Annotated in this window: 78 protein-coding genes and 1 pseudogene (1 of these 79 running past the window's edge); 28 read left to right on the top strand and 51 right to left on the bottom strand. The window is 34.7% G+C overall.

Annotated features, from left to right (window positions below; all coding sequences use genetic code 11):
- The 7 genes from IR010_RS16570 to IR010_RS16540 all read right to left on the bottom strand — a co-directional run.
- Nucleotides 1-202, bottom strand: the 5' portion of a protein-coding gene (locus IR010_RS16570; RefSeq protein WP_194605464.1) for an ROK family protein. 701 nt of this gene lie to the left of the window's left edge; only the first 202 of its 903 coding nucleotides appear in the window; its start codon is at nucleotides 200-202; the stop codon falls past the left edge of the window.
- A 76-nt stretch (nucleotides 203-278) separates the two neighbouring features.
- Nucleotides 279-1,739: a glycoside hydrolase family 125 protein gene (locus IR010_RS16565; protein ID WP_194605461.1), complete on the bottom strand. Its 1,461-nt coding sequence runs from the start codon at nucleotides 1,737-1,739 to the stop codon at nucleotides 279-281.
- Between the two features lie 5 nt (nucleotides 1,740-1,744).
- Nucleotides 1,745-4,027 carry a GH92 family glycosyl hydrolase gene (locus tag IR010_RS16560; protein WP_194605458.1) on the bottom strand — a complete coding sequence of 761 codons (2,283 nt, stop codon included), beginning with the start codon at nucleotides 4,025-4,027 and terminating at the stop codon, nucleotides 1,745-1,747.
- A 171-nt stretch (nucleotides 4,028-4,198) separates the two neighbouring features.
- A complete protein-coding gene (locus IR010_RS16555; protein WP_194605455.1) occupies nucleotides 4,199-6,460 on the bottom strand; it encodes a GH92 family glycosyl hydrolase in 2,262 nt (753 codons plus the stop codon).
- A 170-nt stretch (nucleotides 6,461-6,630) separates the two neighbouring features.
- Nucleotides 6,631-8,544 (bottom strand): beta-mannosidase, encoded by a 1,914-nt coding sequence (locus IR010_RS16550; protein WP_228515182.1) that lies wholly within the window; start codon nucleotides 8,542-8,544, stop codon nucleotides 6,631-6,633.
- Nucleotides 8,545-8,745: 201 nt separating this feature from the next.
- Entirely contained in the window at nucleotides 8,746-9,756 is a 1,011-nt protein-coding gene (locus IR010_RS16545; RefSeq protein WP_194605449.1) for a LacI family DNA-binding transcriptional regulator, read from the bottom strand.
- A 239-nt stretch (nucleotides 9,757-9,995) separates the two neighbouring features.
- Complete coding sequence (locus tag IR010_RS16540; RefSeq protein ID WP_194569586.1) at nucleotides 9,996-11,222, bottom strand: PQQ-dependent sugar dehydrogenase; 1,227 nt, start codon at nucleotides 11,220-11,222, stop codon at nucleotides 9,996-9,998.
- A gap of 172 nt (nucleotides 11,223-11,394) precedes the next feature.
- Between IR010_RS16540 and IR010_RS16535 the strand changes: the two genes are divergently transcribed.
- The 7 genes from IR010_RS16535 to IR010_RS16505 all read left to right on the top strand — a co-directional run bounded on the left by IR010_RS16535 (nucleotide 11,395) and on the right by IR010_RS16505 (nucleotide 16,437).
- The gene (locus tag IR010_RS16535; RefSeq protein ID WP_194569587.1) at nucleotides 11,395-12,288 is read left to right on the top strand and encodes a dienelactone hydrolase family protein; all 894 of its coding nucleotides are present in this window, start codon (nucleotides 11,395-11,397) and stop codon (nucleotides 12,286-12,288) included.
- 16 nt (nucleotides 12,289-12,304) lie between these two features.
- On the top strand, nucleotides 12,305-13,267 hold the full coding sequence (locus IR010_RS16530) for a GlxA family transcriptional regulator (RefSeq protein WP_194605447.1): 963 nt from the start codon (nucleotides 12,305-12,307) through the stop codon (nucleotides 13,265-13,267).
- Nucleotides 13,268-13,341: 74 nt separating this feature from the next.
- The gene (locus IR010_RS16525; RefSeq protein WP_194605445.1) at nucleotides 13,342-13,908 is read left to right on the top strand and encodes a cysteine hydrolase family protein; all 567 of its coding nucleotides are present in this window, start codon (nucleotides 13,342-13,344) and stop codon (nucleotides 13,906-13,908) included.
- A gap of 139 nt (nucleotides 13,909-14,047) precedes the next feature.
- Nucleotides 14,048-14,854 carry an SDR family oxidoreductase gene (locus tag IR010_RS16520; protein WP_194569593.1) on the top strand — a complete coding sequence of 269 codons (807 nt, stop codon included), beginning with the start codon at nucleotides 14,048-14,050 and terminating at the stop codon, nucleotides 14,852-14,854.
- Between the two features lie 12 nt (nucleotides 14,855-14,866).
- Nucleotides 14,867-15,172: a hypothetical protein gene (locus tag IR010_RS16515; RefSeq protein WP_194569595.1), complete on the top strand. Its 306-nt coding sequence runs from the start codon at nucleotides 14,867-14,869 to the stop codon at nucleotides 15,170-15,172.
- A gap of 26 nt (nucleotides 15,173-15,198) precedes the next feature.
- Nucleotides 15,199-16,113, top strand: a complete 915-nt coding sequence (locus IR010_RS16510) for a helix-turn-helix domain-containing protein (RefSeq protein ID WP_194605442.1) — start codon at nucleotides 15,199-15,201, stop codon at nucleotides 16,111-16,113.
- A 3-nt stretch (nucleotides 16,114-16,116) separates the two neighbouring features.
- Nucleotides 16,117-16,437 (top strand): MazG-like protein, encoded by a 321-nt coding sequence (locus IR010_RS16505; protein WP_194605439.1) that lies wholly within the window; start codon nucleotides 16,117-16,119, stop codon nucleotides 16,435-16,437.
- Nucleotides 16,438-16,509: 72 nt separating this feature from the next.
- On the opposite strand, the gene IR010_RS16500 is transcribed toward IR010_RS16505, so the two are convergent.
- The 5 genes from IR010_RS16500 to IR010_RS16480 form a co-directional block, all read right to left on the bottom strand.
- Nucleotides 16,510-16,896 (bottom strand): helix-turn-helix transcriptional regulator, encoded by a 387-nt coding sequence (locus IR010_RS16500; protein ID WP_194569601.1) that lies wholly within the window; start codon nucleotides 16,894-16,896, stop codon nucleotides 16,510-16,512.
- Nucleotides 16,897-17,127: 231 nt separating this feature from the next.
- Nucleotides 17,128-17,406, bottom strand: a complete 279-nt coding sequence (locus IR010_RS16495) for a hypothetical protein (RefSeq protein WP_228515181.1) — start codon at nucleotides 17,404-17,406, stop codon at nucleotides 17,128-17,130.
- Nucleotides 17,407-17,755: 349 nt separating this feature from the next.
- Entirely contained in the window at nucleotides 17,756-20,029 is a 2,274-nt protein-coding gene (locus IR010_RS16490) for an ATP-binding protein (RefSeq protein ID WP_194605436.1), read from the bottom strand.
- Nucleotides 20,019-20,630: a biliverdin-producing heme oxygenase gene (locus IR010_RS16485; protein WP_194605433.1), complete on the bottom strand. Its 612-nt coding sequence runs from the start codon at nucleotides 20,628-20,630 to the stop codon at nucleotides 20,019-20,021. The genes IR010_RS16490 and IR010_RS16485 overlap by 11 nt, the downstream gene beginning before the upstream one ends.
- Before the next feature lie 286 nt (nucleotides 20,631-20,916).
- Nucleotides 20,917-21,573, bottom strand: a complete 657-nt coding sequence (locus IR010_RS16480) for a DUF6766 family protein (RefSeq protein ID WP_194605430.1) — start codon at nucleotides 21,571-21,573, stop codon at nucleotides 20,917-20,919.
- A gap of 327 nt (nucleotides 21,574-21,900) precedes the next feature.
- Between IR010_RS16480 and IR010_RS16475 the strand changes: the two genes are divergently transcribed.
- The 4 genes from IR010_RS16475 (at nucleotide 21,901) to IR010_RS16460 (ending at nucleotide 23,375) form a co-directional block, all read left to right on the top strand.
- Complete coding sequence (locus IR010_RS16475) at nucleotides 21,901-22,050, top strand: hypothetical protein (protein WP_157495080.1); 150 nt, start codon at nucleotides 21,901-21,903, stop codon at nucleotides 22,048-22,050.
- 22 nt (nucleotides 22,051-22,072) lie between these two features.
- Nucleotides 22,073-22,474 carry a hypothetical protein gene (locus tag IR010_RS16470; RefSeq protein ID WP_194605427.1) on the top strand — a complete coding sequence of 134 codons (402 nt, stop codon included), beginning with the start codon at nucleotides 22,073-22,075 and terminating at the stop codon, nucleotides 22,472-22,474.
- A 187-nt stretch (nucleotides 22,475-22,661) separates the two neighbouring features.
- Complete coding sequence (locus IR010_RS16465; RefSeq protein WP_029272540.1) at nucleotides 22,662-23,060, top strand: hypothetical protein; 399 nt, start codon at nucleotides 22,662-22,664, stop codon at nucleotides 23,058-23,060.
- A 33-nt stretch (nucleotides 23,061-23,093) separates the two neighbouring features.
- Nucleotides 23,094-23,375 (top strand): PrgI family protein, encoded by a 282-nt coding sequence (locus IR010_RS16460; protein ID WP_029272541.1) that lies wholly within the window; start codon nucleotides 23,094-23,096, stop codon nucleotides 23,373-23,375.
- Nucleotides 23,376-23,540: 165 nt separating this feature from the next.
- On the opposite strand, the gene IR010_RS16455 is transcribed toward IR010_RS16460, so the two are convergent.
- The 3 genes from IR010_RS16455 to IR010_RS20150 form a co-directional block, all read right to left on the bottom strand.
- On the bottom strand, nucleotides 23,541-23,915 hold the full coding sequence (locus IR010_RS16455) for an STAS/SEC14 domain-containing protein (RefSeq protein WP_194569619.1): 375 nt from the start codon (nucleotides 23,913-23,915) through the stop codon (nucleotides 23,541-23,543).
- Nucleotides 23,916-24,223: 308 nt separating this feature from the next.
- Entirely contained in the window at nucleotides 24,224-24,382 is a 159-nt protein-coding gene (locus IR010_RS20155; protein ID WP_228515180.1) for a hypothetical protein, read from the bottom strand.
- A 132-nt stretch (nucleotides 24,383-24,514) separates the two neighbouring features.
- Nucleotides 24,515-24,874, bottom strand: coding sequence for an outer membrane beta-barrel protein (locus tag IR010_RS20150; protein ID WP_228515179.1), 360 nt, complete (start codon nucleotides 24,872-24,874; stop codon nucleotides 24,515-24,517).
- 547 nt (nucleotides 24,875-25,421) lie between these two features.
- On the opposite strand from IR010_RS20150, the gene IR010_RS16445 reads away from it, so the two are divergent.
- Nucleotides 25,422-26,738, top strand: a complete 1,317-nt coding sequence (locus IR010_RS16445) for a ComEC/Rec2 family competence protein (RefSeq protein WP_194605425.1) — start codon at nucleotides 25,422-25,424, stop codon at nucleotides 26,736-26,738.
- Between the two features lie 306 nt (nucleotides 26,739-27,044).
- On the opposite strand, the gene IR010_RS16440 is transcribed toward IR010_RS16445, so the two are convergent.
- From IR010_RS16440 to IR010_RS16425, 4 genes are all read right to left on the bottom strand, one after another.
- A complete protein-coding gene (locus IR010_RS16440) occupies nucleotides 27,045-28,814 on the bottom strand; it encodes a RagB/SusD family nutrient uptake outer membrane protein (protein ID WP_194605423.1) in 1,770 nt (589 codons plus the stop codon).
- 4 nt (nucleotides 28,815-28,818) lie between these two features.
- The gene (locus IR010_RS16435) at nucleotides 28,819-32,103 is read right to left on the bottom strand and encodes a SusC/RagA family TonB-linked outer membrane protein (RefSeq protein WP_194605420.1); all 3,285 of its coding nucleotides are present in this window, start codon (nucleotides 32,101-32,103) and stop codon (nucleotides 28,819-28,821) included.
- A gap of 74 nt (nucleotides 32,104-32,177) precedes the next feature.
- Nucleotides 32,178-33,101: a FecR family protein gene (locus IR010_RS16430; protein WP_194605417.1), complete on the bottom strand. Its 924-nt coding sequence runs from the start codon at nucleotides 33,099-33,101 to the stop codon at nucleotides 32,178-32,180.
- Nucleotides 33,102-33,184: 83 nt separating this feature from the next.
- A complete protein-coding gene (locus IR010_RS16425; protein WP_029272548.1) occupies nucleotides 33,185-33,709 on the bottom strand; it encodes an RNA polymerase sigma-70 factor in 525 nt (174 codons plus the stop codon).
- Nucleotides 33,710-33,975: 266 nt separating this feature from the next.
- Between IR010_RS16425 and IR010_RS16420 the strand changes: the two genes are divergently transcribed.
- Nucleotides 33,976-35,031, top strand: coding sequence for a phosphatidylinositol-specific phospholipase C1-like protein (locus IR010_RS16420; RefSeq protein ID WP_194569630.1), 1,056 nt, complete (start codon nucleotides 33,976-33,978; stop codon nucleotides 35,029-35,031).
- A 193-nt stretch (nucleotides 35,032-35,224) separates the two neighbouring features.
- Here IR010_RS16420 and IR010_RS16415 read toward each other — a convergent pair whose 3' ends face one another.
- From IR010_RS16415 to IR010_RS16380, 8 genes are all read right to left on the bottom strand, one after another.
- Nucleotides 35,225-37,156: a metallophosphoesterase family protein gene (locus tag IR010_RS16415; RefSeq protein ID WP_194605414.1), complete on the bottom strand. Its 1,932-nt coding sequence runs from the start codon at nucleotides 37,154-37,156 to the stop codon at nucleotides 35,225-35,227.
- Between the two features lie 377 nt (nucleotides 37,157-37,533).
- Nucleotides 37,534-40,410, bottom strand: a complete 2,877-nt coding sequence (locus tag IR010_RS20145; RefSeq protein ID WP_228515178.1) for an RICIN domain-containing protein — start codon at nucleotides 40,408-40,410, stop codon at nucleotides 37,534-37,536.
- A 160-nt stretch (nucleotides 40,411-40,570) separates the two neighbouring features.
- Nucleotides 40,571-42,193, bottom strand: a complete 1,623-nt coding sequence (locus IR010_RS16405) for a glycosyl hydrolase family 18 protein (protein ID WP_194569636.1) — start codon at nucleotides 42,191-42,193, stop codon at nucleotides 40,571-40,573.
- A gap of 198 nt (nucleotides 42,194-42,391) precedes the next feature.
- On the bottom strand, nucleotides 42,392-45,064 hold the full coding sequence (locus IR010_RS16400) for a beta-1,3-glucanase family protein (RefSeq protein WP_194569638.1): 2,673 nt from the start codon (nucleotides 45,062-45,064) through the stop codon (nucleotides 42,392-42,394).
- Between the two features lie 115 nt (nucleotides 45,065-45,179).
- Complete coding sequence (locus tag IR010_RS16395; RefSeq protein ID WP_194569640.1) at nucleotides 45,180-49,139, bottom strand: family 16 glycosylhydrolase; 3,960 nt, start codon at nucleotides 49,137-49,139, stop codon at nucleotides 45,180-45,182.
- A 217-nt stretch (nucleotides 49,140-49,356) separates the two neighbouring features.
- A complete protein-coding gene (locus IR010_RS16390) occupies nucleotides 49,357-52,287 on the bottom strand; it encodes a triple tyrosine motif-containing protein (RefSeq protein ID WP_194569642.1) in 2,931 nt (976 codons plus the stop codon).
- A gap of 372 nt (nucleotides 52,288-52,659) precedes the next feature.
- Entirely contained in the window at nucleotides 52,660-53,298 is a 639-nt protein-coding gene (locus tag IR010_RS16385) for an HAD family hydrolase (RefSeq protein WP_194569644.1), read from the bottom strand.
- A gap of 91 nt (nucleotides 53,299-53,389) precedes the next feature.
- Complete coding sequence (locus IR010_RS16380) at nucleotides 53,390-53,854, bottom strand: NUDIX hydrolase (protein ID WP_194569646.1); 465 nt, start codon at nucleotides 53,852-53,854, stop codon at nucleotides 53,390-53,392.
- Between the two features lie 175 nt (nucleotides 53,855-54,029).
- On the opposite strand from IR010_RS16380, the gene IR010_RS16375 reads away from it, so the two are divergent.
- Nucleotides 54,030-55,196 carry a DUF4861 family protein gene (locus IR010_RS16375; protein ID WP_194605411.1) on the top strand — a complete coding sequence of 389 codons (1,167 nt, stop codon included), beginning with the start codon at nucleotides 54,030-54,032 and terminating at the stop codon, nucleotides 55,194-55,196.
- Nucleotides 55,197-55,431: 235 nt separating this feature from the next.
- On the opposite strand, the gene IR010_RS16370 is transcribed toward IR010_RS16375, so the two are convergent.
- The gene (locus IR010_RS16370; RefSeq protein ID WP_194569800.1) at nucleotides 55,432-56,445 is read right to left on the bottom strand and encodes a LacI family DNA-binding transcriptional regulator; all 1,014 of its coding nucleotides are present in this window, start codon (nucleotides 56,443-56,445) and stop codon (nucleotides 55,432-55,434) included.
- Nucleotides 56,446-56,619: 174 nt separating this feature from the next.
- Here IR010_RS16370 and IR010_RS16365 point away from each other — a divergent pair, with 174 nt between their 5' ends.
- From IR010_RS16365 to IR010_RS16310, 12 genes are all read left to right on the top strand, one after another.
- On the top strand, nucleotides 56,620-57,075 hold the full coding sequence (locus tag IR010_RS16365; protein ID WP_029272560.1) for a YhcH/YjgK/YiaL family protein: 456 nt from the start codon (nucleotides 56,620-56,622) through the stop codon (nucleotides 57,073-57,075).
- A complete protein-coding gene (locus IR010_RS16360) occupies nucleotides 57,072-57,734 on the top strand; it encodes a bifunctional 4-hydroxy-2-oxoglutarate aldolase/2-dehydro-3-deoxy-phosphogluconate aldolase (RefSeq protein WP_194605408.1) in 663 nt (220 codons plus the stop codon). Before IR010_RS16365 ends, IR010_RS16360 begins: the two co-directional genes overlap by 4 nt.
- A 7-nt stretch (nucleotides 57,735-57,741) precedes the next feature.
- Entirely contained in the window at nucleotides 57,742-58,554 is an 813-nt protein-coding gene (locus IR010_RS16355) for an SDR family oxidoreductase (RefSeq protein ID WP_194605405.1), read from the top strand.
- A gap of 24 nt (nucleotides 58,555-58,578) precedes the next feature.
- Nucleotides 58,579-59,763 (top strand): mannonate dehydratase, encoded by a 1,185-nt coding sequence (gene uxuA / locus IR010_RS16350; RefSeq protein WP_029272563.1) that lies wholly within the window; start codon nucleotides 58,579-58,581, stop codon nucleotides 59,761-59,763.
- 280 nt (nucleotides 59,764-60,043) lie between these two features.
- The gene (locus tag IR010_RS16345) at nucleotides 60,044-61,672 is read left to right on the top strand and encodes a hypothetical protein (protein WP_194605402.1); all 1,629 of its coding nucleotides are present in this window, start codon (nucleotides 60,044-60,046) and stop codon (nucleotides 61,670-61,672) included.
- A gap of 192 nt (nucleotides 61,673-61,864) precedes the next feature.
- On the top strand, nucleotides 61,865-65,956 hold the full coding sequence (locus IR010_RS16340; RefSeq protein ID WP_194605399.1) for a two-component regulator propeller domain-containing protein: 4,092 nt from the start codon (nucleotides 61,865-61,867) through the stop codon (nucleotides 65,954-65,956).
- A 214-nt stretch (nucleotides 65,957-66,170) separates the two neighbouring features.
- On the top strand, nucleotides 66,171-69,173 hold the full coding sequence (locus IR010_RS16335) for a SusC/RagA family TonB-linked outer membrane protein (RefSeq protein ID WP_194605397.1): 3,003 nt from the start codon (nucleotides 66,171-66,173) through the stop codon (nucleotides 69,171-69,173).
- A gap of 26 nt (nucleotides 69,174-69,199) precedes the next feature.
- A complete protein-coding gene (locus IR010_RS16330; RefSeq protein WP_194605394.1) occupies nucleotides 69,200-70,717 on the top strand; it encodes a RagB/SusD family nutrient uptake outer membrane protein in 1,518 nt (505 codons plus the stop codon).
- Between the two features lie 17 nt (nucleotides 70,718-70,734).
- A complete protein-coding gene (locus IR010_RS16325; RefSeq protein WP_194605391.1) occupies nucleotides 70,735-71,901 on the top strand; it encodes a glycoside hydrolase family 88 protein in 1,167 nt (388 codons plus the stop codon).
- Nucleotides 71,902-71,976: 75 nt separating this feature from the next.
- Nucleotides 71,977-74,394 carry a glycoside hydrolase family 2 protein gene (locus IR010_RS16320; RefSeq protein ID WP_194605388.1) on the top strand — a complete coding sequence of 806 codons (2,418 nt, stop codon included), beginning with the start codon at nucleotides 71,977-71,979 and terminating at the stop codon, nucleotides 74,392-74,394.
- 137 nt (nucleotides 74,395-74,531) lie between these two features.
- Nucleotides 74,532-76,349 carry a glycoside hydrolase family 2 protein gene (locus IR010_RS16315; RefSeq protein ID WP_194605384.1) on the top strand — a complete coding sequence of 606 codons (1,818 nt, stop codon included), beginning with the start codon at nucleotides 74,532-74,534 and terminating at the stop codon, nucleotides 76,347-76,349.
- Between the two features lie 59 nt (nucleotides 76,350-76,408).
- Complete coding sequence (locus tag IR010_RS16310; RefSeq protein ID WP_029272571.1) at nucleotides 76,409-76,972, top strand: DUF2911 domain-containing protein; 564 nt, start codon at nucleotides 76,409-76,411, stop codon at nucleotides 76,970-76,972.
- 540 nt (nucleotides 76,973-77,512) lie between these two features.
- Here IR010_RS16310 and IR010_RS16305 read toward each other — a convergent pair.
- Genes IR010_RS16305 through IR010_RS16295 form a run of 3 tightly spaced genes read right to left on the bottom strand, consistent with a single transcriptional unit; the run spans nucleotide 77,513 to nucleotide 81,347 of the window.
- Nucleotides 77,513-79,723: a xanthine dehydrogenase family protein molybdopterin-binding subunit gene (locus IR010_RS16305; protein ID WP_194605381.1), complete on the bottom strand. Its 2,211-nt coding sequence runs from the start codon at nucleotides 79,721-79,723 to the stop codon at nucleotides 77,513-77,515.
- An 8-nt stretch (nucleotides 79,724-79,731) separates the two neighbouring features.
- Complete coding sequence (locus IR010_RS16300; protein WP_194605378.1) at nucleotides 79,732-80,712, bottom strand: FAD binding domain-containing protein; 981 nt, start codon at nucleotides 80,710-80,712, stop codon at nucleotides 79,732-79,734.
- On the bottom strand, nucleotides 80,709-81,347 hold the full coding sequence (locus tag IR010_RS16295; RefSeq protein WP_194569675.1) for a 2Fe-2S iron-sulfur cluster-binding protein: 639 nt from the start codon (nucleotides 81,345-81,347) through the stop codon (nucleotides 80,709-80,711). Before IR010_RS16295 ends, IR010_RS16300 begins: the two co-directional genes overlap by 4 nt.
- A 175-nt stretch (nucleotides 81,348-81,522) precedes the next feature.
- Here IR010_RS16295 and IR010_RS16290 point away from each other — a divergent pair, with 175 nt between their 5' ends.
- The gene (locus IR010_RS16290) at nucleotides 81,523-82,656 is read left to right on the top strand and encodes a cysteine desulfurase family protein (RefSeq protein WP_194605375.1); all 1,134 of its coding nucleotides are present in this window, start codon (nucleotides 81,523-81,525) and stop codon (nucleotides 82,654-82,656) included.
- A 136-nt stretch (nucleotides 82,657-82,792) separates the two neighbouring features.
- On the opposite strand, the gene IR010_RS16285 is transcribed toward IR010_RS16290, so the two are convergent.
- The gene (locus IR010_RS16285) at nucleotides 82,793-83,395 is read right to left on the bottom strand and encodes an NTP transferase domain-containing protein (protein ID WP_194605372.1); all 603 of its coding nucleotides are present in this window, start codon (nucleotides 83,393-83,395) and stop codon (nucleotides 82,793-82,795) included.
- Entirely contained in the window at nucleotides 83,385-84,509 is a 1,125-nt protein-coding gene (locus IR010_RS16280; protein ID WP_194605369.1) for an XdhC family protein, read from the bottom strand. The genes IR010_RS16285 and IR010_RS16280 overlap by 11 nt, the downstream gene beginning before the upstream one ends.
- A gap of 210 nt (nucleotides 84,510-84,719) precedes the next feature.
- Here IR010_RS16280 and IR010_RS16275 point away from each other — a divergent pair, with 210 nt between their 5' ends.
- Nucleotides 84,720-85,052: a YegP family protein gene (locus IR010_RS16275; RefSeq protein WP_194605366.1), complete on the top strand. Its 333-nt coding sequence runs from the start codon at nucleotides 84,720-84,722 to the stop codon at nucleotides 85,050-85,052.
- 82 nt (nucleotides 85,053-85,134) lie between these two features.
- Here IR010_RS16275 and IR010_RS16270 read toward each other — a convergent pair whose 3' ends face one another.
- The 18 genes and pseudogenes from IR010_RS16270 to IR010_RS16185 all read right to left on the bottom strand — a co-directional run.
- Nucleotides 85,135-87,072 carry a family 43 glycosylhydrolase gene (locus IR010_RS16270; RefSeq protein ID WP_194605362.1) on the bottom strand — a complete coding sequence of 646 codons (1,938 nt, stop codon included), beginning with the start codon at nucleotides 87,070-87,072 and terminating at the stop codon, nucleotides 85,135-85,137.
- Nucleotides 87,072-88,442 (bottom strand): glycoside hydrolase family 27 protein, encoded by a 1,371-nt coding sequence (locus IR010_RS16265; protein WP_194605360.1) that lies wholly within the window; start codon nucleotides 88,440-88,442, stop codon nucleotides 87,072-87,074. Before IR010_RS16265 ends, IR010_RS16270 begins: the two co-directional genes overlap by 1 nt.
- Before the next feature lie 158 nt (nucleotides 88,443-88,600).
- Nucleotides 88,601-91,021, bottom strand: coding sequence for a sugar-binding domain-containing protein (locus IR010_RS16260; RefSeq protein WP_194605357.1), 2,421 nt, complete (start codon nucleotides 91,019-91,021; stop codon nucleotides 88,601-88,603).
- Between the two features lie 78 nt (nucleotides 91,022-91,099).
- Nucleotides 91,100-92,686 (bottom strand): glycoside hydrolase, encoded by a 1,587-nt coding sequence (locus IR010_RS16255; protein ID WP_194605354.1) that lies wholly within the window; start codon nucleotides 92,684-92,686, stop codon nucleotides 91,100-91,102.
- A gap of 192 nt (nucleotides 92,687-92,878) precedes the next feature.
- Nucleotides 92,879-94,510 carry a glycoside hydrolase gene (locus IR010_RS16250; RefSeq protein ID WP_194605351.1) on the bottom strand — a complete coding sequence of 544 codons (1,632 nt, stop codon included), beginning with the start codon at nucleotides 94,508-94,510 and terminating at the stop codon, nucleotides 92,879-92,881.
- Nucleotide 94,511: 1 nt separating this feature from the next.
- Nucleotides 94,512-96,113, bottom strand: a complete 1,602-nt coding sequence (locus IR010_RS16245; protein ID WP_194605348.1) for a RagB/SusD family nutrient uptake outer membrane protein — start codon at nucleotides 96,111-96,113, stop codon at nucleotides 94,512-94,514.
- An 11-nt stretch (nucleotides 96,114-96,124) separates the two neighbouring features.
- A complete protein-coding gene (locus tag IR010_RS16240) occupies nucleotides 96,125-99,157 on the bottom strand; it encodes a SusC/RagA family TonB-linked outer membrane protein (protein ID WP_194605345.1) in 3,033 nt (1,010 codons plus the stop codon).
- Nucleotides 99,158-99,203: 46 nt separating this feature from the next.
- Nucleotides 99,204-100,601, bottom strand: coding sequence for a hypothetical protein (locus tag IR010_RS16235; RefSeq protein WP_194605342.1), 1,398 nt, complete (start codon nucleotides 100,599-100,601; stop codon nucleotides 99,204-99,206).
- A 659-nt stretch (nucleotides 100,602-101,260) separates the two neighbouring features.
- Nucleotides 101,261-105,301: a two-component regulator propeller domain-containing protein gene (locus IR010_RS16230; protein WP_194605339.1), complete on the bottom strand. Its 4,041-nt coding sequence runs from the start codon at nucleotides 105,299-105,301 to the stop codon at nucleotides 101,261-101,263.
- Between the two features lie 175 nt (nucleotides 105,302-105,476).
- Complete coding sequence (locus IR010_RS16225) at nucleotides 105,477-106,121, bottom strand: hypothetical protein (protein ID WP_194605336.1); 645 nt, start codon at nucleotides 106,119-106,121, stop codon at nucleotides 105,477-105,479.
- 205 nt (nucleotides 106,122-106,326) lie between these two features.
- On the bottom strand, nucleotides 106,327-106,815 hold the full coding sequence (locus IR010_RS16220; RefSeq protein ID WP_194605332.1) for a hypothetical protein: 489 nt from the start codon (nucleotides 106,813-106,815) through the stop codon (nucleotides 106,327-106,329).
- 736 nt (nucleotides 106,816-107,551) lie between these two features.
- Nucleotides 107,552-108,151 carry an REP-associated tyrosine transposase gene (locus IR010_RS16215; RefSeq protein WP_194605329.1) on the bottom strand — a complete coding sequence of 200 codons (600 nt, stop codon included), beginning with the start codon at nucleotides 108,149-108,151 and terminating at the stop codon, nucleotides 107,552-107,554.
- Between the two features lie 366 nt (nucleotides 108,152-108,517).
- A complete protein-coding gene (locus tag IR010_RS16210) occupies nucleotides 108,518-108,772 on the bottom strand; it encodes a hypothetical protein (protein ID WP_194605326.1) in 255 nt (84 codons plus the stop codon).
- A 13-nt stretch (nucleotides 108,773-108,785) separates the two neighbouring features.
- A pseudogene (locus IR010_RS20265) lies at nucleotides 108,786-109,013 on the bottom strand (hypothetical protein); the annotation flags it as partial.
- A gap of 372 nt (nucleotides 109,014-109,385) precedes the next feature.
- Complete coding sequence (locus IR010_RS16200) at nucleotides 109,386-110,036, bottom strand: hypothetical protein (protein WP_194605323.1); 651 nt, start codon at nucleotides 110,034-110,036, stop codon at nucleotides 109,386-109,388.
- 501 nt (nucleotides 110,037-110,537) lie between these two features.
- Nucleotides 110,538-110,873, bottom strand: a complete 336-nt coding sequence (locus IR010_RS16195) for a hypothetical protein (RefSeq protein ID WP_194605320.1) — start codon at nucleotides 110,871-110,873, stop codon at nucleotides 110,538-110,540.
- A 12-nt stretch (nucleotides 110,874-110,885) separates the two neighbouring features.
- Nucleotides 110,886-114,332 (bottom strand): DUF6443 domain-containing protein, encoded by a 3,447-nt coding sequence (locus IR010_RS16190; RefSeq protein WP_194605317.1) that lies wholly within the window; start codon nucleotides 114,330-114,332, stop codon nucleotides 110,886-110,888.
- Between the two features lie 38 nt (nucleotides 114,333-114,370).
- On the bottom strand, nucleotides 114,371-115,343 hold a 973-nt coding region (locus tag IR010_RS16185; protein WP_228515177.1), incomplete at its 5' end, for a DUF5977 domain-containing protein.

Here is a 115,343-nt window from a genome sequence, read left to right as displayed (position 1 = left end):
TTATTTCTTCAACTTCCGAATTTTTTACCGAAGTTCGAATCGATTTTTCCCAAATAGACATTACTGCTTCAACTGGCATATTCGAATCAAAAAATTCTTTATGCAATGAAGGGTCGATTACTTGCATGTTTATAATATCTATAATTGCTGTGGTAATGTGTGTTCCTCCAATGTCTATTCCTACTGCATATTCTTTATTCATTCTGTATTTTTTTGAATTGAACCATTAAGAAATGAAGTTTCTGAATTCTTAATCTTTTAATGGCTAGTATTTTATTTTAGATATTCTTGTCTTTTAATATTTCAGGATACTTAATGCTTGTATGAACAATCATTTCGCCGAAAAGTGTATTTGCCCAAGCAAACCATTTTCTGGTAAACTTCGCAACATCATCTTTATGAAATGATTCGTGCATAAAACCGGTATCCGCATTTGTTTTGATCAAATTGCTGATGCACATTTTAATCTCTTTTTCATCAACACTTGTAATCGCTCTCAAAACAATACTCATTGGCCAAATCGTATCGACTCCTGTATGTGGACCGCCAATTCCTTCGCCTGCTTTTCCTTTATAGAAAAACGGATTATTTTCTGAAAGTACCACTTTTCTGGTATTCAAATAAAGCTGATTATCTGGTTCAATAGCGCCTAAATATGGCAATGATAATAAAGACGGAACATTGGCATCATCCATCATATGGAAACTTCCGTATCCGTTTACTTCAAAAGCAATAATTTTTCCGAATTTTGGATGTTCGATGATTCCGTTTTCTTCTAAACCTTTCTGAACCTGATCTTTTAATTCTTTTGCTTTAGCTACTAAATCTTTGTCTAAAAGCGCTGGCAAAGAGAAGATTTCGATCAAGTAACCTAAAACTTCAATGGCAAACATATTACTCGGAATTAAATACCCAAATAAAGTACTGTCATCACTTGGCCTAAAAGTCGAAACAATTAAGCCACACGGTTTTACCGGATATCCGTAACCGCCTAACGGCACGCCATCAGTAGCCCAGGCTGTTGTTCTTTGAAAGCTGTACGGGCCTTTATCGTTCCAGCGCTGCTGTTCTTTAAAAGTCTGTAAAACCAAAAGCATAGCTTCTTTCCACTTGCTGTCGAACAAACTGATATCACCCGTTGCCGCCCAGTAGCCGTGCGCCAATCGCACAGGATAACACAAACTGTCAATCTCCCATTTTCGTTCGTGAATTCCGGGCTGCATTTTAGTTATGTCATTTTTCCACTCGCTTACTTTTGTAAAATCTTTATAAAAAGCATTTGCATACGGATCGAGCAAGATACATTTCGCTTGACGGTTGATAACACCTTTTACTAATTCTGCCAGTTTTTTATCTTCTTTTACAAACGGAATATAAGGCCAGATTTGAGCTGTACTGTCGCGCAGCCACATCGCATCAATATCGCCGGTGATTACATAAGTATCTGGTTTTCCATCGATAATTTCAAAATCAACAGTTGTATCTAAAGTATTTGGAAAACAGTTTTCGAACAGCCAAGCCAATTCAGGATTCGCAATTTGTTTTTTAATTCGGACAATTGCTGCCTCAATCGCTGGACTTGTAAATTTTCTTTCTTTTAAAGGAGGTCTTTTGCTGATAAAATCTCTTAGAGCAAAATTGAAAGTATCAGATTGTATCGCAAAAACATCGGTTTGAATAGCTAATAATCCAGCTGAAAAAATTCCAGTATTTTTTATAAATTTTCTACGTGAATTCATCGTATTTATTTTGAAGTTGAATAAGAATATGGAAAAGCGCTTGCTGCTGTTCCTCTTTGTAAATTAGGTTCGCTGCTCATATCAAAATTTAATTCACCGCCCTTTAATACATCAAAATGATTGATATAATTTTTAGAGAAAGCCGAATTATTCCATTTTAAATCCTGAACATATTTGTTGGTTTCAGAATTTTTTGGAGCATTGATAATCAATTGTTTTCCATTTTCTAATTGTAAAGTAACTTTTTTAAATAACGGTGCACCCAAAACGTATTCGTCTGTTGCCGGACAAACCGGATAAAATCCCATAGCAGAGAAAATATACCAAGCCGAAGTCTGTCCATTATCTTCATCGCCGCAATAACCGTCTGGAGTTGGTTTGTATAAACGATTCATTACTTCTCTCGACCAATATTGTGTTTTCCAAGGTTCGCCTGCATAATTGTATAAATAAATCATGTGCTGAATGGGCTGGTTTCCGTGCGCGTATTGTCCCATATTCATGATCTGCATTTCGCGAATTTCATGAATTACAGATCCGTAATACGTATCATCAAAAACGGGTGGAGTTGTAAAAACGGCATCTAGTTTAGCTGTAAAATTTTTCTGTCCGCCCATTAAATCAATCAAACCCTGAACATCATGAAATACGCTCCAGCTGTAATGCATGGCATTTCCTTCTGTAAAAGCATCTCCCCATTTTAACGGATTGAAATTTTTTGGAAAACTTCCGTCTTTATTTCTACCGCTCATAAAACCAATTTCAGGATTATAAAGATTTTTATAATTCATCATTCGCTTTTCGTATAAACTGATTTCTTTTTTAGGACGATTTAAAGCTTTGGCTAATTTCCAAATGGCAAAATCGTCATAAGCATATTCTAATGTTCGTGCTGCATTTTCATTGATTTTTACATCGTAAGGAACATAACCTAAAGTATTGTAATAGGAAACTCCTGTTCTTCCAACAGCATCTAGCGGACCTTCATTATTGGCACCATGAACTAAGGCATCGTACAAAGTATTGATATCGTAACCGCGCAAACCTTTTATATAAGCCTCAGAAACTACTGAAGCTGAATTGTTCCCGACCATTACATTTCTAAAACCCGGACTCGACCATTCCGGCAAAAATCCGCCTTCTTTATAATCATTAATCAAACCTTCCTGCATTTCTTTATTAGTAGAAGGATAAACCAAATTCAGCAACGGATATAAGGCTCTAAAAGTATCCCAAAAACCAGTTCCCGCATACATATATCCCGGCAAAACATTTCCGTTGTACGGACTATAATGTACTGTTTCTCCTTTGGCATTTATTTCATATTGCTTTTGTGGGAAACAAGTTGCGCGGTATAGACAAGAATAAAACGTTTTTAATTGGTCTTCACTTCCACCTTCGGCAGCCAGTTTTCCTAATATTTTATTCCATTCTGCTTTTGATGTTGCAACAGTCTCCTTGAAAGAAGCATTTCCTAATTCTTTCAAATTTAGTTCTGCCTGTTCCGGACTTATAAATGAAGAAGCTACTTTTACATTTATAATTTCGCCTTTTTTGGTTTTAAAACCAACAACAGCACCTGCGTGATTGTCTTGTAATTCTAGTTTGTCTTTTTCTAAACCTTTGTCATTCCACGTAGAATTTGAGGCAAAAGGTTTATCAAAAATCAGTACAAAATAGTTTTTGAAATTCGTTGGAACTCCACCGCTATTTCGTGTTGTATAACCAATAATTTTATTTTCTGATGGAATAATTTTCACGTAAGAACCTTTGTCAAAAGCATCAATCACTATAGAAGATTGTTCATTTTCAGGAAAAGTAATTTGAAAATGCGCTGCTCTTTCTGTCGCTGTAATTTCTGTTGTTACATCATAATCAGCCAGATAAACGCTGTAGTAATATGGTTTTGAAACTTCGGCTTTATGACTGAACCAGCTTGCTCGGTCCGCTTCCGCGAAAGCCAATTTACCCGTTACCGGCATAATCGAAAACTGACCGTAATCGTTCATCCACGGCGATGGCTGATGCGTTTGTTTAAATCCTCTAATTTTTTCAGCAGTATAAATATAAGCCCATCCGTCTCCCATTTTACCGGTTTGCGGTGTCCAGAAATTCATTCCCCAAGGTCGGCAAATCGCTGGATAAGTATTTCCGTTAGAAAGACTGTGCAAAGATTGTGTTCCCATTAACGGATTCACATATTCTACAGGATCTAAAGTTTTGACTTGTGCATTTACGAAAACGCAGCACTGCATTATTCCTAAAAAAATTAAACTCTTTATTTTCATGTTCTGTTTTATTATCCTAACAGTTTTTTCTAAAACTTTTAGGTATTAATATATTTGTTTGTAAAATGTAAATCTATACCTAACAGGTTTAAAACCTTTTAGGAAAACTTAAAGCTCCCGATTCCTTAAATCTAAAATATATCCCGAGACTTCGGGACTAAAATCTAAAATTTAAATAGGTCTGTCTGCTTTCTTAACTCCAAAAGTTGTCGATGGTTTACTTCCCATAAATAATTTCAACTCTCCTCCTTTTACAATCATTTCCTGTATGATGTATGATTTTGTATAAGGTTTTCCGTTGTATTCTGCTTTTTGAATGTAAATATTAGTTTTACTATTGTCAATTGCTTTTACTGTAAAAGAAATTCCTTTTTTATGATGAATTGTTGCTTCATTTACTAACGGACTTCCAAAAACATAAACTCCGTTTGCCGGATTAACCGAATAAAATCCCATTGAAGACAAAACATACCAAGCCGACATTTGACCTAAATCTTCATTACCACACAATCCGTCTGGTTTTACAGAGTAGAATTTGTCATCGATTTCGCGAATTAATTTTGCGGTTTTCCACGGCTGTCCGGCAAAAGCATAAAGATATGGAATATGATGATTTGGCTCGTTTCCTTGCGCATATTGGCCAATTAATCCGCTGATATCCGGAGAAACTTCCTCGCCTTCAACTTTATCTGTAATTAAGAAAAGAGAATCTAATTTGTCTAAAAATTTCTTTTCACTTCCAAACAATTCGATTAAACCGTACGGATCCTGAGGAACTAACCAAGAATATTGCCAAGCATTTCCTTCAACATAATCGTCTTTACGATGCGCAGATGAAAGCGGGTTAAAAGGTGTTCTCCAATTTCCGTCAGTTAATTTCCCTCTCATGAAAGTTGTTTCTTTATCAAAATATAACTTATACAAATTGGCTCTTTTCGTGAAGTAATTATAATCTTCTGTTTTGCCTAAAGATTTTGCCATTTGAGCAACACAATAATCATCAATTGCATATTCTAAAGCGTTACCAACAGATTCCAGCAATTTATCTGCAGGAATATATTCTAATTTCTGAACATAATCCATTCCGTCACGCGTTTGCATGGCTGTCTTTTTGATCGCTTCATAAGCTAAAGCTGTATCATAATCACGATATCCTTTTAAGTAAGCATCGACAATTACAGCGATCGAGTGATTTCCGTTCATGGTATTGGTTTCATTACCCATTAAATGCCAAACCGGTAATCTTCCCTGCTGTTCGTAAATCGCTAAAAATGATTTTACAATATCATTCATTTTTTCAGGCTGTGTTATCGTGTACAAAGGATGTAAACCACGATAAGTATCCCAAAGTGAGAAAGTTGTATAATTCGTGAAATTTGCTTTTTCGTATACTTTTTTATCTGTTCCTCTGTAATCTCCGTTTGCATCATTAAAAATAGAAGGCGCAAACATGGTGTGATACAATGAAGTATAAAAAACTTTCATTGTTTTATCGTCAGCTTTGATTTGAATTTTATTTAATTCTTTGTTCCATTTTGAAGTCGCTGTTTTTACGGTTTGGTCAAAATCCCAATTTGGAATTTCAGCTTTAATATTTGCTGCAGCATTTTCAGAACTTACCGGAGAAATTCCGACTTTCACTAAAACTTGTTTGTTTTTTGTTGCAAAATCCAGAATGGCTTTCATTTTTAAACCTTCTCCTTCATTTCCATTTACAGCTGTTTTATCATCATATAATGCTAATTTTGAAATTGGTTCAGAAAATTCGATAGCAAAATAAACACGTTGATCTGCCGCCCAGCCTGCCGAAAAACGATAACCTACAAGTGTGGTTTCATTTGATTTTTTGATAAAAGTTTTTACCGGTTTATCCCATCCAATTCCATCAGCAAGATCTAACAAAACGTGATTATCATTGGCTGAATTAAAAGTATATTTATGAAAACCAACTCTTTCGCTGGCTGTTAACTCCGCTTTGATTTTGTATTTATCAAGTAAAACACTGTAATAGCCTGGTTTGCTTACTTCATTTTCATGAGAAAAATAAGAGCCGTAACCGTTTACCATATCTTCTTTTGTTCCTTTAAACAAAGGCACTTTTCCGGAAACAGGCAACAAGAGAATATCATTTAAATCCCCAATTCCGGTTCCGCTTAAATGTGTATGCGTAAATCCTAAAATGGTGTTGCTTGCATAATTATAACCGCTGCACCAATCCCAGCCTTCAAATATATTTACGGGCCCTAACTGAACTGCTCCAAACGGAACATTAGCGCCAACAAATACGTGTCCATGACCTGCAGATCCAATAAAAGGATTTACATATTGGGTATAATCTGAACTAGTTGTTTTTGCTTTTTTTTCTTGTGAAATTGCTGCTAAATTACTCAGCATAAGTACTGAAAAAACGATGTGCCTGAATTTTGTAACCATTTTATTTATTTTTATTTGACTTTGCGTATTGCCCACAGATGACATGGGTTTCATTGATTTACGCAGCTATTTTTTATTTAACCGCAAAGAGTGCAAAGATTTACGCAAGGTTCGCAAAGTTTTTTTTCCGTTCATCCTTTGTTACTTTGTCCCTTTGTCTCTTTGAAACTTTAATTATACTTTTTCAAAACCTCATAAAGAGAATAAACTTTCAGCTCTGGCTTAATTATTTTCCCTTCAAAATTGATTATTTTTTCTTCTCCTGCTTTTAAATCGAAATAATTATCACTCCATTTTCCAGTATATCCTTTTATGGACACATTTACATATTTTGCAAATTTTGATGCTTTTAAAACTACTTTATTTCTTTTTACTTCCCAAGTTATATTTGGATCTTCTAATCTTAAATTTATCGGACGTGTCAGATCTATTTCAGGAGTTTTATCATCCCGATACGCTTCTTTCATCGCGTACCAGGCTGCTTTGGGCTGACGGTCATAATAATCTGTCACACTCCAGCTTGCGACTGGCCAGCAATCATTTAACTGCCAAACTAAAGTTCCCATATTATAAGGCACTTTAGAACGGTGAATTCCGATAATATTTTTAAGAGCGTAATATTGAAGACATTGTGTAAGGTATGTATAATCCTCAACGTTCATTTTCTTTATTTTGGTTGAATCGATGAAATAGCGATTCAAATAAGAGTCTAATTTAAGAAATCCTTTTCCGGCTTTTTGATGGGCCTGCAGAATATCAGAATATAAATACCGGTCTTCTGGCAAAGTAAAAGCTTCTACAGAAGAATAATTAGGCATCGCCTGCATTCCGTATTCACTCACAAAACGGCCTGTTTTTTCCTGAACTTTTTCTACATCTTCCAATCCCCACCAAGTTCCCCAATAATGACTGTCGCCTTCGGTAATACTTGCTTTTCTTGACCAGTGAAATAATGGTGATGAACTAATATAAGGACGTTTGTTATCAACTTCCTTAACCCATTTTGGAATACTATCCTGAAACAAACGAACGTAATCTTTCCATAAACGAGTTGAATCCTGCTTTGACATTTTCATGCTTTTTTGCCATCCCCAACTTTTAAAAGCTTCATCTCCCTCATTATTGCCGCACCACAAAACAATACTCTTATGATGACGCAGGCGTTTTACCTGATACTGAACTTCTTTTTTTACATTGTCAAAAAATGCATCATCTCCCGGTATCATTGTTCCGGCAAACATAAAGTCCTGCCATACATAAATGCCGTTTTTATCGCATAAATCGTAGAAATAATCATCTTCGTAAACGCCTCCACCCCAAACACGAAGCATATTCATATTGGCATCTTTCGCCATTCCGATTACTTTTTCGTATTCTTTTTTGGTTACTCTTGATAGAAATGCATCTGACGGAATATAATTGGCGCCTTTCATATAAACGGGTTTTCCGTCAATTTTAAAATAAAAAGATTTGCCAAGTTCATCCGGTTGTTGTACCAGTTCGATTTTGCGATCTAAAACATAGGGCTTTTCAGGAATTTTTTCGTCATAGAATTCAAGTCGCGGTGTTTTCCAAATTCCGCAAGTGGTAAATTTTGGTCCCCAATCCCAGCCAAAATGATATTGTGCTTTACGCACATAGGCACGCGGATTGTCCGGAATTACAAAAGGAAGATCTTTTTTGGCCAATGAATCGACTACATTTTGTGCCGATTTAAAAACTACTACCAAATCGTTATTTCCTGATTTTAATATCTTTTTCACATCAACTTTCCATTGACGAAACATATTATCAGCTTTTAAAATCAATTGATTGTTTAGATAAACCGTTGCGTAAGTATCTAATCCATCAAAAACTAATTCGCTATTTTTCTTTTTTAATATTGCTGGAGTTACATGAAAAGTAGTTTTATATTCCCAGTCTTTCTTTTCAATCCATTGCAGCTTTTTTTCGTTGTCGCGATAAAAAGGATCTGGTATTATTTTATTGCGCAGCAAATCGGTATGAATCTCACCGGGAACTGCAGCAGGAAACCATTTTTCAGTTTTAGTTTCGCGGTACTGCCAGCCGATTTTTAAATCCATATTTTGTGCATTGCCTGCAAATGAAAAACTCACGAGACTAATAACAATAAGCCGATAAAAGCTTTTTTTGTATTCCATTTTAAATTTACTGCAAAAGCATGTTTCTAATTCTTAAATAGATTTATTTCCAAGTCGTCTAAGGATCCTAAAACGATTTAGTAAAATAACTAAAAAAAACGATTTGTTTTTCTGTTATTTCAATCAAACTGATTCTCTAACAATCAGCTTTCCTTTTTTGAGACTTTTCTCTACATCAAATGTTTTCATATCCGTCATCTGACTCATTAATAATTGTATAGACTTAATTGCAATATCCTCAATTGGTTGCGCAATAACAGTTATTGTTGGCGTATGCAATTTAAAACTGTCATGATCGTCAAAACTAATTACTGAAATGTCTTTAGGAATACTAATTCCCATAACTCTAAAAGCTTGTAATCCTGCAAGTCCCATATAATTTGCTAAAAATAAAACCGCATCAATCTTCGGATTTTTTTTAAAGAAGCTCATAATTTCGGCAATTCTAGTTTCTTCACTGCTATGATAATCCATATGAAGAACAAGCGCTTCATTGTAAATTGCTTCTTCTTTTAAAGCATCTCTATAGCCGTCTTCCCGCAGTTTCATCTGAATCATTTCAGATTTATTATTGACAACTGCAATGTGTTTACGGCCTTTATTCAGTAAAAATTTAGTAGCTGAATTTGCGGCTTCATAATTATCCATCACCACATGACTTACTCTTTGCCCGGGAAAATAACGGTCGACTAAAACAACTGGTTTTTTCAACTTTAAAAGAAGATCAATTTTGTCTTCAAGATTTTGAGTTGGCGTTATAATAAAACCATCAACATTAGCTTGCAACAGACTGTGAATTAATTCTGCAGAACGTTCGTCATCATCACCTGTACTGCAATAAAACACTCTGTAGTCGATATTTTTTGCTTCGTCTTCAATTACCCGTGCAAGTTCTGCAAAGAACTGATTCGAAATATCTTCAACTATAAGTCCAATTGATCTTGTTTTTCCAGTTCTTAAACTGGTTGCAATCATACTTGGCCTATAATTTAGTTTTTCTGCAACTTCCTGTACTTTTTTAATAACTCCGGCACTAATGCCCATTTTCTCGCCTTTATCGTTGATAACAAAAGATACTGTAGATATAGATACTTTAGCTTCTGTAGCAATATCCTTAATGGTAATCTTTTTCATCTGTAGGCTAATGTTTTTAAACAGTTATTAAATATATCACAAATATATATAAAAATAGATACTAAAACGATTTTACAAATGTTATTATTATATATATCGTATTTTTGGAGTTAAAAAATGATATTATTATCAGTAATTCAGAGTATTATAAGAGTATATCTTGTTTACTAAAATTTTTAATAAAAAAAAACGCTGTTGAAATTTCAACAGCGTTTCATATCTTATAAAGATTTAGGATATTATTTTTTATCAATCTTGTACAGTCTTCCTTGATCTGTGACAGCATATAAAGCACCATCACTTCCCTGTGTAATATCTCTAAATCGCTGACTTTCTGAAGCAAGAAGTCTTTCTTCGCCAACAACCTTATTATTTTGAAAAGCAAGACGCACAATATGCATACCACTTAAAGCGCTAATAAATAGGTTATTTTCCCATTCTGGAACTCTATTTCCGGTATAGAAAGTCATACCGCTTGGCGACACTACAGGATCCCAATAATAAACCGGCTGTTCTAATCCATCTTGTTGTGTAATTCCTGCTCCTACTTTTTGTCCGCTATATTCGATTCCGTAAGTAATTGTTGGCCATCCGTAATTAGAACCGGCTTTTAGGCGATTAATTTCATCACCTCCTCTTGGTCCGTGCTCACTCTGCCATATTTCGCCTGTAACAGGATGAAGCGCCAGTCCCTGCGGATTTCTATGTCCAATAGTATATAATTCTGGCAATGCTCCCGTTCCAGTAAAAGTTGGATTACCAGATGCTGGCTGTCCGTCTTTTGTAATTCTGATAACTTTTCCAAGGCCAGATGCAACTGATTGTGCCAATGGTCTAGTTTCTAATACAGAGCGTTCTCCTGTGCTTACAATTAAATTTCCTGTTTTATCAAAAAGAATTCTTCCTCCATAATGCAAATCACTAGGGTTAGCAGGTTTTGCACGATAAATTACTGTTGCTCCTTCAATTGTTTTTTCGTCAGCTGAAAGCTTTCCTTTGGCAACAGCCGTATTATTTCCGCCTGTTGTAGCTTCAGAGAAAACCCAATATATCATTTTATTTGATGCAAATTCTGGATCTAAACACAAACCTAGCAAACCGCCCTGCCCTGCAGCGTTAACTGCCGGAACACCTGTAATCGCTGCACTAACAACACCTGCTGTAGTTACAATACGCAATTGTCCTGATTTTTCTGTAACCAAAAGTCGGCCGTCTGGAAGACTTTTTACTCCCCAAGGAGCTGCTAACGTACTTGTTATAATTTTTGCTTCATAACTGGTATTTGTCTGTACACCACTAGCACGAGTTTGTCCTGCAAATGCTGGAGTATATGTTGTATTTGGTGCAGTAGTTTCTACCGGATCTGTTTTTGTTCCCGGATCTGCTGGACTGTCTTTATCATTTGAACAGCTAAAAAGCGTGAATAATGCCGTCGAAAGTGTAATAATGTAGGTTGTATTTTTCATCATTTGACAATTTAAATTAATAGTATATAGTTTGGTCAACGTAAATTTCTATAATTAAATTCACAAGAATTTATATAATTATTTAAACTTTTTACAGAATTAACTGATATTTAAAAAGCTTTATTTAAAGTAAACGTTTTATTTATTAATTTAGTTTCCAAAACTAAAAACTATGGAAAAATTAACCAAAGAAGATATCAGTCAAGAGGTATTTGATCTGTATGATGATTACGCTCACAACAAAATTGACAGGAGAATATTTATTGAAAAATTATCCATTTTTGCGGTAGGAACTCTTACTCTTCCATCACTTTTGAGTTTTATGACGCCAAATTATGTAGACAGTATTTTAGTACCACCAACAGATCCTAGATTAAAAACAGGCTACATAAATTATGATTCTCCAAAAGGAGGCGGGAGCATAAAAGGACTTTTATCACAACCATCTGAAACCAAAAAAAAACTGCCTGGAATTATTGTTGTTCATGAAAATCGAGGCCTTAATCCGTATATTGAAGATGTTGGGAGAAGAGCTGCTATCGAAGGCTTCATTACCCTTGCACCAGACGCTTTATCGCCATTAGGCGGTTATCCGGGAAATGACGATGCTGGACGTGAATTGCAAAAAAAACGTACACGCGAAGAAATGCTGGAAGATTTTATTGCCGCTTATGAATATCTGAAATCACATAAGGACTGCAACGGTTATGTTGGCGTCGTCGGATTTTGTTTTGGTGGATGGATTTCGAATATGATGGCAGTTAAAATTCCAACTTTGGCAGCAGCCGTTCCATATTATGGTGGACAGCCGACAAAAGAAGAGGCTGAAAAAATAACAACACCGTTACTTTTGCATTACGCAGGTTTGGATACGCGCGTAAACGAAGGATGGCCCGCTTTTCAGGAAGTATTGAACAAAAACAAAGTCGAAAATACGGCTTATTTTTATCCGAATGTAAATCACGGCTTTCATAACAATACCACGCCAAGATACGACGAAGCCGCCGCAACTTTATCATGGACAAGAACTATAGATTTTTTTAAACAGAAATTAAAAAAGAAATAAGAAGACACTTTCATAAATGACAAAATTAAAAGCAACGGTTTATTTTTATATTCCGAAAGAAGTCAGTTTACTGGATTTAAGCGGTGTTGTAGAAGTGTTTCAGGAAGCCAATAATTTAGGTTTGAATTATGAACTGAAATTTGTCAGCACTGTATCTTCCGTTATTTCTAATTCGGGTTTAGCACTTTCTTCTCTCCTTCATTTTACGGAAACGGCGCCACAAAAAAATGATTTTATTATTGTTTCCGGATTCAGTACACATCAATTAATGAATCTCAAAGATGAACCGTTGTTTTTTGAATGGCTTCATCAGGCAAATAAAAATCAAACCTCCATTTGCAGTATTTGTACCGGCGCATTTCTGCTTGCTAAATCTGGACTTTTAGACCATAAAGAATGTACCACACACTGGAAACTTATTTCGAAATTAGAAAAAGATTTTCCGCTTTTAAAACCTCAAAAAAATACTTTATTTACCAAATCTGACAACATTTATACCAGCGCCGGAATTGTAACAGGAATCGATTTGGCCTTATTTTTAATTGAAGAAAAACACGGAAAAGATACCGCAACTGCCATTGCCAAAGAGCTTGTAGTTTACAAAAGAAGAAACGGAACCGATGAACAGGAGAGCGTTTATCTTCAAAATCGAAACCATCGCGATGAAAAAATTCATACCATTCAGGATTGGATTATTTACAATTTAGAAAAAACATCAACCATTGACTTTTTAGCCGATTTGGTTTATGTGAGTCCGCGAACTCTGACTCGGATTTTCAAGAAAGAAACTGGCGTTACAATTGCCGCATACAGAACAAAATTAAGAATTGAAAAAGCCAAAAGCCTGCTCGCTAATTCTGATTATAAAATAGAACACATTGCGCATTTGTGTGGTTATAAGACGTCTAAACAATTAAGAGTTATTCTAGATGATCAAATTGATCTACTGCCAACTGCAATTAAAAATATGCTGGCTTAAAACGACTATCGTTTGTCCTTTTTCTATAATAATTGCTAAAGTACATTTGTAACCTAATAATCAAAAAGATACAAATGAAACTTAGAGACAAAAATCCCGCCTTGCTTATAATTGATGTTCAAAAAGGTTTTAATGAGGAAGCCTTTTGGGGCGGTAATCGAAACAATAAAGATGCTGAAACCAAGATGGCTCAAATTCTGGAAAAATGGAGAATACTTAAATTACCTATTTTCCATATTGTTCACAGTTCGATTCATCCTAATTCTAAATTGCACGAATCAAATCCCGGCTTTGAAATAAAAGATGAAGTAAAACCAATTAAAGGCGAACCCATTATCGTCAAAAATGTAAACAGCGCTTTTATTGGAACTGATTTAAAAGAAAAATTGGACGAACAAGGAATTACAAATCTGGTAATTTTTGGATTAACTACCAATCACTGTGTTTCTACAACAACCAGAATGGCCGGAAATTTGGGTTATGAAAATTTCGTAATTGCAGATGCAACGGCTACATTTGACAGAATTGGAATAAATGGAGAAAAATTTGATTCGGAGTTAATGCATCAAACTGCTTTGGCGAGTTTAAATGAGGAATTTGCAAAAGTTATCAATACTGAGAAATTGCTCGAATTGGTATAAAAATAAAAGACATTTGAAATTTCTATTTTTTTGGAAATAAAGCAACTTTCGTCATTTTGGCTTATACAACAACCAAAAAGACTAAATTACTTTTTACATTTCGGCTGAATTTTGCATTATAATTTTAAACAATAAAAAAATGCAAAAGACAATTTTCATTACAGGCGCTTCATCAGGATTAGGAAAAGCAACAGCTCAATTATTTCAGAATAAAGGATGGCAAGTTATTGCAACAATGCGAAATCCTGAAAAAGAAACTGAATTACAAAATTTAGAAAATGTAATAATTCTTCCGTTAGACGTTTCTGATTCAGAACAAATTAATTCTACTGTACAAAAAGTTACTGAAAATTATACGGTTGATGTTGTCATGAACAATGCCGGATACGGATTAATTGGTGCTTTAGAATCTTTAACTGATGAACAAATTCAACGTCAGATTGCCACTAATTTACTTGGTGTAATTAGAGTTTCAAAAGCATTTACAGCACATTTTCGTGAGAAAAAAAGTGGTATTTTTTTAAATATCAGCTCAACTTTTGGATTGATTGGTTTTCCGACGTGTTCTATTTACAGTGCAACTAAATTTGCTGTAGATGGTTTTTCAGAAAGTATGGCTTACGAACTGGCACAATTTGGTATTCAAGTAAAAGTAGTTGCACCGGGCGGTATGCAGACTGATTTTGCTATTCGTTCTATGGAAGTTGGCCAGCACAAGGCCTATGAAAAACTGACAGCAGAAGTAAGCAAAGGCTATAGTGCTGAACAAATCGCAAATTATTCAAAAGTAGAAGATGTTGCTCAAATTATTTACGAAGCAGCAACAGACAATAAAAGACAGTTGCGATACGTAGCAGGAAATGATGCGAATGCATTGTACAATGAAAGAATAGAATTGGGAACTGAAAATCAAGTTCAGAAAATTAAAGAAATGTTTACTTTTTAAAACTAATCACAGATGAAAAATCAAGCTATAGAATTGACTACCTTTAAACTGAATGGTTGTACCGTTGCACAATTTATTGAAGCCAACAAAGAAGTAGATGCATTTTTGAAACGCCAAAAGGGATTTCGTTCCAGAAATATTTCGGAATTAAAAAAAGGTATCGTTTACGATATCCTGATTTGGGACAGCGTAGAAGACGGAACCGATGCCATGCATAAATTGATGAGCGAATTAAGCGATTCTATCGTTCATGGTATGATTGACCAAAGCACTGTAAGCTGGAATATCGCAGCTGTACAACATTTCGTAAGTTTGTAAAAACCAAAGCAGTTCAATATATAATTATGAAAAAACAGCCTAAAATATTTGATTCACTTTCAGAACTGCATAAAGCTATGGGACAGCCTAAGCCATCGCATCCCTTAATTGGTATTTTGAATTATGGTGAAGCCGTTTTTGATCCAAAAGATTATCAACAAGGTATTATTTTAAATTTCTATAAGATTTCTTTCAAAACACATTTCTCTGGAAAACTTAGATACGGACATGGCTTTTATGATTTTGAAGAAGGCGGCATGTCATTTATTTCGCCTGGACAAATTTTGCGCATGCAAGATGAAGAAGCAGATTACAGTGGCATGTCATTGCACATTCATCCTGATTTTATTCGTCCTTATTCTTTAAATACTAAAATCAAGCAATATGGCTTTTTTGGTTATTCGGCTGCTGAAGCTTTGTATTTATCTGAAAGTGAAAAAGAAACCATTTTAGGTGTTTTTCACAGTATTCAGAAGGAACTAAACGAACGTATCGATGGTTTCAGCCAAGATGTTATCCTATCTCAGATCGAGCTTTTACTGAATTACAGCAATCGCTTTTACAACCGCCAATTTTTGACTAGAAAAGCTATTAATCATGATGTTATCAGTAAATTAGAAATCTTGCTGGAAGATTATTTTAATACTGAAAAAACAATTGAAAATGGTTTGCCAACTGTTCAGTTTATAGCCAATGAACTCCAGCTTTCGCCAAGATATTTGAGCGATTTACTGCGAAATAGCAACGGGCAAAATACCCAACAATTTATTCATGATAAATTAATCGAAAAAGCAAAAGAATATATTGCAACAGGAACTTTATCAATTTCTGAAATTGCTTATAAATTAGGATTTGAGCATCCGCAATCTTTCAATAAATTATTCAAGAAAAAAACAAGCCTTACTCCTGTCGCGTTTCAGGAATCATTTCATAAAAACTAAATTATGCCAAAAATAGATTTTGAACAATTGAAACAACGCTCTGTAAAAATAAGAGATGCTTATCACAAATTAGAACTCGCACATCATGGAAGTCAATGGACTGTTGAAGAAGATGCTTTAGCTTTTCTTACAGACGCAGGTTTAGTAGGACGCCACGCCATGTCACAACAAGGCAGATGGCCAAAAGAAAATACTAAAGAAGAATTAGAACATAAATTAGGCGAATCAATTTGGTGGCTCACTGTTTTGGCTGCCCGTATGGATTTTGACATCGAAGAAGCAACTGAAAAATTTCTTTCGAAAACTGAAAAATTGTTAGGCTAATAGTACTACTATACTAATCAAACGAGCTGTTGATCATACGGCTCGTTTGTAAAAAGGCTTAATTTTAAAACTTCAAAGTTCCCCAAACTTGTCTTTATAACGCTCCAATTCTGCTTCTGTTTTACTTAAAAGTTTTTCTAAAAGTATTATTTTATCTTCATAAAGTAATTTTAATGTTGAAGTATTTTCGGTATTAATCAAAATACTGCCGTTGTTGTTTCCAATTACCTTATTAAAACTGCTGAAATAACGCTCACTGTCAAAACTTATTATATCTTCTACACTGACTTCTAAAATACGAGCAATTTCTACCAATTTTACATAGGATAAAATCGTTTTTCCTTTTTCAATTTTACTATAACCTGCTTGGGTTACCCCGAGTTGTTCTGCCATATATTCCTGAGTGTAATTCTTTAGTTCTCTGATACTTTTGATTTTGTTTTTGATTGAAGTGGCCATATTTTTTATTTGGAGATAAGGAATAGCTGACACAGCCGAATACCATTTTTTGTATTGCAACTAGACCAAATTTTAATGCATGCTAAACTACTTCATTAGCAGGTTAATGAAGTAGCTTTATTGTTATTTTTTCTTTGTAGTAATTATAAATCCATACACGACAGCAATGGCAATACATGCTAAATCGTATGAGGGAATTCCGGATAATGACATTGGAAGTTTTTAAAAATGTTAGGCTGTTCTCTTTACCATTCGATCAAACTGTAAGTTTAGGTATTGATCTATTTGCTTGCCTATAATATTACGATCTGCGGCTTTAATTTTTATTTTTATTTCGTGCTGAAAACAATCTCGAACTAAAACAGAATATTCAAATTCTACATTATCATGAAACCTTAAGATTATTAAAACAGTATAACATAATAATGTTGGAATAATATAATACAAATCAGGTATGCGAGTAAAAATCATACTGTAATACGCGATAGCAGTAACGATAATAAACAACATATTAACAAGAAAGTAAGTTTTCTTTCTTCTTACTATTCCGAGTTCGTCTATTTCGTCAAAAGCATATTGCCAACGATTTTTACCATAGCGAAATTGGACTTGATTAGAGGTAATTGTAATGAACATAATAAGTAGGTAAAACGATTTAGGAATTTGTTTGAGGAATTTGCAATACTTGTAAGTAAAACAACTCTTAAATGCAATATTACGCAATAACTTCTTTTTTTTCTTACATTTATCATAATAGAATATAACTATAGGTTATAATTCAATACTAAATGTAAAGCATTCCTTATATTCATTTTTTGATCAGTACAATATCTCATACTTTTTTATTACAAATATGTAATCAATTGATAGTTAACGTATCTGATGGATCACACGGAAAGTAAAGTATAATTTCAGTTCCTTTATTTAATTTTCCAAATGCCCGAATATTTCCGTGGCTAGTCTGCATTATTTTTTTGCACAATGCTAACCCAACTCCTGAACCGTCATATTTTTCGAGTGTATGCAATCGCGTAAATATTTTAAAAATCGATTCGGCGTATTCCTGTTCAAAACCAATTCCGTTGTCAGAAAAACTGATCCAGTGACAATATACCTTATTAGAATATTTATTGATCTCCGGCTTTTGTGATGCCGTGATATGAATCTCAGGAAGTCTTTCTAGTGAAGCATATTTTAATGAGTTTTGCATAATATTAGAAAAAAGCTGTTTCATTAAAAACGGAACAGCATGGACTTCAGGCAAATTTTCGAATTTGACCGTAGCTTTATTTTCAAAAATGATATCTCTCATTTCTATTATGGTTTCTTCCATAATATTGTTCAGGCTCACCTTTTGAACAGATTCTTTAGTGTTTTTTATTCTTGTATATTTTAGAATATCTACCAGCAAATTCTGCATCCTGTTGGCTGATTTTGTAACGCGCTGTAAAGAATCTATAATTGACAAAGATGGAATTTCGTTCGTATCTGAAAGTACTTTTGAGGCAATAAACTGAATTTTACGCAAAGGTTCCTGTAAGTCGTGCGTACTGATCCAGTTAATATTTTCAAGCTCTAAATTGGTTTCACGCAATACTTCACTTAGGTTGCGATACTTTTCTTCTTCTTCACTCAGCAAAAGCATAATAATTTGGTTGTGAAGTGAATGTGCAAAAGTTGATGCAGCATTTATTTCGGGCTGAAGCCAAATTTTACTTTGATGCTTAATTATTTGTTTCCATAAATTAAATGAATTTCTGGGATGAAGTCCGTTGCTGTCAATTATAATGGCTTTTTCTGGATCTCCGGCCCAGTTAATCTCTGCAACGGTTTCAGGCCTATACCAAATAATATTATTTCCATTGCCTAAAGAGTGATAAATTATTCCTGAAACATCTTTATAATCAACTAAATCTGGCACAAAATTACTAAGCTTATTAGTAGAAAATGTTTGCCCGTATTCATGAAGATGTATCTGCTGAATAATCTTTTCTATTTCTTCATCAGAAGGTGTCAGTCCGTTTTTATACTTTGTATTTCCAATACAAATTGAAACACCACTGGCATTGCAAAGTTTTAATAATTCAGGATTAGCACAAATTCGTTCAAAAGATTTGTGTTCCATTACAAGGTTTAAATCCATAAGACGCTCAAGAGCCTTATTGGTTTTACGCGAAATTTCATATTCATCATTCGACTGCCTTAAATCGATTTGCGAAGTAATAAATTGCCCTTGAAGTTTTGCGGCAAGCCTAATTTCGGGAGAAATATTTTTAGCCGAATAATGATGACAGGCAATAAGCCCCCATAAGCGATCATGATGAATAAGCGAAATTGTAAGCGTCGCTCCTACTCCCATATTTTTAAGATATTCGACATGAATTGGCGACGTACTCCTAAGCACAGAAAGACTCAAATCAAGATTCTTATTTTCTTTGTCGTCAATTGTAAAAATTGGAACAGGTTCGTAACCAATATCTACAATTAAACGTATTTGGTTTTTCATATACAATTCCCTTGCCTGAACAGGAATATCTGTATGCGGGTAATGAAGTCCTAAAAATGGTTCTAAATCTTCCCGACAATTTTCTGCATAAATTTCACCATTATAATCAGCATCAAAACGGTAAATCATAACTCTATCGTAACCCGTTATTTCGCGAGTTCCTTCGGCAACAAGCGCGCATAATTCTTTCAAGGAACGAGTATTATTCATATTAGACACAAACTGAATCGTTTGTGCATAAATATCGGCAAGCTGTTCTTTTCCTGTTGAAAGCGGTTCTGCTTCTAGTATATAAGTATTTCCGCTTTTATGTATGCTTATTTGAAATGATTTTTCCTGAAGTTCTAATTCAAGCGGAAAAACAAGCTGTTTGCTGTTATGAAGATAGTGGTATAATTTTTTCTGGGCGTCACTTCCAAAAAGTTCACTGAATTTATGTCCTAAAACGGCATCATGTTTTAAGTCCAGAAATGACGAAATATTACCTGTACAAAAATCAATCTTCCAATCTAGCGTAATTCCGAGCAAAAAACCATGTGGCTGAATACTTCCTGGAATATGAATAGGTTCATGCTCGCAATTGGTTAAGGTGACTAAATCGCGGTTAACAATATCTTTAATTTTCATTTTTTGATGCATTTAAAAAATGATTGTAAATACATTCAAAAGCATATACGGCTCCTTCAATAATTTCGTTTTCACATTTATTTTTTTGTTGGTACTCCGTAAGTGTATTCAGGAAGTTTTTCCAATAACTGCCTGTTTTATTGCCATATCCTGTAAAATACGAAATTCCTTCTTGCTGATCTAATCCCTGAATTGTCTCTACATTTTTTAAGATATAACGGCCACCAAGCGAAGATCCTTCAATAACATATAATATTCCGAGAGCAAATGCAGTAGTGATTTTTTGATTTTCAAAAACGATACTGCTTCCGTTTTTGTTAAAATTTAAAAATAATAAATCATTATAAATCAAATGTGTTTTTTCTCTCTCTTTTAAATCGAAAACAATATCTTTTAAGAAGGGAAAAATAACATCCTCAGTACTTTTATGTACATCATACATTAGTGATAAATAATGGCAATATTCGCCTATTTTCATATCAGCAGAAAGTATAGATTTTGAAACAGAAAGGTTTTCGAGTTTTTTGTGCGCACTTGCGGTATGATTTTTTAGATGATCTAAAAAATCAATATCTGTTGGGAAGCCCAAATTTGAAATCATTGTATAATTAACTAAGTGAAAAATTTATTTTTGGGCAATTTGCCACTTATTTACTGCAATACAGTAAATGTGAAAAACGTATAATATAACGTTAGGATTTCAGTCATATCATTGTTAAGCTTTAGATAAAGACATTATAGACAGTTGTTTTTCAACAATTTATAGAGTCTTTAACATTACATCAAATTAATTTAAAATTTAATTTGATGTATCTCGCCAAATGTAGTCTTTTTTAGTGAATAAAATTTCTAATTGATTTAAAATACAAAACAAAATTAGTACTAATTCATTCACCTGTTTCACTATCTGGAGCATCGACTGGCTTAGATTGCGATGAGCCTTTTTGACGTAAAAAAACAGATAATATAATGATAGCAAATACAGAAAGAAATTCGCTTTGCCAATTTTGAAAAGATTCAAACCAAAGTCTTGAATCACATAAATATTCTGTAAAAGAAAGTTCTGGGCTTCCCTTTAAAACATTCATTTGATTTTCATCTTTTAAACTTCCATAAAAGTGAAGTGCAAAAGAAGCAAAAAATAAAACAAATAAACTTAAGGTTAAAGAATTTTGATAAAGTTTAAGCCAAAGTCCGCCTTTTTTCACAGGCCATGGCGCTCCTTTTCTTTCAGCCGAAGGTTCGCGGTCGACTTCCTCTTTTCCATCTAATCCTTTTGATTCTGAAGAACCTTTTTGTCTTAGAAAGATAGTAAGCCATACAAACAGTGCCATTTGCAAAAATTCACTTTCCCAATTTTCAAAAGTTGATTCTATAAAATGTCCAGTCGTTAAATATTCCTTCATTGTAACGGCATGACCGCCATTTTCGAGAAGATCCTTGTTATACTCTTCAATACCAAAAAAAATCTGGCCAATAAATGCGCCAATAAAAAGCAGTAAAAATACAATCGACAGACTATTTTGATATATAAATTTTTTCATTTTTCAGATTTTTAAAGATCGAGTTTGTGGACAATCTATTACTACTAAAAAATCCACAACAAGACAGGCAAATTTAAGTTTCAAAACAATGCATATTTTATAAGATTGTGATCAAAGATTACATCATTTAAACGCTTATAATAAAAAATAACTATGAAAATGTAATCTTGAAAAATATCTACATATACAATCTAAAAGTTATATTATTAAAACGAAACCTTATATTATAAAGTGCTGTTAATTATACAATTACATTTGATTTTTTTGTAAGGCATCAGCTCCCCTTCCGAAGTAGATTTGTAACATAAACAATTAAAACTTAATATCATGAATACAAAAGATCAAAAAAACAGCAGCACTAAAACATCAGGTGCAAAGTCTACAGACAAAAAAATAGATAAAAAGGAAACTTCTCCAAAAAGAGAGACTAAACCTGAAGCTAAAGAGGCTAAGAAGCCGGCGACAACTAAAAAATAACTAATTCTAAAACTATTGAATTATGGAAACACAAAACAACCAAAATTACGATCAAAACAATCGGAATTTTAACAATCAAAATCAAGAGAATTTGATTGAAGAAGAAAAAAGAGCTTCTAATGAAAATATTCAAGAAGAAGATCTCCATCAAAATCAAGAAGAATTTATTGATGATGTCAACCATCAAACAAATGACTTCAATAGAAATGAAAATCTTCCAAATGAGCCCGTTTTGAATGGAGAAAATCAAATTACGAATGATCTTGATCCAGATGAATTTGATGACGATGATTTAGAAGAAGATGGCGATCTTGATGATGAAGATTTAGAAGACGACGATGATTTAGATGACGTTGATGAGGATTTAAACTTAAGCGAAGTTTCTCACGATCCTTTTCCAGGTGTTAATCAAGATAGATTCTAAATATTATGTCAAAATATAGATAATAACCGTTAAGCTAATTACTTAACGGTTATTTTATTATGAGGTGTTTTCATTTTAATTGTATAACAAAAAACCAAAACTATATAACCGCTATAAAATTGAATTAGGTTAATTTTAAAATTATTGATTTTAAGAGAATAAAATTGATTTAGAACGGCAAAAGTATATGGATATTACAACACAAATAATCTGGTTATTTATTTTAGCTATTCCAATAGCATGTATAAGCTGGACTGTTACGCATGAAGAAATTTTTAAAGAACCTCGAGAATGGTGCGTAAACCATTCAAAAAATGACCGATTTTTATTATCCAGAAAAGTTTTTTATCTCTTTACCTGTGAATATTGTTTTAGCCATTACATAACTATTTTCTTTTTGTTTTTATGCGAATATAAACTTTTGTTAAATGATTGGAGAGGCTATGTTTTGGCAGGGTTCTCGCTGGTATTTGTAGCAAATGCCTATATGAGTCTTTTTGCTTTGCTTAGGCAGGCTATAAAAAAAGAAAAGGTAGAAATTGAAAAAATAGAAAATGAAACAGATAGTGAAAAACTATCTTCATAAATATAATTAAGTATAATCAAACAAATTACAATCATGGAAAATTTAAATTTCATAGACCCATTATTACACGGAATTGTTCCTGAAGCTTTAGAAAATAAAACATTAAATTTATCAGTTAAACAATTGGCTTGTGCTGGAGTAAGTACTTTAGTAATTGGAGCAGTCTTAAAAAAGGCTGGCCAAAATAAAACAGGCGCTTTTGTTGCAAGTCTTGCACTTCCTTTATTAGCTTCTGCTTTTTACAAAAAATACAAAAATAGAATTTCAGATACAAGTCAAGATATCCACCATAGCGGTATTGAATACAATCATTAAAACGGAATAAAAATTATAAGAAAGCATTTCTATAATCACTTGTGATATTTAGAAATGCTTTTTTTTTATGCAAATTCCAAATTCCAACAAAAAAGCCTATATCTCTATAGGCCTTTTTTATATTTGTATGTTTGGTTTAAAGACTAGTCTTAAAACTACGGTATTTTATTTAACCTCAATGTTTCCTTCAACCCAATTTAAAGCTCTATTAAAGTCTAATTTTTTAAAACCTTTAAATTCTCCTGGAACCACATAACTAAATCCGTTTGTAAAAGAAATAATTTCTTCTGAATCTGTAATTATCGCAGCTCTGTTCCATTTTCCCAGATGTTTTAATCCCAGTAACGCATCTTGAAGCCATGCGCCGGCACTAAAGTTCTCCAGATCAGTATCAAGAACGAGCAAGAAATTAATTTCATTAGTTTGTTTTACTAAATGTTCGACCGCAGGAGTTACTACAGTAAGGAAATCATCTTTTGTTACTTCTGCTAATGCTCTAAAAGCAACTATATTATCTGCTGTGTCAATTTGATGTATCATGATATTTTTTAATTTTTGAAAGTTAGTAAAGACGGTTAAAATGATTTCGCATTTTAATAATTGTCTATCAAAAATAGTTCAAGAATACAATTGATTCTTTATATCATCTCAACCTATTTTTATAAAATAACTATGTTTTTTTTAAAGTCTAAGTTAATGAGACAATGAGTTACTAAATATCAATTGGCGCTTCTTTCTTTTATTTTTTTGAAGTAGATATTAAAAAAGGGATAATACAAGTACGAGCAGTAAAAATATCTTTTTCATAATTTTTGTTTTGATGTTGAAACTCCTGTATCTGTTTTTATTTATTTACTGAAATCATAACTTAAGGAAGCTCCAAGTCCAAATTGAAATGTTGATGCATAATCAGTAACTGCCAATGGACCAAAATAGTAGTCCCAATAATAGTCATATCCAACAGCTGCCGACATAGATTGCAAATATGCATGAAGATTAATTGACAATGGCGAATTAGTTTTTACTTTTACACCCGCTTTAACTTCCCAGGCAAAGTAAGTACCACTGCCGCTCTGTGGCGTTTCAAGAATAGAGATCCCTGCACCGGCTCCTATAAATGGAATTGCTTTTTGAGAACTTTATCCGAAATAATAGGTGTAATCTGCTAATATATAATTAATTGCACCTTTATCATCTCCGGCATTAAGCTGAGTCCCAGGAGGAATGGTACCGTTATTTAGGGCAATCTTTGTGTACAAAGGCATATTTGTATCAAATCTGTTATATTTTAATTCAATTGATTGGTTGTCAATAAAAAAATATTCGAGACCTAATCCATACTCAAAACCGTCTTCTACTTTTGCATACGAATTGTCAAAATCTACTTTGTCTGAAAAGGTATAACCTCCATATAAATTAAGCAAAAATGACTGGGCACTTTGGGCTGACATTGCCAGCGAAAAGAAAAAAACAACGAATAATACATGATACTTTTTCATAATTTTTGATTTTTTAATTTGTTTAATAAATGGTTTATAAGTATTATTAAAACTTCTTCTTTTGTTTTAAATTAAATCAAGTATTCATCAATGAAATTTCACGAATCTTTCGGTTGCACTATTGCCGAAAATTTTTATTAGAGGAAATATCTAGCACTGAAGAAAGTCCTCCTTAAGCTGAGTAATTTATTTTTCATCATTTGCTTTTTTAGTTAGGCAAATTAATTCTTGGTAAAATGAGGAAGATCAATTCTACAAACCATAAGAATTTTAATAGACTTTTTCACGTGTATTAAAACTGGCTCAAAGCTATTTATAAAATAAAAACAGACATATGGCATATTGAATTTTAATGGTTTCAAATTATAAAATGAAACCATTTAGTGTACTTTTTTGTCAATTAACAACACGTTGAAAACAAAAAAAATCTTACAAAAACAACCTCTATGTGATTGATTTACATATATTTGTAATAGTATTAATACACATGACCAAAAATTTATTCATCACAAATGAATTAAATCTATTAACTTAAATCCTAATTATTATGGCAGACCTTTACAAAGTTGTTACCAGTCTTTATGCTGATGTTTATAAAAATATTGGAACAGATGGAAAACCTAAATCAAAAAACAACACGATTCTTATGGGTTCATTCGTTAAAATTTTACCCGAAGAAAATGCAAACTGGCAAAAAGTGTATGCTTTTAGCAAAGAAGGCTGGATTGATAAAACTTGTATTGGCCTCTCGCCTTCCTTAAAATGTTTTTATGTTGATGTTGGACAAGGAGACGGTGCTTTGCTTGAAGTTGGAAATGATGAAAACGGATTAAAAATTATCATTGACGGAGGACCAAATGATAATTTGAGCCGTTACTTAAGCAAATGGCAATACAAATATTACTTTGACAATAACAAAAAAGTTCACATTGATTACATATTCGTAAGTCATTTTGATAAGGATCATTATCAAGGATTAATTGATATTATTAATGATGAACATTATACCATTGGAACTATTTTTCATAACGGAATAGCAAAATTCAATAATGAAAAAATCAATTTTCCGAAATTAGAATACAATTCTGAACTCGGAAAAAAATTCAAACACGAAGGCGAATATTATTTAGAAACCTGCTTTGGTACTTTGGACGAATTTAACGCTTTGAAAATTAAAGGCGGTATGCTGGATCTACAGGAAAAATTTCTCGGTGCTGTAAACAATGCCAAACTTCAAGGCCGACTCGATAGTTTTAAGCGAATTGATCATACAAGTGCAATACCTGTAAAAAACATTAATACTAAAGATTTTAAGATTGAGGTTCTAGGCCCCGTAACTTCACAAATTAATGGCAAATTGGCCTATAAATATTTTGATGATGAAGCGCACACCATTAACGGTCATAGCATTGTACTGAAAATTACCTACGGCAACCGTTCATTTTTATATGGAGGCGATTTGAATATTCCGGCAGAAGATCATTTGCTCAAGCATTATCAAAATACAAATCCGTTTGAAGTTGACGTGGCAAAATCATGTCATCATGGAGCTTCTGAATTTACAACCGATTTTATGGATAAGGTAAATCCGTATGCAACGGTAATTTCCTCTGGAGACAATGAATCGTATTCGCACCCAAGAGCTGATGCTATTGGCTGTGCAGGAAAATATACGAAATCTAAAAGACCTCTTGTATTTTCGACCGAATTAGCGCGTTCTGTTTCTGACAGTTCAACCAAAATAAAATACGGAATGATTAATTTAAGATGCGATGGCGATAATATAATCATGGCACAAATGAAAGAAGCCGTCAGCAGTGGCAGCGTTTGGGATTTATACGAACAGAGTTTTTTTAATGATTGATTTTGTTTCAGGTTTGAAGTTTCAGGTTTAAAGTTTCAGGTTTCAGGTTGGCCATTTGTTGTGAATTTAAACGCAAAGTTCGCAAGGTTTTTATAAAGGTTAATTTTTAGAAACGCTAAGTTCGCAAAGCTGTGCGTTTTTATGCTTGTAAAGACAATTTAAATTAAAAAATATTTGCCAACCATGTGTTAAAAATCAGCTCAATTCAAGTCGCATTTGAACCTGAAACTTTAAACAAAAAAACAAAAGCCTGTCTCTTTCGAAACAGGCTTTTTGTAAAAAAATAAAAAATAAACTAACACAAACTTAATTGTATCCTTGATTTTGTGTAAACTCTTTCGTTACATCTATCGTTGACTGCGGAATTGGGAAAACTCTTCTGAAAGGTTGAGAAGCAGGTTTAGCAGTTCCTGGCAAATCAAATTTTCCAAAACGAATCATTTGAGGTCTTCTGTATAATTCCCAGTATAATTCGAAACCTATTTCGTTATACAATTGTGTAACATCTAATGATGTTAGTGCTTTTCCTGGCGCGCTTGCATATAATGATTCTCTTTTTCTGCTGGTACGCAATTTGTTTAAATCATCCATTGCTAAAGCTGTATTTCCTTTTCTGAAATACGCTTCTGCTCTCATGGTGTAAATTCCACCTAAACGATACAATGGAATATCAACATTACTGTTACCGTTTCCTCCTTCTGGATCAAATTCATATTTAAAAATACGAGCACCTTGATTGATTTCGTTTTGAGCAAAAACGGCTTGAGAAGGATTTTTAAATGTTAATGATGGTGTAAAATCCATTCTGGTTGTAGTGCTTTTTTCCATATACAATGGAGAAACTTTGATACGGCCATTAACCATTTCTAACGATCCAGAAGCCAATAATATTGGTCCGTATTGTGGTCCTGCAACAATTCCTCTTGTAAAGTGGAACCAAGGCAAATTAGCACTTTTAGGTACAATATCTGTTGCAGGAACACTTGGAGTTGTTCCGTCGTTCGTAAACCAAGTTCCATCTGCGTATTGATATGCTTGATTAAATCTTGGGTCATCATGATTATTATCCCAAGTAGCGTAAAATTCTGGAGTTGTACAAGCCGCATTTGTTCCTCTGTTTGCTGCAGAAGTTCTTTGGTTACGCTCCATAGATACATAAGCAAAACTGTTTGAACCATTTCGTATGTAATCTATCTTTTGAGAAATCGCAAAAATAAGCTCTGTTCCAGTATTATTATCTCTTGCAAAGTTTTTAAAATAATTGCTTTCTAAAGTATATTTTCCTGAATTGATCAACAATGAAGTGTAATAAATAACACGATCCATATCTGTTCCTCCTCCGCTTACTGCAGGTTCATTAAAATTGAAGTTTGAAGTTGCATTAAAACGATCTTTAAATACGGCACGATTCAAATACATAGTGCTTAAAAAACCATACGCTGCCTGTTTTGTAAATCTTCCAGTGTGGGTTTGCTGCTGGCCAACATCTGCCAAATCAGGCAATAAAGCTTCAACATCTGTAATTAATTTATCAATTTGAGTATCTGCTTTTAAAATCTGCAAAGGTGCATTTGGATTTAAAGGATCTCTGTATGGCGCTTGTCCGTACAAATCTAAAGTCGTATATAAATAATACGCTAAAAGAGCTTTTGATTCAGCAAGAAATAATTTTTTTTCCGGAATTGAACTTTCTTCAGCAGACTGAATTGCGGTTAATGAACGTGTAATTCCGTTTGTTAATTTATTCCAGTTGTCTCCCACAATTGCATTATCAGATTTCCATGTAAAATCATGCATGTCTCTCCATTTTCCTCCATCTCCCCAGTCACTTCCGCGAGTTGGCAAAATAGCTTCGTCTGTCGTGTATTCCTGTAAAGAAAAAACACCTCCGTGATCTACAAAAGTTCCATCTCCAAGTCTGTCGTAAGCCGCCGCCAAAGCTCCAGCAGGATTAGAAGCATTTTCTCCTAATACTTCATCTAAAACAACTTCGTCAAGATCTGTACAGCTTGCAAATAAAAAGATGCAAGAGAATAATGTGATTAATTTTATACTAAAAAATGTATTTGTCTTCATAATATTATAATTTTAAAGTTGCTCCAAAACTGAATGTTCTAGAAGTTGGATAACTAGCGTAATCAATACCAATTGATTGGTTTCCTCCGTTTGATTTCGGACTGTTGATTAAAGGATCGTAACCAGAATAATTCGTAATCGTAATTAAGTTTTGTCCTGTAATGTAAAGCGTTAATCCGTTTAGCCAATTGATTCCTTTTAAATCAAAATTGTAACCAACGCGAGCTGTATTCAATCTAATAAAATCTGATTTTTCTAAGAAAAGAGTCGATAAAATTGGAGAGTTCGTAGCATTTGCTCCTGATTCATAATAACCTGTAGCAACGTTTCTGTCAGATGCTAAGTTGTTTATGTTTAAGGCATTCAATCCTGTATTATTCAATAAGTAACCTCCCGTTTGACCGATGATAGAGAAAGAAAACGAAAAGTTTTTGTATCTCATATCACTATTAAATCCGTAGTAGAATGTTGGCAGCGCTCCTTCGATAATAATTCTGTCGCTGTTGTCAATTTTTCCGTCTCCGTTTTGATCTTTAAAGATATTAGCGCCATTTGCATCAAAACCAATATGATCTAATAAATAGAATGAACCTGCAGCGTAACCACTTTTGTAGATATTTGCATTTACGCCTGATTGTCCAGGTCCTGAAATAGTTCCAGTTAAGATTTCTGAAACTGGCAAATCTTCAATTTTATTGTTTAAAGTTGCTCCGTTCATGTCGATGTTCCAAGAGAAATCTTTGTGATCAATTAATTTTGATCCTACCATAAATTCAAAACCTTTATTGATGATTTTTCCGTCGATGTTTGTCCAAATTGTAGTTGTTGGACTCAAAGCCTGTGAAGGAACATTCAAAATTGCATCAGTTGTTGTTTTGTTGAAATAATCTAAAGTTCCGTAGAATTTATCATTCCAAAAACTAAAGTCCAAACCTAAGTTATATTGTGTTACCACTTCCCATTTTAAATCAGGATTAGGCGTTCTGTTTACTGAAATTCCGTTTACCAAATTCAAATCATTGTACAAATAATATCCGTCAGCTCCAGATAATGAATAACTTGCCTGTGTGATTTTATTTTCAACTTCCTGATTTCCTGTCTGACCCCAGCTCGCTCTTAATTTTAAATTGTTCAAAGCTTCTACATTTTCTAAGAAACTTTCTTTAGAAATATTCCAGCCTAAAGCAAATGAAGGAAAGTAACCGTATTTGTTATTTTTTCCGAAACGAGTCGAACCGTCTGCTCTCATAGAAGCCGTCAAAAGATATTTTTCGTTGAAAGTATAATTTAATCTTCCAAAATAAGACTGCAGTTCATTTTCCTGCGCATATCCAGAAACTCCAGATTGCGTACCAGCAAAACCAGGATTTATTGATGGCGCGATACCAACTCCTTGATTTGAAATACCGTCAATACTGAAAGCTGTTCCTGATCTTTCAAATTTTTGATATGAGAATCCGCCTAAAACTTCAAATTTGTGTTTGTCTAATAAAAGATTGTAAGTCAAATAATGTTCGATCAAAGAGTTTTTAGAATCTAAATTATTTTGAACATATTTCCCTTTTGGATTCAAATCTGTCAAGTTTGGAAAAATAGTCGTGTTTCTTTCTGCTGTAGAACGGTCAAAACCAACATTCAATTTATATTCTAATCCGTCAACAATTCTAAGTGACGCTTCTAAGTTTCCTAAAACTCTTAAAGTGCGTGTTTGGTCATCATAAATGCTCAGCAAATACGCTGGATTATAATGCGCATTCATGTTGAAGTTGGTGTAATTTCCGTTTGCATCAAAAACAGAACGCGTTGGGTTTGCCATTAATGTATGCACGATCAATTGTCCGTTAGAACCACCGTCATCACTTGTAGGAACTCCGTCATCTTTAGTTTCACTTGCAGTAAGATTCATTTTTACCTTCAAACGTTTGTTGTCTAAAAACGATTCAGCAGCATTAATTCTACCCGACATACGTTTAAAATTACTGTTTCTGATAATACCTTCCTGATTCATCTGAGCTGCAGAAGCGTAGTAATTTCCAGTTTCTGTTTGTTTTGAGAACGAAAGTGAATTATTTGTCGTGATTGCAGTTCTGTAAATTACGTCCTGCCAATCTGTATTTCCTCCGTGATCGAATGCTGGGTCTTTAATCGCTTTTCTGTATTGATCTGCGCTTAAAACATCTAATTTGTTAGCAACATTCGAAATTCCTGTATACGAATCAAAAGTTAAAGTTCCTTCGCCTTTAGATCCTTTTTTTGTTGTAACCAAAACAACTCCGTTAGAACCTCTTGCTCCATAAATCGCCGCCGCAGAAGCATCTTTCAAAACGGTAATCGATTCGATATCACTGCTGTTCAAAAAGTTTAATGGATTTTTTGCCTGAGAACTTCCAAAACCTACGTTAGTTGCTGCAGGACTTACATCATCATTTGATAATGGCACACCATCTACAACAAATAAAGGTGTACTCCCGCTTCTGATAGATCCAACACCACGAATGGTAACATTTACTCCAGCTCCCGGCTCACCGCTTGTGCTAACTACACGAACACCGGCTACTTTCCCTTGCAATAAATTGTCTGGAGAAATAACAGGGCCTTGTTTGAAATTTGCTGCTTCAAGCTGTGTAACTGCTCCGGTAACATCTTTTTTAGATTGTTTTCCGTAACCTACAACCAATACTTCATTTAACTCAGAAGTATTTGGCTCTAGCTGAATGGTCATAAAACCACTTTGAGCCGCAACTGTTTTGCTTTTATAGCCTAAATAAGAGATTTCGATTGTTTTGCCATCGCCAACAGTAATTTCGAATTCCCCATCAAAATTAGTAACTGTCGAGTTTGAAGAGCTTGTTTCCATGATTGTTGCACCCGGAATTGGCACTTTATTTTCGTCAACTACTTTTCCTTTTATCTTAATTTTGTCAGCTGCTTTGCGAGTTATCGTTTTTGGCGCTTCTGTTTTTTGAATCAAAACTAATTTGCCATTAATATTATAATTGAAATTAGCTTTTTTAGAAAGGTCACTTAAAATTAAAGCAATCGATTCGTTTGTATAATTTACCGTATAAGCAGTATTATCAGCAATAATAGCCTGTCCGTAACTAAATTTATAATCAGTCTGCTGACTCAATTTTGAAAAAATAGAAACTAAAGTTGCTTTTTCTATTTTATTTTTTACTTTTGATTTTTCAAGAAAATTAGTTTTACTGTAACCATTTTGAATGGCCAGTAACGCCAGTACTAAAAAGACAATTCTCTTTAGATTTAAATAGGAAAGTTTAAAATACATGATTTAAGTTATTGGTTTTTTTACGATACTTAATTATTAATCGCAGTTGTTCTCAGCAACTGCTTTTTTGTTTTTTAGTTTACTTTTACTATTTCGCCATAAACTTTAAATTTTAGGTTTGTGATATAATTTATTTGTTCTAAAACATTCTCTAATGTTGCGTCCTTCTTTATGAATACCGTTAACGGCGTTGCTAATACTTGCTCATTTTTAAATTGAAATGAAACGCCGTATTTATATTGTAAAATGGTAATTACTTGTTTAAGAGTGGTTTGATTAAGCATTACATCTGTCGAGTACCAATTCACCAAATAAGCTTTATCTGCCAATTGTTTGGTTAACTTTTGAGACTCAAATAAGGCTTCTTCATGTGGAACTAAATCGACACTTTGTCCTTTTGATGTAACATTTACTTTTCCGGTTACGACAATAACTTCGCACTTTGATTTTGATAATTGAATGTGAAATGATGTTCCGACCACTTTGGTTTTTAGTTCGCCAGAAGCAATAATAAAAGGATGTCTTTTGTCTTTGGCAATTTCAAAAAATGCATTTCCTTTTATAAGCGAAACTTTTCTTTCTTCTCCCTCAAATTTTTCAGGATATTGAAATAATGAATTTGCTGCCAGATAAATTTTCGAACCATCACTTAGTTTGATAGATTTGGGGATCGACGAAGTTTTAAATGATAATTGCTTTTCTGATGAAACGCTTGGTTTGAATAAAAATCCTAAACCAACAAGAAAAAGAATACTGGCAGCTGCCATATATTTTAAATAAGGATTGATGGTTTTCTTCTTCACTATTCGAAGCTGAATTCCGTCATATATATTTTTTGAAGCTTCATCTAAATTTCCCATCGAAGCTTCGTTATATTTTGAATTCTGATATTGGTCAAAAGCAAAATCGTTCAATAGATTTTCTTCTGCTCCTGAAGTTTTATTTCGTGAACTTTTGTCTACAAGATGTTCTAAACTATGTTTGATTCTTTTTATCATAATACTTATTATTACCAGTAAGTACCAGAAACTTTAAATCGTACTATTGAGAAATATTATGAAACCATTAACACAAAGTTATCTTAAAAATTTTGACGAAAAATGATAAATGGAGCAAGCCAAGCCAAGTCTTTCAGGCCTTCGCGCAATTGTTTTAAAGCAGAAGATATTTGATTTTTAACAGTTTGTTTCGAAATTCCGAGTTCATCTGCAATTTGATCAATTGACATATCTTGAAATTTATACATCAGCAAAACTTCTTTTCTTTTCTCAGGAAGTTTGTCTAATAAAGAATAAAGCAAATCCATTAATTCTGGATCAATTGAAGCGAAATTATCAATAATATAATCTTCAAATTTATCTTCAAGAATGGTCTTGTCGAAACGGTTATTTTGATAATGTTTAAAGACCTGATTTTTGACCGCTCTAAATAAATACGGCTCGATAGCATTTATATTAAGGTCGTCTTTTCGTTCCCATAAATCGATAAAAACGTCTTGAACTATATTCTGTGCCAAGTCTTTATCCTGAGTCATCGTATACGAGAAAGCATTTAGCTTTTTCCAGTAATCAGTATACGTTTTTTCAAAAACTTCAGGATTCTTCATAGCTTATTTTGGTAGTGTTTGGTGATGTAAAATAATAAAATGTTATGCCAATGTTTTTTTCCTGAAGGTTATCTTTAAATTAAATAATGATTTTTTTTGATGTATTAATACTACTATTTTTGCACAAAAATGACAATCTGTTTGCGATTTCTTTTTCTTTAACTAACATAAAATTCAAATACTGATTTTAACTTAGTGTTTTCAAAAAAAGGTAATTTTCTTTATTGCTGCGTCCTCAGTATTAATAAAATTTACACTTTCAAATCATGAAACAAATTCTGTTTACATTATTTCTTGCCAGCGCTCTAAATTGCAATGCTCAGGCACAAAATGACAATCTAAAAATTAATCAGCTTCAAGTTATCGGGTCGCATAACAGTTACCGCCAAGCGATCGAAACTGATTTATATAATACCCTTCAGGCAAAAGACACAACGCGTTCGCTGAAAGGCCTGCAATACACACACATAAGCATTACAGAACAATTAAATAAAGGTTTAAGAAATCTTGAAATTGATGTTCAAGGTGATACTAAAGGTGGAAAATATGCGCACCCAAAAGGTTTGGATATTGCAAAATCTGAAACTGCATACGATCCAAAAGGAGAAATGAAAAAACCAGGTTTTAAAGTTTTTCATATGATCGATATTGATTTTAGAACATCTTGCTATACACTTCAAAATTGTCTTGCAGAACTTAAAAAATGGTCTGATGCAAATCCCGATCACGTTCCTGTTTTTATTACTTTGGAGCCAAAAGATGACGATAGCTTCTTAGGTACAAAAGCTGAGAAATTTACACCTGAATTATTTGATGCTTTAGACAAAGAACTTCGAAAAGGTCTAGGAAACAAATTGATCACACCAGATATGGTTCGTGGAAAATATAAAACTTTAGAAGAAGCCGTTTTAAATAATAACTGGCCAACGCTAAAAGAAGCGAAGGGGAAATTTTTATTTATTTTGGATAACAATGGAGCCAAAAGAGATTTGTATGCTTTAAATCATCCTTCATTAAAAGGACGTGCTGTTTTTATTAATGCAGAACCTGGAAAACCAGAAGCGGCAACTTTATTCCGCAACAATCCAGAAGATCACGCAATTGCTGATTTAGTTAAAAAAGGATACATTATAAGAACTAGAGCTGATGCTGATACAAAAGAAGCACGCGCAAATGATTATTCGCATTTTAATGCCGCTAAAAATTCTGGCGCACAAATCATTACAACCGATTATTATTTACCGAGTACCTTCTTCAATTCTCCTTATCAAATTAAATATGATGATGGGACTTATGTGAGATTGGATCCGGTTAATAATTAATTTCAAGTTTTATTTTTCAGTTGTCAAGTTCAGGCTGAAACCTGAAACATACACTATGTCATTTCGACTGAAAGGAGAAATCGCACTCGTTAATCCGCAAAGAAAGTCTTCAATCTTTGTCGATATACTAGTGCGATTTCTCCTTTCAGTCGAAATGACAAAAATAAAAATCTTTGCGCCCTTTGCGTAAACCTTAGCGCTCTTTGCGGTTAACTTTACCTGTCTTCAAATCGACTGTAAAATGATCAGCGGGAACTTCGTGCATGAATTTATTGAAGATGATAAAAAACAACTTCATTTGCTTTTGCAATGGTTTTTCATTTAAGTTTTCTAAAAACAACTTTGACAATATTTTATATTCTTTAACTCTTTGTTCTCCAACATCTACAAGAGCCAATTCATCGGCACTTCTAAAACGGTAAAAGTCAATTAAAAGATCATTTCCTGTCCAATTGAAATTTTCTTTTTTAAGCTGATTTTGAGTTAAAATTTGTTCCGACTTTATTTCTGCTTCATTCCATTCTTTTTGAAATTTTTCTTTGTTTTTTAGAATAAAATCAAAATTCTGATCCGATTTTATATTCGCTAACACCAATAAATCCTTTGCAGAAATATTTAGAATAAAATCCCGAAAAGAAGAAGGCCAATCATCGGCTAAAAATCGGAGACGAACTAACTCTTTCAAATGAAAATCGGTAAAATCGTGGTAATTTTTGGTTTTTAAAATAGCGACATTCCAAATGTCTTTTGCGTTTTGACTTTGCAAAAACTGATATTCCGTTTTATACAAATCAAAAAGCTCGTCGAATCTCGAAACTGTATCAATTGTAATGGTTTGAATATCGATCAAATTGTCTTTTTTGATTGTCAAAAGTTTGTATGCTGGAATATAAGCCGCCAAAGACGGCGTTTGAATATTAACCAAAGTATTGCCTTTTTCCGTCCTGCGGATTCCAGTATCATTAATGTGCATGTGTCCGCCAAAATGAAGCTGCAATCCTGCATCTGCAAAAACCTGCGCTACTTCTTCAACCGGAACGCGATTTAACTGCCATTTATTTGGACCTAATAATTCTTTTATTTCTGCAGAAGCGTCATCATTAAAATCAATCATTGGAAAATGGCTGAAAGCAACTAGAGTTTTACCTCGAAGTTTGGCTTCCGCCGAAATTTTTTCGACCCATTTAATTAAATGTTTTTTGTTTGAAAGTACATTATTATAACCCGTGCTTGCTTCAGAATAACTTTTAGAATCTTTAGGATCACCATCATTTTTCTTCGGCATATAAACGTTTCCGTCGATCGCCATCAGCCAAAGTCCATCAACTGGTTCAACCACATAACTTACATCCGGAACTTCATAACCGGGGGCAACATTATACACTCGATTAGATAATAAAGCACTTTCAGCTGCTTTTGCATAACTGTAATTTTCGCTCGTGTAAGTTGAAAAAGGAGTTGCCCAAAATTTGTATTTTTTATTCGGATAAAAACCAAAGTTTTTTAATCCGTCTGTGATTCCTAGATAACCCATTTTAGCAATATCGGCTGTTATGACAACGGGCTGTTCAGTAGTTAAATTCGGCTTATACATGCCGTCTTTGCTAAAAATGGGCTGACTCTTTCCGTCTTTACCTAGAAAATCTTCTTTGCCAGATTCCTGTGCAAATGGTCCAACAGGATCGTGGTTTCCTGTTGTGATAAAAAACTCAATAGTATATTTTTTTCTGTATTGTTCTAAAATTTTTTCTAATCCTCTTACGTGTATCGGCTGTCCGTCATCTGTATAATCTCCCGGAAGCGCAACGTATTTTATCTTTCGCTTTGCGATATCTTCTAAGGCTGCAATGAAAGCAAAATAATTTTCATTGAAAATTCTCGTCGAATGCAACTGCGATGCCATTGTTCTTATTAACGTATATTTTCCGGTTTTGGTATTTATAACTCCCTTAAAATCATTATCAGAAAATGTTCCGAACAAATCCTGTAAGTGAGCATCTGATAAAAATGCGACTTGTACTCCGTCTAAATTTGCTGGTTTTTGGGCTGAAATGTTATGACTAAAAGAAAGAAATATTAAAAATAAAGTACAATTTTTATATCTAGAAATGATTTTAAAATTCATAGGTTTTAACTTTTACAAATGGGGATTTTAATTTGCAATTTTATCGATTTAAACCCAAATTACGTTTATCGTATTGTTATCGAATGATAATGTTTACGAGATTTTTAATCGATAAAAAAAATCAGTTGTCACTCTAGGATAATTTTCTGTGGTGATAGCCATTTATATTCTTTCAATCGTTTACCTCTAATGAGGTAAATCCGCTAGGAGTTTATTGTTGGTATACTAAAAATGTCAACACTCCAAAATTGTCCTGTAGGGAAAACTATATATATCACATTAAAAACAAAAAAAAGGCTGTCATTTCTGACAGCCTTCCACTACATTAAAACCTTAAATTTAATGTATCAAAAACCATTATGGCAAATGGGTTAAGATTATTTTTTAATAAAACGCTTAATTGTCTTTTCTCCATCCTTCTCAAAAACAACTAAATAAATTCCTTGTTTCAAATTCGAAACATTCAAACTATTGTCATTTATTTTTTGAGATAAAATTACATTTCCAGTTTGAGAATCAACCACATTCAGGCTTCCTCCAGAAACGTCTTTTGTAAAGAAAAGCGTCTCAGAAACTGGATTTGGATATACATTAAATGCAGCTTCTTTGATTTCTCCCTCTTCTTTAATATTCGCTGACGCAATTGGCGCTCCTGCTCCTACTTTTGTAATACGAATCCAATTGATGTTCATTCCGGTATTTTGAATGTAGATTCCAAAATTATACGTTCCACCATTTACGCTTACAGTCTGCGTAACGGTCTGCCAGTTTTGCCATCCTCCCGTATTTGGAATATCAACATTTCCTAAAACAATAGTTCCTCCGTTTAAATCAGATGATAATTTTCCTCCGGTTACAGCACTTGCTACTCTGTATTCTATTAAATAAGAACCCGTTGATGGAAAATTAATATTGTTATAAGCCATCCAATCACCGGTTTCAGTATAGCCAACATTTGAACCTCCGCCAGTATCTGTAGTAGCTTCAACCTGAATACCGCTCATTGACGAATAGTCTTCGGCTTGAATTAAAGTGGAAGTCTGCGACGCAGTTGTAGAAATCAATTTCCATTGTCCACAAGTCTGGTTGTTGTTATCCCATTGCTGTACATTGGCACCATTTGCCGTACTTGCTCCGGCAACCTCAACAATTCTGCCGCTGTGTCTGGCTACAATTTTATAAAAACCATCTCCAGTATCAACTAAAATAAACTGTTGATTGGTAGTTCCGTTATACGGATATTGCTCTACATTCGCACCGTTTGCTTTGTTGAAATTGTTTACATCTAAAGATTGTCCGCTGTGATTGGCAATAATTTTATATAAGCCATCACCTAAATGTGTGAATGTATACTTTTGGTTGTTTCCTGTGTTTGCTGTTCCTTGGGCAACATTGGCTCCATTATCTAAACTGGCATTCCAGACATCCATATTAAGACCGCTGTTTCTGTTTTGAAGAAAGAAAGTCTGATTCCCCAAAGTAGTAACACCGTTTGCCAAAATTCTGATAGAACTAACTTTATCATTCCAAGTTGTATTTAAACACGAATTATCTGAATTGATTACAGTTGAAGCTCCGGTAAAATTATCATCTTGGTACAAAATTGCCTGAAATCCCTGCGTTATTCTAAGAGACGAAATATCATCATTTAAAATTCCTAAAGAATTTAAACGTGCTAAATTATAATCTCCAATTGTCAATCCTCCAGAAAATCCTGTGTAATTACAATCTTTATAAGCTGTGATTACATCTGTAGAAGGCGCTATAGTTCCTCCCGGGGGAATTGTCCCTGTAATAGAATAACTCCCGATAGAACCGTAGGCAGAATATCCTCCATAACCTGTATTTCCTGCTCCGTTTCCATCAACTCCAATAAAGTATTTACCAGCCGGAAGATTAACATTCATAGAAGCATTCAAAGCAAATGGATCTGAATTCCAATACGTTCCCATTTCAGCTCCAGCCGAATTATACAATCGAAGCAAAAGATGCAGATTTCCATCTCTGGAAACCGTATTAGCATTTATTGAAACATTTCCTCCGCCAGTTGTAAAAGTGAAGAAGTCATAATCAGCTTCACTCGAAATAATACCGTTTTTCTGATTGATGGCTCCGCTTCCGTTATAATCTAAATTTGCTGCAGAAGCCGTAGTATTTCCATAATCATCTCCACGATAGCCAACTCCAAATTTAGAGCCAGCAATTGTGGCTACATCGTCCTGCAGATTATTGGCATAATTGTATTCACCTTTACTCCATTGTACCACAGGTCTGTAATAACCTGCACCCATAATCGGCGCCCACGAAGTTCCGTCAATTCCAAGAAAATAATCCTCAGCTGGATTCGTACGTCCGTCATGACCAAGATCAAAAGTATGGCCAACTTCATGCGCTGAGGCATCTCCACCAGATTTACCTGAAGTAATAAATACCCAGCAAGGTACATCATTGTCCCAATTGAAGGAACCAATATAAGCTACACCTCCTGCTCCCGGAGCTGCAGTATTGGTTGGAGTTACCACCACGCGCATTCTTCTATTTCTTGGGTACGAATTGAAAACCGCTTCGCTTGTCGTTACATTTAGATTAAAAGGTCTATAATCTTCTGAAACTACTTCCCAATGTTGCTGTACATCAGCATCGCTCATTCCTGATGGAGCTGCGTTTATGGCATTTCCGTTGTTCCAAAGATTTCCTGCCGGCATATTATAACCGTCAAAATCTAACATTACACATCCGGCTGCGCCTGGCAAACTTTGCAGATTTAATAATGCAGGAGCAATTTGTGCTGCGGCAGTTTTACTTGTTGTGTTAGCAGTATTTGAAGGAACATTTTTATAATCGATGCAGACTAGTGTATTAATATCAACTTTAGAAACGTAGGCATTTCCTTGAGCATCAGAATAATATTTATAGGCTTCTCTTGTTTTCTTAAAAATGATATGACCTTCGAGTGATTTATCTTTTACTTTAATGTAAAAAGAAGATTCTGCAACATTTTTAATCTCTCCAATTAAAAATTCGCTTGATTCATTTGATTCTTTGTAATTGATTTTTCCAGTAAAGGTTTTTGAATTTGCTGCTTCAAGCAAAACTGTTTTATCTGTACTTTTTGAAGCAGTTGATTTTACCAATTCTTTCTTTAAATTGTTCATAAAAGTTTTACTGGAACCTAAAGAAGTCTGAGCCATTGCAAAATAGCCAAAAGCCAGAAATAAAAGTAAACTTAATCGAAATCTGTAATTGTTTTTCATATTAATTTGGGGGTTAAAGGGGATTACAATTTTAAATTATGAATTTTAACACATAGATACATGGTTTATAATTCGTCATAGAGGCGTTTTAAAATCAACTCTATTAAAAAAATAAAACATGTTTCTATGTGTTTAAATAATTTTACAATAAAGCAAAAACTTATTTTTTAATAAAACGTCGTACTGTTTTGATTCCGTCTTTTTCAACTAAAATCAAGTAGATACCGCTTTTTAAACCAGCAACGTCAATACTGTTGTTATTTGCTTTTTGTGTAGAAACTGTACCGCCGTCTTGAGAATTTATTACACTTACATCTGCTCCAGAAACTTCTGCAGAAAAGAAAAGTGTATCTTCTGTAGGACTTGGATAAACAGTCAGACTTTCAATCTTATCTGTAGAAGCCGATTTTGCCGCTAAAGCTGAACCTGATTTTGTGATTCTGAACCAATTTAGATTAAAGCCTGTATTTTGAACATATATTCCGAAGTTATATGTTCCGGCATTTACATTTACGGTTTGCGTAATCGTCTGCCAATTTTGCCATCCACCTGTATTTGGTACATCCACAGCACCAAGCTGAATGGTTCCTGCAGTTAAATCAGAAGATAATCTTCCGCCTGAAACAGCACTTGCAACTCTATATTCAATTACATAAGAACCTGAAGTTGGGAAATTGATATTGTAATACGCCAGCCAGTCTCCTGTATCTGCATAACCAACATTTAAACCGCCTCCGGTATCTGTTGTTGCTTCTGTTTGAATCCCGCTCATAGCATTATAACTTTCAGCCTGAATCAAAGTTCCTGTTGCTGGTGGCTGACTTCCTGTAATAACTTGGTTAACAGCTGTTAATAATGATTTAGAACCAACAGCATCCTGTGATAATTCCCAGATCATAACACCGCCCGCATTTTGAATCGCGAAAGTTGTTTTTGCTTTTATTGTTGGAATTCCGTTATAATAAATTGTATTTCCTACCTGATCTAAATTTTCAGCTCCAGGATATTGCGCTACGATATTTGCATATGAAATTCCTTGATTAGCCGCAGCTCCAAAACCATAACCATAAAATGGCAATCCTATTATAGCTTTGCTTGCTGGTAATCCTCTTCCTGTCCAGTAATTAAACTGATTTACTGCCATACTGTAAGGAGAATGCTGTCCTGGACTTCCAGGCGCCCAAGGACCTGTTGCGTCATAAGCCATAATATTAATCCAGTCGTATGTTGCAAAAGTTGATGAAGGTACATTTGCACCGCCATAACCTTCTGAAAGCGCTGCTGAAATCAGCTTGCCATTAGCATGTAATTTATTAGCCAGAGCTATTACAAATCCGCCGTAATCTCCGTTAATTGCTGGGCCTTCAAGATCGACATCGACTCCGTCAAAATTATGAGCTACAACATAATCGTAGATTTTTTGAATAAAAGCAGTTCTGTTTGCCGGTGTAATGAGGTTAAAATAATTATCGCGAATTGCACCGCCTTCTGAAACGGAACCTCCGCCAAGCGAAACAAAAACTTTTACATTTTGTCCGTGCGCCGCATTGATAATAGTATTGCTTCCTGAATTGAAAGTCAGATATCCATTTGCATCAGGGTTTTCGAACGCAATATTGATGTGCGTTAGTTTACTGTATTGAATCGTGCTCGAAAAAGCATTTAAATCAATCCAGTTTGGAATATAAGCGATAACTTTTTTTTGGGCTACTGCTAAGTTAAAAACACCCAAAACTAAAATAAGTATGCATTTCTGCAGCATTCTTCTGTAATTGTTTTTCATAATAATTGTTTTAATAGATTAATAAACTCGTAAATTATGGGGAGGTTTTTGAGTTGTATTTTTTTAATCCCTATCCCGAAGCTTCGGGACGGGATAGATTTAAGACTTTAAATTTTAGATTAATTTGGAATCTAATTTCGTAGAACTAACACTACTTATTATTATCTAAAATTTAAAGCCAAAAATCAGTTTTTAAAACTATTTTTTAATAAAACGTTTGATAGTCTGCTTGCCCTCTTTTTCAAAAACAACAAAATAGATTCCTTTTTTTAAATGAGAAACATCCATACTGTTATTATTGATTTTTTGAGATAAAACCATTGTTCCCGTTTGAGAATCAACAATTTTTACATTTTCTCCAGAAACATCTGTCGTAAAGAAAATTGCACTGTCTGCCGGACTCGGGTAAACATTTAAAGCTGTTTCAACTGGAATTTCTTCGGCAACTGGTGCAGAAGCCGTTTTTGCAGCTAAACCAGCACCAACTTTAGTAATTTTTATCCAGTTGATGTTCATTCCCGTATTTTGAATATAGATTCCGAAATTGTAAGTTCCAGCATTCACATTTACAGTTTGCGAAACAGTTTGCCAGTTCTGCCATCCACCGGTATTTGGAATATCCACATTTCCTAAAACAATTGTTCCTCCGTTTAAATCAGATGATAACCTGCCGCCTGTTACAGCACTTGCTACTCTGTATTCTATTAAATAAGAGCCTGTTGTTGGAAAATTAATACTGTTATATGCTAACCAGTCGCCAGTTTCTGTGTAACCTACGTTTGAGCCTCCGCCTGCATCTGTTGTAGCTTCAACCTGAATACCGCTCATTGCAGAATAATCCTCGGCTTGAATTAAAACTGAAGTCTGTGACGTTGTAGCTGGAACTAATTTCCATTGTCCACAAGTCTGATTGTTATTGTCCCATTGCTGTACAATAGCGCCAGAAGCTGTACTTGCTCCTGCAACTTCTACAATTCTACCACTATGTCTGGCTACAATTTTATAAAATCCATCGCCTGTAGAAACTAGTACAAACTGCTGATTCGTTGTGGCATTGTATGGATATTGTTCTACACGCGCACCATTGGCTTTATTAAAATTGTTTACATCTAAAGACTGTCCGCTGTGATTGGCAATAATTTTATACAATCCGTCTCCTAGATGTGTAAAAGTAAATTTCTGATTATTTCCGGAATTAAGAGCACCTTGATTGATTCCTGCGCCATTAGATAAACTTGAATTCCAAACATCCATATACAAACCGCTATTTCTATTTTGCAAAAAGAAAGTCTGATTTCCTAAAGTTGTTGTTCCGTTTGCCAAAATTCTGATAGAAGTTACTTTGTCATTCCACGTTGTGTTTAAACAAGCATTATCAGAATTAATTACAGTTGAGGCTCCAGTAAAATTATCATCTTGATATAAAATTGCCTGAAAACCAGGAGTAATTTTAAGCGAAGAAATATCATCATTTAAAACACCTAAAGTATTTAAACGTGCCAGATTATAATCTCCAATTGTCAATCCGCCAGAAAATCCAGTGTAATTACAATCTTTATAAACCGTGATTACATCTGTTGTTGCAGGAACAGCGGGAACAATTCCTGCGTATCCTCCAAAACTTGCGATAACTTTAGTAGGTTGTGGCGAATGAAGTGATGGCGATTGATCAGCAACATCATCATAAGCAAATCCATAAGCAAGATTATCAACGCTTATTCCAGGCAAGTGCCAAAATTTAGAATAATGATTCGTTGGATTTACCTGATAAAATTTCGAAGCATCGTACCAATTTTGCTGTCCCGGATTTGCAGTTGTAGTATTTACAACATGCCTGTTTATAGCTGCAGTTAATTGTGCCTGAATAACAAGATCTAAATCTCCATCGACCAATCTTCTGTCCAGAACACCTTTCCCTTCTAGTGCTTCTTGAGTCGAAGGTCTGTTTTGAACCCTTCCTGTACGACCGACAAAACCTCCAGACTGCCCAACCATTTCAAGCTGTTCGCCAATAACTCTTCCTTTAAAAACTCCGGCATCTCCGGCGTAAAAGATCAAATCTTCATTTTTGTATTTGTTCCAAATTGCATCAATATAAGATTTCAAATAATTAGCTTGTGGTCCAACACTGGTTCCTCCTGTTCCGTCTGCAAAAGCAGGCGTTTTAGACGGTGCTGTAATTTCTCCCGTTGCATCGTTGACACAACCTTGAAATTCTGATGGAACATTGGCTTTGAAGGCTGCAACAATATCCTCGTGCTTTTTTAATTCACCTACTTTTTTCTGATATCCATTGGCTCCAAATAATTCTAATCCCATTGGGTATTTATACGAATCCACTCGAGAAGGATTTCCGAAGAAACCATATTGATTGTTAGTCAATTCAATGATTTCATATAAAATTCCCTGATTCGGATCTGTAGCATTCAGCGGATTTGGTGAAGTATATCCCGATGGCGCTCCACTTGCTCCAAAAAAGTAAAAATACAATTGCTGCCCTTTCGAAATAAAAACCCTGCAGCCTGCAATTTGTGGCAGTGTAAAAGTCTTATTCGGAATTTCGCTCAATTTAGTAAAACAAGCAGCATATTTTGAGTTTTGTCCCGGTCCGGTATTTCCGCCAATTGTCGGTCCGGTTACAGTATTATAAGATGAACTCATTGGCAAAACCTGACTCGTTTTGGCATTTACCCAGACGTGATTTCCAGTGGTGTAATCAATACCCACAATAGCCACATATAATTCGCTGTCATTAAATGTAGAAGTATTACTGATTGTAAACGGTATAGGACCCTGCCCATACATAAAGTTAGACAGCAATACAAATAATACTGTCGCAAAAACACTTTTTAGTAATTTAAAATTCCTCATTGATTTTTTTATTTGGGTTAATAAATTGGTTTTAATTAATAGTAAGAATGAGAAAATAATTAGGCGTAAAAAGTTGGGTGCAATTATTTAGGATCATCACACCCAACGGGTTTTGTTATTGTTTAATTAATTTTTTAGTCCAGCTTTTTTGGTCTGATTTGAAATTCAGTATATAAATTCCTTTACTGAGTTTGCTGATGTCTATAGCATTTTCAGTGGTCCCAGAATTCAATTCTTTCTGCAATATCAGTGTTCCTGAATTATCATAAATTGTTATCACTTTATTATCTAATTTTTCAGGTACTGAAAGCTGTACATAATTGTTTGCCGGATTCGGATACATTGCAAAAACTGTAATTTCTGCTGGAGCATCATCAATAACAGCAGCTGCTTTTTTGGCTGTTGATGCAGATCCGTAAGCTTCGATTTCAAACAAAGAATATCCGTAAGGCGCTAAAGCTTTTGACGTACATAATATTCGGAGATATCTTCCTGATCCGCTTACTGCCAAGTCATCAGTTCCTCCATCGCTGGCTGTCTGTGTGTTTATGGTTTCGTTTTCGGTAAAAACATTATCTGTCGAAATTTGAATTTTGTATTGAGTTGCAAAAGCGGCTTCCCATTTTAGAACTACACGATTAATATTGTAATTGCTTCCCAAATCAACGTAAATCCACTCGCTTGCGTTCGCAAAACTGCTTGCCCAACGTGTTGCTGCATCTCCATCTGTGGCTTTCGCCGATGAGTAAGTAGCATTTTCTTCTGTAGAGGCTGTCGCCGTTTTAGCTAAAGCTAAGTTCACATTAGGATTTGGCGTAATATTTCGCACAATAACATCGCTGAAAACTCCTGTCCCTAATGTTCCATTTACATGAGAGGTAACTGCCATTCCTACATAAATTGTGTTTGCCATTGCAATAGTTTTTGGGGTTCCAAGTTGTGTCCAAGTTGTTCCATTATCAGATGAATAAGATGTGAACACATTTCCTGATCGTACGACACGAACCCATTTTGGAGCTGTTCCCGCAACAACCTGAGCCGTCGTAATTCCTGAAACAGCATCTCGTGTTAAAAATTCTATACCCGCAGCGGCACTTACATCGGTCAAAGCGTGTTTAGATGTTGGCGTAAGCGTTTCACGGAACATCACTCCCGCTTTAGCGTATGTATTTGTGTTGGTTAGAGAATTTACTTTGGCAATAATTTCGGCATCACCAGTAATGGATTGGTTTACAAATTGAAATTGATCGCTTGTTTCCCAAATATCACTTCCTGAACCTTTTATGGTAAAAGTTCCGTTAGCGTGAGTTGCTTCTCCCGCAGGAGTGACAGCTCCTAAATCGGTACTGATCCAAGGTGATGGCAATCCAGCTGGAGGATTTTCTGTAGAAACTAAATTTACTGCTCTGATATTATCAAAATAGTAGGTATTTCCAGAACTTGTACCCGGTTCTAACAAGAAAACAAAACGATTTACTTCGCTGTCTAATGTCGATGCATCTGGCGAGCTTGCATACGTAAATATAAGTGTGTGCCAAGTATTTGTCTGTTTTACAACTGCTTGATAAATACTGTGTCGCCCTACAGGATAATTAGACGGAACAGAAGCACTGCTTTCTGCCTGCCACGAAATTATAGATCCAACCGGAGCTGAAGTATATACATCCATAGCAAATTTTTTAGTTCCGTTTTTGAAATCCCCAATATTGGTTAAACTGGTATTGAATGAAAAATTATCATACAATTCAGTTGATTTTCTAACATATTTTCCAACATTTGATGAAGTATTAATTCCGCTTGCATTCGGGTTTGCAGTGTTTGGCGTATAAGTTCCGATAGCATCTCTGAAAGAAATATTATGAACCGTTTGATAATCTTCATAAACAACTCCAGCTGTGTAAGTATCCGGAAGTTTTGTAGAACCTATTCTGATATTATCAAAATAATACGTATCGCTTGTATAAGAACCTGAATTTGCTAATATTACCATTTGGTTGATTGCCAGATTTGAAGTTCCTGCATCTGGACTTGAATTATAATAGAAAGTCAACGTTTCCCATTGATTTTGTTTGGTCGTGATTGCTACATAATTACTATTTCTTCCTGTTGGAAAATTAGCTGGAAGCGATGTCGCACTATTCTCTAAATTAAGACTTACAACTGTTCCAATTGGTGCAGAAGTATAGACATCAATCATAATTTTATTGGTCTGATTTTTTAACAAACCAGCATCTTCAATGGTGCTTTGGGTATTAAAGAAAAGAACATCATACTGCTCCGTTACATTTCGAACGTACTTCGCCACATTTGGGGAAGAATTAACGGAATTAGTTCCAGGATTTGCCACAACAGAATACGTTCCGGTTGTAGTGCCTTTTATAATTTTATTGATGCCGTCGTAATTTTGTAAAACATCGGTCGCAATAATTGGTTTTTCTGGAGCTGCCTTTGTAAGCAGATTATCAATATAATATGTAGCTCCTGAATTAGAATTGGATTCAAAAAGGAAAACTACGTTGTTAATTGTAAGTGCACTTGTATTTGGGTCGATTACTTTTTCGAATTCAAACTCAATTGTTTCCCATTTGTTTTGAACTGTTGTTGTCGCTTTATAACCGCTGTGTCGTCCTGATGGAAAATTTGTTGCAGTTGTAACCAAACTATTTTCTAACTGCATCGAAATTTTAGTTCCAACAGGCGCCGAAGTATAAATATCAAAAGAGATCTTTTTTCTGCCGTAAACATAATCGTTTGCATTACTGATCACTACATTTTTGATATTTAAGACATCATACAATTCAGAGGAATTGCGAACGTACTTACCAACCAAAGCCGAAGTATTAATTCCAGTAGCTGAAGGATTTGCAACTGCTTCTGTCAAGACTCCTGTTTTATTTCCGTATACAACATTTCTGTTCGATTGAAAATCTTCGTAAATTCTTTCTACTGGTAAAGGCACTTCTGTCGTTACCGCCAATTTATAAGTATTAGCGGCACATCCTGAAACTGTCGTCGCTACAGAAACATCTCCTCCAGATGTCCCCCAGTTTACAGTAATCGTGTTTGTACCTTGTCCTGATGTAATAGTTGCGCCTGCAGGAACTGTCCAATTGTAGGCGGCACCTGCAATTGCATTTATAGAATACGTCTTACCCGTTTCATTGTTGTATACTTTTGCATCACCTAGTACGCCATAAGTAAAACTGCCACTGTAAACGCGAACATAATCAACTTGCAATTTTGCTGGAAAATCAGCTGGAATGGGTTCTACGCCCGCACCGTTTACACTTGTGTAAGGTGTTCCTAAACTTCCTACAGCAAGATTCAAAATGATGTAAAACTGCTGGTCATTAAAAGGCCAGCCGCCATTTACAGTTGTATTTGGGGTAGCGGTATGAAATAAATTTCCATCAATAAACCATTTAATGATATTTGGTCCCCATTCTACCGCATAAACGTGAAATTCTGTAGACAAATCAGTAGGAGAACTATAACTTCTTCCTGTATAATGATAACCACCGCCATCGTAGTGAATTGTTCCATCAATCGATTTTGGGTTTCTGTGCTTGGCTTCCATGATGTCAATTTCACCTGTGTATGGCCAATTTGAAGTTCCCGCAGGAAGCATCCAAAATGCTGGCCAAGCTCCCATTCCACTTGATAATTTCATACGGGCTTCGATTCTTCCATATTTAATAGCATACTTTCCTTCCGTCGTCAATTTTGCCGAAGCATAAGGCTGTTGCGGAAAGGAAGCATTTGGCTCGTATTTCGCCTGAATGTTTAAATAACTGTCTGTTCCTTCTTTAACAATTGTGGCCTGATTAGGATCATAACGCTGAGCCTCTGCATTTCCGAATCCGCAAAGCGAGGGACAGCCGTTTCCAGAAATACTTTGCCATTTGGTTAAATCGACGGTTGTGCCGTTAAATTCATCTGACCAAATAAGCGTGTTGCATTGCGAATAAATTTTGAAAAAGGGCGATAAAAATAAGAGCAAAAGCATTACATACCTTTTCAAAAAATAATAATTATTTCTCGGTGGTCGGCCGAAAAAAGAGTCTTTTTGTTTCATTTTTTTTTAGTTTTTGTTAGTACAGTTTATTACGCTGATAAAATCTGTTTTGTAGAAAATAGATTGTTATTTTGGTAATAATCCGACAATATTAACAAATAAATCAGGCAAGACTTACATTTTGGGGTACGGTTTGACTACGGTGTTTATAAAAAAATGTAATAAATAGCCGTCAAAAAGCGTAAAACTACTTGAGATTTTACTTAATAATAAAAAACTAAAAATTTAGAATGAATTCGGTTATGTTTGCATCAGAAGGAAGCTGTAATTTTTTTCGAATACGATATCGTGTGTCTTCAACACCTCGAACCGAAATTCCTAAAAGCGGTGCAATTTCTTTAGTATTGAAATTCATTCGCAGGTAAGCGCACAAACGCATGTCGCGAGGCGTTAATTCCGGATAGCTTGTTTTGAGGCGCTGCATAAAATTATCGTGAAGCTGATTGAAAATTTCTTCAAATTCATTCCAATGTTTATCACCTTGAAGTTCATGATCGATTAACTTGTTTATTTTAGCTAATAAACTGAAGTTTACATTTGGTTCATTTTTCTTATCAATTTGTCCAATCAGTTCTTTTATAGAAAGAAGAATTTCATTCAAATGAATAAGGTTCACGGTGTTTGAAGCTACTTTTGCATTTTGGAGATTAATTGTGTTTTCAAGATTATCACGGATTATAGCCATGTTCTCTTGTTCTAAAGCGAGTTTTTGCTCGTTTAATTCGGCGCGGTTTCGTAAAAGTTCTTTTTCCTGATTCAATATTAACTGTTCACGATCACGTTCAGCAAGATTTTTTTGATAACGGATAATCGCATAAATTAAAACTCCAAAAAGTGCCAAATACAAAATATAAGCCCAACCGGTTCTGTACCAAGGCGGTAGAATTTCAAATTTAAAAACAGCTTCTTCACTTACCACATCGTAAATGTTCTTTGCTCTCACATGAAAGATATATTCGTTTTCAGGCAAATTTGTATATTCTTTTTCGGTTTGAAGACTGTATTCTGACCATTTTGGTTCAAAACCTTCAAGCCAATATTCGTATTTTGTTGCATCGGCTTCATCATAACACAGTGAAGCAAATGAAAAATGCAAAGCGTTATTTGAATAAGATAAAACAGGACAAAGTACATTATTTGCTGTTTCCGTATTCGTTGGCAGTACATCATACCTGCTGGAATATAATAAACTGTCTTTCGGAAAAATAGATTTCACTTCAGAAATAACTGCCTTATATTTAGATTGATATCTTTTATTTTTAGTTGCATTATAATGAATCAAACCGTCTTGAGTTCCAAAAAAAACATCACCGCTTGAAGTCGTCTGAATATTCTCAAAACCTGGTACATATAAATATCGAAGTTTTCGAAAAGGCAATTCTTCTATCTCAAAATTTCCTTTTGATTTCTGGCTCATTTTGCCTGTATTTTCTCCTGAGATATACCAGATATTATTTTGATTATCAGCTTTAAGCAAACGGATATGACTTTCTAAGCCCAAGTATTTCTTAAAAACTGGATCTGGAATCATTTTTTTTGAAACCGTATTTTGTTTATAAATACCTTTTGTTGTTCCAAACAGCATCTCGTTATTTATTTTAAAAGTATTGAGAAACAAGCTCGACGGAAAACCATCCGCCTGATTGTAAAACTGAACATTTGAAACAGCATCGAATGTTTTATTAAAGTTGAGTTTATAAATTCCTTTATAGCCGTGAGCAATCCAAATATTTCCCTCTTTATCCGTTACGATGATTCTGCTGCTTTCTTCAAAGCCTTTAATTTTATTTTGATAAGCCCACGATCCGTTTCTATTTTTTAATAAATACAGTCCCGTGTAACCGCCAACGAGCAAAAGATCAGGGTGATTTGGTACAATTATACCTTGCCAAGCGCCATCTATCTTTGCTAATAATTTGGCTGTATTATTTTTTATCTCGAAAATTCCATTCTTCTCAAAAGCCAACAGCGAATTTCCAAAAACTCCAACATTCCATACGTTTTCTGACATACCAGAAATATGCTGAAAATGTACATTTTCATGCTGACCGTTTTTATAGGCATCCCAATCAAGCCAAAATACACCATTGTCTGTAGCAATATAAAGTTTGCTTTGATAAATGTGACTGCAATATATTTTAGTTTCTGAATTTGAGGTATCGCGAATTTTTGACAAAGGCGAAGCAATCTGAATCAATGAAATACCTTCTTTAAGCGTCACCCACAAATTATCTTCTTTATCAACCTTGAGATTCGTTACATACTCGTTCTGCAACCCCATTTGTTTGTTGATGTGCTGGATCAAATGTCCTGCACTATCTATAACTATCAACCCAGATTGTCGTGTTCCGATTCCGTAATATCCATCAGAAAGTAGTATTGCGGTAGAGATTTGATTTTGTTTGAGCAAATCATCAGCTTCAGTAGCGAAAGGCTTTATTTGATTGTTTTTATAAATAAAAAGCCCATTTTTTTGGGTCAGCAATAATAATCCCTCTTTTGTGTCGAATGCCTTTCTAATTTTAATTCCAGCGAATTGTTGCCCATCGGTTGTGGGTTGCAAAACGCCATCTTTAAGTTTCATTAGACCTTTTGCATTATCTAAAACATAGATATCCGAATTGACTTTAAAAAATTCATCAAAATTAGAATTTGACTGTATAACCTTGATTTTATTATTCTTATAAATGAATATTTTTTCGCTTGAAAAAAAGATTACTTCATTATTAAATAAAACCGTGTGCAGAACATCACCAAAATTTCTGGCTGCAGCAGGGAGTAATTTTGCTAGAGAAGTATATTTATACTGTCCGTTTGGCAACTGAAATGCATAACCAAAATCGCCTTGCGCGCCAACGTAGATTTTGTCGTGTTTGTCAATGGCAAGAGAACGCACCATACTTTTGTTTTCAGGCTGGGTAATTATACTCCATCGCACACCATCGAACTGCATGATCCCGAAATGATTGGCAAAAAACATCATTCCTTTAGAATCTTGGAGAACATCCCAATTTTCTGAAGCTGCTTTATAAGTTTTCGGACTGTAATTTGTTATAAAAGGAACGCCAATTTTTTTAATTTGGGAATTAAGAATTGGAGAAATAAGCGATATTAATAGAACTAAAATTCTAATTATAAATTTCGTCATTTTTGTTTCTGTATGTAGGTTATGTAGTGACTTTTGGGAAATCACTTCTGAAAAAAGCTCTTTGGGAAAAGCTTTTCGTCAGATAAAAAACCATCCAATTTTTCAATCAAAGCTTAATAATTTAACATTAATTATCAATCAAAAAAGAGAATGTCGAAATTCAAATATATAAAAATTTATTTTAATGTAACAAATTACATTCGATTTTGATAATCTTGCAATTCGATTATTAGATAATTAGATAATTTGCAAACTTTGACAAAGTCGCTGAACTTGAAACTTGAAACTTGAAACCTGAAACTTGAAACTTGAAACCTGAAACTTGAAACCTGAAACTTGAAACTTGAAACCTGAAACTTGAAACCTGAAACTTTAAAATCCTAAAATATCGCTTAACTCTTCATACGAATGAAAAAGAATTGCACCTTCTTTCTCTAAATCTTCATTATTGTAACCGTTTGCAAAACCGTACACTTTAAAACCTCCACCAATTCCAGAAATTACTCCGGCTTTGCTGTCTTCAATAACTATACAGTCTTTTACACCGAAACTCATTTCTTTGGCGGCATGTAAAAAGATTCCAGGATCTGGTTTCCAGCTGTTAATTTCATACGAACTAAATATTTTATTTTCGAATTTATCTAACAAACCTGCTACTTCGAGATTCAGTCTGATTTTGTCAACGGGACCGCTTGAAGCCACACAATACGGAATTTTTAATTTTTCTATGAATTTGAAGATACCTTCCATAGGCGTCACTTGCGTTTTGAAAGCTTCGAAACTTTTTTGGCGGTAATCTGCTTCAAAGTTATCTGGAAGTTTTTTAGCGATAGAATTCTCGATTTGAAGAAAACATTCTTTTAAACTGCGTCCGTTAAAATTTCGGTAAGCATCTTCTATTTTCATTTGAAAGCCATATTCGGCAGCCATTGAAAGCAAGATGCCGTTGCCTATTTTTTCAGTATCTACGAGAACGCCATCACAATCAAAAATTATACATTTAACTTCCATACTTTTTTTTTTACAATTTATAAGCTGTAGGCTTTAAGCCAGAAGCTTTTTTAAAATCTGTTTGAAGCTCACAGCCTAAAATGCCCAAAATCTAAAGTGAGGATGAAATTTTAGAAATTATTTGAATAATAAAATCAGCTTGTGCGGGATTTATTTTTTTCAAAGCTTCGTCTGTCTGAAACCAATCGCCTTTATCTATTTCGGGGAAATTTTGAAGTTTTCCAGATTTTGGGGGCCATTCCATTTCGAAATCGTTGCTTTTTATCATAGTTTCATCAAGATCAAATTCAACTGCCCAAGCGTGGACTATTTTACCGGATTTTAATTTTACATATTCTAGTTTAATGAAATCGCCTTCGACTTCAAAACCCGTTTCTTCCTTAAATTCGCGTACTGCAGCATCAAGAGGGTCTTCTTCCTCTGTAAATTCTCCTTTCGGAATTGACCAGCTTTCTAAATCTTTGTTTTTCCAGAATGGCCCGCCTGGGTGAACCAAAAAGAAAAAAATTGTTTTACCTATAAATTTGTATGCTAATATGCCGGCGCTTTGTTTCATGTTATCCTGATTTTATAACTAAAGATACTATTTAATTGCAAGATTTTTTCGAATTAATCTCATTATCAAGATTCTGTACTTATTTATACCTTTTATGTATTTATATATGCTATTTGATTTGTATTTTTATGAAATCAAAAAATCATTTCTTTAAAGAAATTAATTATATCCTATTTTGAAAAAACCACTTTTATTCATCGCAATTTTAGCAGCTAATTTTGCTGTTCAATCTCAAAATAAAACAATTACCGTAATAAATTCACTTCCAGTAAATCGTGAATTTGAAACCGTAGAACTGACAAAAAAATCACTTGGTTTGCCAAAATCAGCAAAGCTCGAAAATTTTAGTATTAAAGAAGCAAGCACCAATTTATATTTAGAAACGCAAAGCGTTGATAACGATGGCGACGGAAATATGGATGTATTATTGTTTCAGCCAAAAATAGGCGCTTCGTCAAGCAAAGATTTCGAAATTGTCGCTTCTAATTCTGAACCATCAAAAAACATTAATTGCTATTCCAGATTTGTTCCAGAAAGGACAGACGATTATGCTTGGGAAAATAATAAAGTTGCTTTTAGAACCTATGGTCCAGTTGCACAAAAAATGGTTGAAGACAATGTTGCCGGAGGAACTTTGACCAGCGGAATTGACGCTTGGTTAAAAAGAGTTGATTATCCCATTATTAATAAATGGTATGAAAAAGCAACTTTAGGAACCGGAACGTACCATAAAGATACAGGCGAAGGTTTGGATAATTTTCATGTTGGAGACAGCCGAGGCGTTGGCGGAATTGCTGCAAACGTAGACGGAAAATATTATTTTTCTAAGAATTTCATCACTTGGAAAACTATTACAACAGGACCAATCAGAACAAGTTTTATTTTGACTTATGCGAATTGGGATGCAAAAGGACATAAAATAACTGAATCGAAATTAATCAGTTTAGATTATGGAAGTTATCTTTCTCGCTTCGAAATCAATATCAAAGGAAGCAAAACAATTGCTGCCGGATTAACGCTACATGACAAAAAAGGAACTATTGGTACGAATGTAAAAGAAGGCTGGATAAGTCATTGGGAACCTATCGATGATTCGGAAATCGGAACGGGAATTGTAGCTCCAAACAACACCTTGCTTAGTTTTGAGAATTATGTAACTAACGACAAAGACTTAAGTAATTTATACGCAAATATCAGCATAAAGAAAAAGAAGGCAATCTATTACACCGGTTTTGGATGGAAAAAAGGAAGTCCGTTTCAAACCCAACAAGAATGGGAAAAGTATTTGAGTTCTTTTGCTGAAAAAATAAATAATCCGCTTAGTGTTAAGGTAAAGAAGTAAATTATTGAGGCCTCGGGTTTAGCGGATTTAAATGGGTTTTCGCTGATTTGTTATTAAAAAAAATGAAAATAACACACAATCTTGTCATTTCGAGGAACGAGAAATCACACAAGAAATGCCGCAAAATTATCACTAATCTTTGTAGCGTCGCATGTGTGATTTCTCGTTCCTCGAAATGACAAAAATGAGAATAATAAACCAGCGAAAACCCTCTTAAATCCGCCAAACCCGCGGGCTATTTTTTTCTCCCCACAGGAAAATAATTCTCCTTCAAAATAATCTCTAACGGAATATAATGCGTTTTTTCAACTGTTTCCTGAAGCACTAATTTTTTATACAAATGATTTACAGCCATATAACCTTGTTCTTCTGGTCTTTGGTTAATCAAGAAATCAATTACACCTTTATTTAAGTATTCGATATTTTCTTTTAATAAATCGTAACCTATAATTCGGACGCCTTTGATATTGTTTTCATATAAAAATCGGGCTACAATATAAGCTCTGGAATTTGGAACAAAAACACTGTTTATCCCAGAAAACATTTCTAAATTCAGTTGATCAATACCAGAATCTTTAATGGTAACTTCTGAAAATTTGAAATTTGTAAGTTCATGGTTATCTCTAAAAAAAGAATAAAATCCGTCGATACGCTGCAAATAAACAGATGTACTTTCAATTTCGCGCGTAATCTTAAAAATCAAAATCTGCCTTTCATTTTTCACAGCAAAACTAATCAGCCTTCCTGCAAGATAACCGCTCTGAAAAGCATCTTGACCTACATAAGCATGTTCTTCATCAGTTGAAATATTAGAATCGATCATGACAACTGGAATATTCTTAGCTTCATATTCATTTAAAAAACGTACCGATTCTTCGTAAAAAATAGGTGCGAATAATAATCCGTCACACTCAAAATCGAGTACTTTTTTGATCATTTCCTTAAAAGAAACTTCATTAAAATCATAAAAGAAATAATCTAAAATAACTCCAAATTTTCCAAATTCGACAGCGGCTTTTTCAATTCCGATAATCTGACTTTTCCAGTATTCTAAATTTTCATATTTTGGAAGAAAAACAGCAAATCGAAACTTCTTATTTAATGCCAGATTACTAGCCAGAATATTTCGTTTGTAGCCGTATTCTTCTATAATAGCATTTACCTTATCTACATTTTCCTGAGCTACCTGCCCACGATTATGGATAATGCGGTCAACCGTTCCCGGCGAAACGTTTGCAAGTGCTGCAATTTTTTTAATAGTTATGATATTCTTTCTTTTTAAGTTAAAATGAAGTTGTTAAAGACCTAAAATTATTATTATTTTCAGTAAATATAAGTTGTTTTACTTAACTTTTTATATACATTTGTAATAATCCGTGTGCGTACACGCAAATTTAATAATTAAAATATATAAAACATAAAAATGATAGTAGATTCATTACAAAATGCAGCCAAATATCATAGCCTGCATCCTAATTTCAAAAAAGCATTTGATTATGTAAACCAAAATGACATAAGCAAACTTGAAGAAGGCGTTATTGAAATTGCCGAAGGACTAAAAGTAATTGTAATAGTTGGCGAAGGAACGACTAAAGAAGAAAGCATTAAAGGTTTTGAATGTCATGATAAAAATATAGACATACAAATTTCAATAAAAGGTCCAGAAACTTTTGCTTGGAAACCGAGAGAAAAATGCATCAGTCCAAATGGAGATTACAGCGATGAAAAAGACGTTCGCTTTTTTCATGACAAGCCAGATATGTTTTTTCAATTGCAGGAAAAACAGTTTGCTATATTATTCCCAGAAGATGTTCACGCTGCAATGATTGGCGAAGGCACGCTAAAAAAAATCGTTATTAAAGTAAAAATAGACGCATGAGTACTATCCAAAATTCAATAGACATTGTCGCAGCTCAAGGAATTCTTCCGCTGTATTTCAATACCAATCAAACGATCAGTATTGATGTTCTTAGAACATTGTACAATGCAGGAATCAGAGCTGTTGAGTATACCAACAGAGGTTCAGAAGCAATATTCAATTTCAAAAAAATGGTTGAAGTGCGAAATGCAGAAATGCCTGGAATGCTGTTGGGCATCGGAACTATAAAAAATGTATCACAGGCAGAAGAATTTTATGCTGCTGGAGCTGACTTTTTTATAAGTCCTGGTTTTGTGCCTGAGGTTGCTGTTTATTTAAAAAGCAAAAACGTTTTGTACGCTCCTGGCTGTATGACACCAACAGAAATAATTGCCGCTGAAAATGCTGGAATAAAATTCGTAAAACTTTTTCCTGGAAATATTTTAGGTCCAGATTTTTTGAGCAGTATTAAAGATATATTTCCAAACCTAATTTTTATGGTAACAGGCGGTGTCGATACTACACACGATAACATTCACAACTGGTTTTTGGCAGGAGCTTCTTCTGTTGGATTGGGAAGCAAACTAATCAGTAAAAAACGTATGGACGAAGCTGATTATGATGTAATTGCCAGTGAAACAAGGAAAGTTCTTGAAATAGTTCAGACGATTAGAAAATAATATAAATATGGATTCAATATTTAACCTAAGAGGGAAAATAGCACTTATAACGGGCGGCGCCGGTGTATTAGGAAGCAACTTTGCAAACGTTCTGGCTAATAAGGGCGTTATTGTCGGAATCGTTTCTCAATCGATTGAAAAAGCCAATAAAACGGTAGAAGCAATCGAAAGCAATGGCGGAAAAGCTTTTGCAATTCAGGCAAATGTTTTGAATAAAGAAGAACTAGAAAACGCAAAAAATTTAATTGTTGAAAAATACGGCCGACTTGACATTCTGATCAACGCTGCTGGAGGAAATATGCCCGGAGCAACCATTAGTCCAGATCAAGCCATTTATGACATGCAGGTTGATGATTTACAAAAAGTAGTAGATCTGAATATTATTGGAACAATGCTTCCTTCGCAAGTATTTGCTGAGCTTTTTGCCAAACAAAAACAGGGAATTATCATCAATATTTCATCAGCTTCAGCACAAAGACCTCTGACGAGAGTTGTTGGGTATTCAGCATCGAAAGCCGCGATTGACAATTTCACACAATGGATGTCGGTTGAACTGGCAACAAAATATGGCGAAGGAATTCGTGTAAACGCTATTTCGCCTGGATTTTTCATCGGAGAACAAAATCGAGCTTTATTGCTTACTCCAGAAGGAAAATTAACTCCAAGAGGTGAAAAAATTATCGATCATACTCCAATGGGAAGATTTGGGACGCCGCAAGATATTGATGGTGCGCTTTTATTTTTATGCAGCGACATGTCAAAATTTGTGACAGGAACCATTATAAAAGTAGACGGAGGATTTTCGGCTTCTAGTATTTAAATAATTATCAAAAAGCAAATTAGAATGGAACAAACATTACGATGGTTCGGACCAAATGATCCTGTTTCTTTACAAGATATCGCACAAACCGGAGCAACCGGAATTGTTACCGCTCTCCATCATATTCCGAATGGAGAAGTCTGGAGTATCGACGAAATTATAAAACGTAAAGTCGAAATTGAACATCAGGATGGAGATCCTAAAAAAGGTGCTTCTGGCCTGACTTGGTCTGTTGTAGAAAGTGTTCCGGTTCATGAAGACATTAAAAAACAAACTGGAAATTACCTTCAATACATTGAAAACTATAAAGAAAGCATTCGAAACTTAGCTTTATGCGGGATAAAATGCATCTGTTACAATTTCATGCCGGTTTTAGATTGGTCAAGAACTGATTTGGCTTATGTAACAGCAGACGGATCAAAGGCTTTGCGTTTTGACATTAATGCTTTTGCTGCTTTTGAATTGTTTATTTTGAAAAGACCTGGAGCAGAAAGAGAATACACCTCAATACAAATTGAAAAGGCTTCTAAATACTTTAACGCCATGAGCGATGATGATAAAGTAAGATTGCAGCAAAATATTCTAGCAGGGCTTCCAGGTGCTGAAGAAGCTTATTCTGTAGAAGATTTTCTAGTGACTTTGAGTGGTTATAATCATATTGACAGAAAAGCATTAAAGGAAAATCTTTTTTTCTTTTTAAAAGAAATTATTCCAGTAGCCGAAAGTAAAGGCGTTTTGATGGCGATTCATCCTGATGATCCGCCCTACCCGATTTTAGGCTTGCCGAGAGTTGTGAGCACCGAAGAAGACTTAACTGAATTAATGAATGCTGCGCCTTCTAAATCAAACGGTTTTACGATGTGTACAGGTTCATACGGCGTAAGAGAAGACAACGATTTGCCAGGAATTGTAAAACGTCATGGCGATAAAATGAATTTTATTCATTTAAGAAGTACCGAAAGAGACGAAGAAGGAAGTTTTTATGAAGCCAATCATCTTGAGGGTGATGTAGATATGTACGAAGTTGTAAAAGCAATTATCGAAGTAGAAAAAAGAAACGGAAGCAGCTTGCCGATGCGCCCTGACCACGGGCATCAAATGCTGGACGATTTGAATAAAAAAACAAATCCGGGTTATTCTGCAATTGGCCGTTTAAGAGGTCTTGCAGAATTGCGCGGTCTTGAAATGGGGATCAAAAGATCTTTATAAAAGTTTGTTGCGAAGAAGGTAGAGATTTTTTTTATCTCGCAGGTTTAGCGGATTTTTTGTCATCCTGACGAAGGAAGAATCGCACTCGAAATTCTAAAAGAAAACAGATAATCTTTACAGCGCTATTAGTGTGATTTCTCGTTCCTCGAAATGACAAACTACACTTTTAAATGTAATCTGCTAAATCTGGCGAGATCTGCGAGAGAAATAAAAACTTAGTGTCTTAGCGTAGCGGCAAAAGCTCAAAAAAAACTAACTAACCACAAAAAACCACAAAACCATGATTCGCCAAGCCATTCTTATCTCCTGTGTTCTTTTTATGGACACTTTAATGGCACAGGAAATACCCAAGATTATTACTTCAAAAACCAATTATCTCCCTGATTTCAGCTATGCCGGATATCATTTCGGCGAAAGTCAAATCTCACAAAACGAAGGAAAAGTTATTAATGCCACAGATTTTGGCGTAAAGGCAAATGATAATTTAGATGATTCGAAAGCACTTTTGAAGGCTTTAAAAATTGCTAATGAAACACAGGGAAATGTAATTTTGCAATTACCCGCCGGACGAATTATCCTAAGTGATGTAGTATACATCGAAAGAAGCAATTTTGTACTTCGAGGTGCAGGTTCTGGAGAAAATGGTACAGAAATTTATTGTCCTCGACCGCTGATGTATCTTAAAGATCCTGAATCACTTGCAGAATTAAGAGAATATTTAACCACTTTCGACAAAAGACAGCGCGAACCAGAAAACAATATTGATTTGGCTTTTTCGCAATATGCCTGGTCTGGAGGTTTTATTTGGACACAAGTCCCGAATGAGCGCGTAAAATCGTATTTAGATAAATACGAGCCAACTCCAAATGTTTTAGCGAAAGTCAGCTCTGGCAATATGGGCGAACATAGCATTACAGTTTCTGATGTCAAAAATTTAAAAGTCGGAGATATTGTCGAACTTCAGTTATTCAATAAAGATGGAGAAAAAGGCGAAATCATCAAAGATTTATATAAAGGTGCCAATGTAAAACCAGGTTCGCATCATTGGAAATTTCCGAAACTTCCAATCGTTAGACAACAAGTAGAAATTACTAAGATTTCAGGTTCTAAAATAACTATAAAAACACCTTTAACCATTGCCATAAAACCGAGTTATCAGGCACAATTGGTAGAATGGAAACATTTAAATGAAGTTGGAATTGAGCATCTGCGTTTTACTTTTCCTGATATTCCAAGAGTTGCGCATCATGTCGAGCCGGGAAATAATGCGATATTTTTAACGCGTCTTTTTAACAGCTGGGTCAAAGATGTTACCATTACCAATGCCGACAGCGGTATTTTAGCTGAAGAAATTTCAAATGTTACGGTTCAAGATATCATTACAAATGGTGATCATATGGCTCATTATACTGTGACTTTAGGCGGTGTGCATAATGTTTTGGTCAAAAATCTTAAAATTTATAATAAAACAGTTCATCCGCTGAGCTTCAATACTTTTGCGACGAAAAATGTATATCAGAATTGTGAAATTTTTGCTGATCCACTTTTAGATCAGCATTCTGGAGCCAATCATCAAAATTTATTCGATAATATAACCGTTCACATAACTCAAGATAAAAACAACAGTTACCTGTTATTTGGCGGTGGCGGTGCTGATTATTGGAAACCCTCCCACGGACCGTTCAGTACGTTTTGGAATTTAAATATAGACGTTGCAAATCCAGATTCTAAAGCAGTTTTATTATACGGAATGAAAGACGGACCATTTGCCAGAATTATAGGCGTTAACGGAAATGCTAAATTCGAAATAAAATATGAACCCGACGCTTTTATTGAATTTGTAAATACACCAATGGATAAAATTCCTTCACTGTACAATTATCAACTAAAGAACCGCTTAAAAAAATAATTCAAACACATAGAAACATAGTTTTTGGCATATAAAAGGCGTTTCACTTACATTAACAATCATAGTACTTTGAGTATAGCTATGTATGAAAACTAGTTTTTTTGATTTTTTTATACAAGAAAGAAATGACATAAAATGAGAAAACCTTTGCCTCTTTGAACCTTTGCCTCTTTGAACCTTAAAAAAAACGCTATGAAATACAAAATAGCTTTTCTCACAATTCTGTTTGTTTTCGGAAATATATTTTCCCAAAATAAATATCGGCTTAAAAATATTTCTACTGCTGATGGACTTTCGCAGAGTTCTGTTATTGCTATACATCAGGATAAATTTGGCCAGATGTGGTTTGGTACGCGTGACGGTCTAAATAAATATGACGGAAGCAAATTCACCATTTTCAGAAATGATGTGACAAATAAACATTCGATCAGCAACAACGATATTTTATCGATTGAGGAAGATAATTCAGGAAAAATTTGGGTTGGAACTTACAATGGGCTAAACTGTTACGATCCTGTTCAGAATACATTTACAAGATATCTTCATACCAAAACCAATCATACCATAAGCAGTAACGCCATTTGGTCTATAAAGGAAATTGGCAATGAAATGTGGTTTGGAACTTCAAAAGGATTAACAATTTACAACAAAAAAAACAGCAAATTCACTTCTATTTTTCATTCGGATACAGACGCTTCTACTCTGCCTAGCAATAATATCATTACAATCTTAAAAACAAAAAAAGGCGAAATCTGGATTGGAACTACAAAAGGATTATGTAAGCTTCTCAGCAGAAAAAACGGAAAATTTATCTTCAAAAACCACCTTTTAAATCCTGTTGATGAGCTAAATGTTCAGGCAATTGCCGAAGATACTTCAGGGAATTTATGGATCGGGACAAAAAATAAAGGCCTTTTAAAATTCGATAAAACTTCTAATCAATTCGTCTCTTTTTTATCCGATGAAAAATATCGCGAAATCAATACTGATATTCGTTCATTGGCAATTGACAGTCAGGGTTCTTTATGGATTGGTGCTTATGACGGAATCTACATTTTAGGCAAAGACAAAAGCCTGCAAAAAATAAACAACAGCAACAACAGTAACGGAATCGACAAAGTAAAATCTGTTTTTATTGATCAAAAAGGTTCGGTTTGGATTGGATGCTATTATAAAGGGGTTAATATTTGGGATATTTCGAATGTCAATTTTTCTAATTATAATCAGAATTCGAAAAAAATTCCGATGAGTTTTGATGTCGTAAGTTCGATTATTGCTGATAAAAATCAGAACATTTATTTTGGAACAGAAGGCGGCGGCATCACTGTTTATAATAAGAATAGTGAAACTACAAGTTATATCAACAGCAAAAGCGGTCAGACTACAAAAAATGATATTAAATCAATGTGTCTTGCAGAAGACATTTTATGGATTGGAACTTTTTCGAAAGGTTTGTCTGCTTACAATACTATTTCTAAAAGAATTGAAGACAACAGAATTGGTTCTGATTTAAATGCCTTATTAAAAGAATCCGGTGTTTATTCTATTAAATCAGAAAAAAATGGCATTCTCTGGATTGGTACTTTTGGCAAAGGATTAATTCGTTACGATACCATTGCTAAAACTTTTCAAGTTATTGGCAATGATGCTGCTAAACCTAATTTCTTAACCAATAATATTATCCGAACCATTTTAGTAGATCAAAAAAATGGTATCTGGGTTGGAACTCAAAACGGTCTAAATTTTATTCCGAGTAATAATTTTAGTCCAAATAATTATTCCATTAAACATTACTTTTTTGATAGTTCTTCTTTATCTGGTGATGATATTTTGACTTTGTTTCAAGACAGCCACAAGAAAATTTGGGTTGGCACCAAAGCGAAAGGGCTTCATTATTATGATGGGAAAAAATTCAATAAAATTAATTTAAGAGTTGGAAATACGGTTATTACATCTATACATTCGATACTCGAAGATGACGATAAAAACCTATGGATCAGTACGAATCAGGGAATTATAAAATACAGTACCACTCAAAAAACCGTTGTTATTTATGACCAGAAAGATGGTTTGGCGAGTAATGAATTCAATGATAATTCGGCGTTAAAACTCGATTCAAATAAGTTTTATTTTGGAAGCCCGTCTGGCGCAACTTATTTTGATGCCAAGAAAATTTCCATAAATCAATATGCACCGCAGGTTTTAATCACTAATCTGAAAATCAAAAATGAAACGATCAACGCAAATGATGCAGCTGAGATTTTAGAAAAAAGCATTGGCTACACCAAAACCATTACGCTTGATTACGATAAAGCCAATTTTTCAATAGATTTTGCGATTCCAAATTACATTCGATCAAAAAACAATCAATACAGTTACCGCTTGACGGGATTGGAAAACAATTGGACCATTACTAAAAATACGGAAGCTATTTTTGCCATTCAAAATCCGGGAACTTATGTTTTTGAAGTTCGAGGAGCCAATAATGACGGTGTTTGGAATAAGGTGCCAACAACTTTAACAGTGATTGTAAATCCAGCTCCTTGGCGCAGTATTTGGGCTTTTTTATTGTATGGAATTTTAATTGGGCTCGGATTGTACGGTTTAATTTGGATTATGAAATCAAAAGCCAGGCTTAAACAAAAATTGGAATTGGAGTATTTAGAAACCAAACGAATTGAAGAAAACAATTTAGCAAAACTTGACTTTTTTACCAATATCTCGCATGAATTCAGAACACCTTTAACACTGATTTTAGGTCCATTACAACAGATTTTAGCCGATTATAACGGAACCAATGAAATGTATAAAAAGCTTTTGGTTATTGAAGGAAGTGCCAATCATCTTTTAAGTCTCATTAACCGTTTAATGGATTTTAGAAAATTAGAAAATCATCAAGTGAAACTCGAATCAGCAAAGGGAAATATTGTAAAATTTACTAAAGAAATCTTTTTGTCTTTTATTGAATATGCAAAAGACGGCGGTTACACTTATACTTTTGAATCATCTGAAGAAGAAATTCTGGTTTATTTTGATCGATACAAATTAGAGCGTGTTTTTTACAATCTGATTTCAAATGCTTTTAGATATACGCCAAAAGGCGGCAAAATCCATCTTAAAATATCGCACGACAGCGAAAATATTTTTATTGCTATTGAGGATTCTGGAGTTGGAATTGCTGCAGAGCATATAGATAAAATTTTTGATTTGTTTTTTGAAGTTCCGATGCACAACAATGTTCAGAAAAACTATAATAAAGGAACTGGAATTGGTTTGTCAATTGTAAAAAACATTGTGAAACTACATAAGGGAAACATTGAAGTAACCAATAAAGAAAAGGCAGGGGTTGTTTTTAAAGTGACACTTCCGCTGGGCAGAGAACATCTTTTAGACAGTGAAATTATTCAAGATTTTAAAATCAGTGATGATATTGTTCAATACACTTCTCAATTAGAAACTTCGGAAATTTCAGAACCTGAAGACATTAATGATTTTGTAGTTAATGAAGAAAAACAGACTATTTTGATTGTTGAAGATCATAAAGTACTTCGTTCATTTATGAAAAATCTTCTCAAAAAAGAATACAATATTATTGAAGCCGAAAACGGGAAAATTGCCTACGACAAAGCGATAAAACATATTCCAAATTTAATTATCAGCGACGTTATTATGCCAGAAATGGTGGGAACAGAGCTTTGTTCTAAAATTAAAGAAAATCTCAAAACAAGTCATATTCCGGTTATATTACTGACTTCGAGATCATCTTTGGTTTATAAATTTGAAGGACTCGAAAGCGGTGCCGATGATTACATCAGTAAACCTTTCAATTTAATTGAATTTAAACTTCGCGTAAAAAATCTTTTAAATTCAACCGAAAGACTCAAAAACAAATTTACAAGCGAGGATAATTTTATTCCGTCAGAAATCACGGTTTCTTCTTTAGACGAAGATTTGCTGAAAAAAGCATTTAAAATTGTCGAAGAAAATATTTCAAACGAGCAATTTGATATTCCGTTTTTCTGTTCAGAATTAGGCGTAAGCCGTACGATGTTATTTCTAAAAATCAAAGCTTGGACGAATTATACACCAAACGAATTTATTCATGAAATACGATTAAAACGTGCTGCTCAATTATTAGAACAAAATAAATTAAACGTTTCTGAAATCAGTTATAAAGTGGGTTTCAACAATCCAAAATACTTCAGCAAATGCTTTCAGAAAAAGTACGGAGAAACGCCGTCACAATTTGCTGACAAATTTTTCAAATCTTCAGAAGTTTTTTAAATAATCTGCATTTTTAAACGCTTTAAAAAAGGGTATCTGTATTTTTAGATACCCTTTTTTGTATTTCTATATCGGTTTCGCCTGATACATTTGTGGTATGAAAATCAAAAAAACAAAATTCATACTACTGCAAATTCTATTTGTGATAGTCATAATAGGAATGAGTTTATTGCTTTTTTATTTTATCTAACATTAACCTTAAACCAAAAAATGAATGTTTACAAACCAAAAAATCAAATCGCTTAAATGGTGTTTGCTGGCGGCCTTTTTACTGGCAAATATTGTGATGAATGCACAGGAACGAAAAGTTACAGGAAAAGTAACTTCTAGTGAAGATTTGCTCGGGCTTCCTGGTGCCAATGTTTATATTAAAGGATCTTCAGTTGGAGCATCTGCAGACATGGACGGGAATTATACTGTTATAGTTTCTGAGAAAAACGCAGTATTGGTTTTCAACTTTGTGGGATATCAAACGGTAGAAATTCCGGTTGGAAATAAAACCACCGTAAATGTCAGTTTAAAGCCAGACACCAAAAATCTTGACGAAGTAATTGTTGTGGGTTACGGTACGCGTAAAAAAAGTGACATTACAGGTTCAGTTTCATCTGTAACTGCAAAAGAGTTAACGGCTTATCCTTTATTAAATGCAGAACAGGCTTTGCAAGGCCGTGCTGCAGGGGTTTCAGTACAAACTAATAATGGCGGCGAGCCTGGTGCTCCGGTAAAAATCAGAGTTCGTGGAGGAACCTCAATTAATGCCAGCGGAGATGCCCTTATTGTTGTTGATGGTTTTGCAGGGGTTTCGATGCCCGCGCCACAAGATATTGCTTCTATTGAAGTTTTAAAAGATGCTTCTGCAACGGCAATTTATGGATCGAGAGGTTCGAATGGCGTTATTATGGTTACAACTAAAAAAGGCAAAGCAGGAAAACCAGTAATCGAATTCAGCAATTCAACTTCGGTACAATCTGTAAACAATAAATTACATTTATTAAACGCAGATCAGTTTGTGGCATATAGAAAAAGCTTTACCACACATACAGCGGCTGGATTTAATACAGATTGGCAAGATGTAATTTACCGTGACGGAATGATTTCGAACAGTCAATTATCATTTTCGGGAGGATCAGAAAAAGTGAGGTATTATGTTTCTGGAAATTATTTTAATCAAAATGGAGTTGTAATAAATTCAGGAATTGATAAATATTCAATTGTAAGCAATTTGGAAGCTGATTTATCTGATAAGTTTAAAGTGGGTTTGAATTTATTTCAAAGCAAACAAAACAAAGATGGAATCATAAGCCAGACTGGAGCTGGAGGAACTGGCGCAGCGGGCGTAATTGCAGCGGCGTACCGATTTATGCCAGATAAAGGAATTTACAATGCAGACGGAAGTTACACCTCTACAGCTCCAATTGGAGATGATATCGACAATCCGTACGCAACCGCAATGGAAAATATTTTAGAAACGGTTTCTATCGTAAACAGATCTAATTTCTTTGCACAATATAAAATCACAAATGATCTTGATTTTAAAACAACTTTAGGATTAAACGAAACAAATTCTCAAACCGGTAGATATATTCCATCTACTTTAATTGCTGGAAAAACAATTAAAGGAGAAGCTTCTGTAAGCAACAATAGATTTTCTTCTTTCTTGACAGAGAATTATTTGACTTATAAAAAAGAAATTATCGAAAAAGGAATTTTGACAGTTCTTGGAGGTTATTCCTATCAAAAAAATAAAAGCGAATCATCTTCTGCAGCTTCAAGAGGATTTTTGACGAATACCAATTCGTATCACAATTTAGGAGCCGGAACAGTGTATTTAAAACCCGATTCTTCTTTATCTGAAACCGAATTAATTTCTGCTTTCGGAAGATTGAACTTTGATTACGACGATAAATATTTATTGACTTTTACTGCCAGACGCGATGGCTCTTCAAGTTTTAGTAAAAATTACAAATACGGAACTTTTCCTTCGGGAGCAATTGGCTGGAATATCGCAAAAGAAAACTTCTTGAAAGACAGCAAAACAGTTTCAAATCTTAAATTGAGAGCAAGTTATGGTGCAACCGGAAATCCATCAATTGGCGCCTACTCTACTTTATCAAGATTCTCTGAAATTTATGATGTGAGCGGCGACGTTATTGTAAATGCGGTGCAGTTGACCTCTTTGGATAATCCGAATTTAAAATGGGAAACTTCATATCAGCAGGATTACGGAATTGATTTGGGTTTATTTGATAACAGAATCAGCCTTACTGCAGATTATTACAAAACAATTACCAAAGATTTATTGTTTAACAGACCATTGCCAGGAGTTTCTGGAATTGCTTCTCAGCTTCAAAACGTTGGACAATTAGAAAACAAAGGATGGGAATTGGGCATTAATACTAAAAACTTTACTGGACCTGATTTTACTTGGTCAACAAATTTCAACATCTCCTCTAACAAAAATAAAGTATTGAAATTAGCTGATAATAAAGACTTGTTGATTAACTCTGCACCAGGGCATTTCCTTGCAACAGAATCTCAAATTTTAAGAGTTGGACAGCCAGTGGGATCATTTTTCGGATTTATTTATGATGGCGTAATTCAACAAGGAGAAACAGTTCTTCCGGGTAATTTTGAAACTGCTCCAGGCGGCGAAAAATTTAAAGATGTAAATGGCGACGGAAAACTAGATTCTAATGATAAAACAATTATCGGAAATCCAAATCCGGATTTCATATTTGGCTTGAACAATGATTTCACTTATAAAAATTTAGACTTAAATATCTTCTTTCAAGGTTCAGAAGGAAATCAAATCTTGAACTATACTTTGATGGAATTGGCTTCTGGGAACAACAATGCTACAACAGAAGTTCTAGACGCTTGGACACCAACAAATACAGATACAAATGTTCCGGCAAATGCTGCAAGAACAAAAAGAATTACATCAAGGTTTGTGTACGATGCTAGTTATATCCGTCTAAAAAACATCTCTATTGGTTATAGTTTAGATGAAAAATTTGTTTCGAAAATGGGATTAAGCAAAGTTCGTTTTTACATCAGTGCACAAAACTTATGGACCATTACAGATTATCCAGGTTCTGACCCAGAAACCAATTATCTGAACGATACAAACGCCAGAAGCAACACCAACTTAGGTTTAGATTATGGAAGTTACCCGAATGTGAGAACATTTACAATGGGTTTTAACTTAAAATTTTAGTTTAAAAAATCAAATATTATCTACACATGAAAAAATATATAGCTTTTCTTTTCTTAGGAATGTTCGCTTTAGGATGTTCAGATTTAGAAGAACATCCGGTAGGAATTATTCGTCCTGACAATTTCTTTAATAATACAGATGATTTGCAAGCTGCGGTAAACGGAGCTTTTGCCAACATCGCACACAATAATTATTGGGGACGAGAATTTACAATTGCCTTAATGCTTCGTGATGACATGTCTGACATTGGCGACAGAACAACTCAAGCCGCACGTATAGATGTGAACGACATGAGTATGAACGATACAAACGCGCTTGTTGCTAACTTTTGGCCTCAATCTTATGTTATCATTACAGCAGCAAATCAGGCAATCGAAGGCGCGAAAAAAACGCCAGGAGATCCCGCAAAAGTAAACGCAATTGTAGCTCAGGCTTATTTTGCAAGAGCTTTTACGTACTATCATTTGGTACGTCTTTTTGGAGATATTCCATACATTGATTTTGTTGTAAACGATGTTTCGCAGGTAAATGCTTTAAGCAGGACTAAAGAAGCAGATGTTTATCCAAAAATTATAGCCGATTTAGAATTTGCAAAGCAATGGCTTGAAGACAAACCAAAAGTAAAGGCTGTTCCTGGAAAAGGTACAGCTGCAGGTTATTTGGCTTCTGTTTATTTAACTTTAGGAAATTATCAAAAAGCATATGATGAAGCAAAATATGTAATTACAAACGAAGCAAAATTTGGTTTAGGTTTAGATGCTGATTTTCAGGATTTATTTAACGCTACAAAAACAGTAGCTTTAAAAGAACCTTTGTTTACAATCGATTTCAACAACTTAGTTTCAGGAAATTACGGTCAAGACTATACCGCTTTTTTTACTGGATCACTTAAAGATGACAGTTACAGTTATGGACAAGGTTTTTCTGTTGCGGTTCCGTCCTTAAAAGTTTTTAACACTTGGGATCAGAGAGATTACAGAAGAGCCGTAAGTTTTGATACAATTATTAGAAAGAAAACGGGTCCAGGCGGTGCATTGCAAATTTATCCTTCAAGCGATAACGAAAAAGCGCCTCGTCCGCATATTGCGAAATATTATCGTTTTCCGGGTAAAGCTGGTGCAAACGGAAGAACTTCGCAGCACAATTACATTACAATGCGTTATGCCGAAGTTTTATTGACAGCAGCAGAAGCATTAAACGAAATTACGCCCGGAACAACAGAAGCCGATGGTTATGTAAATCGAGTTCGTGCTAGAGCCAGAAACAAAGCTGGAAAATTAGTTTCGTTTCCTGCAAACGTAACGCCAGGTTTATCAAAAGCCGATTTTAAAAAAATGGTTATTGAAGAAAGACGATTAGAATTTGCTTTTGAATATATCAGATGGTATGATATCAAAAGATTGAAAAACGGCCCGGAAGTTTTTGGTCCAAACGGATTAGAACCGCACGCCAATTTTGATCCGGCAAAAGATTATCTTTTTCCATTGCCAGGAACTGAATTGGCAATCAATCCAAATTTAAAACCAAATAATCCTGGTTACTAAACATTAGATTAATTAGTATGAATAAAGTTAGTTTTTTTACTTTAATTCTTGGGTTTGCACTGCTGGCAACAGCGTGCAAATCCAGAATTAATTCCCAAAATATTTCTGCATCAAAACTTCTGGAAAACCGCTATAAAATGCTATTGGAATATCCTGTAGATTCTTTGTCAATGCCTAGAAGTATGACTACCAAAACAAATTCAATTAAAAAAGTTCCTTCAAAAGACTGGACAAGCGGTTTTTTTGCTGGAAATCTTTGGCAATTATATCGTTTGACTGGAAATCCTCAATACAAAGAACAAGCAGCAAAATGGACAGCTTTCAGCAAAAAAGAAAGCGTTAACAATAATTCGCACGATGTTGGTTTTAAAGTGTTTTGCAGTTTTGGAGAAGCGCTGAAAGTGGAAAACAAGCAAGAATACAAAGATGTGATTATTAAAGGCGCAGAAACTTTATGTACAAGATTTGATCCAAAAGTGAGTGCAATTCGGTCTTGGGATTTCAACAGGGAAATTTGGGATTATCCTGTTATTATTGACAATATGATGAATTTAGAATTGCTTTTTGAAGCTTCTAAATTATCTGGAAATAAAAAGTTTAGAGATATCGCCATTAAACATGCCAATACCACTTTAAAAAATCAATTTAGGGATGACAACAGCTGTTATCATGTTGTTGATTACAATCCTGTTTCTGGAGCTGTGAGAAAGAAAACTACACTTCAGGGTTTTAATGACGATTCAGTTTGGGCACGCGGACAGGCTTGGGCAGTTTATGGTTTTACCATGTCGTACCGATATACCAAAGATGAGGCTTACATAAAACAAGCCGAAGCTACTGCGAAGTTTTTTATGACCAATAAAAATTTGCCTGAAGACGGAGTTCCGTATTGGGATTTTAAAGATCCCAGCATTCCAAATGCACCGCGCGATGTTTCTGCTGCAACGGTTATGGCTTCCGCATTATACGAACTTTATAGTTATACAAAGAATAAAAGTTATTTGGCTTTCGCCGATAAAATAATTGCGACTTTAAATTCGGATAAATACATTTTAGACGCTAAAATTAATGCACCATTTATTCTGGATCACAGTACCGGAAACTGGCCAAAACACGACGAAATTGACGAACCAATTATCTATGCTGATTATTATTTTTTGGAAGCATTGCTAAGAAAAAAGTAACAAAGGCACAGAGGTACAAAGCAACAAAGGTTTTCAGCCTCTGTACCTGAGAACCTAAAAAAAGCTTTATAATTTATGAAAAAACAACTTTACAGCTATAAGCCATTTTCTAAAATAGTAACTCTAATTTTCTTTCTTTTTTGTCTGAACAGCAGTTTTGCTCAGACGAAAACAAACATCAATGAAAACTGGCTGTATTTAGAAAATAATACACCAAACCTTGATCAAGCAAAAAAAGCAAAAAACTGGACTGAATTAAATCTGCCGCACACTTGGAATGCCGAAGATGCAACCGATTTAAATCCGGGTTACAGACGCGACGCAAGCTGGTATCAAAAGAAACTTAATATTTCGAAAATAGATCAAAATCAACGTTATTATTTATATTTTGAAGGTTCTAACGTAACTACAAAAGTGTATGTTAATGATAAGGATGCCGATGGACATATTGGTGGATATATTGGTTTTACGATTGATATTACAAACTTTATTAAAGAAGGAAACAACGAAATTTTTGTTCGGGTTGATAACAGTTATGATATCGAAATTATTCCGTCTCAAAAAAGTGATTTCTTTATTTATGGCGGCATCACGCGTGATGTCTGGCTTATTTCGAAATATAAAAGTCATATCGAGAATTTAAAAATTACAACGCCGGAAGTCTCGGCTAAAAAAGCTTCTTTAAATATAATGGCAGAAACAGCAAATCCTGAAAATTCAAAAAATTTATCGCTGACTGTAATTCTCAAAAATCCGAAAGGAAAAAAAGTAGCAAGCAAAACCGTTTTTGTTTCGAATAAAATTTCAAGAATAACTTTCGAAAACATTAAAAATCCAGAATTATGGGATACTCAAAAACCAAATTTATATAGTGTATCTGCTTTTTTATCAGAGAACAGCCAAATCAAAGACAGCGTATCTGAAAAAGTTGGTTTTAGATGGTTTGAGTTTAAAGATCACGGTCCGTTTTATTTGAACGGAAAACGATTATTGCTTCGCGGCACTCATCGTCATGAAGAACAAGCCGGAGTTGGCGCTGCAATGAGCAATGCGCAACATTGGGCTGATATGAAATCTATAAAAAATATGGGTGCTAACTTTGTTCGTTTGGCACATTACCCGCAAGATCCTGAAATTTACAAAGCTTGTGATGAATTGGGTTTATTGGTTTGGGATGAATTGCCTTGGTGCAGAGGCGGTATTGGAGATGAACTTTGGCAGACAAACACAAAAAATATGCTGCGCGAAATCATCAATCAAAATTTCAATCATCCGAGCATTATTATTTGGTCTTTGGGTAATGAAATGAACTGGCTTCCAGATTTTCCTGACGGAGATAATACAGATAAAACCAATGTGTTTTTGACCGAATTAAACGATATTGCTCATAAACTTGATCCAACGCGAAAAACAGCGATTCGTAAATATTACGAAGGTTCGCAGATTGTCGATGTCTTCTCTCCTTCTATCTGGTCGGGCTGGTATTCTGGAAGTTACAAAAGCTATCAAAAAGCAATCGACCTATACAAAAAAGAATACAAACATTTTATTCATGCCGAATATGGCGGCGACAGTCATGTTGGGCGTCACAGTGAAAATCCGGTAACGGGCGAAAATATTATAAAGGCAGAAGGCTGGGAAGAAGCAATTGTTCAGACAAAAGTTGCAAATATTGCTCAAATTGGCGATTGGAGCGAAAATTATATCGTTGATTTATTCGATTGGCATTTGCATATATCCGAGAATGACCCAACGTTTGTGGGCAATGTACAATGGGCATTTAAGGATTTTGCAACGCCTTTGCGACCAGAAGATGATATTCCGTACATGAATCAAAAAGGACTTGTAGACCGAAACGGAAATCCGAAAGATGCATACTATGTTTTTAAAAGTTATTGGAGCGATGAACCTTTCACTTATATCGAATCGCATACTTGGACAGAACGCCAAGGACCAGAAAATACTCCCAGAACTATTAGTGTTTTCAGTAATTGTGATCGAGTTACATTATATCATCAAGGTAAAACGCTTGGAGAAAAAAAGAGAAATCTTTCATTATATCCAGCAAATGGCTTAACTTGGGATGTTAATTTTTCTAAAGGTGAGAATATTTTAATTGCGATAGGAGAATCTAAAGACGGAAAAACAGTTTCAGACACTATAAAAGTGAACTATCGCTTTACTAAAAATGAAGCGGCAACTTCACTGCAATTATCTTCTGAAAAATTAAAAAACGGCCATTACCTGGTTACCGCAATTGCTATTGACAATAATAATTTACGTTGCTTGGATTATGAAGAAAGTGTCTATTTTCAATGTCTTAAAGGCGGGAAAACCATGAAAAATCAAGGAACTCCGACAGGAAGTGAATCGATTAAAATGGCAAATGGAAAAGCCTCGATTGAAGTTGTTCCAGATGGATCAAATACACCCATTGAAATGACAGCTTTGAATCAGAGTTTTAAAGGGGAATATTTGAAGATTGAACCTTAATCTAACCGCAAAGTTCGCAAAGAAACGATCGCAAGGCACACAAATCTTTGCATTTAACTTTGCGAACCTTGCGTAAACCTTAGCGCGCATTGCGGTTAAAGCATCATTTGACTATAATATAACAAATATACAAACTAATGAAAAAACTAATAACCACATTACTCCTAACCTTTTCCCTTTTCGGATTTGCGCAAAATCAAAACTTGATTTCAAATGTTCCCAATAGAAATACAACTTCACTAAACGGTGTTTGGAATTACATTGTTGACCCTTATGAAACGGGCTATTACAGCTTTCATCATGATGTATACGACAAACAGGCAAAACCGTCAAATGCTGCATATTTTAATAATTATCACGCAGTAAATAAACAGGAATTGGTTGAATATGATTTTGATAAATCTCCAAAAATTAACATTCCTGGCGATTTTACTTCACAGATTCCGGAACTCAAATATTACGAAGGAAATGTTTGGTTCAAAAAATCATTCGATTATAATTTAAAGGCAGGAAAACGCCTTTTTGTTTATTTGGGAGCAATCAATTATAAAGCTGATATTTATTTGAATGGAAAAAAATTAGGAACTCACATTGGAGGTTTTACCCCCTTTAATTATGAAGTTACTTCGATTGTAAAGCCAAAAGATAATTATTTAGTTATTAAAGTGGATAATACACGCCACAAGGAAGATGTTCCGACAATTAATACCGATTGGTGGAATTATGGCGGAATTACGCGCGATGTGACTTTGATTGAAGAAGAAGCTTCGTTTATTGAAGATTATAACATTCAACTTAAAAAGAACAATCCAAGTTTGATTTCTGGATTTATCAAAATCAATACTCCAGATCAAAATCAAAATCAGGTGTCAATTTCTATTCCCGAATTAAAAATTAATTATAAAGGAAAAGTTGGTGCTGACGGAATTTTAAACTTCGAAATTCCAGCTAAGAAAATCTCATATTGGTCGCCAGAAAATCCCAAATTATATGATGTAACAATTGATTATAACGGACAAAAATTAAAAGATAATATTGGTTTTAGAACAATTGAAACTAAAGAAGACAAAATACTATTAAACGGAAAACCAATTTTTTTAAGAGGAATTTCGATTCACGAAGAAAATGCAAAAGGCGGACGCGCTAATTCTGAAGAAGATGCATTACGCTTGTTAAACTGGGCAAAAGAATTGGGCTGTAATTATGTTCGTCTGGCACATTATCCACATAACGAAAACATTATCAGAACAGCTGATAAAATGGGATTAATGGTTTGGGAGGAAATTCCGGTATATTGGACAGTAGAATTTACTAATAAAGATACCTATCAAAATGCTCAAGATCAATTGACTGCTGCAGTGACAAGAGACAAAAACAGAGCTTGTATTATTATTTGGTCAATGGCAAATGAAACGCCAATTTCTGATGCTCGAAATTTATTCATTAAAAATTTAGTAGATCATACGAAATCTTTAGACAATACCCGATTAATTAGTGCGGCTTTATTAACACAAAGCGGTGTTGACGGATTTGGAACTATTAATGATGCAATTGGCGAATATTTAGATATTATTTCGTTTAATCAGTATTTAGGCTGGTACGGCGGAAATCTTGAAGATGCTGAAAAAATCTTCTGGAGAACCAAGTACAACAAACCCGTTATAGTTTCTGAATTTGGAGGCGATGCCAAACAAGGCTTGCACGGAGAAAAAAATGAACGCTGGACCGAAGAATTTCAAGAATATTTATACATTCAAAATTTGAAGATGATTGAAAAAATTCCGCACTTGAGTGGATTAAGTCCTTGGATTTTAGTTGATTTCAGGTCACCGCGACGTTTGCTTCCGGGAATTCAGGACGAATATAACCGTAAAGGATTAATCTCAAATGACGGAAATAAAAAGAAAGCTTTTTATATTATGCAGGATTGGTACGCAAAGAAGAAAAAAGAATAATAATTGTATGATTTCTCTTTGTTATTCTCTTACTTTGTGTATTCCAAATAAATTATCCTATGAAAAAATTTAGTTTACTGGCAGTTATTTTTTTAGTTGCCATTTCGGTTAAAGCACAAGACGTAGTAAAATTTGCTCCGTTAGATGCAAGTCCAGTTGATATTTCTTATTTCCCAAGCAGATCGGTTAAATTCAAAAAAACGGACACTCCTTCTCCTTCAATTAAAGTTACTTATGCAAGACCTTCAGCAAAAGGACGTGTTGTTTTTGGAGAACTGCTGAAGTTTGGTGAAGTTTGGAGAGTTGGTGCAAATGAAAATACAGAGATCAAATTTTACAAACCTGCAACGATTAATGGTGTAGCAATTCCTGTGGGAACTTACAGCTTATTTGCTATTCCAGAAAAAGACAAATGGACGATCATTATCAACAAAGAACTTGATATGTGGGGAGCTTACGCTTATGACGAAAGCAAAGACTTAGTTAGAGTATCAGTTCCTGTAAAACCAGTTTCTACTGCTATTGAAGCTTTGTCAATTGCTTTTACAACTCAAGGTACAGTAACCAATTTAGTTATTGGATGGGACAAAACAACTGTTGAATTGCCTATTACGATTAAATAATACTTTCGAGTATTTAAAAAGCAGAAAGCTGTCTCTTATGAGACGGCTTTTTTTTATTAAGGTAATTAAAAAATACATCGATAAGGGCTTTGCAATTACAAGATAAACTAAATTACCAAATATGGGAATTATATAACATTTTTACAAAATTATATAAAAATGATATTTAGTGTACGTTTATTTTTGAGAGGTATAGATAAATAATTATTAAGAAAATTGTTCCACATCTTTAAAAAAAAACTTAAATATTATTCAATCAGAAATCTATACTAAGCAGAACCAAAGCAAAAAATGGTGCATTTGTCATAAACGTAACATTAAGGTTTAAAATGAAGTAAAGACAGTAATTAAAAGAACTATCTTTTTATAATCGACTAAGTAATTACATAGCATTCTTTTAATTTGTGCCTCAATAAATTAAGACAGTGATTTACGAAATTGATTTATGACATTATGCATCATTTTTTCACATTCCCCCATTCAAACTAAAAATCCCTTTAAGAAATAATCTTAAAGGGATTTTTTATGTTTTAGAATTGTTTAAGCAGTTGCCACAGAAGGTTCTATAATTTTATCCAACGTAATTGGCAAATCTCGAACACGTTTTCCGGTTGCGTTAAAAACAGCATTTGCAATTGCAGGCGCCATTCCAACCAAAGCAGTTTCTCCCAAACCTTTAGTTCCCATTGGGTTGCTTATAGGATCTTTTTTATTGACGAAAAATACTTCTTGTTTTTCAATATCAGCATTTACCGGAACATGATAATCTGCGAAATTGTTGTTTATTGGACGGCCGAAACGGTGATCGATTTCGAGAGCTTCCATTAATCCCATTCCGATTCCTCCTACTGCACCGCCATACATTTGTCCTGCTGATGTTTTTTGATTGATAACGGTTCCAATATCAGCACAGGAAACGACGTGAGCTAATCTTATTTTTCCCAAATTCGGATTCACCAATACTTTTACGAAGTGAACTGAAAACGAATAAATCGAATATTTTTTTGCTTCTTCCGTTGCTTTTGATTGATTTTCAACTTCAATTCCTTCTAATTTATTTGCAGTAAGCAATGCCGCTAGAGAAACTGATTTGGAATTGTCTTTTTTAGAAGAAATCAAACCATTAGAAAAAGACAATTCTGTAATTGGAGTTCCTTTTAATGTTGGATTTTCAGTTGCTAATCCAAGTATTTTACTGACCAATAAATTGCAAGCATCATGAACCGCAGAACCTACAGACGAAGTTGTAGCAGATCCTCCTTGCGTAGGGCCTTTTGGCAAACCGCTTTTACCCATTTCTATAATAACATTTTCAGCTGGCAATCCTGTTATTTCAGCACCTATTGCGGTCATCATAGTCGCGGTTCCGGGTCCCATATCATTTACGCTGCATTGCAGCACTAAATTGCCATCGGGTAAAAATTTTGCTTTTACAGAAGTTGCACTTCTATAACACCCAAAAGTTCCTGTTCCCATTCCGTAACCAACAAGCCACTCGCCTTCACGCACTGAACCTGGTTTATTTTTACGGTTTTTCCAGCCAATACGTTCCATACCGCCTTCGTAACATTCTAAAAGGTATTTACTGCTCCATGGTTTATTTTGTTCCAAATCTTTTTCCGCATAATTTTTCTTGCGAAATTCAATTGGATCCATATCTAGTTTATGTGCCAATTCATCCATTGCCGATTCTAAAGCAAATGATCCTGTTGCCTCGCCGGGACCACGCATCCAAATTGGTGTGCAGGTGTCCAGAGGTACAATTCGATAGCGCGTTGAAACATTGGCGCAATCATAAATAAATCGGGACATATTTACGGTTCCTTCCATAAAATCTTCATAGCTCGAAGTCATTGCGACAGCTTCGTGCGTTAAACCAGTCAGTTTTCCATCTTTTGTAGCGCCTAAACCCATTTTCTGAATTGTGTAAGGGCGAAACCCAACATTAGTAAACATTTGCTCGCGATGCAAAACTAATTTTACCGGACGATTTAATTTCTTTGCTCCAATCAAAGCTGCAATTTCGTAAGGCCAAGTATGCAGCCCCATACCAAAAGCACCGCCAAGATATTCAGAATTTACGGTGACATCTTCTACAGGAACTCCAAACACTCCAGCTACACTTTTTCTGGTTCCTTCAACTCCTTGACTTTTGGTATAAAGAGAGGGTTTATTTCCTTCCCATTTTGCAATAATATTGGCCAATTCCATCGGGTTATGAACTTCTGTCGGAATCGTATATTCTGCTTCAAATACAACTTCTGCATTTTTATATCCGTCGTGAGTTCCTCGATGATAATCATCGCCTTTATCAGTTTCAATTTTTTTCTCTTTTTCTTTTGCTTTTTGAAGATCTGTTATATGTTCTTCCTTCAGGTATTCTGCTTTAATTAAACTCGCTGCGTATTGCATACGCTCAAAAGTGTCTGCAACAACCATTGCAATTGGCTGATCGTAGTAAAGGATAGTATCATCTTTAAAAATTTGAAGCGGCTGGCCAAAATTATGCTTGTCTTTTGCCTTTTCGTATCCGGATGGCTTATCAACATTTAGATGTGTAATTACAGCTAAAACTCCTGGAGCCCATTCGGCTTTTTTTGTATCTATTGATTTGATTCGTCCTTTTGCAATTGTACTTCCAACTAAACAGGCGTAAACCACGCCCTGCATCTTATATTCGGCAGAATATGTTGCAGAACCTGTTACTTTAGCAAATCCATCAACTCTATTAATATTACTTGTCTTGCTCATAATTCGAATTATTTAGATGATGCTATTGTTAGTGCTTCGGTAATGGCGTTAGGTCCGAGTGTCAATTTAAAATTATTATCTCCATAACCTCTTGCTCCTTTCATCGCCAGATTGGCTGCCTGTTTGAAAACAGTTTCAGAAACCGTTTTTCCCTTCAAAAATTCTTCAGATTCATTTAATCGCCAAGGTTTGTGTGCTACCCCGCCCATTGCCAGACGTGCATTTGTAATTATATTATTGCTGATTTCTAAAGCCACAGCAACAGAAACTAAAGCAAATGCATAACTGCTTCGGTCGCGAACTTTTAGATAATGTACATTTTTAATGAAATTATTATTTGGAATTTCAATTGAAGTAATCAATTCCTTATTCTGAAGTGTGTTGTCTTTTTCTGGCGTATTTGCAGGAAGGCGATGAAAATCTGTAAATTTTATTTCTCTCTTGCCTTTTGGGCCTTCTACTAAAACTGTTGCATCAAGTGCTGCTAAAGCTACACACATATCACTTGGGTGAACTGCAATACAGCTATCTGATGCACCAAAGATAGCATGCATGCGATTTGATCCGCCAATTGCACCACAGCCGCTTTTAGGAACGCGTTTGTTGCAGGGCATATCGGTATTGTAAAAATAAGGACATCTTGTGCGTTGCAGCATATTACCGCCCACAGTTGCCATATGTCTGATTTGCTGTGATGCTCCTGCTGCTAAAGCTAAAGCAAGCAATGGATGTTTTTGTATTATTTCTTTATCTTCAGCAACTTGACTGTTTTTTGCCAAAGCGCCTATTGAGGTCTTGCCTGTTAAGAATTCTATTTTCTTTAAATCTAAAGCAGTTATATCTACCAATTTATCTGGAGCTACAACATTTTTTTTCATTAAATCGACCAAATTCGTTCCGCCGGCGATAAACATGGCTGAACTTTCTTTGCTGATACTGGTTACCGCAGAACCAGCTGATAGTGCTTTAATTAATTGAAAGTTTTTCATGACAGCATCCCTCCTTCCTTAACTTCTGTAATGGCATCGACAATATTATGGTAAGCACCGCAGCGGCAAATATTACCGCTCATATATTCTCGAATTTCTTCTCTGCTGTTTGCGTGACCCTCTTTGATGCAGGCTATCCCAGACATAATTTGGCCTGGAGTACAATAACCGCATTGAAAACCATCATTTTTAATGAAAGCTTCCTGCATTGGGTGGAGTTTTTTTCCTTTTGAAAGTCCTTCAATAGTGGTTACTTGAGCGTTTTGCTGCATTGAAGCCAATGACAAGCAAGATAAAATCCGCGTTCCGTTTACGTGAACTGTACAGGCACCGCATTGTCCGTGGTCACAGCCTTTTTTAGTACCTGTTAACTGCAGATTTTCTCTTAATAAATCGAGCAAGGTAGTTCTTGGCTCAACATTTAAGTTGTGTTTTTTGCCATTTACTTCAATAGAAAGTGGCACAGTCTCTAAATATTCAGCTATTTTTTCATCCCATTTATTCTCTGAAGCCATTACCAATGAAGGTGGTGTCAAGGCGAGAGCGGTAAAAAGTCCTGATTTTTTTATAAAGTCACGACGGGAGTTCGAATCATCCTCGGTTACTTTATTCGTAATTGATTTTTTAGCAGCCATTCATTCTATTTTTTAATTAGCAAAATCACTTTTGTCATCCTAACAAATTTAACAATCTTCGCTGACAAATAGTTATAAAATTCACATAAACACACTATTTAGAATAATTTCAATTGATAAAAACCATCGCTCAATAAAATTCAAAATTGTATTTTTACGATATTAAGCCAAATTTATGTCTCCACAAAAACTCATTTACTTAGACAACAATGCAACAACTCGTCTTGATGACAGGGTTTTAGAGGCAATGCTTCCTTATTTTACCAGCGATTATGCAAATGCAGGAAGTGCGCATATTGCTGGATTATCTGTAAAAGAAGCAGTAGAAAACGCTGCATGGCAAACCGCCAATTTGATTGGAGCAGATGAAGAAGAAATTGTTTTTACTTCTGGAGCAACTGAAGCTATCAATCTTGGTATAAAAGGTCTGTCTAATCAAGATCGAAAACATATTGTTACTGCCTCGACAGAACATAAGGCTGTGTTGAATACTTGCCAATACATGGAAACAATTGGTTTTGATGTAACGTATTTGCCTGTCAACTCAAATGGAATTTTAGATATTAATGTATTAGATGAGGCAATAACAGATAAGACACTGTTAGTCATTATAATGATAGTTAACAATGAAACTGGTGTCATGCATAATATGGCAGAAATATCTAAACTTGTTCACGCTAAAAATGCCATTTTAATGTGTGACGCAACTCAGGCTGTAGGAAAGATTCCTTTAGATGTTAAAACACTCGAAATTGATCTTTTGCCTCTTTCTGCACATAAATTTTATGGGCCAAAAGGAGTTGGTGCTTTGTATATTTCGGCGAAAGCCAAAATAAAAATTACCGCACAATTGCATGGAGGCGAACAACAGCGAAAGCTGCGAAGCGGCACTTTAAATTCTACTGGAATTATTGGTTTAGGTAAAGCATGTGAAATAGCTGAAAATGAAATACTAATAAATAAAAAAACAATATTTAAATTAAGAAATCAACTTGAAAATGGATTACTTCAATTTGAAGGTTCATTTGTTAATGGAGATACTGAAAACAGAATTTATAATACAACCAATATCTGTTTTCCGGGAGTAAATTCTGAACAGCTAATTCTTGCTTTGCAAAATATTGCAGTGTCTAATGGTTCATCTTGTTCCGCTGTAACTTCCAAACCTTCGCATGTTTTAAAAGCGATGGGTTTATCCGATGAAAATGCTTTGAGTTCAATACGATTTAGCTTAAGTCAATATACAACAGTTGAAGAGATTCAAGAAACGATTGAACGTGTTTTAAGTTTGCTTCGCCAATTGTCATAGTTTTTTTTGCCACGAAGACACTAAGACACAAAGTTTTTTTAAGCTTTTAGAAATAATATAGCGAATACGTAAAATCGCAAAGCTTTTATTACATAGTAATTTATGCCTTTGTACCTAGGAACCTTTGAAGCTTCATTCAAGAAATAAGCTCATTATAATCTTCTTCCGTATCTATGTCGATATCGCCTTTTTCGAAGGGAACTGCAACTGTATCATTCAAAAATGTATTGATGACTTTTTTTGCTCCTTCCTGACCTTTTAATTCTAAAAGTGCATTAAAATATTTTTTATCAAATAAAACAGGTGTTCCTAAAGTTTCAGCATAAGCAGAAGCTGCGATTCCTTTTCTAGTTTTTACAGCTTCATTTATTAAATTTTCAAAAACGGCTGCTGTTACATAAGGTTGATCGCAAACTGCAAAAATACAGCTTTGAGAATCTGTATATAAAACCAATAATTCTGAAAGACCTTTTACGATTGAAGATGACATTCCAGATTGCCAATCAGGATTGAACGTTGTTTTTATTTTAGGAAATTCAAGTAGTTCTTTTTCTATTAATTCGTTATTGGCACCTGTAACTACAATAATGTTCGAATTTTGGACTAGAGAAGCTTCTTTAATTGTATTTTTTAATAATGTAGAATTTTTATATTCTAATAATTGTTTGGGTCTGCCAAGCCTAGAAGAATTTCCTGCCGCCAAAATGACGATTCCAATATTATTTTCTTTACTTGACATACGGCGCGTTCTCGTGTATTTTTCCTAATTTATATTTCAATGGCGATCCTTCCTTTCCGCTTATAACCGCTTTTATTTCAGCAATGATTGACAAGGCAATTTCTTCAGAAGTTTCGGCTCCAATATCGAGTCCAATTGGTCCATAAATGCATTTTAATTGTTCTTCTTTTATAATTATGCCTTCATTATAAAGATCACCGAACATTCGATTCAGTTTTGTTTTTGGACCTAGAATACCAATATACGGGCAATCGCTTTCTAAAAGTAATTTTAAAAGCGCTAAATCATATTTGTAATTGTGCGTCATGAGAACAAAATAAGTCTGAGCATCAATTTTTGTGTTTTGTATTAATTGTTCCGGCTTTGCAACAAACACTCGTTTTGCTTCTGGAAAACGTTTTGGAGTTGCATGCGTTGCGCGTCCGTCGCCTATGTTAACTTCCCAGCCTAATAAAAAAGCCATTTTAGAAAGAGGCTGTACATCATTTCCAGCTCCGGCAATTACAAGAGAAATAGCCGGATTTATATATTCTATTAATGCTTCGGTTTGCGTTTCTTCTTGAATATTTTTTACAATTGTGATTTTATTCTCTAACACTTGCTTCACATCCGAAAGCAATTCTTGAGCAATTTTATGGTTTTGCAAAAGTGTTGTATCTTCCTTATAAATTAAGACCGTTCCAATTTGAGGCGCCTGTTTTTTTAATGAAAATAATGTCACAACCACTGCTTCTTTGCGGTCAATTTCTAATTGCTGTAAAAGTTGCATTGGATTATTAGAAACCGCATCATCAATATATTCAAAAAGAATATGAACAATACCGTTGCATCCAAGCTGTAATCCTAATTCAATATCATCCTCATTATTAGTGTTGTAAATAATGAGTTTATTTTGCTTTTGATGAATTGCAAGCAAGGCTTTGCGGAGCGCATCGCCTTCCAGACAGCCACCGCTGATAGCGCCTGTCAGAGACCCGTCTTCGGTAACAAGCATACGAGCGCCAGGCTGTCGGTAAGAAGAACCTTCAACTTTGACAACTGTTGCAAGCGCAGTCTTTTTTCCTCCCGTTTTAGCCTCTGAATATGCTTTTAAAATTTCGCGGATTTCCTTCATATTTCCTAATTGCTATCACTAACAAAAATAAGTGTTTTAAGGCTTTTACATTTATATTTTATTAAAATTTTATTCTATAATATATTTTGAAACAAATTTTTTAACATTCTAATAATCAATTATTTTTTAGCCAATACAATTTATATAACTAAGTTTCGTATTTTTATCAATAGCAAAATTTTGGAATACTTAACTTAAATAAAAAACTATATGGGAAAATTTGTTATCACCAAAAGAGCCAATGGGGAATTTCAATTTAATTTAAAAGCTGGAAATGGACAAACCATTCTAACAAGCGAAGGTTATGCGAGCAAAGCATCAGCCGTAAATGGAATCGAATCTGTAAAAACAAATTCACAAGACGATTCTCGTTACAGCAAAGAAGAATCAAAGAGCGGTAAACCTTATTTTACTTTAAAAGCTGGGAACGGCCAAATAATTGGTACAAGTGAAATGTATGAAAGTAATTCTGCAAGAGATAACGGAATTGCATCTGTAAAATCAAATGCAGCAGACGCTGCTGTAGACGATCAAACGGTTTAAAATTCATTTAAATAATATATAAAAAAGGCTGTTTCTTTAATTAGAAACAGCCTTTTTTGATTAAAATTAATTCTAATAAAAATTACTTTATAGCATTTACTCCTGCGTGTGTTGGCTTTACTTGTTTGATGCTTCCATCAGCATTAAATTCTAATTTATCGATACAGACTTCACGATGAAATCCTCCGGCATCTCCCATTTTTATTCCGGTTGGATATGAAAAACGATGATACGTAATATACCATTCGTCTTTATTTGGAATTTGTAAAACCGAATTATGTCCCGTTGCATAAATTCCCTGATCTTGAATTCCTTGAATTACAATATTATTTTCAGGAATTTCAATTGGTCCCAAAGGTGAATTTGAAGTTCCGTATCTCACTTTATAATTTGGGCTTCTTGTGTCATCTTCACTCCATAAAAAATAATATTTTCCTTTTCTGTAAATTACATAAGTGCCTTCGCGAAATGTATTGTCAACTTTAATGATTTTGGTACTTCCTTCTTTAAGTGAGATCATATCTGCATTCAATTCGGCTACAGCCATATAGCCATTTCCCCAATACAAATAACTCTTTCCGGTTTTAGGGTCTGTAAAAACATCTGGATCAATTTCCTGTCCGCCTTTTATGTCTTGTGGCCTCGTGCTTACCAATGCTTTTCCACTGTCTGTAAAAGGTCCTGTTGGATTGTCAGAAGAGGCAACACCAATTTTTTGGGCAGCTGTGAAATAATAAAAATATTTGTACTTGCCGTTTATTTTTTTCTCTACAATACAAGGCGCCCATGCATTTCTGTTGGCCCAGCTTACATCTTTTCTAAGATCTAAAATAATCCCTTCATCCTTCCAATCAACTAAATTATCTGATGAAAAGGTTTTAAAATAATTTCCAGACCAGCCGTCAAAACCATCGCTTGTTGGGTAGATATAGTATTTCCTTGTTTTGTTTGAGTATAAAATTTCAGGATCAGCATAATATCCTTCTAAAACCGGATTATTATTTAGTTTTGGAAATTTCTCTGGCATTCCCCATTTTGCCGTTATACTCTTTAATTCAGAACGCGTTATTGGCAAAATAGTTCCGTGACGCGGATTAAAATCCATTGAAATTTCATTGTCTATTACGGTGAAATTTTCTAAATCCTTACTTTTTGTAAACTGATATCTTCCTTTGGTATAAACATCATACATCAAAATATAGTCATCTGAATTGTTTAGTTTGAAAACACTCGAACCTTCAACTCCATCTTGTGTCTGTTGCAGATAATTATCATTTTCTATCCAATTACCAGAAGTTAGATCGTTTGTCGTGGCTACTTTTATTCCTGCTTTTCCACTTTCAGTTTTATAGAAAAGATGATATATTCCGTCTTTTTCAATAATATCACCATCTATGCAAGACTTTTCTGATTTTGGCACAAATAATAATTTTGGAGCACTTTCCAGTCCTGTAAAATCTTTATTTGCATAAGCATAATAAATCTTATCTGGTCCGCCAGCATGCTGTAAACTAAAGTAAATCAAATACTTTCCCGCTTTAGCATCATAAATTGTCTGTGGTGCCCAAACACGTTTCAAATTTTCATTCCCCGGAAAAGTAGTTTGAATATTTACCACACTGCTTTTCCAATTTACAAGATCCATACTTTTAAGCAAAATCATAGCCCGGTTGCTGTCCCAGCCTTTTGAAGATGTCATATCAGTCAAAACCATATAAAATGTTTTGCCGTCGTCTCCGCGCAAAATATGAGGATCACGAACGCCGCCTGTAGAGCTTATTGCTTTGCTGTCGATAACAGGTTTATTGTTGTTAAGATGATAATAATGATAACCATCAGCGCTTACAGCATATCGTACAGCTTCTTCTTCGACAGAATTTCCAGTAAAATACACAAATAAATAAGCGGTTAAATCTTTTTCGGAAATTACAGTCGGAATACCTTTTTGGTTATTATTTTGAGCCTGCAAAAAATTAAAAATCGTGAAAAATAGTACTAAAGTAAAATGTATTTTTTTCATTACTTTTTACTTTTTAATTGGTATAGAATAGAACTGTGCGGTTTTAACACCGCCGAAATTGTTGCAGAAGCGACTTTCGATTTCTCACCCGTCCACATATTTAAAATTTCAACAGAATCTGAAATTCCAAGATCAGAAAAATTTACGGCTATAGTTTCTGAAGCTGTATCTGAAATATTAAAAAGTGCCAAATAGACACTTCCATCTTTTACATTTTTTGAAGTCACAGCAATTTTTCCGTCTTTCTGAAAAAGCTGTTTTACATCTGTGCTTTCATTATGCATTTTTACTACATCTTTGTTCGTTAATAACGATAATGTAAAAGCATCATTGCTTGGTAAATCGCCACCAAAAAACAAAGGAGATTTAAAAATATTGAAAAAAGTAATCAGTGTATATTGTTCGTCTTTTGTTAAACGCGACATTCTGTCTTCTCCTCGTTCTCCTCTTAATGAAATACGGCCTAGCGGAATCATATCACAATCAGGCCAAGTTCCTGGTGCAATGTAAGGATACCATTTTTCGCTGACTTTCATTAGGTGTGTTATGTGTGGCCAGGTATCCCACACATCATCTACCATTCTCCACATGTTTGCATGTTCTTTTACATGCGGTGCGGCTGAAATTGGCGTTTCTCCCGGCGAAGTACTCAGTACAATTTTGCGTCCGCATTTGTCAATGGCATTCCTTATTAAGTTGATTTCGCCTTCGTGATAGGGTCTTGATATGTCATCTATTTTAATAAAATCTACGCCCCATTGTGCATAAAGTTCAAATAAAGAATCATAATATTCCTGAGCTCCTGGTTTGTCTGCTAAAATGGTGTAATTGTCTTTGAGCCATTCACACTGCAAAGCGGTAGTATAAATTTGGTCTGCTGTTATTCCGTTTGTTCCTTTAATTGGCATTTTGTCTTCTACCGCTTTTTTAGGAATTCCGCGCATAATATGAATACCAAATTTCAAACCTTTTTTATGAATATAATCAGCTAAAGGCTTAAATCCTTGTCCGTCTTTTGCAGATGGAAATCTGTTTAATGCCGGCTGATATCTGCCGTATTGATCGATTACATAACGCGGATCTGTTTGGTTGTAACCTCCTGCTTTATCGTTTTCTACAAACCATCTGATATCTACAACAATGTATTTCCAGCCAAATTTTTTCAGGTTTTTTACCATATAATCGGCGTTGGCTTTTACTTCATGTTCTTCGACGGTAGAACCATAACAATCCCAGCTGTTCCAACCCATTGGCGGTGTTTGTGCCCATTGTTTGAATTCGTCTTTGTTGAATGCTGTTTTTTGTGCGCCTGCAGAAACTGTAACAAAAGCGACACCTAAAGCCAGAACAATTCTATTTTTTATTTTCATCTTAATTGGGATAAATAGTAATAAATGTAAAATATACACTTCAAATATAATAAACTTTTCTCCTAATTATACAATTAACCTGTCTGCTGAATCAAAAAGCAAACAGGTCAATTGACAATTTAAAATAACTAACTAATAATTTTCTTTTTAGAAATTATTTATTTTACATTAACAGTAACTTCAACTGGCTTTAACCATTGACTGGTGAAAGTAACTTTGATTGGCTGTGCCTCTCCAGTTGCTTGAATATAAGCTGCTATATGTCCGTGAAATACACGCTGTACATTATCTGTATAATCTGTCATGTCACTGTTGTTTCCAGCTTCAAGTCCTAATAAAACTCCAGGACCGCTGATAGTACAGGTAACTTCATTATCGGAAAGCATTACTGGCAGGCCGTTTTGATCTTTAACCTGAACCATAATTTTAGCAACACCTTTTTCTTTATTAATGGTAATATTAGTATCTGCAATAGTTAACTCAACTGGCTGCTGTGTAGAGTTAATTGCATAGCTGCTTACTTCTTTATTGTCTTTATTTAGCCCGATTGCTTCTAGTTTTCCTGAAGCAAAAGGAATATCCCAATAGATAATTCCGGTTTTTTCGTCGTATGGTTTTGCTTCCCCAACAACTTTTCCGTTTAATTCTAGACGTGCTTTTGCTGCATTCGTATAGCACACTACGCGAATCATTTCACCTTGAGTGTAATTCCAAATTGCCCAAGCATCTTTAGAAATTTCTTTTTGATTTTTTAAAGGATAAGTTCCAACATATGCCATTGGTTTATCTGACCATAATGATTGACGGAAATATCCTCTAGGTTTTATAACACCAGCAAAATCAACTAATCCAGAGTAAAATCCTCTTGAAGGCCATCTTCCTGATTCTCCTAAATAATCAATTCCTGTCCATAAAAATTGCCCAAAAATATGTTTGTTGTTTTTTACCGCAAGCCAAGGTTCCATATCGTGGACATTTTCACTTCCGAAAATAACACGGTTTGGATATTTTTCATGATCCGACTGATATTTGCTTTCCGTATAATTATATCCTGTAATATCTAATGCCCCCGGATATTCTGTTTCATTCGACATGGCTACACCCGCTAAACCAGCAGTTGTTGGTCGGGACTTATCGTACTTTTTTACTGCGGCAACCAAACGTTTTGCAATTGCCCCTAGACGCATGGCATCGGGCGCATCTTTTTTGTAACCACCGTAAGCCGCTTGTCCAAAACCTTCTTTTCCTTTATCTAAAACAGGGTGTGAATACGGGTCATTTGGATAATCTACTTCGTTTCCAATACTCCATCCAAAAACTGAAAGATGGTTTCTGTCGCGACGAACAAAATCTTCTAAGTCTTTTTCTGCATATTCTGCAAAAATATCAAACGAGCCTTGAAATCCTGGTGTTCCGTAATTCCATCCTTCCAGCCATTTTCGCTTAGGAAATTCCCATTCGTCATAGGCTTCATTTAAAACCAATAATCCTAGCTCGTCACAAATCTCATAAAAATCTGGTGCTTGTGGATTATGACTGGTACGAATTGCATTTACGCCAATTTCTTTAAGTGTTTTTAGTCTTGTCAGCCAAACTTCGCGAGGCACTGCAGAACCTAAAACTCCTGCGTCGTGATGCAGGCAAACACCTTTCATTTTCATCCATTGTCCGTTCAAGGCAAAACCGTTGTTTGGATCGAAAGTAAAAGTTCTGAAACCAGTTTTTGTAACGGTCTGGTCGATCTGTTTTCCGTTTTTTAAAACCGTTGTTTTTAGCTGATATAAATTTGGGTTTTCTAAATCCCATAACTGAGGATTTTTCACATTTATTTTAGCCGATATTTTACCGCTTTGATTCGCTGGAACCTCAACTTTAGAAGAAGCTTTTGCGATTGATTTTCCGTCTATAGAAATCAATTCATTAATAACAGTAAGACTTGTCTTTGCCGTAGATCCGTTTTCTACATCAACCTCAACATTTAAAGTCCCAGTTCCTTTATTTACTTCTGGATAAGCGTAGACGCCCCACTGCGCAATATGAACCGGATTTGCATAAACCAACCAAACATTTCTGTAAATTCCAGAACCTGTATACCATCTTGAATCAGCACTTTGACTGTGATCTACACGAACTGAAATTGTATTTTCTCCTCCATATTTTACAAACGGAGTTACATCGTAAGCAAAAGAAATATAGCCGTTTGGTCGTTTTCCTAAAGAATGTCCGTTGATGAAAACTTCACTTCTGTTGTAAACTCCTTCAAAATATAAATATACTTTTTCGCCCGCTTTGTTTTGAGGTACATTGATTAATTTTCTGTACCATGCAATACCGCCTGGCAAGAAACCAGTACAACTTGCTAAAGTGGGACTCAGCTGTCCTTTTACGCTCCAGTCATGCGGCACATTTACAGACTGCCATTTGCTGTCGTCAAAAGTTTCGTTTTTTGCATCTGAAACATCTTGAAGATTAAATTTCCAGTTGTCATTAATTTTTTTAGAATCTCCAAACGATATCTGGCTAAAAGCAGACAAACACGAGAAGAGAAAAACAGGTAACAAGATTTTTTTTGTAAACACTATAGCTATTTTTATTTGTTATTTTTTTGTTTCAAGTTTCAGGTTTCAGGTTTTTGAAACTTGAAACTTGAAACTTTCTCAATATTCTAATTCACCAACAAACGTCACTACTGACCTTGCAGGGATTTCTAAATTATCTATTTTTTGAATTTCGGTTCGTTTTAAATTTGACTTTTCAGAAGTTACATATGGCGTAAAATCGTTGTTTTTTATTATTCCTTTTGAAAGATCAAACTTGTATTTTTGAGCTGCTTTTCCGCAGTTTACAGCAACTACAATCAGTTTTTTGTTTGCTTTATCTTTGTAAGCCGTTAACATTACATCGTTTGCTGCATCTGATTCATTTTGGTTTGGAACATCAACACGCTCCATTCCAGGGCGTACAAATAAAGAGTAATTTCCTAAAGCCCAAAGCAGTTTAGAATCGTGAAATTCTCCGTCATTTCTAACATAATCTGGAGCCGTTCCGCCGTTGCTTTTGCCATCATCTAGGTAAATCAAACCATCTTTATAATCAACTCGCGTTAGCGATGTCCACCATTGCCATGAAGCTGCATTGGCAAGCGCAATATCATTGTGTATCAAGCGCGCTACGAATAAGGCCGTCTGCATTCCTAAATCTCTTCCACCGCCTGAACCGCCTGGAATTTCATTTTCTCCCGGATTTTCTAAAATACAATATTCGGACTGCCAGTACTTTAATCCCGAATTCTGTTTCACATTTGCAGCGATTAATTTTCGGCTTAAAACCTGTTTTTCAATTGGCCACGTTGTAAAATAGCTGTGACCTAAAATAACACTTTTTACATTTGAAAATTTCGAAATATTCGTTTTTGTTTTTCCAAAGAAATAATCAATCTGGTTATCGCGATTTTCTGAATTTACATTTTCATATAAAAAATTGATTTGTCCCGCTTCAGCAATTACAATTTCTGTGCTCATTTTTTGAGCTTTTAGTTTTTCCGAAAGCGATTTGGTCAAATCATAAATTTCCTGATTCGTTGCTGGCGTTCCTTCCTGGCTGTTTGTGTCGCCGTGTTTTGGCATCCACTCCCACTGCGGTTCGTTGATCGGACTTACATAGTCGAATTTTATTCCTTCTTTTTTCTCCAGCCCTTGAATACTTTGAACTAAAAAATCGGCAAATTTTGGAATCGCACCATCTTTTAGATTCAGTTTATTCTTTTGAGTTGCAAAAGACAATCCGTTGTTTGTCATATAAACTGGCGGACTATTGGTAAAAATCAAGAATTTATCTACTCCACGTTTTTTTGCGGCCTGCAAAAACCATCTTTGTCCTTCTTGTTTTGAGAAATTGTACGATCCGTCAGCGTTCAAAAAAGATTCGCTTCTTCTCCATTCGTCAGAAACCTTGCTGTTTTCTCCTTGTTCTGTACTTCCTGCACCTAGATTAAATCTCCAGATCGAAAGCCCAATTCCTTTTGGATTTCCCTCTGCATCTATTTCTTTGCTAAAGAGTAAATCAGCAATAGCATTCTTTTTCTGCTCTGGCCAATTTTTTCCAACAAACTGACATCGCCACGCATCAGAACCACCAAATCCGTCCATGGTCTGTAAAACATTATCTGTACTGATAGTAACCGTTCGCTGTCCAAATGACAGCGAACTTATTACTAGTAAAAGCGAGATATATACTTTTTTCATTTAATTTTTTTATTTTCAATTATCCACAATCTTGTCATTTCGACGAAGGAGAAATCACACTAGAAATCACAGTAGAGTAAGCAATCTTTGTCGAGTCTCTTGTGTGATCCCTCGTTCCTCGGGATGACAAATATTCTGGTAAAACCTTTTTCACTATGTCCCGATAGCTATCTGGACTGTTACTTTGAATTTTTACTTATAATTCCCAACGTACGTAACCACTGACCTAGCTGGAATTTCAAAATTAGATGCATCGACCGCTGTACCTTTTTTCAAACTTAAAGTTTCAGAAGTCGTGTATGGCGTAAATTTATTATCTGCCAAAGCGCCTCCAATAAGATTCAATTTATAGGCTTTCGCCGATTTGCTGATGTTTACGGCTACAACAACCAATTTTTTCGTTGCTGGATCTTTGTAAGCGGTTACCATTACATCATTCACGGAAGTGGCATTATCTACGCTTGGAATTTGAACTCGAACCATTCCCGGTTTTACAAAAAATGAAAAGTTTCCTAAAGCCCAAAGTGTTTTCGCATCTCGAATGTATCCATCATTTTTGCAATAATCTGCATTTCCGGCACCGTTGCTTGCGCCATCGTCGACATGAATCAATCCGTCTTTGTAGTCGCCACGGCTGATTGCTGTCCACCATTGCCAAGAAGTTACCCCTCCAATTGCAATATCTGTACTGATAATACGTGCTGTCCAAAGTGCCGTCTGAATTCCTAAATCTCTTCCTGAACCTGCTCCGCCTGGCAATTCTGATGTTCCAGGACTTTCTAAAACACAATATTCTGAAGACCAAAGACTCACAGCACCAACAGATTGAATTCTTGATGCCGCCTGCTGTCTTGATGAAATCATTTCAGTCAAAGGCCAAGCTTGCCAGTAACTATGCCCAGAAATAGTTTTCTTTACATTGCTTAATCCTGAGATTTTCTTAGCAGAGTTTGCACCAAAGAAATAATCAATTTGGTTGGATCTGCTTTCTTTGCCAGAAACTGTTTTATATAGCGATTCGTATGCGCCAGCTTCTCCTACAACAATTTGAGCACTAAGCCCTTTTGCCTGCAGTTTTGGAGACAAAATATTTACAAAACTGTAAATATTAGCATTCGTGGCCGGAGAACCTTCTTGCGCGCTTCCGTCCCACTCATATTGCGGTTCGTTAAACGGACTCACATAATCAATTGTCAAGCCATGTTCTGTTTTTAATTTATCTAGTGAAGTTGCCCAGAAATCTGCTAAATCTGGCATTTTGCCGTCTTTCAAATTATAAAATTCTTTGATTGTTGCGTGCGCTTTTCCATTTTGAGTCAAATACACAGGCGCGCTGTTTGCAAAAGCCAATAACTTTTCTACACCACGTTCTCTCGCTGCTTTCATAAACCAAATCTGACCAGCTTGTTTTGTCATATCATAGCTGATTCCGTTTGTAGTAAAACATTCTGTACGTCGCCATTCATCTGTAATATCGCTTGCTTCTCCTTGTTCTGCACTTCCTGCTCCAAGGTTAAATCTCCATAATGATAATCCGATTCCTTTTGGATTTCCGTCAGCGTCAAATTCTTTACTGAACAGCAGATCGGCAATTTTATTCTTTTTATCAGAAGGCCAATTTCTTCCAATAAAATTACCTTGCCAAGCATCAGAAGCTCCAAAACTTTCCATTGTCTGAAGATTCAAATCTAGATTTACATTTAATTCTGCTATCGTATTTTGTGAACTTGAATTTTCAGATTTTTCAGAATCACAGCTAACGAAACTTGCTAAAAGTAAGCCTGCACACAGCAGACCTACTTTATTTAGGTTATTAAATCTCATCTTAGTAACCCGGATTTTGAGTAATTAATCCACCGCTTAAATCTATTTCTAACTGCGGAATTGGCCACAATAAGTTTTTAGCGGGACTAAAATTGATTCCTTTATCCTGAGGCTCTCTCAAGTTTGTCGTTTCGTAAGGATCTGTAGAGTTCAAATTGTATTGAACGAAAGTTCCGTTTGGTCCCATCAAAGATTCGATAACTGGTCTTCCTGTAGTTGGGTCTTTTTCACGACGGATATCGTATAAGCGCAATCCTTCAAAAGCCAATTCTAAACGGCGTTCTTTATAAATTTGTTTTAAAAGCGTTGGTCCAGACAATCCGGTTTTTGGGTCTAATTTTACACGTGCTCTAATAATATTAATATCTGCCAAAGCATCTCCGCCTGTATGATAATTTGCTTCTGCTCTTGTCAAATACATTTCTGCCAAACGAATAAGTGGAATATTTAATGGCAAATGACCGTCTTTTTTATCTAATGCACGGCGCGTTGCAATGGGAATGTAATATTTACGGCAGATACGCCCTGATTTATTATCATTTAAGCTGAATTTATGCGTTGGATTTAAAACCTCATCTCCATACGCTGCTTCTCCCCATTTTGTAATCGTACTTCTGCGACGGATAACATCATTTTCAGAAAGATAGGCGTTTTCTAAATCGCTTGTTGGCAGACACCATCCCCAACCATCAAGAACATCACCTGCATCATTGCTCGGAAAATTTTTCTTGTCTTCGCCTCTTGCTCCTGCTAAAGTTGGCAAAGCAGCTCCTAAACTTTTATCTTGAACTGAAGACGACTGCGCTTCTAAAATTGACTCAACTCCGTTATGGTTGTTTACATTCCAAATATTCAAGAAATCTGACTCTAATTGAAAAGGTCCTTCTGTAATTACTTTGTTTGAATACAATTTTGCTTCTGCCCATTTTTCTTGAAATAAAGATACACGAGCCAGTAAAGCATAAGCTGCCCATTTGTTTATTCTGCCGTTTCTAGCTGCTGGAATATTTTCTAATTTAGCTGCTGCTTCTTTAAGATCTGCTTCAACTTGAGCATACACTTCTGCTGCAGTATTTCTTTTTAAATTCAAATCTGCGGTTCCCAGCGATTTTGTATAAACTGGAACCCCTCCAAAAAGATTCACTAATTCGTAATAGCAATAAGCACGAACAAATAATGATTCTCCCATGTATTGATTTTTTTGAGATTCAGAAATTGGTGATAACGCCATTTTCTCCAACCCAATATTTGCTGATTGAATCGTATAAAAATGTGCTGTATAAATACTGTTCATATCACCCATATTATCAGGTGTTATGATGTATTGCGACGCTGGCCTGTGTGCACCGCTGTCCTGTCCTGTATTGCCCATCCAGGCGTCATCAGTCGACATTTCATTGGTTACTCTCGGCGCTACTAACGTCCACCAATCGTTAGGAATAAGCAGTCTGTGCGTTAATTCGTTTGCATAGTTTTCGCATTCCTGAGCGGTTTGAAAGTAGTTCTCTAAAGTTTGAGTTCCTCTTTCTTCTTTTTCAATAAAATCGCTGCATGAAACTGCAACCAAAGAAAAAGCTATTATTGATACTATTATTTTTTTCATGTTCGTTTTTATTAAAATGCTACATTAAGACCCATCAAGATTGTTGGCTGTACTGGATAATTCCATCCTCCAAAACCTGATCCTTTTACTCTGTCGCCTGCATTTGGATCTCCTCCTCCAACTTCTGGATCAACACCTGTATAGTTTGTCCATGTCCATAAATTTTGACCTGATAATGAGATCCTCAATTTATCTAATCCGAATTTATTGTAGAATGAATATCCTAATTGTAAATTTTTCATACGTACATAAGAACCGTCTTCAACATAAAGAGAAGAAAATTTTGTAAAGTTCTCATTGTTGTCATCTTTAGACAAACGCGGAATAGAATTAGAAGTTCCTTCTCCGTGCCATGCCATTTGGTCTAAGCCGCTTACTTTGTTTGTTAAGCTTGCTCCGTTGTATAAATCTGAAATATTTTGATTGACAATATCATTTCCAATGCTTGAGTAGAAATTCGCTACCAAATCAAATTGTTTGTAAGCAAAATTCAAATTCAATCCAATGTTATAATCTGCCCAAGGAGAACCAATTTTTGTTCTGTCTTTATCGTCTAGTTTTCCGTCTCCGTTTACATCTTTAAAACGAACATCGCCCACTTGCGCATAAGGCTGTAATTTTGTTCCGTGTTCGTCTGTATGAGAATTTAACTCTGTCTGATTTTGGAATAATCCGTCAGCAACATATCCGTAGAAATAGCCTGGCTCTTCTCCTTTTACAGTCAACGTTCTGTTTCCTGCTCCGTATAATTTTTCTCCATCAGCAGAAAGAGAAAGCATTTCTACATTTACAGTAGTAAAAGTTACATCTGCTCCATATGAGAAATCTCCTTTTTTATCTTTATAAGAAATTAATAAATCGATCCCGCTAGACTGCATAGAACCTACGTTTGTCCAGATTGTTGAATACCCTGGAAATCCGCTGTAGGTTGGAAATTGTTTTAAGAATAACATATCTTCTGTTTTCTTTTGATAATATTCCAACGATCCTGAAAGTTTGTTTTTCCATAATCCAAAATCAAGTCCAAAACTGATGTCCTCAACAGTTTCCCATTTAATATCTTTATTTGCCATAGACGATGGAAAAGAAGTATCGCCAATAACATCACCGATTGGATAAAATCCCTGCCCGATATTTGACTGATAAACAGCAGTTGGCAAACCTTGGTTACCCACTTTACCCCAGCCTGCTCTAAATCTTAAATCACTAAGAACATCTTTTGCAGATTCCATAAAACCTTCGTTTAAGATTCTCCAAGAAACAGAAGCCGACGGAAAATTTGCCCACTTATTGTTTGTCATGAATTTTGAGGATCCGTCACGTCTAAAAGTACCCGTGAAATAATATTTTCCATCATAATTATATGAAAAACGAGAAATATAAGACATCAAAGAACTTGACCAGCTATTACCACCGCTGTTACGGTTTTTAGTTGCTGCATTTAACTCTCTCATAGAATCAGAGTTGTTTGGAACACCTTCTCCATAACCCCAAAGATCAGAACCATTATATTCTTCCATCGTGTTGCCCACCATTAAAGAAGCATTATGCTTTTCTGCAAATGTTTTAGAATAGGTAATTGTATTTTGCCAAGTCCAGTCTACATTCGTAGTATTCCATCTTTCAATTGTATTGATCTCTTGTTTTTCGTGCGCTGCATCGATTATAAAATCAGGAACAAATCTGCTTCTTACTTTATCACCTACTTCGATAGATCCTTGTGTGCGGATTACTAAACCTTTGATTGGCTCATATTGCAAATAACCATTTGTATTTAAGTTGTATTGATCTGTAAAATCGTCGTATCTTTTTACAGATGCAATCGGATTCCATACATAAGATGGAGAACGTGCAAAAATGCTGTATTCGTTTTCTAAGCCCGTTAATTGATCAGCTGGTTTGTAAATTGGCGTAATGGGATCAATTTTATCAAAATCTGCCCAGTTTCCTGGAGTACCGTATGTTTCGTAACGCGGGTTTAAAGTGATTCCTGCAGAGAATTTATCAGAGAATTTAAAATCATTGGCTATTCTCATTGTAATTCTTTCCCATCCGCACACTTCATAAATAGATTCAGCATTATAATAATTTAAGCTGATGGCATACGTATGTTTTTCAGAACCGCCGCTAACTCCTAAAGAAGCATTTGTTACAGGAGCACCGCCTTTAATTCCGGCATTCCACCAGTCTGTAGTTTTTCCTCTGTATTGAGATGGATTTGGCAAATAATCCGAATAACCTGAATTGTTGTATGCTTTATTCAAGATTGTTGCATATCCTTCAGCATCTGCCATATGATAGGGATTACTCATTAACTGCATACCAGAACTGGTGTCAAAATTGAATCTGGTTTTACCAACTTTACCTTTTTTAGTGGTAATTAAAATAACTCCATTAGAAGCACGAGAACCGTAAATTGCACTTGCAGAAGCATCTTTTAATACTTCCATAGATTCGATTTCATTGTTGCTTAAGAAATTAATGCTGGTTCCCATCGGAATACCATCAACAACATAAAGCGGATCTGTACTTAAATTTACTGTCGAAATACCACGTATTAAAACTCTTGGCTGTGCTCCCGGACCTCCTTGTCCAGTTACTTGAACTCCAGAAACTTTTCCTTGCAAAGATTCGGCTACGTTACCTACTGTCATGGTCTGAAGTTCTTTTCCTTTTACAGAAGAAATAGAACTCGTTACATCGCTCTTTTTTACAGAAGCATAACCTACAACTACAATTTCATCTAATGCCTGGCTTGATTCTTCTAGAATAACATCAAAAGTTGTTTTATCGCCAACTTGAATTATTTTATTAGTAAAACCAACAAAAGAAAATTCGATCTGAGCATTTTTGTTTGGCACATTAATTACAAAATTACCATCATAATCCGTTGCCGCTGTTACAGCAGTTCCCTTTACAACTAGATTTACACCCGGAATTGGCACGGCTCCTTTATCTTTAACAGTACCTGTTACTTTTATTTGTCCAAATGATACAGCAGTATACATAAGGGCTATAAAAAACCATATATATTTAAATTTCATCTTAAGATATTTTATTTATTAAATGTTATAACGAAGTCATAACGATTTATTTTTTGGTTATAAAAACTCTTTCTAGCTCCGTATCAAGAACTACTTTATATACTCCGGGAGCTGCAGGGTATTTGGCATTGCCATTTTCGCCTGGCGACATTGTCGCAATACCATTTTTAATCAATCTCCAAGAAGGGCTCCACCATTGACCTGTAAAAGTCGCCTCCATAGTTCCTGTTAAAGTATATTCTCCAATTAATTGATAAGGGTTGTTTGGATTATTTGCCAAATGCAGTCCGGTTTGTGTCCAAGCTGTCCAAGTATCCCAATCGGCACCTTGAATACCGCCACCACAAACACTCACGAAAGGTTTTCTTTTTGCTTCATCATCATGCCATAATCCGTTTGCAACATCTGCCCAGACTTTGCTTGCCGGCGTATATTTAGTTGCTGTATATTTCAATGTATTTGGATTTACTTTGATAACATAATAGCCTTTTGTCGGCAAAATAATTGGTGTAGAAGCAACATCATCAACTAATCCTCCTTCTGCATTCAGACCAAAACAGTGTGGCGCAAAATCAGCTTCCTGACCTAAGAAATACACTTCTTTATTGTCTTTATCTGCGTAATATTTAAACTCAAAATCTTGTCCGTTTTTTTCATGAAAATACATCGGAACTCCAACAGCATCAATAGTTAAGCTGGTGCCTTTTGGCTGATCGCATAAATAAATTGCAGGATATTCGTTTGTCGCTACTATATTTACACTTAAAGTTCCTGTGTTCGGAATAGCAAATTTATCTTTTGCTGTAATCGTTAAAACATAATTTGCTGCAGTAACAGGCAATGTAAATGTTTTATTAAAAGTATAGGATTGAGGCGCTCCTGTTAATGTTACTTTTTCATCAATTCCCAAAGCGGCACATTGAACTTGAACATAATCGATACCAGAATCGTCATTTACCACAAAATTTACAGGCATTTTGTTGCTGGTAGACAATAAAATAACAGCGCCTTCTTTTGGCGTAATCATACTTATTGCAGGCGCGGCGAATTCTCCGTCTAAACGCAGATTAATTTCTTCGTCAACAGCGTTTCCAGAAACGTCTGTAATGGTAAGTTTTATTTTGAAAGCTTCAGAAGTTCCTCTGTTTGCAGGAATTTCAAAAAAGTAACTTAGATCATATGTTTTAAGCAACGGATCAGAAGCAAATGTGATTACTTTATCCAGAGATAATTCTGGAATTTGAATCTGTACGCTCTTTAATCCTAAATCATCTGCCAATGCGGCTTTAATTTCAAATTTTCTGCTGGGTGCTCCGTAAATTTCTTTAGTAGAAACTACAACTGTAGGATCATCTGAGGCTGGAAAACCAGATTCATTATTTTGGCATCCGGTAAAAAGGACAGCAAAAAGGGCAAGAAAAAATAAAAATATATTTTTTTTCATCTCTTTAATTTTAAGGTTAGGTTAGTTAGTTTGTTTATGCGAAAAATAATTGTGATTTAAAATGAGAGCAACTCATTTTTGAAGAAGATCTAGATTGCCTTTCCGAAAGAGAAAATGGACAATAAAAAATCATGGTTGTGGTTTTTGTCATGTTAGTAAAGTTTGATTAATATTCTTTTTTTTGTTTTTTCCTCTTTAAATAGATATCGGAATATAGCCGATATCAAAGTCTTTATTTTATTTTTTAGCCCGCAATTTTAATTGCGGGCCAGATAAGTAATTCGTAAAACCAACTCTTACAATCTTATTTTAAAGAAGGCTCAATTCTTTAAGCAGATTAAAAACTTACCAAAAAATAAACACTTATTACTATACACAGTAATGCAACTAAAATCACTACTGTTAAGTGCAAAGAAATGTCTAAATCAAACTTCTGATGAGGGGTAAAATGGAAAAAAAAGGAGGTCAAAATTGCAATTCACTTTAATAATGGATTAAAAATTATGGAGTATTAAAAAATAATCGGTTATTTTTAAACAATATGTAATTATTGAATAAATCTTTAATTTACAGCTAAAACGTTTGAAATTTTTCAAATAATAACAACTCAACTGTCAAAAAGGGCTAGAATTTTCAAAGAATGAAATTCTGAAAATGTTTTATTTGATAATATTAAGATCCGAATTAAAAGAATTCTTGTACTTTTTAATGTATTCTGAAGGTGTCATTCCGAAGAGTTTTACAAACTGCTGTCTAAAATATTTTGGATCTTCAAAACCAACTTCGGCACTTGCCTGCGCAATATTCATATCTTCGGTCAGCATCAGCATTGCAGCTCTTCGAATTCGTACCGAACGGATAAAAGCATTTAAAGTCTGTCCGGAAATAATTTTGATTTTTGTGTAAAGCGTTCTATGGCTCATTCCCATTTCGAGTGCAAAATTCTTAATGGTAAAATCTTTTTTATGAATATTCGACTCGACAATATCGATACACTTTTTCAAAATTTCCTGATATTCTACTGGAACTTTCTGTGTGTTCTCTTTCAGTGTAATACTGTCTAAGAAATAGGTTCGCAGATTGCTGCGGTTTCTTAATAAAGATTCTACACGCGCTGCGAGTATATCATCATCAAAAGGTTTTGTAATATAATCATCAGCGCCGTCACTGATTCCCTGAAGATGTGTTTCGGGATTTTTAGATGCCGTTAATAAAATGACCGGAATATGAGATAAATCGTTGCTTTCTTTTATTTTTCGGCACAATTCAAGTCCGTCCATTTCTTCCATAGTAATATCACTAATTATTAAATCAGGCATGTGTTTTTTGGTCAGTTTTAAGCCTTCTTCTCCATTTTCTGCGCTGTAAACCATATAGTTTTCAGAAAACAATTTCATCAAATAAGCACGAATTTCTGCATTATCATCTATTATCAAAATGGTTCGCTTGTCTGTCAGCATTACTTTCTGAAGTTCATTTCCAGCAATGGAAGCATTTGAAAGTGTATTTTCTTCTTCATCCATTATCAATTCATCAAACAGCTGGCTTCTTTTCGGAACTTCATTGGTAATTTCAACGTCTTCAAAATGGCTGTTTCCTTTAAGAAAAGTCAGCTTAAAAGTACTTCCCTTGCCTATTTCACTCCTGCAGCTTACGCTTCCTTTGTGTTTGTCAACAAAATATTTTACAATAAAAAGTCCGATTCCGAAACCGGTTCCAACCGAAACTTTCGAATTGATTTGTTTGAATTTCTCAAAAATAACCTCAATATCTTTTTTGTCGATTCCGTCGCCGTTGTCTGAGATTTCCAGTTCGACTTCATTCTCTGTTTCGTTAAGTTTAAGTGTAATTTCACCTCCAATCTGCGTATACTTAAATGCATTTGACATCAGGTTGAATAAGGAAATTTCGATTTTTTCATAATCTCCAATAATTACAATTTCACGATTCGGAATATTAAAATTATAATTGATATTTTTATCTTTTGCCTGATTTACAAAACATTGATATACCTCATTGCAAAGATTATTTACATTTATTGGAGATAATCTAAGGGTATCGCCATCATTTTCAGCTTTTCTGAAAAGCAATAACTGATCTACCAAGCTCAAAAGTCTTCTGGCATTTCGATGCGCGATGGCTAAATCGCTTCCAGAAGAACCGTTTTGAACATTTTCTTTCTGAACTGCTTTTTTAAGCGGATTGATAATCAGCGAAAGCGGTGTTCTGAACTCGTGCGAGATATAGGTAAACATCGACGATTGTTTCTCTGCAATTTCCTTTTCTTTTTTGCTTTCGAGTTCGGCTATTTTTACTTTGTATTTTAGTTTTTCTTTATTCTTATTGTACTCTAAATACGCAACCAAAACGCCTACAACAGCTAATAAATACAAGGTATAAGCCCACCAAGTTCTGTACCACGGCGGTAAAACTTCTATCGTAACCAGACTTACTTCTTTGTTCCAGCCTCCTTTAAAATTAGTGGTTTTTACCTTAAATGTATATTTACCTTCGGTCAATCTCGCATAATTGGCTTTTCGGGCTTGACCCACATAATTCCACTGCTCATCCCAACCTTCTAGATAATAGGCATAATTTATTTTGTCGGCGTTGTTATAATCGAGCGCAACAAATTCTAAAGACAAAGTCGTTTGATCGTAAGCCAGGATTACTTCTTTTACTTTAGTTGAATTTCCTTCTGAAACCAACTCGGCTTTGCTTTCTTCGATTGGCTGATTGTTTACGTAAAAATCAGTCAACAGTAAATTATTTTCCTGATTAAACCCTTTGATGGCTTCCGGAAAAAAGAGATTAAAGCCATTTATTCCTCCAAATAAAAATTCTCCAGTGGATAATTTGATTCCCGCATTAAAACTAAACTGATTGCTTTGAAGTCCGTCGTTGACAGAGAAATTTCGGAATGTTTTTCTTTTTTTGTCAAAACGGCAAATGCCATTGTATGTACTCATCCAAAGATTTCCTTCTTTGTCTTCAAGCAGTCGCAAAATGGTGTTCGAAGGCAAGCCGTCATCTGTGGTAAGTCTTTTAAAAGTATTGGTTTTTCGGTCAAATAAAAGTAATCCGCCTTCCTGCGTACCGAGCCAGAGATTTTTGTCTTTGTCTTCGTGAATGCATCTTACAGGATTTCCGATGGTAACTTTATTGATTTTTCGAGTTCTTTTTTCGATAGAAAATAAACTGGTATAATTTCCTCCCCAAAGTTTTCCGTCGCTGGTTTCGGTTAGACATTGCAGGTTATTGATGGATTGATCAAAAAGCGAAAAACTGTTTTTAGTTCTGTCTAAAACGTACAGCGAACCTTCGTTTGTGGCGCTTGCCCAAATATTTGCTTTTGAGTCTTTATAAACAAACCAAATGTTTTTCTCCACCTGTTTTGTATACGGATTATAGCAGGAATATTGTGTAACCGAATTGTTCTTCGGATTGATTTTATTGACACCGCCAGCCCAGGTCGAAAGCCAGATTTCGTTATTATTGTCACGCGCAATTCCGGTAATAAAATTGCTTGAGAGTTTATTGCTGTAACTGATGTAGGTATTGTTTTTTCGGTTCCAATATTTTAATCCAGCACCGTCTGTACCAACCCAAAGATTGTTTTTTTCATCTTCACAGAAAGACAAAATAAAATTTTCAGCAGGATCTTTTGCATTATATCTGATGCTTTTAAAATATTTTGGCGTATTGCTGAGCATGCTGATACCGCCACGCAGTGAACCGAACCATTTGTTGCCGGCTTTATCTTCGTATAAACTCCAAACCGAATTGCTTTTGGCAAGCTGATTCTCATTTACAGCATTGTACGGCATCGCTTTTTTATTTGTTCCGATGACTTTGTAAATACCACAGCCGTCTGTTGTTATCCAGATTTCTTTTTTCTTGTCTACAAGAATATCCGTAACACTGCATTTTCCTGAAAAATAATTCTCTGAAATAGAACCTGATTTAGTATCGAATAAAAAAAGTCCTTCATCTGTTCCGAGCAGAAGATTTCCGTCAGAAGAAAGTTTCATGGATTTTACTTCTTTAGAAAGTGAAAAAACAGTTTTTAAATTTTTCGATTGATAAGAGTAACTGCAGATTCCGATATTGCGAACGTAAATCCAGCAATTTCCCTTTTTTACATCATCTTGAATGGCAATCGCATCATAATTAGAAATGCTTTTATTGCCTGAGACTTTTAGCGGAATTTGTTTTCCTGTTAATGATCCGTTTTCGAAACTGATCAAGCCTAAACTTTGCGAAGCAATTAAAACCAAATTTGCAGAAACAGAGCGCATTTGATGAATGACATCTTTTAAAATCTTTGTTTTTTGTTCTGATGCATTGTATTCGACCGGATGAAATGTTGCCGTTGTTTTATTGTAAATGCACACTCCGTTTGAGCCTCCGAGCCAAATGTTATTTTTAGAATCGCCTTCGATATTGTAAATGGTATTGAAGGGAAGTGATTTTTTGTCGTTGATTCTGTTGCGGAAAACTTTAAAATTATAACCGTCATAGCGGTTTAATCCGTCATAGGTTCCGAACCACATATAACCGTCGCTGTCCTGAAAAATCGTAGTAACCGAATTGTTCGACAAACCATCAGAAATATCAAGAAATTTAACTGGATTATCCTGCGCAGTGCCTACAGAAGAAAAACCAATTAAGAATAAAAAATATAGAACAAAATGCTTCAAAATAAATGTGTCTTTGCAATTGTGTAGAAAGCACAATTATAAGCTAATTTTATAGATTATTCATATAAATTATTCTCTAAAATTTGCATTTATGCACTTCTTTATACTATTTTTTCGCGACTGTTTATTTTTAATAAATGAAAACTTATAAAATGATGATTTAGGGAAGAAACCTTTAATTATTATTTATAGAAGCATTAATTTGTTTTGGATTTTCGTCAAATGATTCTTTCAGCGATTCAAAAAAGTTCTTGTCAGCAGGATATTTTATTTTTAAGATATTAATTTCATCGCTAACTTGTTCTGCGCTCAAAATTTTTGACTTTACTAGAAATAACTCATAATATGATTCTTGGTCTATCGTTTTTTGATTGTTTATAAAAGTCTGTATTTCTGTAATAGCTATATCAAAATATTTCTTTTTATCATCATTTTGCAATTTAGATTCACAATCCAAAGCTTTAAAAAAATTGTACTGCATTTTCTTTTTATAAGGTTTTGAAAAATCTTTTTCTTCAAGAGAATCTATAAATTTATATGCTACATCATATTTTTTTAAAAGCGAAAGAGCAGAAATCTTCAAATCAATTGATGCGCTTCTAGTTTCTGGACAATCAAGAGATTTTTCAACATCTTTTACTGCATCAGAAATTAAAACAGGATTGTTTTCAGTATAAAATTTATTGAGTTTAGTTCTTGCCTTTATAAAATTTGTTTTACAATCCTCTTTATTTGCATTTTGTCCATTACAGCTGCATAAAAATAATATCGCTATTATGCATTTAAAAAATAGTTTTATACTGTTAATTGAATAATTCATTTTTATTATCTTTTTATCTAATTTCCCATTGTGCTTATTTTCAACAGCTTTTAAAAAGGAACTCTTCGCGGAGCTGGGAAAAAGATACTATTTAAAAGAGATATAAAGGAATGATTAAGGGGGCAAAACTGCACCCTTAACTATGTCCCCAATTTTTGTTTGCACATTTAATTTCTCATAGTACTACTTCTTAAACACCGTCAGTTTACTTCAGCAGGAATTTTATCGTGTTTATGTCAGTTTTGTTTAAATATTTAAAAATCAAATAATCTTCGCTATTAATTTCTAATCCAGTTTTAGTCCAAGAATAATATGTGTTATTTGCTAAATTGATTTCTTTCCGAAAGTCATTTAAAAACACTATCGAAATTGCAATAGTTTGCTTTCCCTCTTTCGGTATTAAACTCATTCTTGGTGGATTGTTGTCTCCATTAATTTTTTCAAGTTTCTCTCCTTCGATAAACTGATTAATCTTTTTCGTGAAATTTTTTAACTCAACTTTTTTATTAGTTTTTTGTCTCGATAAAAAGATATTTCCTAGTGAATCAATTTTAATCACTTTCTTAACATCTTTGTTTTCTACTTTTGCCCATTTAAAAATAATGACTTCATAAATTTTTTTGTCATTCTGAGAATAAATATTTGATGTTGTAATTAAAAAAAATGATAGAAATAAATAATATTTAAGTTTCATACGTTTACTTTTTTTTGATATACCGCTGCGCAAAGTCTTCATCGTCAGCGCTGCGCAAATGTCTCTGACTTTGCGCCACATTATAAAATCAAATCTAAAACCAAAAATATGGTTTCTCAAATTTCCATTCTTTATTTCTGAAAATGATTAAAAAAGTTTCAGTTACTGAAAGCAATCCAAGAAAAAAACATAAATTTTTTAGTCCATGCGTACTGTTCAATATAATTTCAACTTGATACAAACAAAATGTAAAAATCCAAATCTTACTCAAATATGAATTGTTTACAGCAACATTTTTATATTTAAGATAATTGTACATTAAGACAGATGTTTTAAGGACTAAAAGTATTACAAAAGAATCTAAAAGAGTAGTAAGGTCTATCTTTTTAAAAATGTTAATAAACAAAAACATCATTATCCAAAAAAAATAATTTGAAATTACATCATATGTATTTTCTGTTGTTCGATAATTTATAATTAAGCCAATCAACAATAAAAATGTAATCACAAAATCGTAATAAGCTAATTCTCTAAAAGTAAAAAATATAATCGCTGTAATAATTATTAAAAACAATCTAAATATTAAGTTTCTCATATTTAATTCAATTAATTACTTGCCCCCGCTCCGCAAAGTACTCATTGTCAGCACTGCGCAAATGTCTCTGACTTTGCGCCACATTTACAAAATCAAATATAAAAACGAAAACGCGAAAAAGTCTCTGACTTTAAACCAAATTTAATATAAATTATGAACGATCAAAGATTTAGGTTCTAAAACATTTATTACAGGATTATCTGCTTTTTCAATTTGCAATAAGCCAGAATCATTTACATAATTACTGGCACTAGAATAAATATAATCGGAAGCTTTTGCAACAATACCGGATCTGACAGGATTTAATTGTATATAATGCAATTTAGACCACATAAAATCAGCTGTGTAAATTTCTTCAGCATGATTACCGTATTGCCAAAATTGAAAGTTTTTATTGCGTTGATGTTTTTCTGATGCCAATTTGAAACGCTCAAGCATCCATTCTTTTCTGCTTTCTGGATTATTTTGTATTTTTTCTAATATATTTTTTGCGATAAATTTCTTAAAATCTCGAATTAAATCAGATAGCTTTCCATCTTCAGACTGTAGAATTAAATGAATGTGATTGGTCATGATAACATAACCGTACAAAATCATTCCTTTGTTTTTTACGCAATAATCTAAACATTCAATAACTATATCGCGATAAACTTTTCGAGAGAAAATATCTATCCAGTCTACAACAGTAGGTGTTAAAAAATGAGGCAGACTTTGATCTCGAATTACATATCCTTCTTTCATTTTCTCTTTTTATTTTCCCACAAAAATATAAGTTTTATATTACATTTTATTAAAAAAAATGAGAAAAAGTCAGGAGACTTTTATAACGTTTACAATTTCTAAGAAGCAAAAAAAATTGCGCAAAGTCAGAGACATTTGCGCAGCTTTTAAAAAAGGGAACTCTTCGCGGAGAGGGGGAGGAGGATATTCTGAATACTATTTTTCTATTCTATTGAGACTTCCTAAGCAGATGCACGCTAACTTGAATTCTATTTTAACAGTTTGGTACACTTTAAAGTGCTATAAATGTTGTTATTATAAGCAAAAAGTCACTCCGTAATGAAGTGACTTTTATTCTGATTGCGTTTACGATACAATAGCTGGGAATTAAATCTGACGCGTTATTATACTACAACTATATTTAAAAAAGTCAATTGTTTTTAATTCTTCAATAAACTCTTTTAACTTAATAAATTCTTCTTCTTCTTCTATTTCATAGCCGTTGCAATATTCATAATCAAATTCATCATATGGAGGACATATTTCGTTTATTTTTTTTAAGTCATATCTAGAGATGTCAATTTCATCTAAAAATAAATCATTTTCAATACTATATAATTCTATCAATAATTGTTTTTTCATAATTTCTATTTAATTAAATTCCTATTGGAGACAATACAATCATAATAATAATTAAAACTGTTGAAACAGTAGCTGTTTGCGTAGGAGAAGGTGGTTGCATCTTAATAATAGGATAACTATTAGGAACACTTATTGGTTCTAGGTGAACCTCATATTTTGCTCTTGTTGCTGTTCTCTCTTTCTCTCCCTCTTTTATTTGTTCTCCTGTTTCAGGGTTATATGCTCCTTTATGTTTTTTGCCTGTTTTATCATAAACCCCCGCTCCGCAAAGTCTTCATCGCCAGCGCTGCGCAAATGTCTCTGACTTTGCGCAACATTTACAAAATCAAATATAGAAACGAAAATGCGAAAAGGTCTCTGACTTTAAACCAAATTTAATATAATTATAAAAATACAGTTTGTTCATTCTATAATAAAAAACAGAACTCATCCAAACCTTTTTATTAGAAGAGTTAGTAAAAAGTCACGAGACTTTTATAACGTTTGCAATTTCAAACAGGCAAAAAAATTGCGCAAAGTCAGAGACATTTGCGCAGCTTTTAAAAAGGAACTCTTCGCGGAGCGGGGAAGTTTGAGCGGTTCGGTCATCAGCACTCGTTTGAGCTGGGAAAACTTAAGCCTGACTCTCATCTTCTTTAGTTTTGGCAGTGTTGCTGATAAAATCCCAGTCCTCTCCATTGAGCTTTTCTTTGCTCATGTAGAACAGTCCAGCTTTGTATCGGTCATAGATGCTCACATCGGTTCTGTCGTAGTTGAAGTACTGCTGAATGTCGGTCACAATCTGCTCATGTAGCTTTTTATTTCCGACATGGATAACGAAATGATTGTGGTGACCGCTTCTGTTAGTGAAAGGTTCTGTTGTAAAGAACAGTCTGAGTTCCGTTGAATCCTGATACTTTTTGTTCAGATAATCATAAAGCCCGTGCATCTGCTTAAAACAGCTGGTCTTGTTGCGCTCCGATTTGTAAGATACCGTGAAGAAGAAACTCCAATCCATCTGCCAGAAAGTATGTTGCAGGCTCTCTTTGTCTGCCAGACAATCAATGAGGTTTCTCATGGATTGATTTTCTTGTCTTAGGACTTTGTTCTCATCGAACATCATTTCGCTGTCAAAATATCTGGCGTGGTCAATTGGAAATAATCGTTTTCCACTTGGTTTTTTAGTTTCAGCAAATAGGTCTTCATTCTTCTTGTAGAATCGGTAGATGGTGCTTTTGCTGGTTTTGGTGCTTATTGTAAATTTCTTTAAATCTTCATATTTCATTTTGTTGATTGATTAGTATATCGTTATTGCTTAGATACAGGAACTCCATACAAGAGAGTTAGTCAAGCATCTTTACAATAAATACTAACGAATCTGGAAAAGTGTAGCTTTTTGGCACTTTTTTTCAAAAATATTTTTTTCTGATAGGAAAATAACTGTTCCAAAATGAGACACTGGTCTGGTAAGTTTTAAAAATTGCGAAGTTTTCACTTAAAGCTCCGATAGTATCGATTGGAGCAGGTACACAATTTTATAGGATGGGGAGGTAACTTGACACTTAAAATCTCGGTATTTGGCATCAAAACAGCGGATACGAGGAGGGAGGGTACTCTGAGAAGTTATTTTTCAAGTCTATTGAGATTACATAGCAATTGCAGGATAACTTGAATTCTATTTTAACAGTTTGGTACACTTTAAATTGCTATAAAAGCAAAAGCCACTCCGTTATGGAATGGCTGTTTACTTTGATTACTTCCAAAAGATACTAATCAACGTAAATCATTAATCATCTTTGGTAATTTTGAAATCATTTACAATGCCATCCCAATTTTCACCATAAGTAATAAATTCAATGAAATTTACTTTGCCATCTGTAATATCCAGTTCAAAGCCTAATCCGTATTCTAATTTTTCCATTTCAATATTTTCATTAGTACTTAATGATGCATTAATAAAATTAGAATCATTAATCTTCATGTCATGACTGTAAGCAAAGTTCACATACATTCCGACACCTGTTTTCTCCCTGCTTTTAACAATGAGATAAGGAATATGCTCTTTAATTATAGGATATTCTCTTGCAATGCTATTTAAAACTGCTAATTCAAGTTCGCTCATTTTTTCCATGTTCTATAAACCTTTTCTACTAAAAGATGAAATTTTAACTTGGTCGCCTGATACACGACCACCAATAAGTCTTATTTGCATGCCATTTACTGTTATTATATTTCCTTTATCGCCATTTGGTAATATTCCTTTTGAGTTTGGACTTAACTCTCCATTAGCTAATGCCTCATTTGCCGCTTTCTGGACGGCATCGTAAGCTTTATCTTCTGAGCCTAACTTTTGCACGAAACTATCTAAATCATGCTCTTCTTTTCCAAAAATATGGTTGTATCGATTCTCTTTCTCTTTCTCGTTTCCATGTCTCTTTATACCAGTTTCTTCAATTGTTTTCTCTCCAACCTTATGGTCTTTAATGCTTAATTTTTCATCAATTTTAAAATCATTCCTTAAAGGCATTTCGCTTGTGCGTCCTCCATAATTTGGACTCATATAGTCAGTCAATACAGCGAATATAGTTCCTACTACTTTACCTAAAACTTTACCTCCAGCTTTAACTGTTTCCGTTGTTACTTCTTTGACAACTTCTGTTGTAGTTTTTTGAATAACCTTCGTTTCAATTAATCCTCCTCCAACAAAACCTTGAACTGGAGTATTTTTTACCTTAACAGATTCATGATTTGTAACATCTTTCTTTCCATTAGATTCTGCTCCTTCCAAACCTTCTATTTCAACTTTCCACACAGGATTGTTATGAGCAAACTGATAAGTAGAAATCGACATGTACTCTTCCGAAACAGGGTCAACTCCAAAAAATCTCCCAATAGCATAATCGTAATTCCTATGTCTAAATGTGTCCCAGTTCAGTCCTAGCTCGTCCTGACGCTCTTGACCAAGAAACTTATACTTATTACTGCTCTCCTGTAAAGTTACATATCCCTCATGTTTCAGCCCAAAAGGATAATAATGTGCTTCATCGATAATTTCAATTTCACCCTGTGCACCTTTTGTGTAACTCAACCGTATGTTTCCTAAGTGATCTTTATACTGAAACACGTAGGCAAGTGTACCTCCATTATTTTTAACATATCCTTCAGCTGTTGGAAAAAACTCTAAATTATTATCTTTGTACTGAAAACCTCCCAAATAATTGGTCGTTGTGGTTACTAGACCTTCTTTTACAATTTTTTCTAGCTTTTGACCACTTGCAGTGTAAATATACTCAATCGAATTTTCTGTTGCAAATACTATTTTTTTAGGAAGATTTAAATGATTATAAGTAATCTCAGTAATATTTTTATTTTTATCACTGATCATATTTCCGTTAGCATCATAGGCAAAGTCATCACTTCCTTTATTGCCGTCTTTAAATCCCTCATTGTCATTTCCTAAAAGCCCATCTGTAACTTTTACAAGCAGGTTTGAATTTTCATTCAGATAACCGTAAGTTAGATCATCAATCTGCATCGCTACTGAAGGCATATCGCTACCCCCAAATCTAGTAAGAAACTTTATATTTCCGTTTTTATCATAACTGATACTCTCATTGTAAGCTCCTGATACTGGAATTGTTGATGCTGGTTTTGCGTAAACTGCAGCGGTTAACCTGTTGAGTTTATCGTATTCGTATCTGTAAGAACGTAATGTATGATCAGAGGTCTCCCAAATAGTTTCAGAAATATTTCCGTTATATAAATCTTTTACGATTGTACTGCTGGGTTTATCATAATTAATTTTAAAAGCAAATAAATCTGGCAAACTTGCGTCTACATCTAAATTTCCCGTTTCATTTATTGCCGTAAGCCACCCTCTGATATTGTAATTAAAATCTACTTTCTGCAAAGGGTTTCCTGTACTGTTGCCTACTTTTTTAGTCATGAGCTGTCCCATTTCATCGTAGGTATTGTCTGCTAAAAGCTGTGGCGTTCCCTCTCCTATTTTATGTGTGTGTGTCAGCAGGCGATCTTGCGCAGAATAGGTAAGTTTCTCTTCTATAGTAATTTTAGGAGCACCTCCAGAACGCTGATGCTCTGTTTTGGCTGTCAATGTTTTTCCTGTAAAATCAAGTTCATTGTCTGTGTGGTTTACACCGCCAAGATGATTTTTTTGGTAATTGCTTATAACTCTTCCCTTCTGATCGTAAAAAACAGTAGCTGTTTCTCCTTCAATAGATGAAGCCGTTGTCAAAACTCTTGTCCAACTTCCTGTAGGCAGTCCTTTTACATTTGTCAAAACGGTCTGTCCTATAACAGAAGACGGTACAGGCTGAGCATCAGGAAAAGAATAATCATCATAATAATTAACCGTTAAAAGCTTAAAACTGGTAGGTTCGATACTGTTGTTGTAACTCGTAGAGATACCGTCAATGGACATAGGAGTTTTGTATTCATACAATACGGTCGCGGTGTTTTGAGCATCCTGAAGTGATTTTCTTGTCACCGAATTTGAAGTCTGACTGCTCCAGCCTGTGTATATCGGACGGCTGAAAGCATCATATTTTGTAATTATCCATCCTATTGCAGAATTATCTTTAAAAGGTGATAATGCAGGTCCAGTAGCTACTGGCCTGTCTAATTTATCATAGACGATAAATTCCCACTGTTTTCCCGGAAGTTTTTTCTCAACAAGCCTGTTGCGGTTATCATATTTATATTGATAACAAAGTCCGTTTAAAACTTCATCATTTATGACGCCGTCAGCCTTAGGCGGAATTACATAGGTTAAATTTCCATAAATATCATACACATAATACGTATCATGCCTGTCGCCTGATTCGTAGCTTCTTTTTAAAACAATCTGCCCTTCCTTATTTTTAAATTCTATCGTAGAACCTGAAGATTCACTCGGATTTGCGTTCGAATTCTCGTCATAAGTTACGTTTTTGTACAGCTCTTTTTCTTCATAACTTCCTCCGTTAGAAAAAGTGATCTCATAAAGACCTAAACTAGCCTGCCACTCTGCAGTTGCTGTATATTTTTTTACAGCATCATTGGAAGTATTAGTCTGATAATCCAGTTTTATTTCGTGACCGCTCTCCATTTTCCATGAAGTTCCAGGTGCTGCCTGCTTTAACACTCTGTTTAATGGGGATGACTCAAATCGTTTTTCTGAAAAGGGATTTGATGTATTTTCATATTTGTCATTATTGTAAAAGGCTACATCAGCATTAACGGCTGTAAGAGGATCTATTAGAGGATAATAGTTACCGCCATTTGCTACAGCATAAGGAAGATAATCTTTTGCCTGCCTGCCAAGACCATCATATTCTATTGGTGTTACAATATCTTGTCCACTTCCGCCCTGAGCAGGTTTAATAGTTTGTATTGGACGGCCAAGCCCGTCAAAATAAGTTACAGTCTGAACCAAATCATCTTTTGTAAGCGTATTAAAACTGGCCGCCTGAACCGGTTTTTTTGGTGCTGCTGTATAAATAAAGTTATTATCACTGAAAGTCTGGGCTGTTAGCACCTCTGCTAGTAAAAATAGAATTAAAATTGGTATATATTTTTTCATCAGTTTTGAATGTCTTTGTTGAATATCGAAATCTATATTTACTCTTCTGTCTCTCCAGGGTTCAGACAACGTCCATTTGCATTAGCATATGCCTGTGCATTGGCACTTACATCTGCCCATGCTTTATTATCTGCATCAGCCTGTGATATAGTCGATTTATATGCTCCCTGATCAACAATGTAATAAACATAAGGAAAAGTAGTTCCTGGAGGGCAATAGTCATTTTTATAAATTTGATAAACAATCAGTTGGCTATAAAATGTACAAGTACCTCCATTTGCTTGCGCCTGACCATAATAATTGAATAAGTTTAATGCTGCTGCATCTGCTTCAGCTTGAGAAACTGTTGAACGGGCCGCTCCAGAACCCAGCGAATAAACTACACTGGAACCAGTTGTTCCCGATGGGCAATTATTTTTTGTAAAAGTTCCACTTAGAGGACTGCTATAATACTCACATACTCCTGTTATTGAGTTTGCATAAACCGGTCCATCTGTGTTGAATTTTAAAATTGCACGCGAATCTGCATCGGCTTGTGAAATTTTAGAAGTTATAGTTCCGGCGCTTTGCCCATAATAAAAGGATGCTGGTGAGCTAATTGTACCCGCTGGACAATTAGTTTTAGCAAAATACCCACCTAAGGCAACACTATTAAAGGTACAGTCACCATTGGCATTTACATAAACCTGACCATCAGTGGCAAATTTAAAATATCCATTTGTATCAGCATCATTCTGCGAAATTGTTGATGTTACCGCTCCCGCTGGCTGCGTATATTGAAGAGTAGATGGTATTGCTCCGTCTGGACAATTATTTTTTCTAAAAGGGCCACTTAAAGCTACACTGTAGAAAGTACAATAACCATTAGAATTGGCATATGCAAGTCCGTCTGTATTGAATTTAGCCAGCCCATCACTGTCAGCCTGTGCTTGTGAAACAGTTGACTGCACAGCACCATAAGCCTGACTGTAAGGAACACTTGAGCCCGAACCGCCCGCAGCACAGTTAGTT

Origin of the sequence: Flavobacterium sp. MR2016-29, from assembly GCF_015350695.1 — a bacterium.
Lineage (GTDB): Bacteria > Bacteroidota > Bacteroidia > Flavobacteriales > Flavobacteriaceae > Flavobacterium.
The sequence above is the reverse complement of the archived record's forward strand: the minus strand, read 5'-3'. Positions and strand labels throughout refer to the sequence as shown.

Bases quoted from the DNA above. Each gene is read 5' to 3' on its own strand.
- IR010_RS16565 (WP_194605461.1), bottom strand. From the start codon at position 1,739: ATGAATTCACGTAGAAAATTTATAAAAAATACTGGAATTTTTTCAGCT.
- IR010_RS16560 (WP_194605458.1), bottom strand. From the start codon at position 4,027: ATGAAAATAAAGAGTTTAATTTTTTTAGGAATAATGCAGTGCTGCGTT.
- IR010_RS16555 (WP_194605455.1), bottom strand. From the start codon at position 6,460: ATGGTTACAAAATTCAGGCACATCGTTTTTTCAGTACTTATGCTGAGT.
- IR010_RS16550 (WP_228515182.1), bottom strand. From the start codon at position 8,544: ATGGATTTAAAAATCGGCTGGCAGTACCGCGAAACTAAAACTGAAAAA.
- IR010_RS16545 (WP_194605449.1), bottom strand. From the start codon at position 9,756: ATGAAAAAGATTACCATTAAGGATATTGCTACAGAAGCTAAAGTATCT.
- IR010_RS16540 (WP_194569586.1), bottom strand. From the start codon at position 11,222: ATGAAAAATACAACCTACATTATTACACTTTCGACGGCATTATTCACG.
- IR010_RS16535 (WP_194569587.1), top strand. From the start codon at position 11,395: ATGGAAAAATTAACCAAAGAAGATATCAGTCAAGAGGTATTTGATCTG.
- IR010_RS16530 (WP_194605447.1), top strand. From the start codon at position 12,305: ATGACAAAATTAAAAGCAACGGTTTATTTTTATATTCCGAAAGAAGTC.
- IR010_RS16525 (WP_194605445.1), top strand. From the start codon at position 13,342: ATGAAACTTAGAGACAAAAATCCCGCCTTGCTTATAATTGATGTTCAA.
- IR010_RS16520 (WP_194569593.1), top strand. From the start codon at position 14,048: ATGCAAAAGACAATTTTCATTACAGGCGCTTCATCAGGATTAGGAAAA.
- IR010_RS16515 (WP_194569595.1), top strand. From the start codon at position 14,867: ATGAAAAATCAAGCTATAGAATTGACTACCTTTAAACTGAATGGTTGT.
- IR010_RS16510 (WP_194605442.1), top strand. From the start codon at position 15,199: ATGAAAAAACAGCCTAAAATATTTGATTCACTTTCAGAACTGCATAAA.
- IR010_RS16505 (WP_194605439.1), top strand. From the start codon at position 16,117: ATGCCAAAAATAGATTTTGAACAATTGAAACAACGCTCTGTAAAAATA.
- IR010_RS16500 (WP_194569601.1), bottom strand. From the start codon at position 16,896: ATGGCCACTTCAATCAAAAACAAAATCAAAAGTATCAGAGAACTAAAG.
- IR010_RS16495 (WP_228515181.1), bottom strand. From the start codon at position 17,406: ATGTTGTTTATTATCGTTACTGCTATCGCGTATTACAGTATGATTTTT.
- IR010_RS16490 (WP_194605436.1), bottom strand. From the start codon at position 20,029: ATGAAAATTAAAGATATTGTTAACCGCGATTTAGTCACCTTAACCAAT.
- IR010_RS16485 (WP_194605433.1), bottom strand. From the start codon at position 20,630: ATGATTTCAAATTTGGGCTTCCCAACAGATATTGATTTTTTAGATCAT.
- IR010_RS16480 (WP_194605430.1), bottom strand. From the start codon at position 21,573: ATGAAAAAATTTATATATCAAAATAGTCTGTCGATTGTATTTTTACTG.
- IR010_RS16475 (WP_157495080.1), top strand. From the start codon at position 21,901: ATGAATACAAAAGATCAAAAAAACAGCAGCACTAAAACATCAGGTGCA.
- IR010_RS16470 (WP_194605427.1), top strand. From the start codon at position 22,073: ATGGAAACACAAAACAACCAAAATTACGATCAAAACAATCGGAATTTT.
- IR010_RS16465 (WP_029272540.1), top strand. From the start codon at position 22,662: ATGGATATTACAACACAAATAATCTGGTTATTTATTTTAGCTATTCCA.
- IR010_RS16460 (WP_029272541.1), top strand. From the start codon at position 23,094: ATGGAAAATTTAAATTTCATAGACCCATTATTACACGGAATTGTTCCT.
- IR010_RS16455 (WP_194569619.1), bottom strand. From the start codon at position 23,915: ATGATACATCAAATTGACACAGCAGATAATATAGTTGCTTTTAGAGCA.
- IR010_RS20150 (WP_228515179.1), bottom strand. From the start codon at position 24,874: ATGAAAAAGTATCATGTATTATTCGTTGTTTTTTTCTTTTCGCTGGCA.
- IR010_RS16445 (WP_194605425.1), top strand. From the start codon at position 25,422: ATGGCAGACCTTTACAAAGTTGTTACCAGTCTTTATGCTGATGTTTAT.
- IR010_RS16440 (WP_194605423.1), bottom strand. From the start codon at position 28,814: ATGAAGACAAATACATTTTTTAGTATAAAATTAATCACATTATTCTCT.
- IR010_RS16435 (WP_194605420.1), bottom strand. From the start codon at position 32,103: ATGTATTTTAAACTTTCCTATTTAAATCTAAAGAGAATTGTCTTTTTA.
- IR010_RS16430 (WP_194605417.1), bottom strand. From the start codon at position 33,101: ATGATAAAAAGAATCAAACATAGTTTAGAACATCTTGTAGACAAAAGT.
- IR010_RS16425 (WP_029272548.1), bottom strand. From the start codon at position 33,709: ATGAAGAATCCTGAAGTTTTTGAAAAAACGTATACTGATTACTGGAAA.
- IR010_RS16420 (WP_194569630.1), top strand. From the start codon at position 33,976: ATGAAACAAATTCTGTTTACATTATTTCTTGCCAGCGCTCTAAATTGC.
- IR010_RS16415 (WP_194605414.1), bottom strand. From the start codon at position 37,156: ATGAATTTTAAAATCATTTCTAGATATAAAAATTGTACTTTATTTTTA.
- IR010_RS20145 (WP_228515178.1), bottom strand. From the start codon at position 40,410: ATGAAAAACAATTACAGATTTCGATTAAGTTTACTTTTATTTCTGGCT.
- IR010_RS16405 (WP_194569636.1), bottom strand. From the start codon at position 42,193: ATGAAAAACAATTACAGAAGAATGCTGCAGAAATGCATACTTATTTTA.
- IR010_RS16400 (WP_194569638.1), bottom strand. From the start codon at position 45,064: ATGAGGAATTTTAAATTACTAAAAAGTGTTTTTGCGACAGTATTATTT.
- IR010_RS16395 (WP_194569640.1), bottom strand. From the start codon at position 49,139: ATGAAACAAAAAGACTCTTTTTTCGGCCGACCACCGAGAAATAATTAT.
- IR010_RS16390 (WP_194569642.1), bottom strand. From the start codon at position 52,287: ATGACGAAATTTATAATTAGAATTTTAGTTCTATTAATATCGCTTATT.
- IR010_RS16385 (WP_194569644.1), bottom strand. From the start codon at position 53,298: ATGGAAGTTAAATGTATAATTTTTGATTGTGATGGCGTTCTCGTAGAT.
- IR010_RS16380 (WP_194569646.1), bottom strand. From the start codon at position 53,854: ATGAAACAAAGCGCCGGCATATTAGCATACAAATTTATAGGTAAAACA.
- IR010_RS16365 (WP_029272560.1), top strand. From the start codon at position 56,620: ATGATAGTAGATTCATTACAAAATGCAGCCAAATATCATAGCCTGCAT.
- IR010_RS16360 (WP_194605408.1), top strand. From the start codon at position 57,072: ATGAGTACTATCCAAAATTCAATAGACATTGTCGCAGCTCAAGGAATT.
- IR010_RS16355 (WP_194605405.1), top strand. From the start codon at position 57,742: ATGGATTCAATATTTAACCTAAGAGGGAAAATAGCACTTATAACGGGC.
- uxuA (WP_029272563.1), top strand. From the start codon at position 58,579: ATGGAACAAACATTACGATGGTTCGGACCAAATGATCCTGTTTCTTTA.
- IR010_RS16345 (WP_194605402.1), top strand. From the start codon at position 60,044: ATGATTCGCCAAGCCATTCTTATCTCCTGTGTTCTTTTTATGGACACT.
- IR010_RS16340 (WP_194605399.1), top strand. From the start codon at position 61,865: ATGAAATACAAAATAGCTTTTCTCACAATTCTGTTTGTTTTCGGAAAT.
- IR010_RS16335 (WP_194605397.1), top strand. From the start codon at position 66,171: ATGTTTACAAACCAAAAAATCAAATCGCTTAAATGGTGTTTGCTGGCG.
- IR010_RS16330 (WP_194605394.1), top strand. From the start codon at position 69,200: ATGAAAAAATATATAGCTTTTCTTTTCTTAGGAATGTTCGCTTTAGGA.
- IR010_RS16325 (WP_194605391.1), top strand. From the start codon at position 70,735: ATGAATAAAGTTAGTTTTTTTACTTTAATTCTTGGGTTTGCACTGCTG.
- IR010_RS16320 (WP_194605388.1), top strand. From the start codon at position 71,977: ATGAAAAAACAACTTTACAGCTATAAGCCATTTTCTAAAATAGTAACT.
- IR010_RS16315 (WP_194605384.1), top strand. From the start codon at position 74,532: ATGAAAAAACTAATAACCACATTACTCCTAACCTTTTCCCTTTTCGGA.
- IR010_RS16310 (WP_029272571.1), top strand. From the start codon at position 76,409: ATGAAAAAATTTAGTTTACTGGCAGTTATTTTTTTAGTTGCCATTTCG.
- IR010_RS16305 (WP_194605381.1), bottom strand. From the start codon at position 79,723: ATGAGCAAGACAAGTAATATTAATAGAGTTGATGGATTTGCTAAAGTA.
- IR010_RS16300 (WP_194605378.1), bottom strand. From the start codon at position 80,712: ATGAAAAACTTTCAATTAATTAAAGCACTATCAGCTGGTTCTGCGGTA.
- IR010_RS16295 (WP_194569675.1), bottom strand. From the start codon at position 81,347: ATGGCTGCTAAAAAATCAATTACGAATAAAGTAACCGAGGATGATTCG.
- IR010_RS16290 (WP_194605375.1), top strand. From the start codon at position 81,523: ATGTCTCCACAAAAACTCATTTACTTAGACAACAATGCAACAACTCGT.
- IR010_RS16285 (WP_194605372.1), bottom strand. From the start codon at position 83,395: ATGTCAAGTAAAGAAAATAATATTGGAATCGTCATTTTGGCGGCAGGA.
- IR010_RS16280 (WP_194605369.1), bottom strand. From the start codon at position 84,509: ATGAAGGAAATCCGCGAAATTTTAAAAGCATATTCAGAGGCTAAAACG.
- IR010_RS16275 (WP_194605366.1), top strand. From the start codon at position 84,720: ATGGGAAAATTTGTTATCACCAAAAGAGCCAATGGGGAATTTCAATTT.
- IR010_RS16270 (WP_194605362.1), bottom strand. From the start codon at position 87,072: ATGAAAAAAATACATTTTACTTTAGTACTATTTTTCACGATTTTTAAT.
- IR010_RS16265 (WP_194605360.1), bottom strand. From the start codon at position 88,442: ATGAAAATAAAAAATAGAATTGTTCTGGCTTTAGGTGTCGCTTTTGTT.
- IR010_RS16255 (WP_194605354.1), bottom strand. From the start codon at position 92,686: ATGAAAAAAGTATATATCTCGCTTTTACTAGTAATAAGTTCGCTGTCA.
- IR010_RS16250 (WP_194605351.1), bottom strand. From the start codon at position 94,510: ATGAGATTTAATAACCTAAATAAAGTAGGTCTGCTGTGTGCAGGCTTA.
- IR010_RS16245 (WP_194605348.1), bottom strand. From the start codon at position 96,113: ATGAAAAAAATAATAGTATCAATAATAGCTTTTTCTTTGGTTGCAGTT.
- IR010_RS16240 (WP_194605345.1), bottom strand. From the start codon at position 99,157: ATGAAATTTAAATATATATGGTTTTTTATAGCCCTTATGTATACTGCT.
- IR010_RS16235 (WP_194605342.1), bottom strand. From the start codon at position 100,601: ATGAAAAAAAATATATTTTTATTTTTTCTTGCCCTTTTTGCTGTCCTT.
- IR010_RS16225 (WP_194605336.1), bottom strand. From the start codon at position 106,121: ATGAATTATTCAATTAACAGTATAAAACTATTTTTTAAATGCATAATA.
- IR010_RS16220 (WP_194605332.1), bottom strand. From the start codon at position 106,815: ATGAAACTTAAATATTATTTATTTCTATCATTTTTTTTAATTACAACA.
- IR010_RS16215 (WP_194605329.1), bottom strand. From the start codon at position 108,151: ATGAAAGAAGGATATGTAATTCGAGATCAAAGTCTGCCTCATTTTTTA.
- IR010_RS16210 (WP_194605326.1), bottom strand. From the start codon at position 108,772: ATGAAAAAACAATTATTGATAGAATTATATAGTATTGAAAATGATTTA.
- IR010_RS16200 (WP_194605323.1), bottom strand. From the start codon at position 110,036: ATGAAATATGAAGATTTAAAGAAATTTACAATAAGCACCAAAACCAGC.
- IR010_RS16195 (WP_194605320.1), bottom strand. From the start codon at position 110,873: ATGAGCGAACTTGAATTAGCAGTTTTAAATAGCATTGCAAGAGAATAT.
- IR010_RS16190 (WP_194605317.1), bottom strand. From the start codon at position 114,332: ATGAAAAAATATATACCAATTTTAATTCTATTTTTACTAGCAGAGGTG.